The sequence below is a fragment of the Waltera sp. genome (genome assembly GCF_046969025.1).
Lineage (GTDB): Bacteria > Bacillota > Clostridia > Lachnospirales > Lachnospiraceae > Acetatifactor > Acetatifactor acetigignens.
The window spans coordinates 82,746-181,520 of sequence record NZ_JBKVQF010000005.1 but is presented as its reverse complement, the minus strand read 5'-3'; the positions used below and the strand labels follow the sequence as shown (position 1 = coordinate 181,520).

At 43.0% G+C, this 98,775-nt stretch carries 86 protein-coding genes and 3 pseudogenes (1 of these 89 cut by a window edge); 70 read left to right on the top strand and 19 right to left on the bottom strand.

Annotation, left to right across the window (positions count from 1 at the left end; translation table 11 throughout):
- The first annotated feature begins 53 nt into the window (after positions 1 to 53).
- Positions 54 to 836: a transcriptional regulator gene (locus tag ACLTOH_RS04310; RefSeq protein ID WP_412223458.1), complete on the top strand. Its 783-nt coding sequence runs from the start codon at positions 54 to 56 to the stop codon at positions 834 to 836.
- Positions 837 to 878: 42 nt separating this feature from the next.
- Here ACLTOH_RS04310 and ACLTOH_RS04305 read toward each other — a convergent pair whose 3' ends face one another.
- From ACLTOH_RS04305 to ACLTOH_RS04285, 5 genes are all read right to left on the bottom strand, one after another.
- Positions 879 to 1,574: a TMEM165/GDT1 family protein gene (locus ACLTOH_RS04305; RefSeq protein WP_118539755.1), complete on the bottom strand. Its 696-nt coding sequence runs from the start codon at positions 1,572 to 1,574 to the stop codon at positions 879 to 881.
- 15 nt (positions 1,575 to 1,589) lie between these two features.
- On the bottom strand, positions 1,590 to 2,591 hold the full coding sequence (locus ACLTOH_RS04300) for a calcium/sodium antiporter (protein WP_412223455.1): 1,002 nt from the start codon (positions 2,589 to 2,591) through the stop codon (positions 1,590 to 1,592).
- 317 nt (positions 2,592 to 2,908) lie between these two features.
- Positions 2,909 to 3,817, bottom strand: a complete 909-nt coding sequence (locus ACLTOH_RS04295) for a redoxin domain-containing protein (protein WP_412223454.1) — start codon at positions 3,815 to 3,817, stop codon at positions 2,909 to 2,911.
- A 33-nt stretch (positions 3,818 to 3,850) separates the two neighbouring features.
- On the bottom strand, positions 3,851 to 4,714 hold the full coding sequence (locus ACLTOH_RS04290) for a 4Fe-4S binding protein (protein WP_412223452.1): 864 nt from the start codon (positions 4,712 to 4,714) through the stop codon (positions 3,851 to 3,853).
- Positions 4,707 to 4,847, bottom strand: a complete 141-nt coding sequence (locus ACLTOH_RS04285; RefSeq protein ID WP_117465104.1) for a CD1871A family CXXC motif-containing protein — start codon at positions 4,845 to 4,847, stop codon at positions 4,707 to 4,709. Before ACLTOH_RS04285 ends, ACLTOH_RS04290 begins: the two co-directional genes overlap by 8 nt.
- Positions 4,848 to 4,947: 100 nt before the next feature.
- Here ACLTOH_RS04285 and ACLTOH_RS04280 point away from each other — a divergent pair, with 100 nt between their 5' ends.
- The 8 genes from ACLTOH_RS04280 (at position 4,948) to ACLTOH_RS04245 (ending at position 10,288) form a co-directional block, all read left to right on the top strand.
- Positions 4,948 to 5,628, top strand: a complete 681-nt coding sequence (locus ACLTOH_RS04280) for a response regulator transcription factor (protein ID WP_022154558.1) — start codon at positions 4,948 to 4,950, stop codon at positions 5,626 to 5,628.
- Positions 5,625 to 6,767, top strand: coding sequence for an ATP-binding protein (locus ACLTOH_RS04275; protein WP_178016208.1), 1,143 nt, complete (start codon positions 5,625 to 5,627; stop codon positions 6,765 to 6,767). Before ACLTOH_RS04280 ends, ACLTOH_RS04275 begins: the two co-directional genes overlap by 4 nt.
- Before the next feature lie 30 nt (positions 6,768 to 6,797).
- Positions 6,798 to 7,232, top strand: a complete 435-nt coding sequence (locus ACLTOH_RS04270) for a GNAT family N-acetyltransferase (protein ID WP_412222541.1) — start codon at positions 6,798 to 6,800, stop codon at positions 7,230 to 7,232.
- A 52-nt stretch (positions 7,233 to 7,284) separates the two neighbouring features.
- A complete protein-coding gene (locus ACLTOH_RS04265; RefSeq protein ID WP_412222540.1) occupies positions 7,285 to 7,905 on the top strand; it encodes a 5' nucleotidase, NT5C type in 621 nt (206 codons plus the stop codon).
- The gene (locus tag ACLTOH_RS04260) at positions 7,902 to 8,426 is read left to right on the top strand and encodes a hypothetical protein (RefSeq protein WP_412222539.1); all 525 of its coding nucleotides are present in this window, start codon (positions 7,902 to 7,904) and stop codon (positions 8,424 to 8,426) included. The genes ACLTOH_RS04265 and ACLTOH_RS04260 overlap by 4 nt, the downstream gene beginning before the upstream one ends.
- 47 nt (positions 8,427 to 8,473) lie before the next feature.
- Positions 8,474 to 9,100: an esterase gene (locus ACLTOH_RS04255; protein WP_412223450.1), complete on the top strand. Its 627-nt coding sequence runs from the start codon at positions 8,474 to 8,476 to the stop codon at positions 9,098 to 9,100.
- Positions 9,101 to 9,130: 30 nt separating this feature from the next.
- Complete coding sequence (locus tag ACLTOH_RS04250) at positions 9,131 to 9,691, top strand: hypothetical protein (protein ID WP_412223448.1); 561 nt, start codon at positions 9,131 to 9,133, stop codon at positions 9,689 to 9,691.
- 180 nt (positions 9,692 to 9,871) lie between these two features.
- Positions 9,872 to 10,288, top strand: a complete 417-nt coding sequence (locus tag ACLTOH_RS04245; protein WP_118731468.1) for a helix-turn-helix domain-containing protein — start codon at positions 9,872 to 9,874, stop codon at positions 10,286 to 10,288.
- A gap of 705 nt (positions 10,289 to 10,993) precedes the next feature.
- Here ACLTOH_RS04245 and ACLTOH_RS04240 read toward each other — a convergent pair.
- On the bottom strand, positions 10,994 to 12,604 hold the full coding sequence (locus tag ACLTOH_RS04240; protein ID WP_412223446.1) for a CTP synthase: 1,611 nt from the start codon (positions 12,602 to 12,604) through the stop codon (positions 10,994 to 10,996).
- Between the two features lie 213 nt (positions 12,605 to 12,817).
- Entirely contained in the window at positions 12,818 to 14,302 is a 1,485-nt protein-coding gene (locus ACLTOH_RS04235) for a DUF1846 domain-containing protein (protein ID WP_118548026.1), read from the bottom strand.
- A 402-nt stretch (positions 14,303 to 14,704) separates the two neighbouring features.
- On the opposite strand from ACLTOH_RS04235, the gene ACLTOH_RS04230 reads away from it, so the two are divergent.
- The 3 genes from ACLTOH_RS04230 to ACLTOH_RS04220 all read left to right on the top strand — a co-directional run bounded on the left by ACLTOH_RS04230 (position 14,705) and on the right by ACLTOH_RS04220 (position 18,867).
- The gene (locus ACLTOH_RS04230) at positions 14,705 to 15,706 is read left to right on the top strand and encodes a hypothetical protein (protein ID WP_337770567.1); all 1,002 of its coding nucleotides are present in this window, start codon (positions 14,705 to 14,707) and stop codon (positions 15,704 to 15,706) included.
- Between the two features lie 231 nt (positions 15,707 to 15,937).
- Complete coding sequence (gene ftsH, locus ACLTOH_RS04225) at positions 15,938 to 18,289, top strand: ATP-dependent zinc metalloprotease FtsH (RefSeq protein ID WP_172594820.1); 2,352 nt, start codon at positions 15,938 to 15,940, stop codon at positions 18,287 to 18,289.
- A gap of 173 nt (positions 18,290 to 18,462) precedes the next feature.
- Complete coding sequence (locus tag ACLTOH_RS04220; RefSeq protein WP_118503205.1) at positions 18,463 to 18,867, top strand: amino acid-binding protein; 405 nt, start codon at positions 18,463 to 18,465, stop codon at positions 18,865 to 18,867.
- A gap of 95 nt (positions 18,868 to 18,962) precedes the next feature.
- On the opposite strand, the gene ACLTOH_RS04215 is transcribed toward ACLTOH_RS04220, so the two are convergent.
- Positions 18,963 to 19,895: a hypothetical protein gene (locus tag ACLTOH_RS04215; protein ID WP_227063961.1), complete on the bottom strand. Its 933-nt coding sequence runs from the start codon at positions 19,893 to 19,895 to the stop codon at positions 18,963 to 18,965.
- A gap of 387 nt (positions 19,896 to 20,282) precedes the next feature.
- Between ACLTOH_RS04215 and ACLTOH_RS04210 the strand changes: the two genes are divergently transcribed.
- The 14 genes from ACLTOH_RS04210 (at position 20,283) to fba (ending at position 35,410) form a co-directional block, all read left to right on the top strand.
- On the top strand, positions 20,283 to 21,314 hold the full coding sequence (locus ACLTOH_RS04210) for a LacI family DNA-binding transcriptional regulator (protein ID WP_337630653.1): 1,032 nt from the start codon (positions 20,283 to 20,285) through the stop codon (positions 21,312 to 21,314).
- Entirely contained in the window at positions 21,311 to 23,113 is a 1,803-nt protein-coding gene (locus ACLTOH_RS04205; protein ID WP_337630654.1) for a glycoside hydrolase family 13 protein, read from the top strand. Before ACLTOH_RS04210 ends, ACLTOH_RS04205 begins: the two co-directional genes overlap by 4 nt.
- Before the next feature lie 13 nt (positions 23,114 to 23,126).
- On the top strand, positions 23,127 to 24,464 hold the full coding sequence (locus tag ACLTOH_RS04200; protein WP_412223443.1) for an extracellular solute-binding protein: 1,338 nt from the start codon (positions 23,127 to 23,129) through the stop codon (positions 24,462 to 24,464).
- 92 nt (positions 24,465 to 24,556) lie between these two features.
- Complete coding sequence (locus ACLTOH_RS04195) at positions 24,557 to 25,438, top strand: ABC transporter permease subunit (RefSeq protein WP_227732088.1); 882 nt, start codon at positions 24,557 to 24,559, stop codon at positions 25,436 to 25,438.
- Positions 25,439 to 25,455: 17 nt separating this feature from the next.
- On the top strand, positions 25,456 to 26,295 hold the full coding sequence (locus ACLTOH_RS04190) for an ABC transporter permease subunit (protein WP_227732090.1): 840 nt from the start codon (positions 25,456 to 25,458) through the stop codon (positions 26,293 to 26,295).
- Between the two features lie 132 nt (positions 26,296 to 26,427).
- Complete coding sequence (uvrC, locus tag ACLTOH_RS04185) at positions 26,428 to 28,317, top strand: excinuclease ABC subunit UvrC (protein ID WP_412223441.1); 1,890 nt, start codon at positions 26,428 to 26,430, stop codon at positions 28,315 to 28,317.
- Between the two features lie 61 nt (positions 28,318 to 28,378).
- Positions 28,379 to 29,326, top strand: coding sequence for an HPr(Ser) kinase/phosphatase (gene hprK, locus ACLTOH_RS04180; RefSeq protein WP_118539906.1), 948 nt, complete (start codon positions 28,379 to 28,381; stop codon positions 29,324 to 29,326).
- The gene (locus ACLTOH_RS04175; RefSeq protein WP_412223439.1) at positions 29,319 to 30,263 is read left to right on the top strand and encodes an ROK family glucokinase; all 945 of its coding nucleotides are present in this window, start codon (positions 29,319 to 29,321) and stop codon (positions 30,261 to 30,263) included. Before hprK ends, ACLTOH_RS04175 begins: the two co-directional genes overlap by 8 nt.
- A gap of 46 nt (positions 30,264 to 30,309) precedes the next feature.
- Positions 30,310 to 31,215, top strand: a complete 906-nt coding sequence (murB, locus tag ACLTOH_RS04170; protein ID WP_119624162.1) for a UDP-N-acetylmuramate dehydrogenase — start codon at positions 30,310 to 30,312, stop codon at positions 31,213 to 31,215.
- Positions 31,216 to 31,395: 180 nt separating this feature from the next.
- Entirely contained in the window at positions 31,396 to 32,262 is an 867-nt protein-coding gene (gene rapZ / locus ACLTOH_RS04165; RefSeq protein ID WP_022313109.1) for an RNase adapter RapZ, read from the top strand.
- Position 32,263: 1 nt separating this feature from the next.
- Positions 32,264 to 33,130 carry a DNA-binding protein WhiA gene (gene whiA / locus ACLTOH_RS04160; RefSeq protein WP_118539904.1) on the top strand — a complete coding sequence of 289 codons (867 nt, stop codon included), beginning with the start codon at positions 32,264 to 32,266 and terminating at the stop codon, positions 33,128 to 33,130.
- 15 nt (positions 33,131 to 33,145) lie between these two features.
- The gene (locus ACLTOH_RS04155) at positions 33,146 to 33,406 is read left to right on the top strand and encodes an HPr family phosphocarrier protein (protein ID WP_022313107.1); all 261 of its coding nucleotides are present in this window, start codon (positions 33,146 to 33,148) and stop codon (positions 33,404 to 33,406) included.
- 75 nt (positions 33,407 to 33,481) lie between these two features.
- Positions 33,482 to 34,378, top strand: a complete 897-nt coding sequence (locus tag ACLTOH_RS04150) for a diacylglycerol/lipid kinase family protein (RefSeq protein ID WP_119624160.1) — start codon at positions 33,482 to 33,484, stop codon at positions 34,376 to 34,378.
- 165 nt (positions 34,379 to 34,543) lie between these two features.
- Positions 34,544 to 35,410: a class II fructose-1,6-bisphosphate aldolase gene (fba, locus tag ACLTOH_RS04145; RefSeq protein ID WP_022153367.1), complete on the top strand. Its 867-nt coding sequence runs from the start codon at positions 34,544 to 34,546 to the stop codon at positions 35,408 to 35,410.
- Between the two features lie 610 nt (positions 35,411 to 36,020).
- Here fba and ACLTOH_RS04140 read toward each other — a convergent pair.
- Positions 36,021 to 37,034, bottom strand: a complete 1,014-nt coding sequence (locus ACLTOH_RS04140) for a response regulator transcription factor (RefSeq protein WP_412223438.1) — start codon at positions 37,032 to 37,034, stop codon at positions 36,021 to 36,023.
- Positions 37,009 to 38,778: a histidine kinase gene (locus ACLTOH_RS04135; RefSeq protein WP_337417767.1), complete on the bottom strand. Its 1,770-nt coding sequence runs from the start codon at positions 38,776 to 38,778 to the stop codon at positions 37,009 to 37,011. Before ACLTOH_RS04135 ends, ACLTOH_RS04140 begins: the two co-directional genes overlap by 26 nt.
- 198 nt (positions 38,779 to 38,976) lie before the next feature.
- Here ACLTOH_RS04135 and ACLTOH_RS04130 point away from each other — a divergent pair, with 198 nt between their 5' ends.
- The 4 genes from ACLTOH_RS04130 to ACLTOH_RS04115 all read left to right on the top strand — a co-directional run bounded on the left by ACLTOH_RS04130 (position 38,977) and on the right by ACLTOH_RS04115 (position 43,618).
- A complete protein-coding gene (locus tag ACLTOH_RS04130) occupies positions 38,977 to 40,344 on the top strand; it encodes an ABC transporter substrate-binding protein (protein WP_412223436.1) in 1,368 nt (455 codons plus the stop codon).
- 144 nt (positions 40,345 to 40,488) lie between these two features.
- A complete protein-coding gene (locus ACLTOH_RS04125) occupies positions 40,489 to 41,397 on the top strand; it encodes a carbohydrate ABC transporter permease (protein WP_022313101.1) in 909 nt (302 codons plus the stop codon).
- A gap of 40 nt (positions 41,398 to 41,437) precedes the next feature.
- Positions 41,438 to 42,283 (top strand): carbohydrate ABC transporter permease, encoded by an 846-nt coding sequence (locus tag ACLTOH_RS04120; RefSeq protein WP_117465130.1) that lies wholly within the window; start codon positions 41,438 to 41,440, stop codon positions 42,281 to 42,283.
- A 15-nt stretch (positions 42,284 to 42,298) separates the two neighbouring features.
- Complete coding sequence (locus tag ACLTOH_RS04115) at positions 42,299 to 43,618, top strand: glycoside hydrolase family 28 protein (RefSeq protein ID WP_022313099.1); 1,320 nt, start codon at positions 42,299 to 42,301, stop codon at positions 43,616 to 43,618.
- Between the two features lie 83 nt (positions 43,619 to 43,701).
- Here the strand turns inward: ACLTOH_RS04115 and ACLTOH_RS04110 are convergent, their stop codons facing one another.
- Positions 43,702 to 44,229, bottom strand: coding sequence for a peptidylprolyl isomerase (locus ACLTOH_RS04110; RefSeq protein WP_227063973.1), 528 nt, complete (start codon positions 44,227 to 44,229; stop codon positions 43,702 to 43,704).
- A gap of 295 nt (positions 44,230 to 44,524) precedes the next feature.
- On the opposite strand from ACLTOH_RS04110, the gene ACLTOH_RS04105 reads away from it, so the two are divergent.
- From ACLTOH_RS04105 to ACLTOH_RS04090, 4 genes are all read left to right on the top strand, one after another.
- Positions 44,525 to 45,448 (top strand): GNAT family N-acetyltransferase, encoded by a 924-nt coding sequence (locus tag ACLTOH_RS04105; protein WP_262594512.1) that lies wholly within the window; start codon positions 44,525 to 44,527, stop codon positions 45,446 to 45,448.
- 382 nt (positions 45,449 to 45,830) lie between these two features.
- Positions 45,831 to 47,582 (top strand): ammonium transporter, encoded by a 1,752-nt coding sequence (locus ACLTOH_RS04100; RefSeq protein WP_118668593.1) that lies wholly within the window; start codon positions 45,831 to 45,833, stop codon positions 47,580 to 47,582.
- A gap of 270 nt (positions 47,583 to 47,852) precedes the next feature.
- Positions 47,853 to 49,247, top strand: coding sequence for an MATE family efflux transporter (locus ACLTOH_RS04095; RefSeq protein ID WP_243102659.1), 1,395 nt, complete (start codon positions 47,853 to 47,855; stop codon positions 49,245 to 49,247).
- A 255-nt stretch (positions 49,248 to 49,502) separates the two neighbouring features.
- Positions 49,503 to 50,492 carry an aldo/keto reductase gene (locus tag ACLTOH_RS04090; RefSeq protein ID WP_412223435.1) on the top strand — a complete coding sequence of 330 codons (990 nt, stop codon included), beginning with the start codon at positions 49,503 to 49,505 and terminating at the stop codon, positions 50,490 to 50,492.
- A 44-nt stretch (positions 50,493 to 50,536) separates the two neighbouring features.
- Here ACLTOH_RS04090 and ACLTOH_RS04085 read toward each other — a convergent pair whose 3' ends face one another.
- Both ACLTOH_RS04085 and hflK read right to left on the bottom strand, forming a co-directional pair.
- Positions 50,537 to 51,406 (bottom strand): protease modulator HflC, encoded by an 870-nt coding sequence (locus tag ACLTOH_RS04085; protein ID WP_337415178.1) that lies wholly within the window; start codon positions 51,404 to 51,406, stop codon positions 50,537 to 50,539.
- Positions 51,407 to 51,437: 31 nt separating this feature from the next.
- A complete protein-coding gene (gene hflK / locus ACLTOH_RS04080; protein ID WP_337415177.1) occupies positions 51,438 to 52,466 on the bottom strand; it encodes an FtsH protease activity modulator HflK in 1,029 nt (342 codons plus the stop codon).
- Between the two features lie 304 nt (positions 52,467 to 52,770).
- Here hflK and ACLTOH_RS04075 point away from each other — a divergent pair, with 304 nt between their 5' ends.
- Positions 52,771 to 53,169, top strand: coding sequence for a hypothetical protein (locus ACLTOH_RS04075; protein WP_337415176.1), 399 nt, complete (start codon positions 52,771 to 52,773; stop codon positions 53,167 to 53,169).
- 220 nt (positions 53,170 to 53,389) lie between these two features.
- On the opposite strand, the gene ACLTOH_RS04070 is transcribed toward ACLTOH_RS04075, so the two are convergent.
- Positions 53,390 to 53,641 carry a histidinol dehydrogenase gene (locus ACLTOH_RS04070; protein ID WP_337415175.1) on the bottom strand — a complete coding sequence of 84 codons (252 nt, stop codon included), beginning with the start codon at positions 53,639 to 53,641 and terminating at the stop codon, positions 53,390 to 53,392.
- Positions 53,642 to 54,091: 450 nt separating this feature from the next.
- On the opposite strand from ACLTOH_RS04070, the gene ACLTOH_RS04065 reads away from it, so the two are divergent.
- From ACLTOH_RS04065 to ACLTOH_RS04045, 5 genes are all read left to right on the top strand, one after another.
- Complete coding sequence (locus ACLTOH_RS04065) at positions 54,092 to 54,640, top strand: hypothetical protein (RefSeq protein WP_337415174.1); 549 nt, start codon at positions 54,092 to 54,094, stop codon at positions 54,638 to 54,640.
- Complete coding sequence (locus tag ACLTOH_RS04060) at positions 54,641 to 55,108, top strand: phage holin family protein (RefSeq protein ID WP_337415173.1); 468 nt, start codon at positions 54,641 to 54,643, stop codon at positions 55,106 to 55,108.
- Positions 55,109 to 55,199: 91 nt separating this feature from the next.
- Positions 55,200 to 55,874 (top strand): helix-turn-helix domain-containing protein, encoded by a 675-nt coding sequence (locus tag ACLTOH_RS04055; protein ID WP_337415172.1) that lies wholly within the window; start codon positions 55,200 to 55,202, stop codon positions 55,872 to 55,874.
- Positions 55,871 to 56,593 carry a LytTR family DNA-binding domain-containing protein gene (locus tag ACLTOH_RS04050; protein WP_337415171.1) on the top strand — a complete coding sequence of 241 codons (723 nt, stop codon included), beginning with the start codon at positions 55,871 to 55,873 and terminating at the stop codon, positions 56,591 to 56,593. The genes ACLTOH_RS04055 and ACLTOH_RS04050 overlap by 4 nt, the downstream gene beginning before the upstream one ends.
- 666 nt (positions 56,594 to 57,259) lie before the next feature.
- The gene (locus tag ACLTOH_RS04045; RefSeq protein ID WP_337415170.1) at positions 57,260 to 57,898 is read left to right on the top strand and encodes a sensor histidine kinase; all 639 of its coding nucleotides are present in this window, start codon (positions 57,260 to 57,262) and stop codon (positions 57,896 to 57,898) included.
- A 132-nt stretch (positions 57,899 to 58,030) separates the two neighbouring features.
- On the opposite strand, the gene ACLTOH_RS04040 is transcribed toward ACLTOH_RS04045, so the two are convergent.
- Complete coding sequence (locus tag ACLTOH_RS04040; protein WP_412223432.1) at positions 58,031 to 58,591, bottom strand: accessory gene regulator B family protein; 561 nt, start codon at positions 58,589 to 58,591, stop codon at positions 58,031 to 58,033.
- Between the two features lie 236 nt (positions 58,592 to 58,827).
- Here ACLTOH_RS04040 and ACLTOH_RS04035 point away from each other — a divergent pair, with 236 nt between their 5' ends.
- The 3 genes from ACLTOH_RS04035 (at position 58,828) to ACLTOH_RS04025 (ending at position 61,952) form a co-directional block, all read left to right on the top strand.
- The gene (locus ACLTOH_RS04035; protein WP_262593642.1) at positions 58,828 to 59,151 is read left to right on the top strand and encodes a helix-turn-helix domain-containing protein; all 324 of its coding nucleotides are present in this window, start codon (positions 58,828 to 58,830) and stop codon (positions 59,149 to 59,151) included.
- A 308-nt stretch (positions 59,152 to 59,459) separates the two neighbouring features.
- Positions 59,460 to 60,188: a hypothetical protein gene (locus ACLTOH_RS04030; RefSeq protein ID WP_412223430.1), complete on the top strand. Its 729-nt coding sequence runs from the start codon at positions 59,460 to 59,462 to the stop codon at positions 60,186 to 60,188.
- Between the two features lie 483 nt (positions 60,189 to 60,671).
- The gene (locus tag ACLTOH_RS04025; RefSeq protein WP_262593644.1) at positions 60,672 to 61,952 is read left to right on the top strand and encodes a hypothetical protein; all 1,281 of its coding nucleotides are present in this window, start codon (positions 60,672 to 60,674) and stop codon (positions 61,950 to 61,952) included.
- Positions 61,953 to 62,069: 117 nt separating this feature from the next.
- Here the strand turns inward: ACLTOH_RS04025 and ACLTOH_RS04020 are convergent, their stop codons facing one another.
- From ACLTOH_RS04020 to ACLTOH_RS04010, 3 genes are all read right to left on the bottom strand, one after another.
- The gene (locus ACLTOH_RS04020; protein WP_337415169.1) at positions 62,070 to 64,409 is read right to left on the bottom strand and encodes a phage tail tip lysozyme; all 2,340 of its coding nucleotides are present in this window, start codon (positions 64,407 to 64,409) and stop codon (positions 62,070 to 62,072) included.
- A 375-nt stretch (positions 64,410 to 64,784) separates the two neighbouring features.
- Complete coding sequence (locus ACLTOH_RS04015) at positions 64,785 to 65,339, bottom strand: hypothetical protein (RefSeq protein WP_337415168.1); 555 nt, start codon at positions 65,337 to 65,339, stop codon at positions 64,785 to 64,787.
- Positions 65,340 to 66,375: 1,036 nt separating this feature from the next.
- The gene (locus tag ACLTOH_RS04010) at positions 66,376 to 67,215 is read right to left on the bottom strand and encodes an IS30 family transposase (RefSeq protein WP_337415167.1); all 840 of its coding nucleotides are present in this window, start codon (positions 67,213 to 67,215) and stop codon (positions 66,376 to 66,378) included.
- Positions 67,216 to 67,576: 361 nt separating this feature from the next.
- Between ACLTOH_RS04010 and ACLTOH_RS04005 the strand changes: the two genes are divergently transcribed.
- The 11 genes and pseudogenes from ACLTOH_RS04005 to ACLTOH_RS03955 all read left to right on the top strand — a co-directional run bounded on the left by ACLTOH_RS04005 (position 67,577) and on the right by ACLTOH_RS03955 (position 76,551).
- Positions 67,577 to 68,041, top strand: a complete 465-nt coding sequence (locus ACLTOH_RS04005) for a hypothetical protein (RefSeq protein ID WP_337415166.1) — start codon at positions 67,577 to 67,579, stop codon at positions 68,039 to 68,041.
- 54 nt (positions 68,042 to 68,095) lie between these two features.
- The gene (locus ACLTOH_RS04000; RefSeq protein WP_337415165.1) at positions 68,096 to 69,436 is read left to right on the top strand and encodes a hypothetical protein; all 1,341 of its coding nucleotides are present in this window, start codon (positions 68,096 to 68,098) and stop codon (positions 69,434 to 69,436) included.
- 50 nt (positions 69,437 to 69,486) lie between these two features.
- Positions 69,487 to 70,716 carry a hypothetical protein gene (locus ACLTOH_RS03995; RefSeq protein WP_337630672.1) on the top strand — a complete coding sequence of 410 codons (1,230 nt, stop codon included), beginning with the start codon at positions 69,487 to 69,489 and terminating at the stop codon, positions 70,714 to 70,716.
- A 226-nt stretch (positions 70,717 to 70,942) separates the two neighbouring features.
- Positions 70,943 to 71,092: a hypothetical protein gene (locus tag ACLTOH_RS03990; RefSeq protein ID WP_412223428.1), complete on the top strand. Its 150-nt coding sequence runs from the start codon at positions 70,943 to 70,945 to the stop codon at positions 71,090 to 71,092.
- Between the two features lie 1,054 nt (positions 71,093 to 72,146).
- Positions 72,147 to 73,007, top strand: coding sequence for a hypothetical protein (locus ACLTOH_RS03985; RefSeq protein ID WP_337630673.1), 861 nt, complete (start codon positions 72,147 to 72,149; stop codon positions 73,005 to 73,007).
- A pseudogene (locus ACLTOH_RS03980) lies at positions 73,007 to 73,213 on the top strand (hypothetical protein); the annotation flags it as partial. The gene ACLTOH_RS03985 and the pseudogene ACLTOH_RS03980, both read left to right, overlap by 1 nt.
- 25 nt (positions 73,214 to 73,238) lie before the next feature.
- Positions 73,239 to 73,361, top strand: a pseudogene (locus tag ACLTOH_RS03975) (PEP-utilizing enzyme); the annotation flags it as partial.
- Positions 73,362 to 73,372: 11 nt separating this feature from the next.
- Positions 73,373 to 74,338 (top strand): PEP/pyruvate-binding domain-containing protein, encoded by a 966-nt coding sequence (locus tag ACLTOH_RS03970; RefSeq protein ID WP_412223427.1) that lies wholly within the window; start codon positions 73,373 to 73,375, stop codon positions 74,336 to 74,338.
- 17 nt (positions 74,339 to 74,355) lie between these two features.
- Entirely contained in the window at positions 74,356 to 75,201 is an 846-nt protein-coding gene (locus tag ACLTOH_RS03965; RefSeq protein ID WP_337630677.1) for a hypothetical protein, read from the top strand.
- Between the two features lie 127 nt (positions 75,202 to 75,328).
- Positions 75,329 to 75,904, top strand: a complete 576-nt coding sequence (locus ACLTOH_RS03960; protein ID WP_412223425.1) for a cysteine hydrolase family protein — start codon at positions 75,329 to 75,331, stop codon at positions 75,902 to 75,904.
- 164 nt (positions 75,905 to 76,068) lie between these two features.
- Complete coding sequence (locus ACLTOH_RS03955) at positions 76,069 to 76,551, top strand: hypothetical protein (protein WP_412223422.1); 483 nt, start codon at positions 76,069 to 76,071, stop codon at positions 76,549 to 76,551.
- Here the strand turns inward: ACLTOH_RS03955 and ACLTOH_RS03950 are convergent, their stop codons facing one another.
- Positions 76,552 to 78,003, bottom strand: a complete 1,452-nt coding sequence (locus ACLTOH_RS03950; RefSeq protein ID WP_412223421.1) for an IS5 family transposase — start codon at positions 78,001 to 78,003, stop codon at positions 76,552 to 76,554.
- Positions 78,004 to 78,452: 449 nt separating this feature from the next.
- On the opposite strand from ACLTOH_RS03950, the gene ACLTOH_RS03945 reads away from it, so the two are divergent.
- The 16 genes and pseudogenes from ACLTOH_RS03945 to dnaJ form a co-directional block, all read left to right on the top strand.
- Positions 78,453 to 80,942, top strand: a complete 2,490-nt coding sequence (locus ACLTOH_RS03945) for a DEAD/DEAH box helicase (protein WP_337413129.1) — start codon at positions 78,453 to 78,455, stop codon at positions 80,940 to 80,942.
- A 165-nt stretch (positions 80,943 to 81,107) separates the two neighbouring features.
- Positions 81,108 to 81,920: a polysaccharide deacetylase family protein gene (locus ACLTOH_RS03940; RefSeq protein WP_337413128.1), complete on the top strand. Its 813-nt coding sequence runs from the start codon at positions 81,108 to 81,110 to the stop codon at positions 81,918 to 81,920.
- Positions 81,921 to 82,147: 227 nt separating this feature from the next.
- On the top strand, positions 82,148 to 83,707 hold the full coding sequence (locus tag ACLTOH_RS03935) for an NAD(P)/FAD-dependent oxidoreductase (RefSeq protein ID WP_337413127.1): 1,560 nt from the start codon (positions 82,148 to 82,150) through the stop codon (positions 83,705 to 83,707).
- A pseudogene (locus ACLTOH_RS03930) lies at positions 83,700 to 84,683 on the top strand (NAD(P)/FAD-dependent oxidoreductase); the annotation flags it as partial. The gene ACLTOH_RS03935 and the pseudogene ACLTOH_RS03930, both read left to right, overlap by 8 nt.
- The gene (locus tag ACLTOH_RS03925; RefSeq protein ID WP_412223419.1) at positions 84,664 to 85,080 is read left to right on the top strand and encodes a DUF1667 domain-containing protein; all 417 of its coding nucleotides are present in this window, start codon (positions 84,664 to 84,666) and stop codon (positions 85,078 to 85,080) included. The pseudogene ACLTOH_RS03930 and the gene ACLTOH_RS03925, both read left to right, overlap by 20 nt.
- Positions 85,081 to 85,203: 123 nt before the next feature.
- Positions 85,204 to 86,727, top strand: a complete 1,524-nt coding sequence (gene glpK, locus ACLTOH_RS03920) for a glycerol kinase GlpK (RefSeq protein ID WP_412223418.1) — start codon at positions 85,204 to 85,206, stop codon at positions 86,725 to 86,727.
- 165 nt (positions 86,728 to 86,892) lie between these two features.
- Positions 86,893 to 88,521, top strand: coding sequence for a diguanylate cyclase domain-containing protein (locus ACLTOH_RS03915; protein ID WP_412223416.1), 1,629 nt, complete (start codon positions 86,893 to 86,895; stop codon positions 88,519 to 88,521).
- 76 nt (positions 88,522 to 88,597) lie between these two features.
- The gene (locus ACLTOH_RS03910; protein WP_262593604.1) at positions 88,598 to 89,791 is read left to right on the top strand and encodes a pyridoxal phosphate-dependent aminotransferase; all 1,194 of its coding nucleotides are present in this window, start codon (positions 88,598 to 88,600) and stop codon (positions 89,789 to 89,791) included.
- A 176-nt stretch (positions 89,792 to 89,967) separates the two neighbouring features.
- A complete protein-coding gene (locus tag ACLTOH_RS03905) occupies positions 89,968 to 90,828 on the top strand; it encodes a patatin family protein (protein ID WP_320443435.1) in 861 nt (286 codons plus the stop codon).
- Between the two features lie 43 nt (positions 90,829 to 90,871).
- Positions 90,872 to 91,783, top strand: a complete 912-nt coding sequence (locus tag ACLTOH_RS03900; protein WP_117465981.1) for an undecaprenyl-diphosphate phosphatase — start codon at positions 90,872 to 90,874, stop codon at positions 91,781 to 91,783.
- Positions 91,784 to 91,901: 118 nt separating this feature from the next.
- On the top strand, positions 91,902 to 92,381 hold the full coding sequence (locus ACLTOH_RS03895) for a DUF6465 family protein (protein ID WP_117465980.1): 480 nt from the start codon (positions 91,902 to 91,904) through the stop codon (positions 92,379 to 92,381).
- Between the two features lie 135 nt (positions 92,382 to 92,516).
- Positions 92,517 to 93,911, top strand: a complete 1,395-nt coding sequence (locus ACLTOH_RS03890) for a DUF2142 domain-containing protein (RefSeq protein ID WP_412223415.1) — start codon at positions 92,517 to 92,519, stop codon at positions 93,909 to 93,911.
- A gap of 222 nt (positions 93,912 to 94,133) precedes the next feature.
- Positions 94,134 to 95,162 carry a heat-inducible transcriptional repressor HrcA gene (gene hrcA / locus ACLTOH_RS03885; RefSeq protein WP_227732129.1) on the top strand — a complete coding sequence of 343 codons (1,029 nt, stop codon included), beginning with the start codon at positions 94,134 to 94,136 and terminating at the stop codon, positions 95,160 to 95,162.
- Positions 95,163 to 95,187: 25 nt separating this feature from the next.
- A complete protein-coding gene (gene grpE / locus ACLTOH_RS03880) occupies positions 95,188 to 95,781 on the top strand; it encodes a nucleotide exchange factor GrpE (protein ID WP_118503160.1) in 594 nt (197 codons plus the stop codon).
- 73 nt (positions 95,782 to 95,854) lie between these two features.
- Complete coding sequence (dnaK, locus tag ACLTOH_RS03875; protein WP_118538183.1) at positions 95,855 to 97,735, top strand: molecular chaperone DnaK; 1,881 nt, start codon at positions 95,855 to 95,857, stop codon at positions 97,733 to 97,735.
- Between the two features lie 140 nt (positions 97,736 to 97,875).
- On the top strand, positions 97,876 to 98,775 hold the 5' portion of the coding sequence (gene dnaJ / locus ACLTOH_RS03870; RefSeq protein WP_022312150.1) for a molecular chaperone DnaJ. Its footprint extends 282 nt past the window's final position; 900 of the gene's 1,182 nt are visible here — the first part of the coding sequence; the start codon lies at positions 97,876 to 97,878; the stop codon falls past the right edge of the window.

Genomic DNA, 98,775 nt, shown 5'->3' with positions numbered 1-98,775 from the left:
TCGACTGACCTTTCTTTTTTACCCAACAATATCTTTAATTAAGGGAGACGGGCGTGTGTCTGCCGGATGTATCCGTCTATTCGGAACTCTGCCAGATCCTCGGTATCAGCATCAATGAATTCCTGGCAGGAGAAGATATTGTCCGGGAAAATATTGCCAAAAAATCGGAAGAAAATATTATCGGGCTGGCAACGGACAGTAAGCAGAAGCAAAAACGATTGAAATACATTATAGATATTCTGCTTGTCACGGCGGCGATTGTTGTTTTGACGGTCGGAATCATGATATTCCGGAAAAATATGCCACAGAACTTTATCGTTCCGGTGGACAAGGACAGTATTGAAATGAAAACGGCGGAAATGCTGTCAGGCGTAGACGGTGCCTTTATGTATAAATACACGGCAACGAATGAATTTAAAACTCTATATATTCATATTTGGCAATACCGGGAAGGAAAGCTGGTAGACAGACAAAGGGCAGGGCTTTCGTATGAAGGAATGGATTCACCGCAGAATGGAACGATTATTATTGTACCGCAGTTTAAGGATCGTACCGTGAAAATTATTATTGCAGATGATGAATCGCAGGGAGATATGCTAATCCCAATCCTGGAGGATGTTCCGGAAGGAGAGCACTATGGATATGGAAGAGCTGCAACGGAAATTCAGGAGAAAACAGATATTGTCTATGATGAACAGCAGCCGCTTCTTGCGCTGATCTATGATAATGACGAAGCGAGAACTTTTGATTTTGGTTATATTGTGAACGACCAGCTGGATACCCTTGAAATGGATGATTATGTGTACTATTTTTCTTTTGAGTTCCGAACGGAATAGATAAATAAACCCCATTCCGTGAAAACAGAATGGGGTTCGTTTTTAGTTTGCTGCTTTTGCCTTTTTCTCTCTCTTTAAAAACAGGTACACACAGATACCGGCAAAAGCAATCGTTGCAGCGATCAGTATCGGCAATACCGGGATGGAACGGACATCTGTATTGATGAGCTTCAGTCCCTGATACAGTGTGAAGATGCCGAATACAGAGAAGATGGTGAAGGCTAGAGTATTGAGCAACCCTTCCGGTGTCTTGCTCTTTAACAGATAGCCTAAAAGCATTCCCAGGATATCTGCTAAAAACAGTCCCAGAGAACAGCCAATCCATACGATCAGTGCGGAACTCATACCTTCATTGGCGCCGAAGGTGATGGCGGTAAGCTGTGTCTTATCTCCAAGCTCGGCTACGAAAAAGGTACAGAAAACTGCAAGCGGTGCGAACCGGATCCTGGATTTGCCGCTGCCTTCCTCTTCCTCATCATTGCTGCCTGCATGTGTTGATGCGGCAAAATACAGAAATGCAAGTGCAGCAATGATCTTGATGAGCCAGCCGGGAATGAATTCGCTGACGAGCCCGCCGGCGAGGACAGCCAGACCGTTCAGTACCAGGATTGCGGCAGCGGTTCCCAGTATAATATCTCTTAATTTGTATTTTGAAGTAAGGGCGATCAGCATAAGCTGTGTCTTGTCGCCCATCTCAGCGATGAATTCCGTGAGAAATACTTTAAAAAACAATATCATTTGTATATCCCTCATTTATCTGATTATAATATAAATTGCATATACTGCATAAAGTGCAACCATACAGAAGCCTTCGACTCTTCCGATTTTCTTTTTGCTTCCTGCGAAGATCCATACACATACAGTAAATGCGATCAGTACACACAGATCAATGATGTTTTCCGTAATGATGCTGATAGGACTGATGGCGGAAGCGATACCCAGTACCATCAGGATGTTAAATACGTTGGAACCGATGGCGTTACCCAGTGCCATATCGACTTCATTTTTTCTGGCTGCAACGATGGAAGTCACAAGCTCCGGAAGAGATGTACCGATGGAAACGATGGTAAGTCCGATCAGCGTCTGCGTCATTCCAAGGTCGCTTGCGATTCTGGATGCAGCATCGACAGTGAGATCCCCACCGAAGGCGATCGCAGCAGCACCGCCGACAATGAAAACAATGCTGAGCGGTACGGAGATCAGCTTGATCTCTTCATCGGAACTGCCCTCAATCTCTACTTTTTTTCCTTCTTTATTTGCCTTTAAGGCAATTCTGATCATGTAGAAGATATATCCGGCAAAAAGACCTATGAATATTACACCATCGAAATGTCCCAGTGTCATGTTGGCCTGATCACCAAGTCCCATGGTCCCCAAAAGCAGTAAAAGACCGGCGCAGATCAGGGAAAGGGGGATATCTCTCCGGATAGTTTCCCGCGCAACCTCTACGGTGGCGATCATTGCACATACGCCGATCACGACCATCAGATTAAAGATATTGGAACCGACGACATTACTGACCGCAAGCTCATTGTTGCCTGTGATAGAAGCCGATACACTGACCGCTGTCTCGGGGAGAGAGGTTCCCATTGCTACGATGGTAAGACCGATGATGATGGACGGAACATGCAGTCTCTTCGCTACACTGGAGCTTCCTTCTACGAAAAAGTCCGCACCTTTAATCAGCAGTACAAAACCGATTACAAGGAATACAAGAACAAGGGCAAACGGGGCATTGTTAATAAGTTTCTCCATGTTTTTCTCCTTTGCGTGATCCATTATAGTGTTGTCAGCCGAAGGCTGTGCGATGATAAGTATCGACAGAGATGAAAAAGACTCATGTATATCAATTATCTGCCAGTGTGTATTATACACAGACCGTTAATAGATATACATGAGTCTCATTATTTAAGATTTGCCAGATTATACTCTAAAATTATAATCAGAATGTTGACAAATCACACCTTCGCGCTAACTACTCCCTCATGGAATATTCATTTCTTGATAAATAATATCAAAATCAATTGCCGGTGTCAACAGGTGAATGAAGAATTCGTAGGGAGTGTTTTGCATTATTGGTTTGCGCTGTCTGCATCAATTACCGATTGAATCTGCTGCATCAGAGAGTCGTAGTTATCCTGGTTATCAATTCCCCCAAGGATCGGATCCCCTACAATATTGCCATTTCTATCGACAAGTATGGTTGTAGGAAAAGCCATAATATCAGAGGCATATTTACCCGCATCGGAAGCAGAGTCAATGGAAATATTGCGGTACTTTGCACCCTGGCTTTCAAGAACGGCGGCAGCTTCCTTCATGGCAGCTTCATTGCCGTCGAAGGTTTCGGTATTGATGCCGATGACTTCGCCGCCCATTGCTTTGAGCGTATTGTTTAATTCGTTCAGCATAGACAACTCAGCAACACAGGGCTTACAGCCGGTAAACCAGAAATTGACAACGGTTACTGCATTGCCGGAAAACAGACTTTCATCGACAGAATTACCATCAAAATCCTGACCGGAGAAATTCCGGAAGGGAGAGGCATCTTCGGAATTGTTTCCCGGAGCAGTATGATCGGCTGCGGCAGTTCCCTGTTCCAGTTCTGCGATCTGTTCTTCGATTTTCCGTATGGTTTCCATATCATCCGTAAGCGTTTTCAATTCATCCTCTGTAAAGGAGTCCTTGTTTGCTTCGACGGTATCAGCCAGATAATCAGCATAATTTTTGCTGGGATCAGCACCACTTTTGCTCATCATGCCGAATACCTTGTTCCATACAGCCTCATGATCTGCAAAAATCTGGTTCTCCTGCTGATACAGATCATCCAGTGAAGTGTTGGAGCTGTCTGTGGATACTGTGCCGGTTTCCGTCAGAGACTCATTGGTTTTGTCTGTGCCGGCAGCATCCGTTGCGCCGCAGGCTGTAAGCAATAAAGCTATGCACAGTGTTAAAATAGTAAGGAATTTTTTGTTTGTTTTCATGGTTAAATTCTCCTTTAAGTAATAGTAATATGATTATTTTCCCATAAACCGGTAGTGGATCGCATCCGTGGGACAAGCCTTGATGCAGGCACCGCACCGTATGCATTCCGGATGGTCTGGATGCCTGCACACATCCACATCCATTTTACATACCTTTGAACATCGACCACAACCGATACATTTGCTGTCCTCCACCTTAATATTAAGAAGGCTGACCTTATTAAACAGCGAGTAGATCGCACCAAGAGGACAGATCCATTTACAGAAGGGTCTGTAAAATAAAATGCTTAACACGATAACTGTGATCAAAATAAAGCATTTCCAAGTAAAGAGTTTTCCAAGTGCGGACCGTATGGCTGCATTGCCCAGGGAAAGCGGGATAGCTCCCTCCAGAACGCCCTGTGGACAAATATATTTACAGAAGAAGGGGTCGCCCATTCCTATAGAGTTCGTTACGAGCAGCGGCAGAAGGATAACGAAAACGATAAGAATCATATATTTCAGATATCTTAGCGGCTTCAGTCTGGCTGTGGAAAATTTTTTCCCTGGGATTTTATGAAGTAAATCCTGAAACCATCCAAACGGACACAAAAAACCACATATAAATCTTCCAAGTGTCACACCCAGTAAAATAAAAAATCCCGTGACGTAATATGAAAATTTAAATCGGGAGGATCCGATCACCGCCTGAAATGCGCCAATGGGGCATGCTCCCGTGGCAGCAGGACAGGAATAACAGTTTAATCCCGGTACACATACGGTCTTAGCGTTTCCCTGATATATTTTGCCCTTAAAAAAATTAGGGATGTGAATGTTAGTAAGCAGTGTGGCAGCAGCCTGTATCCATCCGCGTATCCCGGCTACCTGCCCTGACAATGATTTTTTTCTCTTATCCAATTCCGACACACTCCAGACATAATTTTATTGCTTTACCAAGCACGACAGCAGCTTCGCCTCTGACTGCACCGTAGCCGATCATAGTGATCCCGGTGACGAGCAGAACGATCTGAGATATTTTCCTGCACTTCAAGTTATTGTTACTCCTTTCGATCGTGGTATTTATTGACCAGTTGACTTCTCTATTATACAATAATTGTTGTAAAATCTTTGTTAAGGGCGGGGAAGGAATTTTGAGATTATTCATTGTTGAGGATGAAAAAGAAATATGTGATACGGTTGCGAAAAGTCTGTATGACGCAGGATATGAGGTAGATACCTGCTATGATGGGGAAGAAGCTCTTGCAGGTATCCTGACGGAGAACTATGATCTGGTCGTTCTTGATCTGAATCTGCCCGGTATGGATGGGATGGAGATCCTGAAAGAACTCAGGCAGGAAAATGAGGAGACGAAGGTTCTTATATTATCTGCAAGAGGGCAGATAGCGGATAAGGTTGAGGCACTGGATGCAGGGGCGAATGATTATATGGAAAAACCATTTCATTTACAGGAGCTTGAGGCACGCATCAGAAGCCTGACCAGAAGGAAGTTTGTACAGAAGGATGTATGTCTGGAAAGCGGGGAGATAAAGTTCGATACCGTAAGGCGTGAGGCTTATGCAAAAGGAGAAATGGTATCCCTGACAAGAAAAGAAAATGGTATTCTGGAATATCTGCTTCTGAACATGGGCAGACCGGTAAGTCAGGAGGAATTGATGGAGCATGTCTGGGATGCATCTGTGGATAGCTTTAGCGGAGCGATCAGAGTACACATGTCTTCCCTTAGAAAAAAGCTTAAGGCTGTGCTGGGATATGATCCGATTCTGAACAAGGTGGGAGAAGGGTATAAAATACGAGAGGAGTCCGATAGATGAAAAAAATGTCGCTGCAATGGAGACTTACCTGCATCATTACATTATATATAGCGGTGATATGTGGATGCGTGACGATGCTCGTCTATAAAAACGGTGTATATTATATGGATTCCCTGCAAGAGGCTGTGGATACACGGGGAGATGATCAGCCGGACGATGCGGAGGAAATATATATCAGCATTCCGGAGGACAAATGGGATGAGTTCGCCAATGACTTTTCTGTCCAGGTGTATAATAATAAGGCGGATTACAGGAAAAACAGCCTGATCATTTCAGCAGTATTGGCTCTTCTGGGTGGAGTGGCTACCTATTTTATAAGTGGGCATGCACTCAGACCGATCAGAGAGCTTTCTGACAAGATCGAAAAGGTGCAGGCGCAAAATCTGGCAGATTCACGGATAGAAGAAAACCAGGTGAAGGAACTGAACCAGCTTAGCGTTTCGTATAACCGTATGCTGGAACGCCTCTCGGATGCATTTGAGATACAGAGACAATTTACTGCAAATGCAGCCCATGAGCTTCGTACGCCATTAGCCCTGATGCAGGTACAGCTTGATCTGTATCATTCCAACAGTCATCCGGACAATGATGCAGACACGGTACAGATGATAAAGATGGTTACCGAACAGAACGACAGACTCAACAAAATGGTAAAGACACTTCTCGATATGAGTGAGCTTCAGACGGTAGGACGGGATGATGAAATTATCTTAGATGCTCTGGTGGATGAGGTATTGGAGGATCTGGAACCTCTTGCAGAGGGAAAAAATATAAGACTGATCGGAAAATGTAAGGATATAACGATGGTCGGAAGTGACATCCTTATTTACCGGCTGGTATACAATCTTGTTGAGAATGCCATAAAATATAATCATTCGGGCGGGCAGGTCACAGTAACCGCAGACCGGAAGGAAAAACATGTGTATCTGTCAGTGGAGGATACGGGAACCGGAATCCCTGAGGAACTTAAGGAGCGCGTGTTCGAACCGTTTTTCCGGGTGGATAAATCCAGAAGCCGGGAGCTTGGTGGAGTAGGGCTGGGACTTGCCCTGGTCCGTGAAATTGTAAGAGTGCATGATGGCAGTATTACAGTGAAGTCCAATCCATCCGGAGGGACGATCTTCGAGGTGGTTTTGTAAATTGTAGTAGAACAGGGTGTTTGAAGAAGTATGATCAGAGTATTACAAAAAGCAGATATCGAACGAGTTGTTGATATATGGTTAGATACCAACTTAAAAGCACACTATTTTATTCCGGGTCAATATTGTTTTTCCAATATTGATTTAGTGAAAGAAATGTTGCCACAGGCAGAGGTCTATGTGTATGAGAATGACTGCCAGATAGAAGGTTTTATAGGGTTAAACGATGAATATATGGAAGGTATTTTTGTCCGTGATGAAATGCAGTCGCAGGGTATAGGTAAGCTCCTGTTGAATTTTGTAAAAGAAAAGAAGACGAAATTATACTTAAATGTTTACCAAAAGAATACACGTGCAATTCACTTTTATCAAAGAGAAGGTTTTGAAATCCAACGAGAAGGATTGGATGAAGTTACCGGGGAAAAAGACTATGTAATGGTATGGCAGCGTGGAAATTCTTTGTAAAAAGAGCAGGGAGCTGATAGAAACTGCCGGGGTTATTCGGAGAAGAGAAGCAATGAAAATCTACATAGATTTTGACGATGTACTATGTGAAACCGCAGAATATTTTACGAAAATTGCAAAAGAATTGTTCGGCATTGATGTCCCTTACCGGCAGGTTCAATTTTTCAATTTGCAGAAATCCTTTGACCTGAATGATGCACAGTATGAAGTCTTAATGAAGGCGGGGCATTTACCGGAAAATTTGTTGCATTATGAGGAGACGCCGGGGGCTTCCGAGGTAATTAATAAGTGGGTGGATCAGGGACACGAGGTTTTTATCATTACCGGAAGGCCGTTCAATTCCTATGAACCATCGAGGCAATGGCTTGATGAACATCATTTGGAAAGAGTTCCCTTGTTCTGCGTAGACAAATACGGGCGCGAAACAGCGAAACAGGATTATAGATATAATATGACATTGGCGGAACTTTACAACATGACCTTTAATTTTGCGGTAGAGGATTCTCCGGCGGCATTTGAGCATGTAATGCATTTTGACAACTGCAGGATAGCCGTGTTCGACCGGCCATGGAACAGCCGGGCAGAGCTTCCCAATGACAGATTTGTGAGATGTGAGGACTGGCAGGAAATTGACCGGGCATTTGAAATTGAAAAAACGGAGAATGACCTATGATAAATTTTTTAAAGGCAGCGCCTGTCGTGTTCCTGACCGGAACCATTGTAACGGGTATTTTATATCAAAAAACTCTTTTAGGAATCTGGCTGACGATTGCCATTACCTGTGGAACCACGGCTTATCATTTTATCATGCGATGGGTGGTAGCATTTATCTACAATTCTATCATGCATAACAGGGCAGATTACAGAAAACACTGGTATCAGGTAAGTAAATCCGAAATGAAATTATATGAAAAGCTGCGTGTGAAAAAATGGAAGAATTGTATGCCTACCTATAATCCCAGCCTGTTTGATCCGAGACAACACACCTGGGAGGAAATAGCGCAGGTCACATGTCAGGCGGAACTGGGGCATGAGACGATCGTAGTGCTCAGCTTTGTACCGATTCTGGCAGGCCATTGGCTGGGTGGATATCCGGCATTTATCATTACATCGATCCTTGCGGCCGTGTTTGATATGATGTTTGTGATCATGCAGCGATATAACAGGCAAAGGATTCTGAAACTGATAAAATAGAATGGATACTTGATAGAAAAGGATATTTGATAGAGAAAGAGGACGGCATGACTAAATATAAGTATGGGAATCCGGAGGCTCCCATTGTTTTGATCCAGTCCGTGGGAGATCATGATCTGACGGAAATAGAGGGCGAAGTGGCACAGATCCGGAAACTGACAGCATTGGATTTTCAAATGATTGCGGTGAAAGTGGATGACTGGAACCTCGATCTGTCTCCGTGGAGATCACCGGCGGTGTTCGGAAAAGAGGACTTTGGCGGGGGCGCAGCCTCGTTGTTAGAAGAAATTTTGCGGTTATGTCCGGATGAAGGTAAAACCTATTATCTTGGAGGATATTCACTTGCAGGGCTGTTTTCTCTGTGGGCATCTTATCAGACGGACCGGTTTGCGGGGATAGCGGCGGCATCGCCCTCGGTATGGTTTCCCGGGTTTCTGTCTTATATGAAGGAGCATGAGAATCAGAGCCAGGCAGTTTACTTAAGCCTGGGGGACAAAGAGGAAAAGACGAAAAATCCTGTTATGGCTACTGTAGGTGACTGTATCCGGGAGGCTCATGCGTGGCTGCAACAGTGTGGGATCCGCAGTACGCTGGAATGGAATCCGGGGAATCATTTCAGAGATCCTGGGCTGCGGACCGCGAAGGCATTTGCCTGGGTAATGAAAAACTCATAAATTTTGCTTATTGGATCGGAGGAGAGGGATATGGTAATGGAAGCTCTGGTATACATATTGACATTATTGTTTGGAGTATCTACCGTTATCATTATAAAAAATAAGAGATATAAGGTTGTACCTTTTATATGTCTGGACATCATCCTGACATTTGCTGGTTTTGCCATCACATCATTTGTTATTTTGTTTGTAGGGAATGAAGCTCTCGAAGCGCTGCTGATTATGAGCGTGTTTGGAATGTTTCTGTTTTTACTGGGTGTGAATGATATCTATGCTGTATTTTGCTGCAATCAGAAGATAGAAGCTATCTATTGCGGATATAACAGCTACCCCGGACGCTATGGTATTACCAGCTATGCACCGGTGTTTGGATACGTCTGTAACGGCACGGCTTATCATGAGCAGACCACATTGACGGTACCCTATCGCCTGCTGCGGAGGATGACAGAAGGGAACACTTATCCCATCTATATTCATTCAAAACATCCGGGAGTATGTGTTTTGAAGAGAAGAATCAGGTTCACGACAGTGATTGAATTTGGTTTTGCAATTATGTTTTTGGTAGTAGCAATTTTGTGGCAGCAATCCTGAAAATGGTACATAGGAACCCTCGGAACATGTGGACAATGCCGAATACCGGAGAAACCGGCAAATCAGTAGAAACGCTGAGGTTTGCGGAAATGTTAAGTTCCTTTGCGCAAATTCCCGGAGATGTTGATAGTACTGCATAGCTATTGCATGCTATACTTCATGCGAAAGGAGAGGTGACGGATGCAGTTAGGAAACAATATTCAGACCTTAAGAAAAAAGAAGGGGCTTTCGCAGGAGAAGCTGGCAGAAAAAATCAATGTTACAAGGCAGACGATATCAAACTGGGAATTAGGAGAGACTGCGCCGAACCCGGAGCAATTAATTCTCTTATCAAAGCAATTCGACATAAGCATTGATGAATTGGTGGGAAATGATGCGATGTCATCCGGGAGTTCGAGGGAGAATAAGAGTATAAAGGATATCTATATCGGATTGATCGTTTTGTGCGGCATCGTAGCATGCGTATGGGCATTTTCGGCAAACAGATTTCGCTATGTGGAAATACTGGGAATCACCATTGCCGGGGCAGTGGTGGGAGCATGCCTTGGCAGAGTGATCCATGGAATTTTGATGTATTTGCGAAAGGATAAAAAGTAGGAGGAAGTTCAGCTTTTTTCATAATATTTGTACACCATAGACCTTTCAGCTGCTTTGATGGTAAAGATTGCAAAATTGAGAGTTAGTAAAGAAATGCTATCAAATCCCCGTAGCCCTTGGCAGGGTATAAGAAACGCGGCACGCTCGCGCTCTGTCGCAGAGCGTAGCGGTACATAAGCGGTCACAATACGACCGCTAAGTACCGACGTCTGCTTACGGCACTGCTTATTCTTATACCCAGCCGGGGCTACTGGTTTTTTTGAAAGCTTTCCAAAACGCAGAACTCCCGGCGTATGCGGTGCCATGTCGAAGATGTTTGTCGGAGGATGTTGATATTTTCTAGAAAAGTGCTGAAAGGCAGGGGGAAAGCGGACACGATGTCCGCGTCAGCCGATTGTCGACATGGATGTCGACTGTAGGCGGCCCCGTCATGACGAGAACTACTCATCACTTTTCGTAGAAAATTCACATCCAGAGACCTTACATCGAGACATGTGTATCGCATGCTCCGGGAGTTCGTGGATTTTATGGCAATCCTACGTTACGAGCCATGCACCCAATTCATAAATGTGTCGCAAAGGGCGCTCCACATTTATTTCATTGACGGCTGTCACCGTATAAAGTCAAAAACAAAAACAGCGACTTGTGAGCAAGCTCCCAGATCGCTGTTTCTGTTTTGACTTTGCATGGTTTGTAACTCTCAATTTACTTCCGATGCTTATTCTCCAGAGCTGCTTCCACAAATCCCTTGAACAACGGATGGGGTCTGTTGGGTCTGGACTTGAGCTCGGGGTGTCCCTGGGTGGCTACGAAGAAGGGGTGCTCGGTAAGCTCGCACATTTCCACGATACGTCCGTCAGGGGACAGACCGGACAGACGAAGCCCGTGTTCGGTGAGGACGGCACGATAATCGTTGTTGACCTCATAACGATGACGATGTCTCTCGGAGATATTCTCCTGTCCGTAGAGCTGATAAGCACGGGAATCCTTATCCAGTACACAAGGGTATGCACCCAGTCTTAAGGTACCGCCGATATCCTCAACACCGTTCTGGTCCGGCATCAGAGCGATCACAGGATGTGTGGTGTTAGGATCCAGTTCCACACTGTGGGCATCCGTATACCCGATGACATTTCTTGCATATTCCACGATTGTCAGCTGCATTCCCAGACACAGTCCCAGGAAGGGAATCCCATGGGTTCTTGCATACTGGATCGCCAGGATCTTGCCTTCGATACCCCGGGAACCGAAGCCGCCGGGTACCAGGACACCGTTGCAGTCACCTAACAGTTCTTCCACATTTTCAGGCGTTACCGTCTCAGAGTCGATCCATTTGATGTGTACGGTCGCATGATTGGTGATACCGCCATGCTTCAAAGCCTCTACGACACTGATATAGGCATCATGCAGAGAGACATATTTTCCGACCAGAGCCACCTGCACTTCATCGGTTGGATGACGCAGATCCTCTACCATCTTCTTCCAGTCTGTCAGATCCGGCTCCGGACAATCCAGATGCAGACATTCACAGGCTACCTGTGCCAGATGCTCTTTTTCCATAGCTAACGGAGCCTCATACAGATATTCCACATCCAGATTCTGCAATACATGGCTCTGAGGTACGTTACAGAACAGAGCAATCTTGTCCTTGATGGACTGATCCAGAGGATGCTCACTTCTGCAGACGATGATATCCGGCTGGATGCCCATGCCCTGCAGATCCTTAACACTGGCCTGGGTAGGCTTGGTCTTCAGTTCCTGAGAAGCGCTCAGATAAGGAATCAGTGTTACGTGGATCAGAATGGCATTATCATGACCGACCTCATGCTGGAACTGACGAATGGACTCCAGGAAAGGCTGGCTCTCGATATCACCTACGGTACCGCCGACCTCGATGATGGCGATACGGGTCTCATCATCCGTAAAATTGCGGTAGAAACGGCTCTTGATCTCATTGGTTATATGAGGGATGACCTGTACCGTACCTCCGCCGTAATCACCACGACGCTCTTTCTGCAATACGGACCAGTATACCTTACCGGTGGTGACATTGGAATTCCTATCCAGGTTCTCATCGATGAAACGCTCATAATGTCCCAGATCCAGATCGGTCTCCGTGCCATCCTCCGTGACGAATACTTCGCCGTGCTGGATCGGGTTCATGGTGCCGGGATCAATATTGATATATGGATCGAATTTCTGCATGGTTACTTTGTAACCTCTTGCTTTTAACAGTCTTCCCAGGGAAGCTGCGGTAATTCCTTTTCCGAGGCCGGATACGACTCCTCCGGTCACAAATACGTACTTTACTGCCATAATTTTCTCCTCCTTTTGATATAGTAACTATTCAGTCTCCATTCGCAAAATCGCTCTTTCAGAGCTTTCCTGAATAACATGCTTGCATGTTATTTGCTCATGGTGGTTACTTCGCTTTTTTAATAGTTATGCATATAAAAAGAGCGAAGAACTCCCCTTGGGGAGCACCTTCGCTCAATAACTGCCATAATTTATAGTAGCATGACAAAATGTTTAGTTGTGATAAAGCTTCTGGTTCTGGTAATGAGGTTCGCATGTCAGATTCACACCTAATTTGCGGAAGGTATTCATGTCAATCTGGGACAGGATCACGCTGGAGTGCACTTCGGAACCTTTCAGGTTCTTCAACTGCTCCACAGCAGCCTTCGCGGTATCATCCGTAGCTGCACAGATGGAAAGGGCGATCAGCGTCTCATCTGTATGAAGTCTGGGATTGCGGTTCCCCAGATAGTTCGTCTTCAGATCCTGGATGGGACCGATGGCGGTAGGTGAGATCAGCTGTACTTCGTCCGGAATGCCTGCCAGAGCTTTCAGGGCATTTAATAATAATGCGGAAGAAGCACCCAGCAGAGTACTGGTCCGTCCGGTGAGGACTCTGCCGTCCGGAAGCTGGATCGCAGCTGCCGGTTCCCCGGTGGTCTCTGCTTTGATATTGGCTGCACTGACTACTGCGCGATCGTCGATGGTGACACCTGCCTGCTTCATCAGAAGCTCAAGCTTTAAGATCTGGTCGTCACCGGCGGTACCCTGGCGCTTCTGGCACAGAGTGTGGTAGTAGCGGCGGATGATTTCCTGTTTGGCGGCGTCGCGGACAGCTTCGTCATCAACAATACCGAAGCCTGCCATATTGACACCCATGTCAGTAGGAGACTTGTAAGGGCAGCTGCCCATGATCTTCTCGAACATAGCACTGACTACGGGGAAGATCTCCACATCGCGATTGTAATTGATCGTGGTCTCACCGTAAGCTTCCAGATGGAACGGATCGATCATATTGACATCGTTCAAGTCTGCGGTAGCGGCTTCATAAGCCAGGTTTACCGGATGCTTTAACGGAATATTCCAGATTGGAAAGGTCTCATACTTGGCATAACCGGCCTTGATGCCTCTCTTGTATTCATGATACAGCTGGGAGAGACAGGTAGCCATCTTGCCGCTTCCGGGTCCTGGAGCAGTCACCACCACCAGAGAACGGGTGGTTTCGATATAATCGTTCTTACCGTAACCTTCATCACTTACGATGAACGGAATATTGGAAGGATATCCGGGAATGGAATAATGACGGTATACCTTCATTCCCAGAGACTCCAGCTTTTTCTGATAAGCAATGGCACTGGGCTGTCCGGCAAAACGGGTCAGACACACACTGCCTACATACAGGCCGTAGCCGCGGAATGCATCGATCAGACGTAACACGTCCAGATCATAGGTGATGCCTAAGTCGGAACGGACCTTATTCTTCTCGATATCTGCTGCATTAATGACGATGACGATTTCGGCCTCGTCCTTTAACTGTGCCAGCATATTGATCTTGCTGTCCGGATGGAAACCGGGCAGAACGCGGGAAGCGTGATAATCATCAAACAGCTTGCCGCCGAATTCCAGATACAGCTTGCCGCCGAATTTCGCGATACGCTCCTTGATCTTCTCAGACTGCAGACTGAGGTATTTGTCATTGTCAAAACCTATCTTGTACATTGCTGACACCTTTCTCTATGGATCTTTGCAACTAAAATCCCATGATGTTCTATTATAGTTTAGTGTCTCCCAAAAATCTACTGAAAAGTTAAATTTTTTTTGGAAATCATTATTATATCTAACAATTTTAAGCAAATAATCACATAATGAGCAATTTTAAACAAAGCGTTCCTTTTCTATAATGAAATTGTAACTATTCAGAACCCCATTCGCAAAACCGCTACTTCGTAGCTTCCTTTTGCTCATGTGGTTACTTCGCCATATAAAACTGCTTATCTGCCTGAATGCAAGCATTCGCAGAACGCAGTTTTGCATGGCTCTGAATAGTTACATGAAATTACAATAAATACAGAACAAAAAAGTTCTGAAAAAGCAAAAAACTATATACGGGAGGGACGCGTTTTGCAATACGGTTATTTCGATAATGAAAAAAGAGAATACGTCATCGACAACGTGGCTCTGCCCTGTTCCTGGACAAACTATCTGGGTGTCGAGGACATGGCGGCGGTCATCAACCATACGGCGGGAGGGTATCTGTTTTACAAAACACCGGAGTATCACAGGATCAGCCGGTTCCGTGGGAATGGGGTACCCATGGAGCGCCCGGGATTCTATGTATATATCAGGGATAATGAAAAGAAGGATTACCATTCCATCTCCTGGCAGCCGGTAGCCAAGGATTTATCCAAGGCAAAATACCGTTGCCGCCACGGACTGTCTTACACCGCCTACGAGAGCGAATATGACGGACTGGCATCCTCACAGACCATGGTTATTCCCCGCGGGGAAAATGTACTGTTGTGGGATGTAAAGGTGAAAAATACCATCGATGCAGTCAGAAATCTTTCCTTATTTATTTACATGGAATTTTCGTTCCATCACATTATGATAGACAACCAGAATTTTCAGATGAGTCTGTATTGTGCCGGTTCTTCCTATGAAGACGGCATCATCGAGGAGGACTTGTTCTACGAAGAAAAAGGGTATCAGTATCTTACCGCCAACTTCACACCGGACGGCTATGACTGCATCAGAGAGAAATTCCTGGGAGTCTATGGTACCGAAAATCATCCGGCAGGCCTGGAGAGAGGAACTCGGGAAGGTTCCACAGAACTTGGTGGCAATCACTGCGGCAGCTTGCAGAAGAACTTCAAATTACAGCCCGGCGAAGAAGCCCGTTTTGTGATCATGCTGGGAGAGGGCAATCGTGAAGAGGGCAGACGGATCCGGGTAAAATACAGCGATCTGAAAAGAGTGGACGCAGTCTACACCGATCTGGCAGCCTACTGGAAACAGAAATACGCTGCACTGCAGATACAGACACCCAACGAAGGTATGAATATCCTGATTAATACCTGGACTTTGTATCAGTCGGAGATCAACGTTATGTTTGAAGGGTGTTAGTATATAATTGGTTGTTGTGAGTTGTTTGTTGCTGGCGAATGCCCGGAAACTGTAGAAAAAACATGGTTTCCGGGTATTCGTTATTTCCGGGAATAGTTCAGAGTTTTTTCATATTTGAGCTATTGATTTATCCACAGGTTATCTCTATAATAGATATGATTGCTCAGATTTCAACTGTGCAGTTGAAATAACGGAAGTGCAATAGCGTATAAAATAGAAAATGGAGATGACATGAGAAAATTAATTGAGTCATATAATAACGGCTATGGCCCCGGCAACGGAGGCAATGGCAACGGAGCTCCCGGCAGCGGTAACAATGGCGGGAACGGTAATAACAGTAACGGAGGCAACGGCAATGGTTCACCGAAGCGCCCCAGCATCCTGATGCTGATCCTGTCGGGACTGATGACAGTGATCGTTGTACTGATGCTGTATAATGCGTTCTTCGGCACCAATACCGGAACGGAAGTATCTTATACCGATTTCCTGAAGGATCTGGAAGCGGACAAGGTTGCTGCGGTGGAGGTAAATAAGGAAAGCGGCATGGTGACGGTACAGCTGAAGCAGGAAGCTGCAGCCACCCCGGCACCGGGCAGTTATGTCAGCTTCTATGGAATTACCCAGAAGGTGACACAGTCCCAGACTGTATATTATACAATGCTGATGGAGGATCTGGATACCCTGACAGCCAGATTGCAGGAGCATGATGTGCAGGGGAATCGCGTGACCAGCAATACTTCCAATTTCCTGATGGAGATTCTGGTAACCGTGGTATTGCCGGTGGTACTGATCTGGATCGTGGCAGGTTTTCTGTTCCGCAGAATGGGCGGAAGCGGCGGACCCATGGGCGTGGGCAAGAGCAATGCCAAGGTATATGTACAGAAGGAGACCGGCGTTACATTCAAGGATGTGGCCGGTGAAGACGAAGCAAAGGAATCTCTGGTGGAAGTCGTGGACTTCCTGCATAATCCACAGAAATATTCCAAGATCGGTGCAAAACTGCCCAAGGGAGCATTGCTGGTGGGCCCTCCCGGAACCGGTAAGACTTTGCTGGCCAAGGCAGTGGCAGGAGAAGCACATGTACCGTTCTTCTCTCTGACGGGTTCTGATTTTATTGAGCTGTATGTAGGTGTGGGCGCCAGCCGTGTCCGTGACCTGTTCAAGGAAGCGACCAAGAACGCGCCCTGTATCGTATTTATTGATGAGATCGATGCCATCGGACGAAGCCGTGATTCCAAGTACGGTGGAGGCAATGAAGAGAGAGAGCAGACGCTGAATCAGTTATTATCCGAAATGGATGGCTTCGACAGTTCCAAAGGTATCCTGATCCTGGGGGCAACGAATCGTCCGGAGATCCTGGACAAGGCGCTCTTACGTCCCGGACGTTTTGACCGCCGTATCATCGTAGACAAGCCGGATCTCAAAGGCCGTGTGGAAATCCTGAAAGTACATTCCAAGGATGTGAAGATGGACGAGACCGTGGATCTGGATGCGATTGCACTGGCTACCAGCGGAGCGGTCGGTTCCGATCTGGCCAATATGATCAACGAGGCAGCTATCAATGCTGTCAAGGAAGGCAGAGAATTTGTAAGCCAGAAGGATCTGTTCGCGGCTGTGGAACAGGTGCTGGTAGGTAAGGAAAAGAAAGACCGCATCATGAGCAAAGAGGAACGTCGCATCGTATCCTATCATGAAGTGGGACATGCACTGATCAGCGCTTTACAGAAAAACTCCGAGCCGGTACAGAAAATTACCATTGTTCCCCGTACCATGGGTGCGTTGGGCTATGTGATGCAGGTGCCGGAGGAGGAAAAATACCTCAATACCGAGGCAGAACTTCGGGATATGCTGGTAGGTCTGGTGGGTGGACGTGCCGCTGAGGAAGTAGTATTCGACACTGTGACCACCGGTGCAGCCAATGATATTGAAAAAGCTACTTCTATTGCCCGTAACATGATCACACGATACGGTATGAGCAAGCGCTTTGGGCTCGTGGGCCTGGCTACCGTAGAGAGCCAGTATTTGGAGGGAAGAACCGCGCTGAACTGTAGTGATGAAACGGCAGCAGCCATTGATGAAGAAGTCGTTGCCATGATCAAGGAGAGTTACGATCAGGCATTGCAGATGCTTCGCGAGAACAGAGAACTGATGGATAAGCTGGCAGCGTTCCTGATCGAGCGTGAGACCATCACCGGTAAGGAATTCATGGAGATCTTTCGCAGAGAGAAGGGACTGCCTGACCCAGAGGAAGAGAAGAAAGATGTGACAGAAACAAATGCTGCGGGCAGTGCAGTAAAGGGCAACAGCGTGGATGTGACCATTGGGGAACAGGTCATGACTTCTACCGATTCAACTTTCCAACCCCTGACTTTCGAAGACAGCCTGCAGGAAGCAAAGGAGCAGACTGCACCGGCGCAGGATACCGCAAAGCAGCCTGCAGAATCCGCAAAAGAAGAGACTTCCGCACAGGAGAAGCATGAACAGGAATCCACAGAGCAGAAAAGCGATGCTGCCGAGGAGTCGAAGGATCCTAAGGATCCTCCTCAGGGACCGGTAGGACTGTTCTCCCATGGAACATTATAGATGTCGAGAACTTTTGAACCCGACACCTATAAAATAGAGTAATTAGCAAAGAGCATTAGTCAAATGCGAACTCCGAGTTGATTATTTTGTAATAATGCTTTATCATATTAAAGTGTCGGAAGTTTCCGACAGACTGCATAACAGTCAGATTGCAATGAGGAGGTAATACCGAAATGTTAAAACAGTTATCTATTTATGCTGAGAATAAAAAAGGAGCCCTGCAGACTATGACCAATGCGTTGTATGAAGCAGGCATCAATATCTGGGGTTCTGTTACCAACGACGGTGCGGAGTACGGCATCAACCGTATGGTTGTCTCCGATCCTGACAAGGCAAAAGAGGTCCTCACAGAGAAGGGCTACCTCTGCCGTTTCGTGGATGTCCTGGCTGTAGAGATCGAGGATAAGCCCGGTGCACTGAATACCCTGCTGACAGCTCTCTTAGACAGCAATGTCAATGTGGACTATACCTACTTGTCCTTCAACCGTGATTCTTCCACCCCCGTCATGATCCTGCATACCGCAGATCCTGAGGAAGTGGAAATCTGTCTGAGGGCAAAGGGATTCAAGATGGTATAGCACATGAGTCCATGCAAAATCAAAAATAAGAGTCATTTGAGGAAGCTTGCTTACGACAAATGACTCTTATTTTTGATTTTATACGGCGAAAGCCGCTACTGTCTTTTTATATTTGCTTTTTTGAAAAATTCATCTATTGTATCAACTTTTATGGCAAGTTTGAACCATTCCGTCTGTTTTTCCGGACGGGTTTCGCGCCGAATGCTATTTATTTGGTCTTCAGAGAGTCTTCCTTTTTCTTCTAAAAGCGATATTACGCCGTCAGCCAGTCCCATGGCTTTTCCATAATCGAATTCAGCTTTGCGAATTAATTTTTCTTCTTTTTCCTTGTCATATTCAAAAATGCTCACCTTCAACACCTCCGCGCGGTTATGCGATAGGAACTCTGTCAAAATTCCCTCCTGAATACATTCTGTTATAGCCAAATTTACTGCATCATTAAGAGACATCATAGTAGCATATTTACGAACTCTGGTTACATATTGAGAATATTCCCATAAGACATGGCAGTTTTTCAAAAGCTCGAAGTTGTGATCGGAATTAATGTTCAACATAGTAACTTTTAATTCCAGATCTGGATTTTCGGAGTAGTTTTCATAAGCATCTGATAAACGTAACTCTAAACGATCCGGAATATTTTCGTCAGTACCATTATAAAATACAAGAAATTTTGGAGTCGGTATGGTCTGTAAGGTAGATGAATACAGGGTTCTCTGATTTATAAGAGACTGATATTCGCTTGCAATATAAAAAAGATCACGCAAGGGAATATTGGGGTTGTAAGTAGACTGATGTTCATACAAATAGAGACCGGTTTCCAACACAAAGGCAAGGTCGTTTTTCATGCCCATATAGACGGCATTTTCCAACGTTACAATGTTAAGAGCTTCCGGATTCTGATAATGTGCTCCTGCTATTGCATTATACAGTGAAAGCAGATTATTTTTGTCGGAAAAAAGCCATCGGAAAATAGTATCCTTATAGTTCCGGTTTGCCGGGAGAGAGCGATTGTCATGTTTATTTTTCATAGGGACCTCCTGTTCGTATGGTTAGTACATGAAAACAAGAGGAATGATCCTACTCCATATCCGCTATCCTTCAATGTACTATGCGCGTGAAAGTGGTGTAAAAGCATAGAATCCATTGAAACGATAATAGATAGGAAGAACAGCTTTCGCTGTCTGAATTGTAGAATATATGCTTTGAATTGATTATAACAAACGATTTTGGAATTTACAAGGTATAATAAAACAATAAATGTTGTCTGTAAATTTTGTGAGAAAGAATATTGACAAAGTAATAGCTACATGATAATATCAAATCATAGTCAATGCAAACGTTTGCATTATTTTTTTACAAGATTATGCAAACGTTTGCATGACAAGTGACAATCATAGAAAACGGGTGAGGATAAAATGCCAGCAACGATTAAGGATATCGCGAAAAAAGTAGGAGTAAATCCGTCAACAGTATCAAGAGTAATTAATGGAACAGCCAGTATTTCAGAGGAAACGAAGCAGAAAATTAAGGATGCTATGAGGGAACTGGATTATCACCCGAATAGTCTGGCAAGAAGTCTGGTAAATGGCAGTACTTTTACAATAGGATTGGTTATTGATGCCGGCAACAGTGATGCTTTTTCTAATGCATTTTTTATTCGAAGCGTATCAGCAATAGAGGCTGTAACGCAGCAGAGAGGCTTTAATTTGTTAATAACCAGTGATACCGACAAAGAAAACAATACAGCTGTGAAGAACCTGGTTTTAGAGAAAAAAATAGATGGTATCATACTTCCTGTTTCCGCAGCAACGGATGAACTGATAGAGATTCTGCTTTACAATCATTTTCCGTTTATTGTTTTGGGAGAGCCCGATAATGTGCGGGAAGGTATTCACTGGATCGATATGGATAATAAGCAAGGTGCAGAAGATGCAGTGACCTATTTGTATCAGGCAGGGTATAAGAAGACTATTTTACTTGTTGAAAATAGAATTACCATGTTTGAAAGGAAGAGAATTCAAGGTTTTCAGTCTGCAATTGCTTTGATGAATAAAGATATAGCAGAGAATTTTATTGTGGAATGTGGTACGGAGAGTATTCAGATAGGTGATGCATTAAAAAATGCATTCGATAAATGTGCAGATATTGACAGTATCATATGCACCAATAATGTAGTGGCTTATGAGACCTTGAAATTTTTAAGAAAGGAAAAAAAGAAGGTTCCACACAATATAGGAATTATTACATTTGATAATTATCCATTGGCAGAATATATGGATCCGCCACTCACGGTAGTAGATATCGATACATACAAGTTGGGAGAAGAAGCAGCAAATACATTATTTTCCATTATTCAAGACCCGAATCAGGACAGAAAGGAGGTACTACTTCCGACAAGAATTATTGAAAGAGAATCTACAATGAAAGGAGAAAATCGGAAAAAGTGAAAAGAGAAGCAATACAGCATTTCAATACGGAAGAATATGTATATCCGATAAAAAGAAATGAACTGGTATTCAAGATTCGTGTTGCGAAAAAGGATATTTCGAAATGTGTTCTGATTTATTGGGACAGAACAAAACCGGAAAATCGAAAGAAATGCGAATTAAAGTGTAAGTACAGAGAGGAACTGTTTGACTATTTTCAAGGAAATATAATTTTTCACCAGATTGCACGATATCAAAAATATTATTTTGTGCTGACAGACAATAGTGGAAATATTATCTATTACACTGCAAATGGTGCACAACAGGTACTTCCCAAGTCAGGTTTCTTTGAATATTTGTATGTTAACGGAACTGATGTTATTACTTCTCCGAGTTGGGCAAAGGGAGTAATTTATTATCAAATCTTTCCGGAGAGATTTTGCAACGGCAACCGGGGAAATGATCCGGAAGGATGTAAACCATGGGGGAGCCTGCCTGACAGAGAACATCATATGGGAGGTGATTTACAGGGGATTATCCAGAAAATTCCCTATTTAAAGGAACTGGGGATAGAGTGCATATACTTAAATCCTATATTTGAAGGTGATTTTAATCATAAATATGCAACGACAGACTATTTCAAAATAGATTCCCAGTTTGGAGATGAAGAGACATTCCGAGAACTTGTGGATATATGCCATAGCTGTAAAATCAAAATTGTTCTGGATGGAGTATTTAATCATACGGGAGTTCACTTTGGACCATTTCAGGATGTTTTGGAAAATCAGGAAGAATCTCGTTATGTAAAATGGTTTCATATTAATCATTATCCGGTGGAACCCAGCCATCACAATTATGAGTGTGTAGGAGCTTATAAATGGATGCCTAAACTTGATACTTCCAATCCGGAAGTCAGGGAATTCATTTTAAAGGTAATGTTTTACTGGATAGACAACTTTCAAATCGATGGTTGGAGACTGGATGTTGCAGATGAGGTAGACCCTTCCGTGTGGGAAGAAGCAAGGATGCGTATAAAAGAAAAATACCCTGATAAGATTTTGCTGGGCGAGACTTGGGGGTATGCAGGAAAAATGCTTCGGGGAAATCAGATGGATTCGGTCATGAATTATGTATTTCGGGATGCTGTCAGAGATTATATAGCTGAAAAATCCATTTCTGTAACGCAACTGGATAGTCGGCTGAACCATATGCTAGCCTATTATAAAGACGAAACAGACAATCTTTTGTACAATCTGCTAGATAGTCATGATACGGAACGATTCTTATATTTGTGCCATGAAAATAAAAAACTGCTAAAGCTTGCAGCAGCATTTCAGATGTTGTTCCCGGGTTCCCCCGCAATTTACTATGGGGATGAGGTAGGAATGACGGGAGATAATGATCCGGATTGTCGAAGGTGTATGGAATGGGGCGATAATGCAGACCAAGATATGCGCAACTGGTATCGGAAATTGATACAGTTGCGAAAAGATAATAGCTGCATCAAGTCAGGAAGTTTCAGAAGTATTATTGCAGATGAAATGAGCGACACATATGGATTTGTCCGAAAGGATGCCATGGGCAGCTGCTATGTGGTATTGCATGTCGGAGCAGATATGCAGAAAATATCGTGTCCGGTATTGGAAAAAGGTATCTTTACAGACCTGTTTTCGGGAGAAGTACTGGTCGAGGAAGATGCAGGAGATCTGAAATTTTTAAATGAGGACATAACAGAATACGTGGGGAAAATTACGTTGCAAATGGAACCGTATTCTGTAAAAGTCATAATGAGTTCAAGGAACTCGAGCAAAAAACAATAGGAGGATGTTTACAATGATGAAGGTGAAAAAGAACAAAAAATTACTGGCAATTCTACTCACAACCGTAATGAGCCTGGCAGCCTTAACAGGATGTGGAGAATCACCAGTAGAATCTGAAACTGGCTCAGAGAGTCAGGTATCAGCAACGGTGGAAGCTCCTGCAACTACAGAAAATACATCGCAGGAGGATGTTACAATTAATTTCTGGCATCATTATAGTGCACAGTCGGCAGAAAATGAAACTCTGATGAATGTACTGATTCCGGAATTTGAAAAAGAAAATCCGGGAATCAAAGTAAACGCAGTATCTCATGAGTGGGCAGATCTGCACCAGAAAATTCTGATCAGTGCACAGTCCAATACATTACCCGATGTAGCCAGACTGGATAGTGCATGGGTTCCGGAATTCCCAAAAATGGGAATACTGACAGCACTCGATGAGGAAATGCCTGATTTTGATGAGGTATCCGGCGGCTTGTTGGAAAGCGCTATGAGTACTGCAAAAGTGGATGGCCATTTTTACGGACTTGCACTGAATACGAACACCAAAATTCTCTTCTATAATGTGCAGGCATTTAAGGATGCAGGAATTGAAGCTCCTGAAACAATGGATGAATTCATCAATGCAGCAAAGAAATTAGCAGGAACCAATGCAAACGGTCAACAGGTATGGGGATATGATGAGCCTGCACTGGCTGGTTGGAATCTCTGCCCGTTCATTTGGAGCATGGGTGGTTCCATTACAAATGAAGATGAAACCAAAGCATCCGGGTATATCAATAGTCCTGAGACTGTAAAAGCAATTGAGACACTGGCTGAATTGTATCAGGCAGGTGCAATCACCGGATGGAATGCAGGTGACATTCCGATGACAGATGGATTCGGAACCGGAAGATACATGATGCTCCTGGAAGGTCCTTGGAAAGTTGCAGAAATGCAGGGATCTTATCCTGATTTTGAATATGCAACCACAGAAATGCCTGCCGGAGATGCTGGCTCCATATCTGTTCTTGGTGGTGAAGATATTGCCATGTTTAACAGTGCCAATAAAGATGCTGCTTGGAAATTTATCAAGTTTATGACCAGTGAATTTGCAGAAGAGGAAATGGCAAAATGTGGTCAGATCCCTGTAAACAAAGAAGCACTGGAAAGTGATACCGTAAAAGCAGCAGATTATGCGCCGTTCCTGGAAGCTATCAAAACGGCCAAATCCCGTCCTACCGTAGCATGCTGGTCAGAAATGGATAGTGAATTATCTGTAGCAGTTACGGATGTAATGAACGGAAAGAAGACGGCACAGGAAGCTATGGATAAGCTTGCAGAGCGCTTTGATGAACTTCTTGCTGAATAATAATTATTATAACTTGCCATATGTATAAAGTCAAATAGCAGTCTGGGACAGTACTACTAGGTACTGTCCCGAACTGTAAAAGAGGTATTTCTATGAAGATATCACGGAAAAGCAAAATACAGATTGGACTATTACTTTTACCCGGATTACTTGTATTTGGTATTTTTACAATTTATCCTATTTTGAAATTGTTTATCATGAGCTTTTTTGAGTGGGACTTTGGCAGCATGCTGAGTCACAATTTTATTGGATTGGAAAATTACAAAGAAGTATTGCAAGATGAATACTTTTGGACTGTTTTTATAAATTCGTTGTTATATACGCTGGTAACCGTACCGGGGCAGATGCTGGTGGGCTTTTTTGTTGCGCTTTTGCTTAACCAGATTACGCGATTCAAAGTAGGATATCGTGTGATGTATTATCTGCCTGTAATTACGTCATGGGTAGTTGCTTCCCTGATTTTTAAATATGTGTTCAATACGGAAGGATTGCTGAACTATTTCCTCATGAATGTAGTACATATTACCAGCGCAAATGTAAGATGGCTGGATACCAGATGGGGCGGTATGACTGTTGCTATGTTGTTGGGAATATGGAAGGGAATAGGATGGAACATGGTTGTATTCCTGGCAGCATTACAGACAGTACCGACAGATCTTTATGAAGCAGCTGCAATAGATGGAGCTACAGCATGGGAGAAAATGTGGAATGTTACGATTCCCAGTATTAAAGGAACGATTTTGTTTGCACTGGTAATGCTGACGATTGGTGGATTTAATGTGTTCACTTCGGTCAAGATGATAACAGGCGGTGAACCGGGGCATCAGACAGACGTGATTTTGACATGGATGTACCACAAAGCATTTAGTACAGGAAAATTTGGCTATGCAGCAGCTTTATCATTTATTACAACGGTGGTACTTGCGTTACTTGCAGTAGTACAGTTTAAACTTATGCAGCAAAAAGATCAATAAAATAGGTGGGTGCGCATATGAAAAGAAAAACTTGGACACAGATATTTCTTCATTTGATTCTGATTGTTGGATTGGTTATTGTTGTGCTTCCCATGGTTTATATGATTAGTACCTCTTTAAAACCGAATGGAGCATTGTATGAATATCCGCCACGATTTTTACCTTCATTAGACGAAGTGACTTTAGAAAATTATAGATATGTTTTAGGACAGGGAAAATTTTACCGCAATTTTTTAAACAGTATGTGTGTATCTGTGGCATCGGTGTTAATTGCAGCTGCTATTGCATCGGCACTGGGATATGTAATTGCACGCTTTGAATTCCCGGGAAAGAATTTTTTGTTTGGATTTATTGTTTTAACAATGATTGTTCCCGGGCTGACATTGATCGTTCCACAGTATGAACTGGCGGTAAAATTACATGTAATCAATACTCTTTCAGGATTAGTACCTTTTTATACAGCATGGACAATTCCTTATTCCACATTTATGATAAAGGGGTTTGTGGAAGGGATTCCCAGAGAATTGGATGAAGCAACTTATATGGATGGTGGAAGTGTTTTTACGGTTTTCGGAAGGATCATAATTCCCCTTGCAAAACCCGGAATCGCTTCGGTATCTATTTTCAATTTTTTGACTGCATGGGAGGAATTTCCTTGGGCGAATACGGTTTTAAATGATAATTTGAAACGGACAATGCCAATTGCAATCTCCGGATTTTTTGGAGAACATCAATTTACACAGTGGGGCTATGTCTTTGCATTGTCAGTATTTAGTCTTTTACCCATACTTATCGTGTTTATCTGCTGCCAGAAATTCTTTGTGGCAGGTCTGACAAGTGGCAGTGTAAAAGGCTGATACCATATATTACCTTTCCTTTGCGGTGTTTGCAGTTGCTGGCAGACACCGCTTTTGTTTTGTACAAGATAAAAATCCCTTGTTGTATTTTTCTCAAGAATCGGTATGATAGAAGCATGCGAGGAAATATTTATGTTTAACGTGGAAGAAGAGTTAAAAAAGCTCCCCCGCAAGCCGGGAGTGTATATCATGAGGGATGACAAAGATGTCATTTTGTATGTGGGAAAGGCAATCAACCTGCACAACCGTGTAAGGTCTTATTTTCGTGAAAATATCGGCAGAGGCCCCGCCATTGACCAGATGGTGTCACTGATCGCCCGATTTGAATATATTGTGACGGATTCGGAACTGGAAGCGCTGGTGCTGGAGAATAACCTGATCAAGGAGAATTCGCCGAAGTATAACACGCTGTTAAAGGATGACAAGACCTACCCCTATATCAAGGTGACAGTGGGGGAGGATTATCCCAGGATCCTGTTTTCCAGGACCATGAAAAAGGATAAATCCCGCTATTTCGGTCCCTATACCAGTGCCGCGGCAGTGAAGGATACCATTGAGCTGCTGAACAAGCTGTACCAGCTGCGGACCTGCAACCGGGTGCTGCCCAGGGATATAGGAATTGAGCGCCCCTGCCTGAATTATCATATCAAGCAGTGTCTGGCACCCTGCCAGGGATATGTGAGCAAAGAGGAATATAGACAGCAGGTGGCAGGTGCACTGGAATTTCTGAATGGTAATTACAGTCCGATCCTGAAGGATCTGGAGGAGAAGATGAAGAAAGCCGCGGAGGCTATGGAATTTGAGGATGCCGCAAGGTACCGTGACCTGCTCTCCAGTGTACGACAGGTATCCCAGAAGCAGAAGATCACCGAGGGCGTCGGTGAAGATAAAGATATCCTGGCACTGTACCAGGATGAGACGGAAGCGGTGGTACAGGTGTTTTTCGTCCGGGATGGCAAGCTGATCGGCAGGGAACATTACTATATGACACATGTGCCGGAAAATAACAAACCAGCGATTTTACAGGATTTTGTAAAGCAGTTCTATGCGGGGACCCCATTTATTCCCAGAGAGCTGATGCTGCAATATGAGATCGAGGATGCGGAACTGATCGAGAAATGGCTGTCGGAGCGAAAAGGCAGCAGGGTCTATCTGAAGGTGCCTAAGATCGGCAGTAAGGAAAAACTGGTGGAGTTAGCAGCGCAGAACGCAAAACTGGTACTGTCCCAGGATAGAGAAAAATTAAAACGCGAAGAAGGACGAACCATCGGTGCGGTGAAAGAAATCTCGGATCTGCTGCAACTGCCGTTAACTGGCACAGCCCGGATGGAAGCCTATGATATTTCCAATATCAACGGTTTTGAAAATGTAGGATCTATGGTGGTCTACGAAAAAGGAAAACCGAAACGCAGCGATTACCGTAAGTTCAAGATCAAAAGCGTCTCCGGTCCGGATGACTATGCCTGCATGCGGGAAGTACTGATGAGACGGTTCCGCCACGGTATGGAAGAGAGCAAAGAACTGGAAGAACAGGAGATGGATCAGGAGTACGGCAGCTTTACCAAGTTCCCGGATCTGATCCTCATGGACGGTGGCCGCGGACAGGTGAATATCGCGCTGTCCGTACTGGAAGAACTGGGAATCGACATTCCGGTCTGCGGTATGGTCAAGGATGACAATCACCGTACCAGAGGTCTGTATTATCATAATATTGAGCTTCCGATTGACACTCATTCGGAAGGGTTCAAGCTGATCACCAGAATCCAGGACGAGGCGCATCGTTTTGCCATTGAATACCATAGGTCTCTGCGCAGTAAGACCCAGGTGAGATCTGTATTGGATGATATTCCGGGAGTGGGGCCCGCCAGACGAAAAGCCCTGATGCGGCACTTCAAGTCTTTAGAGGAGATCCGGCAGGCATCGGTGGAAGAATTGATGGAAATTCCCGAAATGAATGAGCGTACGGCAGAGGAAATCGTGACCTTTTTTGCTTCACAGACAGGACAACCTGTGGTACACTAAAAGATAATGAAAAGGGCGGGGAACCGGGGCGGTTTTTTCGCGGAAAGGTATGGAGATTAGTATGGCAAGTGTAAGTTTAACCCGTGTTATCGAAAAAATGAAACTGGAAAATCTCACACCGGAGATTGATGTGAAACATGTGAAGATCACACAGCCGGATATCAACCGTCCGGCACTGCAGCTGGCAGGATATTTTGAGCATTTTGATGCGACCCGACTGCAGATTGTCGGATTTGTGGAATACACTTATATGGAAGGCATGACGGATGAGACTCGTAAGGAAGCTTATGAGAAGCTGATGGCTTATGATATTCCCTGTATCGTGTTCAGCCGTGACCTGAAACCGGATCCTATTTTCCTGGAGACGGCGATCCGACATCAGATTCCGTTATTATCTACGAAAAAATCCACCTCTGACTTTATGTCTGAGATCATCCGGTGGTTAAATGTCAAGCTGGCTCCCTGCATTTCCGTGCACGGTGTACTGGTGGATGTCTACGGTGAAGGTGTCCTGATCACTGGTGAGAGCGGCATCGGTAAGTCCGAGGCAGCACTGGAGCTGATCCGAAGAGGTCATCGTCTGGTAACCGATGATGTGGTAGAACTCCGTAAGGTCAGTGATGATACGCTGGTAGGTTCTGCACCGGATATCACAAAACACTTTATTGAATTGCGTGGTATCGGCATCGTGGATGTCAAGGCACTGTTTGGTGCATTGTCCGTAAAAGATACCCAGACCATTGACCTGGTCATCCGTCTGGAAGATTGGGATAAGGACAAAGAGTACGACAGACTGGGACTGGAAGAGAATTATACCGAATATCTGGGCAATAAGGTGGTATGCCACAACATTCCGATTCGTCCCGGACGTAACCTGGCAGTTATCTGCGAGACGGCAGCTATCAACCACCGTCAGAAGAAGATGGGATACAACGCAGCAAAAGAGCTATACACCCGTGTACAGAACTCTCTGGCAAAAAGACGTGAGGAGGACGAGGACGATGAGTAAATATGCATTTGGGGTAGACGTGGGAGGAACCACGGTCAAGTTAGGACTTTTCAATGATAAGGGACAGGTGCTGGATAAGTGGGAGATTCCCACAGTAAAAGATAACGGCGGAGAAAAGGTATTGCCGGATATTGCAGCATCTATCAAAAACAAAATGCAGGAGAAGAATATCTCTGTAGAAGAACTGGTAGGCGTAGGAATTGGAGCTCCCGGTGCAGTGAACGCTGACGGCTATATGGTCAACGGTGCAGTGAACATTGGCTGGGGTGCCTTTGATCTGGCAGAGACCCTGAAAAAAGAACTGGATCTGCCTGTAACTGTGAAAGCTGGAAATGATGCCAATGTAGCAGCCTTGGGCGAAATGTGGCAGGGCGGTGGTAAAGGCTATTCCAATCTGGTAGCCGTTACTCTGGGAACCGGTGTCGGCGGAGGTATCATCATCGACGGCAGGATACTGACCGGTACCAACGGTGCCGGCGGTGAAATCGGACATATCCATATTGAAGATGCTGAGACAGAGACTTGCGGCTGTAAGAACAAGGGCTGTCTGGAGCAGTATGCATCCGCTACTGGAATTACCCGTCTGGCCAACAGACGTCTGGCCAAAGATGATGCTCCCAGCATGCTCAGAGGTGGTGAAATCTCTGCGAAGACCGTATTTGATGCGGTGAAAGCCGGAGATAAAGTAGCAATCGAGATCGCAGAACAGTTCGGCGAGTATCTTGGCAAGGGACTTGCCGCAGTAGCCAGCGTAGTTGATCCCCAGATTTTTGTCATTGGCGGTGGTGTGTCCAAGGCCGGAGACATTTTATTCAAATACATAGAGCCTTCTTATAAGAGATGTGCTTTCGGTCCCTGCAAGCAGACGAAATTCGCCCTGGCCAAGCTGGGAAATGATGCCGGAATCTACGGTGCGGCAGCACTGGTATTAAAGTAGGCTTTCGCGGCATAATTATAACAAAAAGAAAGAGCAGCCTGACAACATGATAAGTGCAGCAGTGATAGAAGCATTAAAAGAAATTGTACCGGCAGATAAAGTTCTGTTACAGGAACCGATGAAATTGCATACCACCTTCCGGATCGGTGGCCCGGCAGATTGCCTGGTCTATCTGGAAAACGAAGAGCAGCTCTGTAAGATCCAGAAATACCTTCGGCTGGTGGATGTTCCCTATACCGTGATCGGCAACGGAAGCAATCTGCTGGTCAGCGACCAGGGATATGCAGGAATTGTTCTGGTGGTTGGTAAGCATATGAGCCGGATCGAAGTGAAAGACTGCTATCTGGAAGCAGAGGCAGGGGCCCTGATGAGCCAGGTGGCAAAAGCAGCGAAAGAGCATGGCCTGACAGGCCTGGAGTTCGCCGCGGGAATCCCCGGTACCATCGGTGGCGGAGCTGTAATGAATGCCGGAGCCTACGGCGGAGAGATGAGCCAGGTGGTGACCACTGTTACGGTAGTCAACCGTAATGGAGAGATCATGGAACTGGACAACAGTACCATGGAGTACGGTTATCGTACCAGCGTGATCCAGAACCAGTCGTTTGTCGTGACGAAAGTGACTTTCCGGCTACAGCCCGGAGATCCGGAGCAGATCGCAGCCAAAATGGAGGAACTGGCAATTCGCCGCAGAGAAAAACAACCTTTGGAATATCCCAGTGCCGGCAGTACTTTCAAACGTCCCGAGGGACATTTTGCCGGGCAGCTGATCATGGAAGCCGGTCTGCGGGGATACTCCGTAGGAGGCGCAAAGGTATCGGAAAAGCATTGCGGATTTATTATCAACACCGGCAATGCCACTGCAGAAGATGTAAAAGATGTGATCTGGGAAGTACAGAGAAGAGTGAAAGAACGTTTTCACGTGGAGCTGGAACCTGAGATCAAATTCCTGTAACTATTCAGAGCCATGTAAATTTGTTTTCTGCGGATGCTTGCATCTTCGCAGAATCGCAAATTTATATGGCGAAGTAACCACATGAGCAGAGAACAGGAAGACCTGTTCTCCAAGGAAGCCTCGAAGAGGTGATTTTGCGAATGGGATTCTGAATAGTTACGATAGAATAACGAGGTGCATATGAGATTTGTAGTAGTAACAGGCATGAGTGGCGGAGGAAAGAGAACCGCATTAAAGCTTTTGGAAGATGCTGGATTTTACTGCGTGGATAATCTGCCGGTATCTCTGGTGGAGAAGTTCGTAGAACTGATTGCCATGCCGGGCAGTGAGATCAGCAAGGTGGCCCTGGGACTGGATGTCCGGGCAGACCAGAATTTCATGGATGCGACCCGGATTTTGGAGCAATTAAAGGAAAAAGGCTACAAATTCGAGATTTTGTTTATGGACTCCGACGATGCTGCTCTGATAAAACGGTATAAGGAGACCAGACGTGTGCACCCTCTTGCAGCAGACGGCAGAGTGGAGGACGGCATTCACAAGGAGCGCAAGATCCTGGAGACAATCCGCAAAAATTCGGATTACGTCATCGATACCTCCAATCTGTTAGTCAGAGAACTGAAAGAAGAGTTGGATCGTATTTTTGTACAGAACGAAGAATACAATAGTCTTATGGTAACGGTCATGTCCTTCGGGTTCAAGCATGGAATCCCCGCAGACGCCGATCTGGTCTTTGATGTAAGATTCCTGCCAAACCCTTATTATATCGAGGAACTGAAGCCCCAGACCGGTAATGATAAAGGAGTGCAGGATTATGTGATGAGTTTTCCGGAGACCGGAATATTCCTGGACAAGCTGACCGACATGATTCAGTTTCTGATCCCGAATTATATTAAAGAAGGCAAATACCGTCTGGTTATTGCAATCGGCTGCACCGGCGGTAAGCACCGAAGCGTTACTTTGGCAAATAAATTGTACGAACGTATGAAGGCGGAAGGTCATTATGGTATCAAGCTGTACCACCGTGATGTACCCAGAGAAGGAATCTGACATGTCATTTTCGAGTGAAGTAAAGGAAGAACTGGCAAAACACATCAGCCCGGCAAGACATTGCCAGATCGCTGAGCTGGCCGCACTCATGAACTTCAGTGGACAATACGGACGCTCCGCAGAAGGAGATTTCATGATCGGTTTCCAGACGGAAAACGAGGCGGTTGTCAGAAAAGGCTTTACATTATTGAAAAAAACATATAATATAGATACTGATGTTAAAATCAGCGAGGAACAGATGCGGAGTGTGATCGATAAGATCGGGGATCTGTCTGAGCCTGTGAGCCCCTTGTTGATTAAAAATTCCTGCTGTCAAAGAGCATTTTTAAGAGGAGCTTTTCTCTGCATTGGTTCTATGAGCGATCCGCAGAAAAGTTATCACCTGGAATTTGTATGCACCGATGAGGATAAAGCGAGACAACTACAGAGTGTGATACAGGGATTTGACATAGAAGCCAAGATTGTGCTTCGGAAGAAGTATTACGTGGTCTATCTGAAGGAAGGATCCGGTATTGTGGATCTTCTCAATGTGTGCGAAGCACCCATTGCCCTGATGAAGCTGGAAAACCTGAGGATTGTGAAAGAAATGCGCAATTCTGTGAATCGGAGAGTGAACTGTGAGACCGCCAATATTACCAAAACGGTAACTGCGGCGACCAGACAGATAGAGGATATTATTTATATCCGGGATCACTACGGACTGGAGAATCTGCCCGAGCCCTTAAGCCAGATGGCAGAGGTCAGGCTGGAGAATCCGGACGCTCCGCTGAAGGAACTGGGAGAGTATCTGGATCCGCCGGTGGGAAAATCCGGTGTGAACCATAGATTACGTAAACTCAGCGAACTGGCAGATAGAATCCGGACGTAAAAGAGGAGGAAAATTATGACAAAGAGGAGTATTACGGTCAGACTGGAAGATGGCCTGGACGCAAGACCGGTGGCACTGTTAGTACAGGAAGCCAGCAAGTACGAAAGCAACATTTATTTTGAAGTAGACGATAAGCGGATCAATGCCAAGAGTATTATGGGTATGATGAGCCTGGGACTTTGTGCAGGCGAAGAGCTTACAGTAACTGCAGAGGGTGCAGATGAGCAGACCGCTGTGGACAACATTGAAAAGTTTTTGAGCGGTCAGGTGGCTTAAGAACATAACATGAGAAGAAGCGGGGCTGATGGAGAATTCTGTTAGTCCCGTTTGTTGTATCTTGAGGGCAGTATTATGAAGAAGATGTTATTTATCTATAATCCCAAAGCTGGAAAGGCACAAATCCGCAACAAACTGGCGGATATTCTGGATGTATTCACCAAGGGCGGTTATGAGATCACCGTATATCCCACGCAGAGAAGTGAGGATGCCATGGAGAAGACCGAGAAGCGCAGCAAAGAATATGATATCGTGGTCTGCAGCGGCGGAGACGGAACGCTGGATGAGGTGGTCACCGGCATGATCCGCAGTGGCTTCCGTACGCCTATTGGCTATATCCCGGCCGGGAGCACCAATGATTTCGGAGGAAGCCTCGGGCTGCCGAAGAATATGGTGAGAGCTGCGGAAAATATTGTAAATGGGAATGATTTCGCCTGTGATGTGGGATCCTTTAATGAGGATGTGTTCGTCTATATCGCAGCTTTCGGACTATTCACGGATGTCTCTTATGAGACCGGACAGGATATGAAAAATGTGCTGGGGCATATGGCATATCTGCTGGAAGGAATGAAGCGGCTGTCCGCGATCCGTTCCTATCCCATGCGGATTACTTATGACGATACTACGATCGTGGATGATTTTATCTTCGGAATGGTGACCAATTCCGCATCGGTAGGAGGATTTAAGCGGATCACCGGCAAAAACGTCAGGCTGGATGATGGCGTTTTCGAAGTAACGCTGATCAAACGTCCGAAGAACCCGATTGAACTGAATAACATTATGGTATCCCTGCTGAACCGGGATATCGATACCGATGCTATGTACTGCTTCCGGACGTCAAAGGTGGAGATTACTTCCGCAGAGCCTCTTTCCTGGACTCTGGATGGAGAATATGGCGGAACCCATACAAAAGTAGTGATTGAGAACATCTGCCGGGGCGTAGACATCCGGGTGGAGCAGAAGGAATCTTAAAATTTGGTAAAAATTTAACAATAAGCTGTTCCATTTTTGAAAAGAATGTGTTATAGTTTGGATAGTCACAAAGTGATTATTCGAAATGTGTTTTTCGTGCTTTTACGAATGTATAACATTTCGTATATCGTAACAAGAATGAGTATATAAAATGGAGGTATTAAAATGTTAGTATCCGCAACAGAAATGCTCAAAAAAGCGAAAGCAGGCCACTATGCAGTAGGTCAGTTCAACATCAACAACCTGGAGTGGACAAAGTCCATCCTTCTCACCGCTAAAGAACTTCGTTCCCCTGTTATTCTGGGTGTATCCGAGGGTGCCGGCAAGTACATGGGCGGTTATGATGTAGTCGTTGGCATGGTCAACGGACTGTTAAAGGATCTGGACATTGATGTTCCCGTTGCGCTGCATCTGGATCATGGCTCTTTTGAAGGCTGCTACAAGTGCATCGAAGCTGGTTTCTCTTCCATCATGTTTGATGGTTCTCACTATCCTATCGCTGAGAATGTAGAGAAGACCACTGAGCTGGTTAAGGCTGCTCACAGCAAGGGACTTTCTATCGAGGCAGAAGTTGGTTCCATCGGTGGTGAGGAAGACGGCGTTATCGGTATGGGCGAGTGCGCTGATCCTAAGGAGTGTAAGTCTATCGCTGATCTGGGTGTTGACTTCCTGGCAGCAGGTATCGGTAACATTCATGGTAAATACCCCGCTAACTGGAAGGGCTTAAGCTTCGAGACTCTGGCAGCTGTACAGGAGCTGACCGGTGAGCTTCCTCTGGTTCTGCACGGTGGTACCGGAATCCCTGCAGATCAGATCAAGAAAGCAATTGACCTCGGAGTATCCAAGATCAACGTTAACACCGAGTGCCAGCTGGCATTTGCTGATGCTACCCGTAAGTACATCGAGGCTGGTAAGGATCTGGAAGGCAAGGGATTTGACCCTCGTAAGCTTCTGGCTCCCGGTGCAGAAGCTATCAAGGCTACTGTTAAGGAGAAGATGGAACTGTTCGGATCTGTTGGCAAGGCTGAATAATTCTGGAATAAAAATGCAAAAGTCTCTCGCAGCGATGCGGGAGACTTTTTTAATTCATAGGAAATTTCTTCCTATGAATTAAAAAAGCTCCGCGGGGATCGCACTGCGGCGGTTATGAAGTATGTCGCAAAAGCGACCCGCCGCAGGCGGAGAATCTCGCAAGCAAGATTCTTGTTTATTCCGATTCCGACCATTAAGACAAAAAAATAACTATTCAGAGCTTCATTTGCAAAATAGCATCTGTGATAGTTGAAAAAACCCCTAGAAAGGGAGGATGCCAAGGATCAGGATCCTTGGCATTTATTATGAAAAAGTTTTTTAAACAAGAAACTGTTGTGTGCTTAAGTTTTTGTTTTGTTTGTTTGTTTCTATGGTTATAGTATATGAAACAGAAATGTCCAAAACGTGTTATGGAATTGAAGATTCCTTGAAGGATTTGTAAACAAAATATGAACAGCTATTCAGAGGCAAACAAATATGTTCCACTGTACGTCGAATACTTGTATTCGTAAGAACAGTGGAACATATTTATTTGACGAAGTAACCACATGAGCAAAAGGAAAGCATCGTAGATGCGATTTTGCGAATGGGGTTCTGAATAGCTGCGGTCTTACGGTTCCAGCATTGACTTCACATAATCCTTCGGTGACAGCCTCGTATATTTCTTAAAGATCTGGCTGAAATACTGGGGATTATTGCCGAAACCGACCATTTCCGCTACCGCATAGGGAGATTCTTCTGAGTGCTCCAGTAAAAGTTTTTTCGCCTCCTGAATGCGGAGCTCTGTTACATAGGCGGAAAATTTGCTGCCAGTCTGTTTGACGAACATTTTGCTGACATAATCCGGATTCATAAAAAGATAATTTTCCGAGATCCATTTCAGTGAAAGGTTGCTGTCACTCAGATGCTCTCCGATGTACTTTATGACCTTTTCCACACAGTCTGTGTATTTGTGCTGCGGTTCCACAGAGAAGATCGAGGTCATGATCTGCTCCGCAGATGGAATCAGGTCATTCATGGTGACACAGACGTTGACTGCCATGAGACTGTCTGTGGTCTGCAGTTTGCTGAGCGGGTAATATTCCTTCTTGGAGGCCTCCATTACCAGACGGATCATCTGGGTCTTGGCCAGATCCACATCCTGTTCCCCGGATAATTCAGTGAAAAATTTCCTTTGCAAAAGTTTTTCCGGAGGCGTATCAGTGAAGAACAGTTGGGTCAGCAGGGAATCCACCCGGGAAGCACTTTTGCTTTTACAGGTTTCAACACAGGACATAATAACCTGTGTGATTTCTGTTTCATTGGAAGGTTTTAGCAGATAATGCTTCACGCCATAGCGCATGGCGGTCCGGGCAAATTCAAATTCACCATATCCTGAGAGGATGATAAACTCTGTGTTCAACTGGGCAGCACGAACCTTTTCAATCAGATCCAGTCCGGATAAGCCGGGCATCTTAATATCGGTCATGACGATATCCGGATATTCATCCAGAATACAGTCAAAGGCTTCAATACCGTCTTTGCAGACAGCAGCCACATCAATTCCCAGAGAATTCCAGTCGATCAGGGAATGGATCGTTTCACGTATGATCTTCTCATCATCCACGATAATCATCTTTAACATAAGGTATCTCCATTTTTACTACAGCAAAATCATTTTCGTTATAGAAGTGCAGCCCGTATTGCTGGCCGAACATCAGCTGGATGCGTTCTTCAATATTTAACAACGCAATGCCCAGACCCTGTTCCCGGATCTTATGTGTCCGGAGATTCTCCAATAAATCATCGGGGAATTCAGATCCGCTGTTTTTCACATAAATCTGCATCAGCCCCTGGGAATACACACAGGTGAGATTGATGATACATTCATCCGTGATCTGCTCCAGCGCATAGTGTACGGCATTTTCCAACAACGGCTGAATGGAAAGCTTGGGAACCTGTGCATCCAGACAAGCATCCGGAATGCTTTCCGTAAAATTCAGACGGTTGTCAAAACGAAGCTGCTGTATAGTCATATAATAATGTATAATATCAAGTTCCTGCTTCAACGTAAAGCGTTCTTTTTTGTTCAGCGTCATCCGCAGAAAATGACCCAGGGAGTCTGCAATCTGTGATATTTCCGGCTCTCCGATGGCCTTGGCCCGCCAGTTGATGGCATCCAGCGTGTTATACAGAAAATGCGGATTCATCTGGGATTCCAGGCTTTTTAACTGTGCATCTTTGGTCAGAAGCTGTTGACGATAATTCTCGACCACCAATGTCTGGATCCGTTCCGCCATATGGGTAAATTGCCGGTGTAGGATACCGATTTCATCGGTTCGATCGGTGTAATCGTAGGGAACCGGTGCCAGTACGGTGGAATCTTCACCGAATTGCTGCATGCGATAGAGCAGCAGATCAAAATGCCTGGTGATCTTGCGTACGATTACGTGAACCATCAGAATGGAACACAGGAAACCGCAGGAAAGCATCAGTACATATAGAAATGCGGTCATCTGCTGGGATTTTGCCACTTCGTCATAAGAGATCAGATGCAGATAATTCCATTCGTTGATGTCCATGGTACCGCGGATGGCAAAATATTTTCTGCCATTCAGGGTGACAACAGCATAACTTTTGATTTTATCATTGATTTTCTGTACTTCCTCTGTATCCAATTCCGGAGAAGAGAACAGCAGCTGGTCTTTCTCATAGATGATCCAGTAGGAACCCTTATATTCATTGCTGATCTTGGACATTTCCGTTACCAGATCTCCCAGATTTACATTGATGATCAATGTTCCGAGATTATCCAGTCGTAAGTTCTTGATCTTTTTGATCTCCCGGACAAGAAATATACCGTGGTCTTCCGCATGGGAAGTTACCCATACTGGGGAGCCTTCCCCGGCCTCTGCCAGAGCTATCAGTTCTTTAGTCAGATCCGCATCCGGCCGACAGGCAATATTTTCATTGGTATAAGTGATGAATCTTGGGCAGGAAATTGCAGCCATTTTCAGGTAGGGCTGGCGGTATTCCAGGTAGTGTTTCTGTAAAGCAGAATAAATATCAGAGTAATAATGTACAGCATAGTCTTCCTGGGGCTGGTAGATTTCATCCAGTGTTGATTGGACGGTAGAATCTGAACGGACGATATTGGTCATGGTCACCAGATCCTCCAGCCGGTTAGTAAATTCATAGGAGACTAACGACGAGGAAGACTGCATGGACTGATACAGCAGCTTATGATAACGCGATGTAATAATGGAAAAGGCAGCTACCAGGAAAAAGAACAGAAAGAGAAGGTCAATCCCTATGGTAGAGAGCAGTAACTTGGTTTCTAACTTCTGATTTGCTATTTTTCTCGAGATATTCTTATTAAAAAATGACATGATATACAAGCCTCCATCAGTTCTTTATTGATTATATACACAACATGCACATGTTTTCAACAATGATATCGGTTTTTTGGTGCAAATAGACGGAAAAGTATATTCCTGGAAAAAATAAGAACTGTTATAATTAGAACATCAAAAAGAAGTAAATCCATAGCGGATTTACCTTTCGATACCAAAAGGAGGGTTATATTAATGAAAAAGAGAGTTTTATCCCTGTTAATGGCATCCGCCATGATCGTCGGACTGACTGCATGTGGTTCTTCCAATGAACCCGCAGCTACTGCTTCCACCGACAGCGGTAATACCGCAACCACGACTGCTGACAACAGCGGAAGTGCAGCAGCTGGAAATGTATCCATGACATTCACCTGGTGGGGCAACCAGACCAGAAATGAACGTACACAGGCAGCCCTGGATCTGTATTCTGAGCAGAATCCCGGTGTAACCTTTGATACACAGCCTGCAGAGTGGAATGATTACTGGACCAAACTGTCCACCCTGGCAGCAGGTAATTCCCTTCCCGAGTGCCTGCAGATGGACTATTCCTATCTGGCACAGTATGTAGCAGCAGATCTGCTGGTAGACCTGACACCTTATGTAGAAGATGGTACGCTGGATGTATCTAATGTATCTCAGAGTATTCTGGATGCGGGTTCCATTGACGGTAAGTTATATGCAATCTGTGCAGGAATGAATGCACCTTCCCTGTTCTACAACAAGACCTTGCTGGATAGCCTGGGAATCACTGTAAAAGATAACATGACAATTGATGAGTTCGAGGCAGTGGCACGTGAGGTTTATGAGAAGTCCGGTGTTAAGACTGATCTTCCTTACAGTGCAGGTGACAACTATCTGCCCTATGCAATGCGTTCTCACGATGTGGTGAAGCTGTTTAATGAGGATTCCCTCAATGTAACAGATGCAGCAAGTCTGGTACCGGGCTTCCAGATTTATGAAGATGGTGTCAAGGACGGATGGATCATCGGCGCAGATGTTCACGCTGAACTGACTTCCAACTCTGTAGAGCAGAGTCCTCTGGTATACTTCTCTTCCGAAGCAACCCAGTCCTGGTGCGGATTCTTCTGGTCCAACCAGCTGTCCGCTATGGTAGCGGCCGCTCCCGAAGGCATGGAGATCGGTATCACCACATGGCCTTCCGAGAACCCTCAGAAGTCTAACTTCTTAAAGCCCAGCCAGTTCTTTGCAGTATCCAGAGATGCCGGCGAGAATGAGGCAGAAGCTGTTAAGGTTGTAAACTATCTGTTGAACTCTGAAGATGCTAACAAGATCCTTCTTGGTGAGAGAGGTGTGCCTGCTTCTTCCGTAGTAGCATCCGCCATCGCTCCTCTGCAGGATGAGACTGCACAGGTGGTTACCAAGTATGTAAATGACGTAGTAACTCCCAACTGCTCCGCTATCAGCCCTGCGATCCCTGATGGAGCAAATGAAGTATATGATTACTACAACCAGTTGGTTGATAAGATCCTCTATGGTCAGATGACCGCACAGGAGGCAGCAGAAGATCTGTTCAAGATGGGCAACCAGATCATGTCCAGATAAGCTGCCAGGGCTTACATAAGCAGTAGCACAGTATAAGTATTACAACATTTTTAGAAAGACCAAATGGGTACTGTGGAAGATCCCACAGTACCCATTCTGAAAAAAGGCTGCTTCTATGAATGCTGCAGCAACGGAGGTAACGTTATGAAGACAACAAAGCATATGACTATCCGTCAGAAGCTGAATACGGAAAAGGCTGCAGGTATCGTATGTACTATGCCATTTATCGTTGGATTTCTGGCGTTTATGATTATTCCCATGTGTATATCGCTGTACTATTCCTTCTGCGATTACAACATTTTACAGCCCCCTACATTTACCGGCTGGGCGAACTTTAAGAGAATGTTTTCCGATGCAACGTTTTATCAGTCGTTGGTGGTAACTTTCAAATTTGCCATCATTTCGGTTCCGTTACGACTGATCTTCGCATTGATCGTTGCGCTGCTTTTATTTAAGAGTACGAAAATGACAGGCGTTTACCGTGCACTGTATTATCTGCCTTCCATCATCGGCGGATCTGTAGCAGTAGCAATCCTCTGGAAGAGACTGTTTGCGGTAGACGGACTTGTAAATAAACTTTTGATGGTGTTCGGAATGAAAGAGCCGGTAGCCTGGCTGGGAGATACCAGAACCGCAATCTGGACTCTGATCATTCTGGCAGTATGGCAGTTCGGTTCTTCCATGCTGATCTTCCTGTCTGCATTGAAACAGATTCCTGTCAGCCTTTATGAAGCGGCAAGAGTGGATGGTGCCAACGGATGGCAGCAGTTCTGGAAGATCACACTGAAGCTTCTGACCCCCACGATCCATTTTAACCTGGTAATGCAGATGATCAACGGCTTCCTGGCATTCACACAGTGCCTGATCATCACACAGGGTAAACCCATGAACTCTACTCTGTTTTACACGGTATACATGTACCAGCAGTCCTTCCTCTTCGGAAGTACCGGCTACGGCGCAGCACTGGCATGGATCATGTTGGCATTGATCGCATTTATTACATGGATCCTGTTTGCAACCAAAAAACTGTGGGTATACGATGGCGGTTTATAGAATCGGAAAGGTACGCCGCAATGCGTAAGTGGGTGTTATTATGAAAAGAAAAAAGACAATCAGTAATATTATATATCATGTTTTAGTATGTGCTTTCGGACTGGTAATGATTTACCCTCTGGTATGGATGGTAATGAGCTCCTTTAAGGATACGAACACCATCTTCACTACGGCCACCAGTCTGATCCCGGAGAAGTTCACATTACAGAACTATGTGAACGGCTGGAAGGGTTTTGCCAAAGTAGGATTCGGCACCTTCTTTAAGAACTCCCTGTTTATCTCCATTACCGCCACCATTGGAACCGTACTTTCTTCCTCTGTGGTAGCCTATGGATTTGCCAGATGCAAATTCCCCGGCAGAAAGCTTCTCTTCGCAGCAATGCTGGCATCTATGATGCTGCCGGCACAGGTACTGATGATCCCTCAGTATCTCTGGTATCAGAAGCTGAACTGGGTTGGAACCAATCTGCCGCTGATCGTGCCTTATTGCTTTGCTATTCAGGGTTTCTTCGTTTATATGATGACAAACTTTATTGAAGGCATTCCCAGAGAGCTGGATGAGGCAGCAAAGATTGACGGCTGCTCCTATTATACCATTTTCACCAAGATCATCTTCCCGCTGATGGTTCCTACCATGATCACCGGATGTATCTTCTCCTTTATGTGGAGATGGGATGATTTCCTTGGAGCATTATTGTATGTCAACAAGACAGAGAAATATCCTGTCAGCCTGGCACTGAAAATGTTCTGTGACCCCAGTTCTTCTTCCGACTACGGTGCTATGTTCGCTATGGCAACCTTGTCTATCCTGCCTGCAGTATTGATCTTCTTCTGCCTGCAGAGATATCTGGTAGAAGGAATTTCGACTTCCGGCCTGAAGGGCTAAGAGAGGAGCAGAGAGATGATATACGATGTATTGGAATACGGTGCAAAAGGTGATGGCGTGACGAATGACGCTGCAGCCATCCAGAAGGCGATTGATGCCTGCAGCCAGGCTGGCGGCGGTAAAGTCCTGCTACAGGGAGGACATGTCTTCCGGAGCGGAACCATTTTTCTGAAATCAAATGTAGAATTTCATCTGGAGATGGGGGCTGTCCTGAAAGCCAGTGACCATCTGGAAGATTTCGATATGTTGAAAGTGGGAACCCCACAGATCAGCAAGGTAGACACTCCGACCTACAATGCCTGTGATTACAATGGAAAACCGACGCTGAATTTTGTATACAGCAAGGATGCCGAGAATGTGGCTATCACCGGATTTGGCAAGATTGACGGCAACGAGGAGATATTCTATGGAAAAGTGACCAAATGGCATATTGACGGATATTTTTATCCAAGAGTACCGTTGCTGTTCTTGGAAAATGTAAGGCATCTGACCATCCAGCAGGTAACCCTGACCGGCAGTGCATTCTGGACCACTCATCTGGTGGGATGTAAGGAAGTATTGATTGAGGGAATCCGTATTATCAATAATCTGCGTCTGGCTAACTGCGATGGCATTGATCCGGATCACTGCAGCAATGTGAGAATCTCCAACTGTCATATTGAATGCGCAGATGACTGTATTGTATTTAAGAATACGGCGGCTGCCATGGAATATGGTCCCTGCGAAAATATTGTAGTGGATAACTGTACCATGATCTCCACCAGTGCCGCTATCAAGTTCGGCACGGAGAGTGAAGCACCTTTCCGGAATATTTCCGTGACCAACTGTAGTATCCAGCGCACCAACCGTGCTATTTCCCTGCAGTTACGTGATAAAGGCTGTATAGAAAATGTCACATTCTCCAATCTGAATATCGATACCCGCCTGTTCTCCAAGGTACATTGGTGGGGCGAGGCAGAACCCATTACCATCACTGCGGTGAAGAGAAATGCACAGACGAATGTGGGATATATCCGGAATGTCCGTTTCCAGAATATCAACTGTGTCGGAGAGAATGGCATCCTGATCTACGGTGACGATTCGAAAAATATCCGGGATATCACATTTGACGGTATTCATGTCCAACTGGAGAAGAAGACGGACTGGCCGAAGAATTGCCATGATCTGCGTCCCAATGAGGGGAATGTGATCCTGGAGGATTCTCTCAGAGTGCTGTATGCCCGCAATGCGGAAAATATCCATTTCCGGAATTTCTCCTATGAGATTACTGAGGACATGAAGGGCGAAGTGCAAGATCCTATTTTTATTGAAAACTGTGAAAATGTGGAATACTGATCCATAGATATGAAAGCTATGGACATAAAAAGACCTCCGGAGATCAGAGAACATCTGACTTCCGGAGGTTATTTCTTGAAATCTTATCGATCCAGCTTGTTGGGTTCGGGATAGGTCTCGCCGAAAGTATCTACGGTAACGCTTTCCATTACCTGATCCTCCAGGGGACGATCGCTGTAATCGGTGCGGGTCTCAGCAATCTTATTTACCACATCCATACCCTCGATGACTTTACCGAAAGCGGCATAAGAGCCATCCAGATGAGGGCTGGTCTTGTGCATGATGAAGAACTGGCTGCCTGCGGAATCGGGATGCATGGCTCTTGCCATGGACAGAACACCTTCGGTATGCTTCAGATCATTGGTCACACCGTTGGCAGCAAACTCACCCTTGATGCTGTAGCCGGGGCCGCCCATGCCGGTGCCATCGGGACATCCGCCCTGGATCATGAAACCGCGGATGACACGGTGGAAGATCAGACCATCGTAAAAATGCTTGTTGATCAGACTGATGAAATTGTTAACGGATTCGGGTGCAACTTCGGGATAAAGCTCACATTTGATCACACCGCCATCCTTCATGGTAATAGTAACAATAGGATTCTTTGCCATAATAATTTCCTTTCTTTCTTGACAGAAATAGAATAAAATGATGTCGGGGTCAAAAGCCCCCGACTTTGATGCCTACGAATTGCTTCGTGCTACGCACTCTCACAATTATACCCAATATTCGCATATCGTGGGATTATCATCCCACTTTTATGCTCATATCGGAGCGGGTCCTAAGGTCTTTCACCCACCTATGAGCAAGCTCATGTGGGCTTAGACCTTTTGACCCTGGCATCATAAAATATAAATATTATTGTAATGGATTCCCGGGGAAACGTAAAGAGGAGAATTGCTGCAGATGGATTTTTTGAAGCAGGTGTCAATAGAAATATATCCGGAAGGTGCATCGGACGAGGAACGAAAAAGCTACAGTAAAAAATATGGTGCGCAGATGCACGCCCTGCTGGATGCGATTCGCAGACAGAGACAGGAAAGAGAATTTTCCCAACAAAGAAACGGGTCGGGAAAAGAGTGCTTCGAAGAGAAAAGCGTCCGGGATAGCATGATGTCCGGGTATGAAAGCGGGCAGGGAAAACTCTGGATCGTAGATAACGGTATACGTGCACAGGAACTCTTGGAGCAGGGCTGCCCGGTGCTTGTCTGGCTCCATGAGGACAACGGGGATCAGGATTTTAGCGGTGTCCGTTATGCCTGTGAAAATATCAGTGAACTGGATTTTGATTATCTGGAGAAGGTCTATCGCAGATACGTGGGCATTCCCTGGGAGATTCTGACCACGGAGAGGTGTCTCATCCGGGAGACCGGTGCGGAGGATCTGGATGCCCTTTATGAGATTTATGCGGATCCTTCTGTGACGAAGTACACAGAAGGACTCTATCCGGAGCGGGCGAAAGAAGAGGCCTATCTGAAGGATTATACGGAAAATATGTATTATTTTTATAATTACGGCGTCTGGACGATCTGTGACCGGATGACCGGACAGGTGATCGGCAGAGCGGGATTCTCCAACCGCGAGGGTTACGAGGATCCGGAGCTGGGCTTCGTCATCGGTGTCCCGTGGCAGCGGCAGGGGTATGCCACGGAAGTATGCAAGGCATTATTAAAATACGGGAAAGAAGAATTGGGATTTGAGCGAGTGCAGATGTTAGTGATGCCAGAGAACGAAATATCCCTGCACCTTGCGGAAAGACTGGGATTTTCCCAACTGGATCAAGTCACCTGGGAAGGAACTTGCTATGAGCGACTTCTTATGGAACTGTAAAAATATAAAGAAAATATAAAAAACATGTTGACACTCTAAAACCACGGTGCTATACTCTCAACATAGCAAAGGCGCTACAGAATAAAACTGTAGCGCCCTTTTTGTTATGGCGACGAGGAAAGTAAACATCGTGCTGGCACGAATGGTCACTTGACGACCGCTAATCATACCGGGATGTATATCCCGGGTATTGTCCGACAGTATCACAACGCGCGTGGCCGGACAAAAATAGCGTATGGGTATGTGGAAAACAGTTTAACTGCTATACCCTAAGGATGCGATGCAATGGGGCTTCGAAGGATGAGACCATAGTATCGCATATTTTTTTACACCGGTGAAGTATGGTGGAAGATATTTCACGAAGAGTGAGGAGGAAAATGTTATGACAGAAGAAATCTTAAGTGCAGTAGACGGTCAATTATTTGCAGTCTGGTTTCTGATCGGTGCGGCCCTGGTGTTCTGGATGCAGGCAGGATTCGCAATGGTGGAGACCGGATTTACCAGAGCCAAAAATGCCGGTAATATTCTGATGAAGAATCTGATGGATTTCTGTATCGGTACTGTAGTATTTATTTTGATTGGCTTTGGATTGTTACTTGGTGAAGATGTAGTAGGTCTGATCGGCAAGCCGGGACTGGACATCTTTACTGCCTATGAGAATTTTGATTATTCCAATTTTGTATTTAATCTGGTGTTCTGTGCTACCACAGCTACCATCGTATCCGGCGCTATGGCAGAGAGAACCAAGTTCTTATCCTATTGTATTTATTCCGGTGTGATCTCCGCATTGATCTATCCCATTGAAGCTCACTGGATCTGGGGCGGCGGCTGGCTTTCACAGCTTGGCTTCCATGATTTCGCAGGTTCCTGTGCAATTCACATGGTAGGTGGTATTTCCGCACTGATCGGAGCAAAACTGTTAGGACCCCGTATCGGTAAGTTTGATAAGGATAAGAGTGGTAAGATCGTAAAAGTAAATGCATTTCCCGGACATAACCTTCCGATTGGATGCCTTGGTGTATTTATCCTGTGGCTTGGCTGGTACGGATTCAATGGTGCTGCTTGTACTTCTGTAGAGCAGTTAGGTTCTGTATTCCTTACCACTACCGTAGCTCCCGCAATCGCAACTGTAGTATGTATGGTATTTACCTGGATCAAATATGGCAAACCTGATGTATCCATGTGTTTGAATGCATCTCTGGCAGGTCTGGTAGCGATTACCGCTCCTTGTGATGTGACGGATTGCTTCGGTGCTATCGTGATCGGTGCAGTAGCAGGACTTCTGGTAGTATTTGGTGTATGGCTTCTGGATTATAAGCTTCATATTGACGACCCTGTAGGTGCTGTTGCAGTACATTGCATGAATGGTATCTGGGGTACTATCGCAACCGGTTTATTTGCAACCACTTCCGCACCCGGCAATGACAGTGTGGTAGGCCTGTTCTATGGCGGTGGCTTCAGGCAGCTTGGTTTGCAACTGTTAGGTTTTGTAAGTGTGGCGGCATGGACTGCAGTAACTATTACCATTGCTTTCCTGATCATCAAGGCTACCGTAGGCTTACGTGTATCTGAGGAAGAAGAGATTGTTGGTCTGGACTCCTGTGAGCATGGTCTTCCTTCCGCATATGCAGGCTTCAGCATTATGGATATTTCCAACACTATGACCATGGAGGTAAATGAAAATACCAGCCTTGGCGTAAGTGATTATGACACAGCTTCCGCAGCCATGAAGGAAGCGGCAGTAAAGGTAGAGACAGCTCCGGCAGCAATTCCTGCAACCGGAATCTACAAAGTAGTGGTTATTGCAAAGCTTGCCCGGTTCGAGGTACTGAAGAAGGCTCTGAACGATCTGGGTGTAACCGGTATGACCATGACACAGGTCATGGGCTGTGGCGTACAGAAGGGTGCCGGCGAGATGTATCGTGGTGTTGAAATGGATGCGACCCTGCTGCCTAAGGTGAAGGTAGAAGTTATTGTCAGCAAGATTCCCGTAAGCGCAGTCATCGATGCTGCCAAGAAGGCTCTGTACACCGGACATATCGGCGATGGCAAGATCTTCGTATACAACGTTGACAAAGTAGTAAAGGTTCGTACCGGCGAAGAAGACTTCGCAGCTCTGCAAGACGTGGAGTAATAATGCCAGGGTTATAATCCCTAAGACACGACGTGCCTGCACGGGAGTGGCTTGCCCCTAACTTAGCTTTTATCTAATCCCTCAATTTGGTATATACAGGGCTGTGCCCGGATGCTGCGACTCATCCGGGTGCAGACAGGATCCCCGGGTGCTTCCACCACCCGGGGATTTTCCTGCCCTGAGCTGTGGATAAGATTGCCCTCTTGAAAAGGTTCTGTGGAAATGATACTATCATCGTAGAAGTACAGATTTTCAAAGGGCATGATTTATATGGAAGAAAATACAAAGAAAACACAAAAGCAGACAGAAAATGCTATAGGGAAAGAAAACAAGATCGTAACGGGAGTCATCTGGCAGCAGCTGCTCCTGTTCTTTTTCCCTATTTTGTTCGGAACCTTTTTCCAGCAATTATATAATGCGGCAGATGCAGTGATCGTAGGGCGTTTTGTCGGAAAAGAAGCTCTGTCGGCGGTAGGTGGCGGCACCGGTACGCTGATCCAGCTGTTGGTGGGATTTTTCGTAGGATTGTCCAGCGGTGCCACGGTCATTATTTCCCAGTATTATGGGGCAAAACGTGCCGAGATGGTAGGCTATGCCGTACATACCTCCATTGCGTTCAGTCTGGTGGCTGGAGTCGGCATGATGATCGTGGGTATTACGGTGGCACCATGGGCACTGCGTGCGATGTCTACACCTGAGGATATTTTGGGACCGGCGACAACCTATATCCGAATCTATTTCCTGGGAGTCATCGGAAACCTGATCTACAATATGGGAGCCGGCATCCTGCGGGCTGTGGGGGATTCCAAGAGACCGCTATATTTCCTGATCGCCAGCTGCCTGACGAATATTGTGCTGGATATTGCATTTGTCATCGGACTGCATATGGGTGTGGCTGGAGCCGCACTGGCGACCATTCTGTCGCAGGCACTCAGTGCAGTACTGGTATTGTGGGTGCTGATGCGGACGAAGGATATGCATCGTCTGGAACTGAGAAAGATCCGTTTTGATGGAAGAATGTTCCGCAGGATCATCCGGATCGGACTTCCGGCGGGATTGCAGTCGGTGATGTATACATCGTCCAATATTCTGATTCAGTCCAGCGTGAATGCACTGGGAACGGATACGGTAGCGGCATGGACAGCCTACAGCAAGATTGACAGCCTGTTCTGGATGATCGTCAATGCCTTTGGCATATCGATCACTACCTTTGTGGGGCAGAATTATGGTGCGGGGAAAATGGATCGTGTACACAAGGGAGTCCGTACCTGTATGGGGATTACAGCCGGGGCAACCGTACTGTTGTCCGTGATCCTCTATAATTATGCATCGATCTGTTATCAACTGTTTACCACAGATGCACAGGTGGTAGTGATCGGAGAACAGATTCTGCATTTTTTGGTACCTACATATTTTACCTATATTGCCATTGAGATTTTGTCCGGTACTCTGCGCGGTATCGGTGACAGCTGGCTTCCCATGATCATCTGCTGTCTGGGGATCTGCGCACTGCGCGTGGTATGGATCCTGACAGCCGTACCTCTGAAAAATGACATTCTCACCATTGTATTCAGCTATCCGCTGACCTGGACGGTGACCAGTATCGCTTTTATTGTGTATTACCTGTTTTTCAGCCACCTGAAGATCGTGGGACGTAAGAGGTGATTTGTAAGATATTGCACTTTATTCTATAAAATTTGCATAGAAATGGGATGGAAATAAATTTATAATAATGTGTAACTATTCAGAGCCATGCAAAACTGTGTTCTGCGAATGCTTGCATTCAGGCAGATAAGCAGTTTTATATGGCGAAGTAACCTCATGAGCAAAAAGGAAGCCTCGCAGAGGCGGTTTTGCGAATGGGGTCTGAATAGTTACAATAATGTCTATAATGTTCTTTCGGAAAAAGGAGGTATTTAAATGTATCAGGCAGATGAAAAAAGATATGAAGAAATGAAATACAACCGCTGCGGCGCCAGTGGATTGCAGCTTCCGGCAGTCTCTCTGGGATTATGGCACAATTTCGGCTCCAATGGGAATTTTGATAATATGCAGGACATGTGCCACACAGCATTTGACCATGGCATTACACATTTTGATCTGGCAAACAATTATGGACCTGTACCGGGCAGTGCGGAGGAAAATTTTGGACGGATCCTTGCAAAAGGACTGGGAAGGTATCGAGATGAACTGATCATTTCCACGAAGGCCGGCTATGATATGTGGCCCGGACCTTACGGCAACTGGGGCAGCAAAAAGTATCTCGTAGCCAGCCTGGATCAAAGCCTGAAGCGTATGGGACTGGATTATGTGGATATCTTCTACCATCACAGACCGGATCCCAATACACCGCTGGAGGAGACCGTTCGTGCACTGGACGGCATTGTGAAATCCGGTAAGGCATTGTATGTGGGAATTTCCAATTACAATAAAGAACAGACCATTGCAGCGGCAGAACTGTTCAAGGAACTGGGCACACCGTTTATTATCAACCAGAGAAAATATTCCATGTTTGTAAGAGATATTGAGAAGGATGGTCTGAAAGATTACGCTGCATCTCACGGCATCGGTATTATTACCTTCAGCCCTCTGGCACAGGGACTTCTGACCGACCGTTATCTCCACGGTATTCCGGAGGACAGCCGTGTCCGTACCGACGGCAGATTCCTGAAAGAAGCGGCGATCGTAGAAGAGACATTGAAGAAGGTACGTGCACTGAACGATCTGGCAGCCCAGAGAGGACAGACCCTGGCACAGATGGCACTTTCGTGGATCTTAAGGGATGGGGATATTACCAGTGTTCTGATCGGAGCATCTAAGCCCTCACAGATCCTGGATAATATCGGTATTGTACATGCAACCGCATTCAGTGAAGAAGAGAGACGCAGAATTGAGGAGATTCTGGCATAAAAAAGCCGGTGCCTGCAAGAATATTGCAGACACCGGCCTTTATGTTATCTTCCGTAGAAAATCTGTGCGATCGGGGAATCCGGAGACAGGATCACCGTCTTATTATCGCCGGTCATGGAAGCCTTCAGTGCATCCAGGCTTCTGACGAAGGAATAGAAATCCTGTTTGGATTCATCGGAATAAGCTTCTGACAGAATTCTCATGTATTCCGCTTCGCCCTCGGCAATGAGAATCTCCGCATTTTTATTGGCCTCCGACAGGAGAACATTGACTTCCTTATCTGTGGTATTGCGGATCTTCTGTGCCTCAGAGCTTCCCTCTGCGGTATAGGTTGCGGAGATGTTTTCACGTTCGGAGATCATACGCTCGTACACAGCGGCTTTGTTGTCACTGGGCAGATCCAGCTGTTTGGTTTCGAAGGAGAGCAATTCAATACCGTATTGCTCAGTGGTGTTCCCAATGTTTTTCATAATGGCTGCAGCCAGCTCTCCGTCACGCCCGGAGATGACGTCGTTCTGGGTCGTACTGCTTATGATATTTTTCGTAGAGTTATATACGATGGTGTCCAGACGGCTCTCTGCGTTGGAGATGGAGGAGTTCAGGGTCTGGGCAAATTTCAGAGGATCATTGATCTGCCATAAAATGTAACTGTCACAGATCATGGTCTTCTTGTCACTGGTGATGACATCGGAGGAAGACAGATCATAGAGCAGGATCTCCTTCGGAAGCTTATCGACGCTCTGTACAAAAGGAATCTTAAAGGTAACACCTGCAGAACTCACTACATGGTCTACTTTACCGAACTGTCGGATCAGACTGTATTCGTTTTCGTTGGTAACGACAATGCTGGAGGATCCGATGACCAACAATGCCAGTACTAATAGAATCAGAGATATATTTTTCACTTTTTTCATATTTATAAAACTGCCTTTCTGTAGACAATGGTTATTGTGCAGCTTCAGAGGTGCTGCTCTCCGAAGAAGCGGAAGCGGTACCTGTGAAGGATTCCAAAGGATAGAAGGTCTGTGTATTGCCGTTGGGGCTTTCGATGACAACCTTAAGGTCAGGCAGTACTTCTTCCATGGTCTCGTAGAACATACGCTGTTTGGTGACGGTCGGGTTCTTGATATATTCCTCGTACATAGCGTTAAAACGCGCAACCTGTGCAGTAGCCTCATTGATGCGCTCGGTCTTTTGCGCCTCAGCGTCTTTGATGATACCGTCGGCCTGTGCCTGCGCCAGAGGAAGCTGTTCATTGCGGTACTTATTGGCATTGTTCAGGGCAGTTTCTTTTCCCTGCTTGGCGGTTTCTACGGCCTTGAAAGCCTCCATGACTTCGGAGGTAGGCGGCTCGGAATCCTGGATCGTGATGTTCACCAGCTGAATACCGATATCCTGTTCGCTCAGACGCTCCAGAATCATTTCTTTAATAGCAGCCTGAATCTCATTTTTACCGGTGGTCAGTACGTCATCTACCGGATAGCTGCCGATGACAGTGCGGATACAGCTCTGGCTGATGTTACGCAGGATCAGCACAGGATCTTTGGAAGCATAGACTGCTTTTACCGGATCGCTGAAACGATACTCTACGAAGAAATCTACGTTGACAAAATTGTAATCGGAAGTGATCATGAGAGAATCGTCAGTTTCCGAAGAATTGGAATCTACATCATATCCCAGGGAAAATCCCTGAATGGTGGTATTGACCTTGCGGACCTGCTGGATGAACGGTATCTTAAAATGAAGTCCGGGATCCGTAACCGCTTTGGCCTGTCCTAAGGTGATCAGAACTGCCTGCTCCTGCTCACGGATCTGGTAAGTGGAATTAAAAGTAAAAATAGCGATTACCAGAATCACAAGAATGATGCCGGGGATTTTCCACCAGCTTTTTTTCGTTTTTGCTGCTTCCGCGGTGCCGGAACCTAAATCTTCAAAGCCGTTCTGGCGATTACGGAAGGAGTTAAATTTTTTCATAAATAATATGCTCCCTTCTTACTGGAATTCGTTTACTTGTTGTTACTTTACTATATGATGATGCCAGTGGCACATGTCTAGCACGGACCGAAGCGGAGCAGAGACGTGGGAGTGCGTAGCACGGAACAATCCGTAGGCATCAAAGTCGGGGGCTTTTGACCCCGACATCACTATATTAAAGGATGAATGAAAGGAAGGCAATGGAAAGTTCTGCACGTTAAAGATAGTTAATGCAGGATAAATTAATTGCTTAAGTCATAGAGCTATGGTGAATTAACAAGTAAGAAAACATGGAGGAACAAATATGAAAACGAGAATTTTGAAAACGATGCTCATTTTTGAAACCATGGTAATAATACTTATTTTTGTGTGGATTTTTTTCGATGTAGCGACGGGTAATAATAGAACAGAGGTACTTCGTGAAATTTCACCAGATGGGGGTTATGTGTTACTCATACAGGAACTGGGCGAGCCGAGTTCTTTTTACGCAATAGACCGTCTTAAAGTGACACTTTACGAGAATAGTAGTCATGAACATTATTATGCTGAGTTTAGGGTAGACGTATCTACAGGAGGGGGTCCTGCTGAATTTGATATTGAATGGATGGAAGATGGTGTTCAAATAGTTTTATATGGGAATAAAGCTCAGTATTATTTTTTGCCGTTTAAAACTTTTGAGGATGCAAATAGATTTCCACAATGACTTATATATCTTCTTTTAAAATGTAGATAGTATTTCAACATATACCAGTATTCTTAAAAAGGAAAAAGAAAACGGCGAAGAAGCGTCCAATTTGGACGTTTCTTTTGTTACTATTGCTACATCTGACTGATTAAAAATAAGCCGTGGTAGTGTAGTTTCTTTCCTGCATAAAACGGCAGACTGATGATAATCCAGTTCTGTAATAACGGCAGTGATGGTATCAAATGCTGACAGCGAAACTGTGAAGGATTCGTTCCTCGTTTTCATGTCTCTTGCAGTATTCCCAGAAATTTGCAATATACACTTCGACAGACTCTATTGGTTCCGGTGCGATAGGTTCTAATGCATCCAGTTGATGGAGCAGGGAGATTACAACATTGGAGGCAAATTCCTCGTCGGAAGCATAGTCGATATACCAGTCTAGGAACTTATGAAGTTTCGGGACTTCTATCTTTTTATCGTTAGTATTCATATAGTAATCCCTTTTACAAATCAGTTTCAAAACCCCTTCATTATATACATGGCAAAAAAAGTAGTAGAATCTTACAAAAATGTAAAATATTGTCGAACGTATTGTCGAAAAATAGCAGAGTACATAGAAAAAGGTGCTCCGTAGGACACCTCTATGCAGCTTTTCTTGTAGATGCATCAATGACAATCTTTGCAGTTCTTTATCAGATAGCAAAATGACAGCGTAAATCGCAAAGCAGTGCCAGTTAGGGACATTATAGTGCCAAATTTACCGAATAATTGATTGGTAAACATATAATGCAGGTACTGAAGGAACAAAAAGTAATATAAATATGTACAGTAGAACCGTTACATTACCTATGATTAACGATATTTTCAATTCATGGGGAAAGTACATATTAATTTTTTCCTTATAGTTTACATATTTCCACGAAAAATCTTTCTCATTTATATGAGAAAAGAAACTGGGAAACTTTCGGAGAAAATAAGACAAATACAAAAAGGCAATAAAGAAGAAATCGTAGAGGTAATTAATCAGTTCGATCCGCTAATAAAGAAATATCAGAGAATTCTTTATAAAGATGCTGCGGAAGATGTAAATGCTGAAATGGTTCTGGCACTTTGGGAGGCAGTGCTGAGAATAAAATGTATAGAAAGTGAAGCACAATGTGCGAAATACCTAATGAATGCTCTAAAAAATAAATTTTTCGAATTATATAGAAAGAGTCGACACAAGAATGATAATGAAACACAGATAGACGAATTTATAGCGATAGAAAAGGGATATATTGATAAAGACTATGCTGACGTTACTACAGAAATTGATGTAAAAAAATATTTACAACGATATACAGGCATGAAATATGAAATTATGTATTTGATTATGGTAGAGCATTTATCAGATATAAGAATTGCGGATAGACTCGGTATATCAAGGCAATATGTTAATAGACAAAGAAGAGAATTACAGAAAAACTATATAGAAATGAGGAATAAATAAATGGATAACATAAAACATAAAGGTATTATTATCGCTATGGGGATGTGGATTGTTGAAAAATTTGGATTGCTTGGTCCGCTACTGTTCGTATTATGTATTTTGATGCTTGTAGATTATTTCTCAGGTATGCTGGCCGCAAAAAAGGAAGCGATAGAACATCCGGGAAATAGGAAGTATGGGTGGAATAGCAGAAAAGGAATTATTGGAATATATAAGAAAGTAGGCTATATACTGACAGTATTAGTGGCAATGTGTACGGATTATTTGATTTATGAATTATCTTATAAATTGGATATAAAAATCGGAGTCAATACGTTGTTTGGAGCGATAGTATGTATTTGGTTTATTCTGAATGAGGCTCTTTCCATATTGGAAAACGCTGGTAGAATGGGCGTAAAAATTCCGACATTTCTATACAGAGTGATTTCAGATCTACAGAAAAAAGTAGATGATAATAATTTACAGTGAATTCTGTGAAAAATAGTCTTATATAGGTGCAAAATAGGGAACTACACTAACTTAAAATGGGTATAGCGGAGTTGATTAAGGGAGTATACCCATGAATGGAACATATGATGATTTTTTATGTAGATTGAAAGAGCAAAGAAAACAATTAGGTCTGTCGCAAGAGCAAATGGCTCAGAGAGTTCATAAAACACAGAGTAATTACAGTAAGGTAGAGCTTGGGCTACAGAGATTGAGTTATGAAGAATTAAAATATTTGTCTGAGTCAGGGATAGACATTTATTATATATTTACCGGATATCGTGGTAGTGGAAAATATGTGGATTTTTTTGAAAGAAAAACATATGCGGAGATTTGTAGTTATTTAGGTATTATTTATGCTGTCTTATCTTTAGGCAATAATATAGAGAAAAAATTTTCTAAAGTATCTGAGGAAATGTTGTATATACCGTTAATTATTTCGAAGGAAAAGAGCATTAATGCCTTTTTAACACTACGCCGCATATCAGGATATCAACAAAAAGTAATGGCAGATAAAATAGGGGTAGATGTTAAAAAGTTAAGAGAGTTGGAAAAAGATCGTTGCCTTCCAGATAGTGAAATACTTTGGAAAACATATCATGAATTTGGAATTTCACCAATGTACATATTAAAAGATAAAGAAGGGATAATTCATGAAGTAGATGCGCTTCTGGAAATATCAGAAAAGAAATGTACAGAAAAGATACTGGAAATTGTGAGCTCGTTAGCAGAAGGCAATAAAGAATGAAAAAAATACTCATTATAGAGGACAACCAGCAGATCTTGACACATCTTAGTTATATTGCTCAGGAAATAAATAGTTCCAATAAAATATATGCATTCAAAAACTTAGATGAAGCATACAGATGTGCGCTAGAAAATGATATCGATTTGTTTATAGTCGATATCATTTTGGAAAAAGAAAAGCCAGGAGATATATCTGGACTTCAGTATGTGGAAAATATCAGAAAAATAGATCGGTACAGTTTTATTCCAGTAATTTTCGTGACATCGTTAGAGGATGCAAAATTTCATACTTATGAAAAGCTTCATTGTTATAGTTTTATAGAAAAGCCGTTTGATGAAATTAAACTGAAAAATCTGATGAAAGAATGTCTTACCTTTAAGGATACTCATCAGGTAAATAAGACCCTGTTTTTTAGGAAAGATGGTGTTATATTAGCTTTAGATCGAGAAGAATTTTTGTATAGCGAAAGTATTCAGCATGTCATGTATATTCATACAACAAAGGCGGGTATGCTATCAATACCCTATATAACGGTCAAAAAACTCTTAGAGGATCTTGACAGTAACGAATTTATACAGTGTAGCCGAAACGTGATAGTAAATAAAAAATATATAAATAATGTGGATACTGTTAACAGAATCATTGAATTAACAAATGGAGAAAGAGTAGAAATAGGCATCACTTATAAAAAGAAAATCAAAGAGAATTTTCCGGTATAACTGAATTTACAGAAATAAAAGATATTATACGAGGAGTTATGAGATGTGCTATACCATTGTGGGTTGCTTTTTGAGATTTGGACATTAATTATATGTATGCATAGAATGCATAATAAAAAAGTTAGAATAGATTTTTGGACGATCAATTTTTCTTTTATTTCCATGATAATATTGGAAATAATTTATTTTTTTGATTTCAATAATATAACTTCTATGGTGATATACTTGACTATGATGGGGTATAGCTTTGCAAGATTTCGGGAAAATTTTTCGCAGGCAGTAATTACAGTCATATTAACCATAGTAATAATAGCAACAGTACAGTTCGTAAGTGCATTTGTCGTTAACTTGAGTTGTATTTCTAATGTGGAGACAAGATTTTTTATCATCAATTTTAATACTATGCTTATAACATTCTGTATGACTCGCGGCATGTGGATGCATAAGCTATCGACAGCAGTTAGAACCTTTGATCATTTCATAATACTAGGATTATTGATTATTGTTATGATAGTTTTCGCAATGCTAATGGAAAGTAAGATGCGTGGGCAAATGCACTGGATGTTTTATGTTTTCGTAATACCTGCGATAGTGTTAGTGCTTGGGCTGATTGTAAAGTGGTATATGGTTATAAAAGAGAGGGACTGCCTAAAGGGAGAATTAACTGTGGCAAAGGGTGAAAATGGTAAATATGATGATTTACTTTTATCTATAAGAATGAAGGAACATAATTTTAAAAATCATATTGCGGCATTGTTTGCTTTAAGCTATACAACAAAATCATATGATGAGTTGGTATTTGCACAAAGGGAGTATTATGGAAAAATTAAAGAAGAAAACAAATATGTGAAGCTTTTATATTTGGGAGATAGTATTGTGGCGGGATATTTATATGAAAAGTTTTGTGATGTGGAAAGAAAAAATGGGCATGTAGAATATGATATTAGAGGGCAATTTTCTACTAGTGAAGTTCCAGACTATCATTTGATAGAAATGTTGGGAATATTAATTGATAATTCTGTGGAGGCCCAGGATGAAAGACCACAGCTAAAATTTTTCTTTGAAGAAAGAGATAATACACTTATATTTAAAATCTTGAATCCTTATCCGTACATAAAATATGAAGAGATGAATACATGGTTTGATTTGGAACACAGCAGTAAAGGTGCAAAACACGGATTGGGGTTATACTATGTGAAACAAATATGCCAGAAATATAGAGCCAATATCATTTGCAGAAATGTAGAGTGCCAAGGTAAAAATTGGATAGAGATGAACTTAGAAATTGAGAAAGCGAATAGGTAACAGCGACCTATTCGCTTTCTGTTTTACAGAGAAGTCTCATCAATAGAGGGATACGGGTATTCTCCAAATAGAACAATGCTGGGAAGGGAAGTATCCCAAATCCATGAGAGTGCAGCAATTGAGCACAACAAGTTATATATCATTTATACGACCTCCTTTCGCAAGTATTTTCGCTGCGAGTAGTTGAAGCGAATGTAATATAATCATCCAGCTACCGGCTACCATATACCGGTTTTGAGGGATTATATATAAAATCAATGAAAACAGAAAGATAATAGAACAAGTTACATTTCGACAGAAATATAACTGCTTCTTTGGAAAATTAATACGATATTTAGAAAGAACGGGCCCAATAAGGTAACATATGCAGAAACTTATGGATAAAAGAAAAATCTGCATGTAAAGCGGTAATGTAATATTAGGAAAAATAAAAACAAGACTGCTCATATATAATACAGAAGCAAGTAGGCAACTCCAATAAGAATAGAAATGGAAACCTCCTGAAAAACTTCTTAAAAAGCACATAAAGATTAACTGAAAAAGAAATAATAATATTTCATTTCGAAATAATATTCCCATTATAAGCATTTTGCTTAATTCCGATCCAAGACTTTTAATTACGAAGATAATTTGTTCTGCCTGGTAATTACTTATATTATATTTCTGCTTTATATTTGCTTTGAAATTATTCATATAGCTGTTCTCCTATCGTATATGTAATTAGAATATCAACTCTGATGAATATTTACGTATATTTGACCTAAATGAGATATATTTTGCTTAAGCATAGTAAAACTTGATTCTTGAGATGAAAAATAAGATTTAGATGAAGAAAAACTGCAATCAAGTTAAAAATGCATAGTGTTTGATAGAATAATGTATAATAAATAGCTATTACGAAAGATAAAATATGATGGGAGCAAAGATAAATGGAAAGGAAAAAAGTAGGAAATAGGATAAGAGAATTACGAGAAATGCATAACTATACCCGAGAAGGAATGGCTGAGATGGTAGAAATATCGCCCAAGTTTTTGTATGAAATAGAATCTGGGAAAAAAGGATTTTCATCAGACGTTTTGTGCAAAATAGCAAGAACACTTACTGTAAGTTGTGATTATATTATGTATGGTGAAGAACATAGTTTAAGAAATGGTGAAAAAATATATTATATATTGAATCAATTGGAAACTGAACAGGCAATCAAAATACAGTTTATTTTAAAAATATTGATTGAAATATGTGATGCAATGTAATATAAAGGTAAGTCGGTTGAGATGTTATGTGAAGGACTACGGAGAGAAAAAACTTGATCTGTTAAAGTACCGCCGCAACTGTTTTTTCAAGTACAAATTACCTAAAGGTATTTTTATTATACAAGAAACAGAAGGAGCATTGATAGCACCAAAAAAGTATGATACGATTAATTATCAAGATTATGTGTTGTATTAGTGTAAAAATTACATGTAATATTTTATAAAAGACCGTTTTGCCCTTAGAGCCCTTAGAGTTGGACGAATATTTGCCATAATGTATAATGAACAAGGAGAGGTAGGAAAGTTATATGAAGAAATTATTAGATACAAAATTTGCACCTAGAAAAATACTACTATTAATGATGAGTGGTATTTTTTTTATGGGATGTGCGGATAATACCGATGAAAGTGAAGCGGTTTATCAGGCGAGTACCATTCCTATCGAATCTGGAACCGAAATAAGTGTAGATTTAGATGGAGATGGGAAAGAGGATAAAGTGCGCGTTGAAGATAACGGCGATAGCGATGACTTAGCAAAAGATGGTACACGGCTCATAGCGAATGTGAATGGCGTAGATACGGCAATAAAGGATTATGAAGGATATGTTTATAGTTCGAGGATTACTACCGGTGATCTATCAGGAGACGGTAAGGCGGATGTATTATTGAAAAGATATATCTTTGGAAGTAATTATGGCGCTACTGAAATTTATATTCTGCGTTTAGAGGATAGCGGTTGGGTGGAATATCCATATAACTTTATACATAATCCAAATATTGATTTAGAACAGCCGGATAAATTCGGTGATGTTGAGTACTGGTGGGATATAGAATCGTATATCGGGGCAACCTTGTTTGAAAAAGACGGAAAAACGATGGTTCGTTTTATCTCATTACAATATGAAGTCGATGACGAAAACACGGTAAAATGTACAGAGGTATCTTATCGGAAAGATGGATGGTATATAGAAGATATTAGGTTGATTGATAATTATTACGATAAGAGAGAAGAATTACTAGCACCGTGGGAAGGTTGAGCATATTTTTTCCTAAGTTTTGTTATATTAGGTTACAAATCGAATACTTTGAATATTTGTTGACAGTGATCCCAGAACACATGGAAGACACAGATCGCAGTTTTCTGGAGAATCTGCTTCCCTGGTCACCAAAGCTGTCGGAGAACATCCAAAAGTAAATTTACTGCAGGCCGCAAAAGCGGCCTATGGTTGTCAAGGTACTCGTTATGGAACTTTATGATATTCTATTCAGTATGATACCGAATATGAAAGTGTTTTGGGACTTGGGATATATACCCTTACTATTTAAATATTACTGTGATACAGAAAAAGGATGATTCATATTGGGGTGTGGTGAGAATGTGGGTACAGAAGAAAATATAGTGCATGGATCGGAAAGTGATTATTCTATTATTTGCAACTATGAATTTTTTGGTGTGAATAATACAGATTTGATTGTAGCATTGTGTATGCGAAGATAAAGAAAACGGAGGGTATAGCGAAATGAAGTATATTAAAATATTACCAGTATGGTTATGTGTTCTTTGCTTGACAGGATGTTGTGAAACAGAAAATGAAATAGGTGCAACGACAGAAACAAATAGTGAAGGTGAAACAGAAGGAACAGCGTTGCAGGAAGCATATGCAAATGAATCAAAATATGAAGAAATTATACAAATAAATGAGGAAGAAGAAAATTTGGATGAAAGTGATTCCATAGAAAAAATAGAAAAATATAAGATACCGGAACAATCATTTGATGTTTACTTAGATGACTGGGGCGAGGTTACATTTGTATCTTGCAGGCCATCGCCTAATGAGCTTATTGATTGGAAAGTTGCTTCATTTTATTTAATCAGAGATGATGAGATATTATATAAATTTCCCTATCGGTTTGAAAATAATAGTTCAAGGGGGTATATAGGAACATTTTATAGTGTTGGTGCAGTTGGTTTTCGCGATATAAATGATGATGAAAAAGAGGACATTATAATAATAACATATTATCACTCAGGAGCAGGACCAACGGGTATGGTTCCACGTCCCGGTGTTACAATATATTTAGCAGGAGAAAATGAATTTTATCTTGCAGAGGATATGATAACAGATGTTGAAGCGAATATTATAGAACAGGATAGGACTATTGCAAATATATATAATTTTTTGATAGAAAAAGAACCCATTATGCAGGAACAATGGGAAGATACATATAGAGATATTATAAGTAATATAGATGATAATTTAGTAGATCCCTATAGTTTAAGAACAGATTCAAATGAGTACTATTATATCGCAATACATGATTTTGATAATAGCGGAGAGCCTGAATTAATAATAGGAGACAGCGTATCTGTGGCCATATTTACTTATACAAATGGTACGAGTAAAAAGGTTGCCGATTTATATGAGCCTGTGAATTGGGGAGGGATAAATGGGCTATGTTATAAAGACAATAAGCTGCTTCTTGTAAATGCTGGTTCTGATGGATGCGGATATGTAGGCTTCACCTATGATAAGGGAAAGTACTTAACAGGAATTTATGATGACTATAACCCGGAGGTGGCAACCATCAATGAAAAAAAAGTTAAAGGAGAAGAATTTAGGAAGCAATTTAATTTAACTGAATTTCGGGAAAGTGATAATAGTCTTCCACGTATTAAACTTTGGGAAAATGTTGGTAGCATTCCACGTATTAAAATAGGATTTGAAAACAAGGGTACTTTAAAGATAGAAGATGAAGAGATGGTAATAGATGATTTGGATTTCAGCGTATTGCAGTGGTAATATAGTAGTGATATGAACTGTTTACTTTTAGAGAGAACAATTATCACCCCTGATAATATAGTCAGGAGATGATAATTGTTTCACAGATAATCCTTATTTTAACTACTTTGAAATTGTTTAAATCTTTAATAGGCAGGAATAATATGATTCAGCATAACCTCTTCTGCTAGGTGTATCAAGATAGTATTTGCTGTTACAAATATTTGGCTCCTGAGAAAACCGATCTAATGTTAGCCAACTAGAGTTGGCACAAGCTGATTTAACGTCCTCCCAAGTATCTTGATTATAACATCGTTCATATAGTGCTGTAAAATAGTCTGCTGCTTTTTTTACACTGTTAATAGTGTCTGTATCCTTCAAGAAATTAAAACAAGTTACCGCCTGACTATCTTCATAGGTGCCACTACTAGTTCCCTCTTCTAAAATAAATGCTGCCTGTATAGCGATATCTGTTTTAGAACCGGATACAGAATTTGCATATGCTTCAAGATTATCACTTCTAGGCGGTAACCACTGGCAAATACCAACGGAACCTTGATCACCGCTCCATTTAGTATTAAAAGAACTCTCTGCATGAATATTTCCCATTATTCCTGCAATAGCAATTTTTCCAAAACCGGCATTGAGTAAGCACTCATATACGACTTGCTGATTGGGGTCGAAACGTTTATTGATATCGTCAAAGTTGACGTTATAAATGGCAGCATCTAGTGCGATAAGAGTTTTTTTATCTGCTTTGCCATCAATAGTAAGGTTGTTTTCTTTCTGGAAAGTTCTTACAGTGATATCTGTTCCACTACTAAATTTACCATCAGGTGTTCCGCAATTATATCCTATTTTGTTAAGTTTTGTTTGCATTGTTTCAACACCAGCACTGTATCGTAGTTGACTATCAAACTGATAATATCCCATTCCAGAAAGAACCTGATCATATGTATACCGTGAGTTATCGTAGCCAGGGATGGGAATATAGTTTTCAGGAGCAGTAGCAGTTTTGCGTGGAGATGCAATACATTTGTCGTAGTCCATTCCGCTAAATGTGGAGTTTGCCACACTAATTTCAGCAAATTGATCATACGCCCAGTTTTCAGGCATTTTCTGACCTATATTGCATGTGAATCCGGAGGACATATCGCATACAAAACTGCTGGTGCAAAGATCCATTTCAGCCAACTTTGTACATATGTAACGGGGACCATATGCTCCAATCTTATAGGCATTACCTAGAGCTGTCTTGACACTTCTAAAGTAAGGAAGAATTTTACTTTCAACATCTGCCATTAAAACATCATAATCTACGCAGAAATATATTGTAGCAGAGGATGGAAAACCAAGGTTCTGTGCTGCTTCTTTGGCAGTCCGTGCATCTTCAGTTCCTTGTTTTGCTGTAAAGTAGGATGCTTCATTTCCTTGTGTCTGAAAGATAGGGAAAACGTTTAATCCTGCAGATTTTAGAATTTCCATTTCTTCATACGTCATAGCCTTATCGAATGTGCTGTTTGGAGTATTGGTTAAATATCTTCCAATATCTGTATATCCTGCATTTTTTATGGCAGCGGCATTTTCAAGCGAGATTTTCTTTGATGTATCCAAAGCGGTAGCTTTTCGATTGGATGCACCACGGCTTACAATTAGTGAAGCCCATGCCTGCTTTCCACAAATACCATCTGCATCTAAACAGACAAATTTCTGAAAAGCATACAAACTGTTATAAGTGTTTGTATCAAATGTTCCGCTATAAGATCCCGGATAAAAACCATTAATCGTTAAGCACCATTGCAATAACCGCTTTGAATTTGTGTATCCATTAGTGTTTTTAGAAAGAATGGGAGCCTTACTTAATGTACCATCGCCAAAAGAACCATCAACAACTGCTCCCCATTCTAACTGTATTGCTTTAATCAGATTTTTGTGTGATTTTCGTTCCCATACTCCATTAGGAGCAATTAATCCGATTTTTGATCCATAATACTTGTTAAGCCCCATCTGCACTTCATGTCGATACGTATCGTATATATCATCAGTTTCTTGGAAGGAATAGCCGTCTGTATTCATTATGCCCTGAAGAACATAAGGATACACAACTTTATCTGGTTCTATACCAGCAGCCAATTGAAAATTATAAATGGCATTTGCAGTAAAAGGACCGAAAATTCCTGTAAAACCTTTGGGCGAAATTCCTTTGCACCATAATGAACCCTGTAAAATGAAAATAATATTCCGAGGAATTTCAGAATCCGGTATAAGACTTTCTCTTAGAGTAGGACATTTGCTTAGTGTGTCATTACCGAATATGCCATCAGGGTTACTGATACCAATTTCGATCTGTAGAGCATAAATCAATGCTTTAAATGTTGCCTGACCTGTTATGCCATCTTCATCGACAACAGGAAAGCCAGCAACATCTCCATAAGTTTTGTTTAACCATTCTTGTGTTTGTAATACCCTTGAATCCATATAAATTACCACCTTTCAGTATTTTTTATGTTTACATTTAGAATAAAGCCTTTATAAAGATTAAGGTAAACTTGATTTTTTGATGACTGCACGAATGTGCGAATCTGAAACGTTGATTACAGAACTTCCGTTTGTTCGGATATTCCTTCCATAAGATCTCTTAAAAAATTTCTGTAAATACGACAACGTGGATAGTCCACGATTTGTTTAATTTAAATCTGATAGTCCATATTTAGTTTTTTCTAAAAAGAGGAGACATTCATCACAAGAATGTCTCCTCAGACTGTAGACAAAACGCTTCCAGATTGTTAGCTAAAAGTGTTTTATTTACAGTCTGAGGGTACAGCCAATAATGCTGTACCCTGCTTAACTATATTAGATAGAACCAATTAAAGAAGCATTGGAAGAAAAATCAGAACCTTTAGTATAACCAAGATCAACAAAAGCATTTGAATTGGAAACAATTCTTTCATATTCGCCGGTTCCGATTCCTGTTTCCAGGTAGATAACTGATAACCACTCCGGGTGAGATGCACCAGCTGTTGAGCTTTCGCACAGAATGCAGCGATCCTTAAATGCTAATTTTCCGATAAGAGCGTTTCCAGAGCGATCAAATAATTCTTCAGAACGACGCATTTTGAAACCATAATAGGTTTTATTGTTGATTTTTTTAGTAAACTTGGCAAGGGAACAGATATTGTTTGCCAATACCTTGTCACTTTCACTGGCAGCAATCCAACCGTGCGCCAATGAGCCATCACTCGCACGGAAAGAAATTGCCTGATAAGAATAGCCGGCGGTATTTCCTTCCCATGCAGATTTCCATGTAAAAAGTTCGTTGTTATACAAGGTACCAATCTGTTCATCCGCATTGTTTTCCTTGTAAATAGGGTAAGATTTTCCACTGCGATTTACTTTTACAATAGCCATATAATAACCTCTCTTTTTTATTTTAGCTTCTGCAGTTGCTATGATACATATAAAGAGTAATCCAGTATAATTGGAAACCAAATTTTTAAATAATTTAAAAAATGAAAACTAAGGGGCAAAAATTGGAATGAATAAAGTATTATAGATTTCCTGTTTCACGGATATGATGTGGAAGACATTTAAGATAAATGCCACCATAATCATGGCTACAAGAATATAGACAAAAGTACTGATGTAGGATGCGTCCCCCCTTTCGGACTTTAATGATTTTCTGATATGCAATCGATCACCTCTCGATTTGAAAAAATAACGCAGGAAAGCTAAAGGGGGGAACTTTTCTGCGTTATGTGAAGGATAATTATTCACGGTGATTATTGTAGCATAGCAAAATGATAGCGTAAATCGCAAAGCATATCTTTTGCTATGCTAAAGTGAAAAAACTATCCGTACCGAAGCGGAGAACGGCTAGAGAAACTACTATTGGAGCCGTTATCACAGCGACGGCTAGATAGTGGAAAAGGACTTAGACAAGCACATTGATGATTACAAAGAGCTGTTTTAGGTGCAGAAGCGCAACGAGGCCGGAAACTAGCGGAGTATTCCGCTACTATTCCACTCAGCGGGCACGCTGACCTCGGTACATGCCCGAAGCCGCCCGAAAATACACCTGTGGAGATCATTGAGTTCCAGAGGGACTATGAAAAACTTTGGGACGAGTGTCCGATGTTTTCACAGAACTGTCTGCGCTGGTGGAAAAGTAACATGAGGGTGACGGGGCTGGCCTGTCGTCCTCTTTTTTCTATTTAAATGATGAATTGCTGACTTGAAATTTTAAATTCCAGTGCTTTTATTAAATTATATAAAGCCTAATCTACAGAGAACTGGTATAATTAGCTTAACGTCCCATAAAATATCTGAATTTAAGGCATGGTAAACAAGCTTCTGGACATCCGGTGTGCGAGACTGAATTCCACAGGCCACATCCTAAAAATGTGAATTGTTAAGTTCCAGTCTGACAGCAGATTTTTATGATAAGTTAACGGTTAAAGCGTATCAGCTTAGGCGTCAGATTGACCTCATCGGGTGGAATCGGTCTAAGCTGAAGTGCTTTTAGGATTCCAATGCCGTAGTGTTCAAGGACCACATCGTATGGGGTGCGACCGCCAAGACTTTCCCGGGGAGTGGAGTTTATATGATCTACGATGGTACGCAGATCCCACTGGGTGAGAAATTCAAAGCTAGTCTTTTTTGGCAGAACCATAAGAAGCATGGTGTGAGCCTGCTCAATGCCACCCTTTTGACCACTTCTCGTAGGATCGCAGAAATAGATACTGGAACGTACAATTCCACAGGAACCGTTTTCCAGTGCTTCCGGGTTTCCGAATTCAGCGTCTCTGTCGGTCAGAATGACATTAAATAATTTTAGGAAATCATAGGTACCTAGCTGATGCTCCAGCTCGTCAAAAATAAGCTTTACAGCGCCCTGGGTGCAGCGGTTCATGATAAAAGCCAGAAACAGCTTTTCCCGGGTCAGGAAGAAAGTCAGGATAACCCGTTTGGATTTCTGGGAAGAATGAACGGTATCCATTTCTGCAAAAGAATCAGAACCAAGATTTTGAAAATCAGTAAACATGCGCCGTTCAAAAACAGTACGGTCCTTGATCTGTGTTTTATGTACCTTACGTGGTTTAAACTTGACTTTGCGTTTGAGGTCGATATTTCTGGCGGTGAGAACACCGTCATCCAGATAAGAATAGAGAGTCCTGACAGACATATCCAGTTCCGGATGGTTTGTGAGGATCTGATAGGGGGACTGCCCATGATAGATCAACGGTGTGATGAGCATATCTTTTTGATGAAGTTCGTGCTTTGTCATGTTTATACCAGCTCTGGATGATGAGAGGCACTCCCTGTATTTGCGGTCCGCATAAATGGCATCGTAACGGTATTTATGGGCAATGGTGCAGTGGTTGATGGCTTTCGGGCAACCATTGCAAACGTAAGGGGCTTTGTCAAGGCGGACACACCGTTCCCTGACATAATCAGCACAGGTCTGATTACAGGTGGGACAGGAGGTGCACTTGATGTTGCAGAGAATGGTCTTGCCGCATGCATTGGGGGGGGAAATTAACTTTTGTAATTTTCAGAGAGTGTCTTGCTGCTTGCTAATAGTAGAAAAGTAACAAAAAATATAGTATAATTTCAACAGAAATTTGTAATGTCAGAGGTGAATGATTGTGATAAATAGAACACTAAATGAAGATGAAATATACAATATTACGGAAGCCTTTCGCATGGCAATACTTGATGCCAAATATGATAGAAGATTTCAATATAGAGATAGGATGAGCAATTTTCCGGGAGGTTGCTGTGATGATGCAAGTGACCTTTTAGCATATTATCTACTTGAAAAATACAATATTCACACGGAACAAGGAAATGGAGTTTATCGTGATGATAACCCTGAACATACTACAAACCACGCATGGCTAATTGTGAATGGAGAAAGTTATATTGATATTACAGCAACTCAGTTCATGTTTTGTGGAGCATTTAAAAAGGATATATATGTAGGAAAAAGCTTTTATTTTTATGAAGAGTTAGAGGATGTAAAGATTTATAGAAATTGCGATATTACACGGGATAAACGTTTATGGAAAGATTATCAAATTATTATGAAGTATTTGCCGGATGATTTGTAACAATTTAGATTTGATATTTCGTTTTGAATAATTCACGGATTGGAGTTGAATGATATGAGCAAAAAGAAGGATGGACTTATCGAAATCCTTGCAGACTATTTTAGGTCTTATAAAAGTTATGAATTAGATGGAGTCTTAAAAGGATATGGCATATCTCCAGATGAAACACTTAACCCGAATAGCAGTAAAAAAGTGTATGCTCGGTCTGGACTTGTAAAAATGACAGAAGAAGAGATAGTAGAATTATCGAAACGAATTGCGAGAGATGCAGAGAGTATTTCTTTTAATAAGCAGATGGAAGAATATTTTGGTGACAGCATATTTGAATTTACCTATATTACTAGAAGAAAATTGGCAGAATATTTCGATACGTGTCCGAATTTTGAGGGCAAGATGAAATTAGATGAATTATTACAGGGTATCTGGGATATGAATGAACCTTGTACAAGGGATGAGGATTTATTTATATTCGATAGAATGACTCTTGGAGAATACATCATTAAGCATGTGGTAATAAATGATGATATGTCATATAAAGATATGTTGCTTGATATTTTGCAAATAAAATACATTAGCGACAACTCGATAATCAAATTCCTTGAAAAAATGGTTAATCCAGAAGTTAGGACAGGTGAGGAACAAACTCAATATGTAAAGGGAATTAATGAAATTATTGGCGCAGATGGCTTTCAGTTGGTTGTATCGGGAAAAATATCAAATGAATTGATTTATAAAATATATAAGCGACAAGCAGCAAAAAGCAATATGAAAAATCTTATTTTTGCTCCGTTGGGTAAAAAGCCAGATATAGTTATTGATGATGCCATTGCTAATGATATAAAAATTGTAGGAGATACAGACAATTGTCTGTTGTATGATTTTGAGCCTAATGCAGATGGATTATTATGGAACACACTTGTAAAATGGTGGGGTTCTGCACATGCAAGCGAAAATATTCAGAAAGATTTATTTAAGCGTTTACTTAATTCTTTAGATTCGCAACCGGAAAAAGATTTTTTTACTCAATATTATACAATATATCAAAATGCGAACGAGTACCCGGCACTAATTCCACAAGTATATTTACACTATGATCCTCATGCAAGGACTTGGAGAGGAAGTAATGTAGTATATACACATCAACGCATGGATTTCTTAATGCTTTTACCCAATGGTATAAGGGTGGTTATTGAAATTGATGGTAAACAACATTATTCAGAGGGAGATATTTCTTCTCCAAAGCTATATGCTGAAATGATGGTTGACACGAGAAAATTACAATTAAAAGGGTATGAAGTATATAGATTTGGCGGCTATGAGTTTATGGACAGTCAGCAAATGAAACAAACGGTTCGTGATTTTTTTGAGATGTTATTTAAAAAGTATTCTATATAGAAATACGGAGAAAGAGGTAGAAAAATATACATTCGAGGAGTGATGAACAAATGGGAAATTATTATGATAAAAAAAGTACTGGTGGAAGAACAACCTCAAAGATAGAAAATCAAGATTCAGTAGCAGCTATTTATGCGCTTGAACAATTACATTCTACAGATATTTTTGGTTTTGGTACAAAGATTGTGGATTTTTGTATAAAGTGCGAAGGTGAAGAAGATATAGAGATTTTCAATAAGGAAAAGCATATTTTTATTCAGCTAAAAAGTTCTGTTATAGGGAAAAGCGATTTTGCAGATATTTTAGAACATTATCTAACACTGAATAGTGATAACACTAGTACAGAGAATTTTTTTGTGCTAACTTCTTTTGTTCCTATACGAATAAACGAAAAGAATTTTAAAGAATATTTGGACGATTATGTGAAAGTTTTAGTAAATCCATACGAAACAGACGAGAAAAAAAATCAAGTTAAGGATGCTCTTATTTCGAATTTTGCTTTGTCAAAGTATGCAGATATTATTGATAAGGTTAGGGTAGAAGTAAGACCATTATTCAAGGATAGCAAAGATACAAAGGCAATATTCGGAAGGTATCTTAGGCTAAACTACATATTCAAAGACCCAGGAGACATAATTGTTGATAATTTGTATACCAACTTAACCAATAAGTTTGCTGAATTAAGAAGAAAAAGAGGCGCTATTACAAGAGCGGAATTGGAAGAGGTTGTAAATAGTGCAATAAGTAAAGGAAGTATTTTTTCTGGATTATCTTTATCCGTTGGTTATTCTAAAATAGAAAATGGTTATGTAGAAAATGAACAGAAAGTCAAAAAAAGAGATTTGATAATGGCAGGATTTAAAAAAGCCAAAAAAGATATAATGCGAGGATGGAGGAAAGCATATAGAAAGGAATTGATAATTAGTTGCATATTTAGTGCTAAAAGATGTCCTCAATGTGGACATCCAATGATGGCTAATATGATGGGGATATTTGGAATTGCATGTCCTGATTGTGGCTTTAATCCGTATGTGACAATGTTTATATTTTGTGAGTGCGGGGCGTATGAGGTTGTCAAAGCTCAGCCAGAATTAGAGGATGATAAGCAAATCCAATATTTAAAAGAATTCTTTGATGGTAGAGAAAGTGATGTGTGCAAAGTATGTGGGAAAAAATTGATTGATGAATATGTGGAAAATCGTATCTTTTATGCACCAATCCCATATCCGTATGAGGAAATAGATAATATAGATGAGATATACAAAAATAGTATATATTAATTACTGATTTATTGGCATAGAGCACTTAGGAGAAAATCTTAGGTGCTATTTTTTATAAAAATGGTGATATCGGAAAGGAGTAGACAAAAATTGAATAGAGTTTATTGTCACTGGTGTCACTGGTGGCAATGGCTCATGAACGAACCAGGAAGTCTATGTAAATTGGGTTGAAAACGGAGTAAACAGTGTTTATGGTGGAATTTATATTTCTTATGGTGATTATGAAATGACAGAGGATGTTATTTCTATACCGTGCGTTGAGGATGAACTTATTGTAAAATTTAGTGAAGTAAATGATAAGTTGGAAACTGTGGTAGAGGGTATTGTAGAGGTTCTTAATAAGATAGAAAGTCAATATATAGAACTTGAAATTTAGATTAGTGAGAAAAATTAAATTATAGCGATATGTGCAGGAAGGAGACAGTAGTATATTTCAGAAATGGAAACGAATTAGAGTAGTAATGATAAGTAGGCAATAAAAATATTATAAGGTGTTAACGAAAGGGGAAATCAAAGTTTTTGCTGGTTTTACGTGATTGTTTGCGGGATTTTTATTATGAGTTTTGAATAGGCAAACTTGATGGTTGGGTTTGATGGTCTATTTTGACTGGTAGTGTCCTCATTTTCTAAACACAAAACAGGGGTGTAATCTGGTCACGCCATTCAGTACCGGTATTGCCTGGGCGAATAAAGAAATCGATTGCGGAATCGTTCAAAATTCCGGTAACTGTTACTGGAGTATTTTAAATCATTGACCTTGCAATTGATAGATTTGATGGGACCACTTCATTCACCTTTCTGGAACCATGCTTTTCTACCATGACAAAAGGGTAAACGCTGTAATTCTTGTAAGTCATAAGGAGATTTGCGAAGGCTTTGAAAAATTCGTGTTTGAGTCTGGATATGTGAAAATAAGTTCATCCAGTTCTTTGTGGGCTACGATTGGTTTCCCAGCATTATGTGTATTGAACTGTATATATGGTTCTTTTTATTCCCGGAAAACCTCTAAGCAAAAAATGTATATTAGTTTTGGTAAAAACACATCTATTCATGCTGGACTGTGTAAAAGATAACCATGTGAATATGAAGACAGCTGGACTTAAGGAATAATTAATAGAGATTTAAAACATATGGAGTAAGAAGCAGACAGAATATAGAAGTTTTTTCATTTGAAAAGAATATTGTTAGTAGGAGCATAGACTGCACACAGATGTGTGGTTATATGCTCCTTCTTATATGGGATTGAAGTTCTTAAGAATCTTTTAGTTGCATCGATTAATGCTGCATTTACTGGTTTATGAAGGAGAAATTAGTAAAGATGAGAATAGTGGCGAGATGGGTAAAATGTACAGTATAAATTATGAGAATAGCGGAAAATATATTGACTCAGTATCAAATTATGGTATAATGAAATCAGAAAGGAGGTAGTCATGAATTATATAGATCAATTATCAAAAATGAATGATGAATTTGACAATCTTATGGTACAATTTGAATCCGAGTATTCAATTGAAAAGATTGTAGATGTGGTGAAGAAAATACCTGTGGAGTTAAGAGAAAAATCCATAAATCAATACCAGATTATAATTCGGAAGAACAAATGGTATTATCCAAGTTTATGCGATGTGGCTGATTTGCATCAATTCATGGAACGTTGGAGCGAGGTTCACAAAGAATATTTTTCTTTCGCTAGACAAGTGTTTGAAGAATTTAGTAAGAATAATTGTTCTTTAGACTGTCTCACTACAAAGGAAATATTGGACGAGGCAATTAGATCCGAGACTATGAGAGGTTGGGTTGGCAAAAGGTCTCCTTCGGGTTTGGATGCCCTTTTGCGACAGCGAGAAGAGATATTTACTTCTAGCAATATAAATCTATCTATGGACGAGGTAGATAATATTCTTGATTATTGGGGATTATATCATGATAGTGAGCACTTGTCAGCCGAACATGAGTTGATTCAACTGATGACTTCCGAGGATTACCAGGAAAAAAGAAACGAGGTTTTACGAAACTTTTGCCAGTATAATCTGGATAATCTTTTGGAAAAAGAAGAGTCGATTAAAGAGTGTCGCAATGTGGTCTCTGAGGATAATTTTGCAGAAGAACAACCTATTCAAGGGGCGGAGATACTTGAAGAGATAAGGGCTTTAAATTATCTTAATTTGAGTCTTGAGGTTAAATACAGTTTCAAAGGATTTGCAGGCTTAATGCATATGCTCGTTTTCTATGCATGTAAGTTAAAGACTGGAACTGAAAACGTATATGAAATGCTGAATAAGCTTAATTGATGAAAGGAGAATTACATATGAAGGTGTTAAATTGTGAAACTTCAAGAGTTGCTTGCCATTCGACTGGAATGATTTCTGGTCGTGTTGTTATCGTAAGAGGTCATTTGGATTTGAAAAATGTTCATACAGGCGACATAATAGTTGCTAAGCAGACAGACGTCAATTATACACCGCAGATGCTGATTGCTTCGGCCATCATAACAGAAGAGGGGGGGAAGATTTTCACATGCTGCGACCTTTGCCAGAGAGAATCATATCCCGTGTCTTGTTGGATGTGTAGGCGTTATGGCTAAATTGACAAATGGAGATGTTGTTACGATTGACACACATAATAAACTTATTAGCGTAGCCTAAAGGAGAATGATATGAACAAGAATATTGTTGTTCTGGAGAATCTTTTATATGATTCTCCAGAACTGGGAAATAAAGTGAAAAACACAGCTATCTTGAGTAGAGAAGGAATCCGGGTTCCCCGTAGCATAGGTTTGAAATATGACATGTATGTGGAACAAATGAAAGATATGATTCCGCACATCAAGGATATCATTGTAAAAACGGATGATTATAGTGTAATGGCTGAAGAAATCTATGATTTTATCGTTAATGAAAGTTTCAAATATGCGGAGGATGTCTCAAATGCGATTGTGGAATACATGCCTAATGCAAAGTATTTTGCCGTGCGTTCTTCTGGGGCACCTTTTGTAAAAGGAAAGGAATTAATTGAAGACTCCAGTGGAGTATCGCTGGCAGGACAGTATGAGTCTTATCTTGAGGTTCCTGTCGAACACATTTCCAAGGCGATTATGTGTTGTTATGCTTCGTTATTTTCTGAGCGAGTTCTCCGTGCGTTTGATGTAAAAAATGACTTAGCATATTTGGATAGTCGTATGAGCGTTTTGATTCAAGAAATGTTCTCATCTGATTTGTGCGCTGTTGTGATGACGAAGGATCCTGTAGAACTAGAAGAAGTCTTTGGAATTGAAATAACATATGGAGCTTGCGAGGCATTGGTTTCTGGAAAGGTGCAAGGAGATCTATTCCTTCTGAATAGGCGAAATGGTGGTATTCTTGATAGGCAGATTGGTTCTAAATCATTTTGTATGAATCTTAAACCGTTTGATGGAAATGCAGCAGATAATGTAATTATTACAGAGACTCCGGATTATGAAAAGTCGATGTTCTCTGCTTCTCAAGAAATTATTTCAAAAATATTTGATATTGGAATGAAGATTGAGAATATTTTTGGCACTCCCCAAGATATAGAATTGGTAGTATTTAATAATGATATTGGAGTTGTTCAGACAAGACCAATCACAGCGAGAAGCAGTTAGATAAGAAAGAGGTAAAAATGAATAGTATATTTGATGATACAATTGCGGGAGTTAAGGAACTGTTAAACAGTAGCCTGACCACGAAAGCTGATGCACAGGATTTAAGTGATAATATAGGTGTATCCGTTGCTACAATGTACAGATATAAAAAGGAGCCAGAGCTAATTCCGTTCGGGATATTGTTAAAGATTAAAGAGTACTTAGGACATCCTATTAACACTCCTGATTATGTCTTGAAAAGCCCAAACGACTTTGTTGTTGCAGAGGAGCGTAGATTGAGTTTTGAACAATCCTGCTCAGGAGGATCTAGATATGTTGTTACTCCTATTTTTAGTGTGAATAGTGAAACAGAAGAGTTTACCAGGGCTGTTGCAAAGTATGATTATCCAGAGGCAACAGACGAACAAATCGAAAATCTTGTAAAAATTCGGCGAAAACGATGTGTTGTTTACAAAAAAGGTGAGTACAAAAGTTTCGAACTAATAGATGCAAGTAAGTATAGAGATTTCTATTTGGGAGTCAATAGATTTTCCATGTTATCGCAGGAATGTATTAATCGCCAAGTTGATGAGCTGGTAAAAAGTACTCTGCTTTCAAATGTTGAAAGGAGGATTTATTTGTATAATACGCCAGAGCTACCAGTAGTTTCGTGCTATGAAGTCGATACAAAGAAAAAGGCTTTTTTGAAATGTGTTGTTCGTGCAGATGATTTTGTCACAGAGTATACCAATGAGAATTCGCCGGAATCAGCTACAGAGATAAAAAAGATGTTTGACAAATTTTATGAAACAAAGACAAATCTAGTGACTCCAGAGGATGTTATTGATTTCCTTAAAAACCCTATGAAGTATCCTTTATTCTAGCTTCCAAAGGCGTATATAGACATAGAATTTGTTTGGATGTGGTGTGATTTTTATGGAACAGCAGATGTACTGTTGGTTCTATTAAAATATTTTAATTTATAATAATAAATTTAAAGGAGGATTTGTAATGAGTAGTGCATTATTGTTAATTGATTTTATCAATGAGAATGTGAGTTTTGAGGGTAAGATGGCAAAAAAAGGCTATCCGGACTATTGTCAGAAGAACAATACCCTGAGTAATGCGAAGAAATTGTTGTCTAAATTTAGAGAAAGCAATAATTTAGTTGTGCATGTAAAGGTTGGATTTTCGGAAGATTATAAAGAGCAGCCAAAGCAATCGCCCTTATTTGGTGCCGCTGATAAATTTCAGGCATTTCAATTAGGCGGATATGGATGTGAGTTTTGCGAAGAACTTACGCCTAATGAAGACGAGCCAATTATTATCAAACATAGAGTAAGTGCATTTTTTGGTACTCCATTGGAATTGGTATTGAGAAATAATAATATTACAGATTTATATATTTGTGGAGTGGCTACAGATTTGGCAGTTCAGGCAGCGGCCAGAGATGCTCATGATAGAGACTTTGTAGTTCACGTTGTGGAGGACTGTTGTGGTGCGGCTAATGAATCGGATCACACTACTTCTTTATTTCCCTTAAAGAAGATTTCACATGTCATTACATTAAATGAAGTAGAGATTTAGTCCTTATTTTTTTAGAGGCAGGAAGTTGTTCCTGTCTCTTTTTGGTATCGGCAAGGGTAATAAAGTAAACGTCAAATCATGCGCCTTGTCGAACTGACTTTTTTATGCCAAACTCTAAAGAACACGAAAAAACTAATAGTTTTTTAGAGGAGGCTACTAAAGCAATGGTCGATCAGAAGAAGGAAGAAGCGGATCGGAAATATAAAGAATTACAGAAGAAGCTTGAAGAACAAGCAGAGACTAAGATAAATTTGGACAAAAAGCATACGACTGTAGAAGAAAAGCACACTGAAGTGGTTGTACAGAGGACGAAGCTTGAGAGCATGAAGAAAAATCTTGTAGAGAATATAGCTACTTTAAATGCACTTGATGAAAATATCAAGAAACTGGCTGATGCTATAACAGAGTTTACAACGACAAGGGCTTCGTTAGAAGAAAAATCTAAAAAGGCTCAAAACGCTTTTACAGAAGCAAATGCTAAAATTGAACCTGTGGAAAAAGAAATCCAAAAAGCAGAAACTTTATATAAAAAATCAGTAGATGCCGTTGTAAAGGGATTAAGGGATAACGGATTCGATTCAGAGGAACAGGCCAAGACACTTTTTCTGGATGAAGATGAAGTTAATGAATTAAATAGTGTCTGCTGATTAAGCAGATATCCGCAACTTCCAGCTCTTACATCTGTTCCAGTCATGCCAGAAGCGGAACAGATGTAAAAGAGCGTGAAGTATTCGCCTCTGAATCCTGAAAAGATTCGTCACGAATACAGATAATGCGATAGAAGTCAACTGCGTTTCTTCCAGTTTTGTGGTAATGCAACTCATACCATAACAACGTTTGCTCAGGCTGAAGGTGCGCTCCACTTCGATTCTATTGGTATTATCCTGATACTCCTGTTTTTTATCAACTTTTGCTGTAGCGCTTAGTCTGCCCAGCTTTGGACCTGATAACCGGATTCCGTGTTCCTTGCAATAGCTCCTGTTTTCCCTGGTCCGGTATATCTGATCTGCCAGAACACGTTCCGGATAATAACCGGTACGCTGTCTGAATCGTTCTATTGCTTCAATCAGGCAGGTACTCTCGTTGTATGCCTCGAAAGATATTTTTTCGATACGCCCATAACCTTCGCTGTCAAGACTGAGATCAAATTTTGCACCAAATTCAACAGGTGCTTTGACCTTACCTCTGACGATCGGCCGGAGCCATGGTTGCGAAATACTTACAATGCGATGCTCCACAGAATGGACTCTGTTATCATACATATACTGTTGCTGTTCATACAGCCTGATGATGGTAAGATACAGACCGATATCCTTACCTGTCATGGCGTATCCATCACTCATGAACTGTTCCAGATAGCCAAGATCTCTTTTCACGTAGCCAAGCTGTCTGCGGAGTGCGCTGCGGATTTTCTTTGCCGTGTGCTTTCTGCTCTTGGCAAATGCAAGATACTCTTTTCTGGCACGTTTGCGGTATCTTCTTGGCAACTTAAGACCATAACATTTACAAAAACAGTAAATCATGTTTTCCAGCTTTTCTCTTGCTTCGTTCAAAAGCGAGATGTCCTGCGGATAACGTATGTTTGCAGGTGCGCAGGTTGCATCAAGTGTCAGAGTCCCTTTGTTTGTATCTTCTTTTGCAGTACCATCATCACCGGATTTTCCTACGGATGGAGGAGTATGGTCATCTTTGTCATCCTCCTTGTGAGCAAGAAGATACTCATTTACTTCCATCAGCATATCTGCTGAAATGCGTTTACGGAAAAGAACCAGTGTACTTGCATCAAACGGAGCTTCTTCCCGAAAACCGGGAAGCCCGATAAAGTATTGCAGATACGGATTCTCAGCGATCTGTTCCACAAGCTCACGGTCGGAAAATTGGAACTTGGTCTGGATGATCAGGGCTCCTAATGCCATGCGAAGAGGCTTGGCAACATTACCCGTATCACTTGGAAACAGCTTGGCATATTTTACTTCGAATTCATCCCATGGGATTCGGTCAGCCAGTCTGACCCAGCGGTTATCCGGATTCATGTGGAGTCCCATAGGTTGGTTGAAATCGAGGAATGAATGCTGTAACTTGTCGATCGGTTTGTACATTGTTTTAGCCCCTTTATACTTAAAATCTGTAAGAAAACTGCAAGAAAAACGATTTGTTTTTGTCAAAATCCTTGCAATCATTATACCAGAAAATGGGGCAAAAGTCAGTAAAATCAAGTGTTTGCGGCTTAATCAGCAGACACTAATTAGAAATGAAAAAATAGAAGTTAGTCGTGCGAAGTTGTTGCGTGAGTTTCTCAGTAGAAGTTACTTATGCAGTCAACTTCAATCAACTTCCAATCAACCTGTGAAAACTTGTTCAAAATTTTTTGAAAAAAGTTTGTAAGAGATTGTCAGTTAATGCCATGTAGTAAGTAGAGGAACTTGCATAAGAAGTTCAAAATTCAGTCTTTTAGATGAAATAATTGCAATGAGCATAGTTATTATGACATCAAATCAATTGTAGAGGAATTGAAAGAACCAACAAAAATTGAAAGGGGTAAATACAAATGATTGATTTTACACAATTGGGAATAAATTCGATACAGAAACAAATAAATCCCAGAGATATTTTTATGGCATTGACTGGAAAAGATAATAAATATCAGTATCCTAGAGATGTGCAGGGAGAAGTATGGAAACAATGGTTCAATGTAAGACAAAATAAAGATACAATCATCAAGATGAATACGGGTAGTGGAAAAACTTTAGTTGCATTGCTGATTCTACAGAGTTGTTTGAATGAAGGCGTTGGACCTGCTTTATATGTTGTACCTGATAAGTTTTTAGTTGAACAGGTAAAGACACAAGCAGATGCATTAGGAATAAAAGTAACTGATACTGAAAACGATTTAGATTATCAACGGAAGAAAGCGATCCTTGTTATAGGAATACAGAAACTGGTAAATGGAAAAAGTATATTTGGTTTAAGAGAAGAAAATAACTATCCAATAGGAAGCGTTGTAATTGATGATATGCACGCGTGCATATCATGCATACAAGAACAGTTTTCTATTACTGTACCAAGAACGAACGTGCTATATAATCTTATTGCTAATCTATTTTATGATGACATGAATGCGCAGGCAGAAGGAAGATTTAATGAGATTGTCAATTCGCAGAATACATTTGACAACATGATGGTACCATTCTGGTCATGGCAAGAGAAAATTACGCAGGTTTATCAGATATTAGCTTCAAATAGAGAAAATGATGCAGTAAAGTTTAAGTTTGATTTGATAAAAGATTGTTTGAAATTGTCACATTGTTATATTTCTGCAAAAGAAATAAGCATAATTCCTAATTGCACACCTATACAAAAGATAACAAGTTTTGATGAGGCAAAACGCAGAATCTATATGAGTGCAACTTTACCAGATGATAGTCCTTTTTCAACTGTTATGGGGTTGGATTTTGATAAAAAAATGACAGTAATATCACCGGAGAAAGCAAACGATATTGGGGAGAGACTTATTGTAGTGCCCAAAATAATTAATAAAGATATTACTGAGTTTGAAGTTAGAAACGCAATCGCACAAAAGGCTGAGGATTATAATGTGGTTGTATTAGTGCCTTCATATGCAATGGCAGAATGTTGGAAATCACTAGGTGGAATTGTCCTTAATTCAAGCAATATTTCGCAAGGAATCGGATTAATTAAGAATAATGATAAGGGCTTGTATGTATTTGTCAATCGATACGATGGAATTGATTTGCCGGATGATGCATGTCGAATAATAGTTGTTGATGGTCTCCCTAATATTAGTAATATGAATGATAGGTATGAACAAGAGATTGTAAGAAAGAGTAAGCGGATTCAGAGAGAACAAATTCAACGAATAGAGCAAGGAATGGGACGTGGAGTAAGGTCAAGTAATGATTATTGCCTTGTATATTTATTGGGGAATCAATTAACAAATGTGTTATATTCTGATGATGGCTATGAATTTTTTAGCAATGCTACTAAGGCTCAGTTTAAGTTGTCGGAAAAAATGTGTGAACAGATTGAGGGGCAGACCATAGATGAGATTATGGAAATTGGAAATTATTTACTTGAAAGAAATTCCGATTGGGTTGAAGTATGTAAAAATGGTATTTCATCTGTAGAATATGTTAAGACTATAAATGTGAGTAAGTATGCTGTGGCAATAAGAAAAGCATTCAATTATGCCTTATATGGAGATTATCAGAAGGCTGCAAGCATGATTACTGAATTGGTCAATGATGAAGATAACGTAAGGTTAAAAGGATACTATAAACAGATGCTTGCTGAATACACCAATTTTTTTGACAAAAACAGTGCACAACAGATTTTGAAATCCGCCAAAAAGGATAATATGGAGATATTGAATCCAATAGAAGGAATTCAATTTTCTAAGTTTGCTATTGCTAATTCTAGTCAGACACAGATTATTATAGAAAATATAAATCAAAGACAATTAGATGCAAATAAACTTGTTTTATATGCAGACACAATACTTGGAGATTTGAAATTTGAAAAGGATACTTCGAAAAGGTTTGAAAATGCAATAAGAGACGTTTTTGAAATGATCGGTTATAATGCAAGACAACCAGAGAGAGAGGTTGGTAAAGGACCAGACGATTTTGTGATGCTTGGTACAGGTGACTATCTTGTAATTGAATGCAAAAATGAAACAATTACAGATACTATTTGCAAGCATGATTGTAATCAACTGATGGGGTCATTTTCGTGGTTTAACAATTTATATCAAGATCAAGAGATAAGTTGTGTTCCTATTATGATTCACAATAGTAATATATTTACTTATGAATGTTCTCCTTCACCACAAATAAAGATAATGACACCTACATTATTAAATAAATTTAAAGAGAATGTTAGAAAGTGTATAGTAGCAATTGCTCAGCCTAATAATTTTAAGAATGTCCAAAATATGTTTAATATTATTAAAACATATAAGTTGGACAAGGATGTGATTGTTCAAGAGTATACAACTTCTTATCAGATTAAGCAGCGGTAATATCTGCTGATTTTAAGTATTGATAATGGAAAAGTATTGTATATGAGGAGAGATTCTTATCAGTTGCAAAATCGTTCCGGTCGTAATATGATGAAAACATGTGGGTTGAAAATCACCATATTTTTTAAACCACAATAGAAATTACAGTAGAAAAGGATGGAAAAGATGAAAGTATATACTTGTTTTCCCGGTGGAAAAGCCAAAGCATTGACCATGAGTTATGATGACGGTAAGGTACAGGACAGACGCCTGATCGACATTTTCAATAAATATGGTATCAAAGGAACGTTTAATCTGAATTACGGTCAGGTGGGAGAACGCCCCCGCATGACTTTTGAAGAAATGGAAGGGCTGTATGCGGGACATGAGATCGCAACACATACCATGACTCATCCCACCATCGAGAGATGTCCGTTAGTGGAAGTGGCACAGGAGCTTCTGGAGGATCGGAAAGGTCTGGAGAAATGGACAGGACAGATCGTCAGGGGACATGCGTATCCCAACGGTTCTTACAGCGAGGAGATCAAACAGCTGTACCGTCAGTTGGGCGTGGCTTATGCCAGAGTGGTAGAGACGGTTCCGGATTTTGCGCTGCCAAAGGATCCGTTGGAGTGGCATGCTACCTGCCATCATAATGATCCGAAGCTGATGGAGTACGCGGAATTTTTCGCTGATTTCAAGAAGAGCCAGTACCTGAAGTTGATGTACGTCTGGGGGCACAGCTACGAGTTCGATAATAATGACAACTGGGATGTGATCGAGAACTTCTGTAAATACATGGGCGGCAGAGACGACATCTGGTACGCCACCAACATCGAGATCATTGATTACATGGATGCAGCAAAACGTTTACAGTTCTCTGCGGATTACGAAAAGGTATATAACCCCAATGCCTGCAGCGTATGGCTGCAGTTAAACAGCGACAAGTGCGTGGAGATCGAGGGCGGAACCCTGGTGGATCTGAATACATTGTTATAAGAGAAAACTGACCGGACAGCGATTGCTGTCCGGTTTTTTCGACTACATTTTACACAGAGTGTTGCTGGTTTTCGGTCGTGTTTTCCCGCAGAATATGGTAAAATAAATAGCAAAGAGACATTTGCGACAAATAAAAAATGGACATTCATAAAGAGAAAACGGATATTCAGAAGGTAAAGGTGGACATTCAAATATAAATGTAAACATAGGAAAGGCAGGGCGAGGTTATGAAGGATTATGATGTGATCATTATCGGCGCCGGAGTCAGTGGCTGCGCCATTGCCAGGGAACTGGCGAAGGGAAAGCTAAGGATCGCTGTACTGGAGGCGAAAAGTGATGTCTGCGAAGGTACTTCTAAAGCCAACAGCGGTATCGTGCATGCGGGGTATGATGCAGTACCGGGGACTCTCAAGGCACAGTTAAACGTCCGGGGCAATGAAATGATGGAGGAACTGTCGAAGAAGCTGGACTTCCCGTTCCGCAGGAACGGATCCCTGGTGTTATGCTTTGAAGAAGATGCCATGTCCGGTCTGGAAGAACTGTATCGGCGAGGCATGGAGAACGGGGTAAAAGAATTGAAGCTTTTGTCCCCGGAGGAAGTCTGGGGAATGGAGCCGGCGGTGTCCCGTGACATCGTAGGAGCCCTGTATGCACCCACCGGTGGTATCGTCTGTCCCTTCGGACTGAACATTGCACTGGCGGAGAATGCAGCGGAGAATGGTGTGGAGTTCTATCGGAACCATAAGGTGACATCCATTGTGGAACAGAGACCGGTATGGAGTGAGAATCCACCCGAGAAAGAAGGCCGGATGTATCAGGTACAGGCGGATGGAGAGATGTTCCTTGCTCCCATCGTTATCAATGCGGCAGGTGTCTATGCGGATGAGATCCATAACATGATCTGTGAAGACAGGATCCGTATTGTCCCCAGAAGAGGTGAGTACCGTCTTATGGACAAAAATTGCGGTAATCTGGTGAATTCCACCGTTTTCCAACTCCCGTCCAAAATGGGAAAAGGGATCCTCGTTACTCCCACGGTACACGGCAATTTACTGGTAGGTCCCACAGCGGAAGATATTCCTGACAAAGAAGATGTAGATACGACAGCAGAAGGACTGACGAAGGTTCTGAATCTGGGAAGTAACAGTGTGGACGCGCTGGACGGCAGACAGACCATCACCTCTTTTGCCGGACTGCGAGCTCATCTGGTACACGAAGCTCCTGCGGAAAAATCGGATTTCCTTATTGAAGAGGCAGCAGGGCATCCCGGGTTCATCGATGTGGCAGGTATTGAATCTCCGGGACTGACCAGTGCACCGGCAATCGGTGAGTATGTGGCACAGATTGTTGAAAATATTTATCCCGCAGAACGTAAGTCGGATTTTATAGATACCAGAAAAGGCATTCCCAGCATGGCACTTGCCACGGAAGAGGAGAGAGAAGTCCTGATCCGGGAAAATCCCGCATTTGCCAATGTGATCTGCCGTTGTGAACTGGTGACGGAAGGTGAAATTCTGGAAGCCATTCACCGTCCGGTGGGAGCGACGACCTTGGATGGTGTCAAACGCCGCACCAGAGCCGGCATGGGAAGATGCCAGGCGGGATTCTGTTCCCCGAAGACGCTGGAGATACTGTCGAGAGAACTGCACCTTGATCCGGCACAGATCACTAAGGAAGGAACCGGCTCAGAGATTCTGACCGGTAAAAATAAAGACACCGCACCCGGAGAGGGCGGAACATGGAAGAGGACACAGGCACCTGTCGGAAAGGAGGCACTCCATGAGTAAACGCACAGAAGACATCGTCATCATCGGAGGAGGTCCTGCGGGACTGGCGGCAGCGCTGTCTGCGAGAAAGGCAGGCTGTGAAAAGGTGCTGATCCTGGAACGGGACAGAGAACTCGGTGGTATCCTGAACCAGTGCATTCACAACGGATTCGGACTGCATACTTTTAAGGAAGAACTGACCGGACCGGAATATGCGGAACGATATATTGATATGGCGGCAGAGGCACAGATCCCGTACCTGCTGAATACCATGGTGACCAATATTGAATTGCTTTCCGACGGACGCAAAAAAGTCACTGCCATGAATAAAGAGGATGGACTACTGGAGATAGAGACGGAAACAGTAATCCTGGCAATGGGCTGCAGAGAGCGTTCCCGCGGCGCACTGAATATCCCCGGCAGCAGACCCGCAGGGATCTACAGCGCCGGAACCGCCCAGTATTACGTGAATATCAGGGGACGTATGCCCGGTAAAAATGTGGTGATCCTCGGTTCCGGAGATATCGGCCTGATCATGGCGAGACGTATGGTGCTCGAGGGCGCAAAGGTACAGTGTGTGGCAGAACTCCGCCCACAGAGCGGCGGCCTGAAGCGTAATATTGTACAGTGTCTGGATGATTTCAATATTCCTTTATACCTGAATACTACAGTAGCTAAGATTCATGGCAAAGACCGTGTGGAAGGTGTGACCCTCACGAAAGTGGATGACAACGGAAGACCGATCCCCGGTTCGGAATGGGATGTGCCTTGCGATACCTTGCTATTATCCTGCGGGCTGATCCCGGAGAACGAACTGACCAGGGGCTTAGGAGCGGATATGGACGGCAAGACCGGAGGACCGGTAGTGGGAGAGAATCTGGAGTGCAGTATCCCCGGCGTCTTCGCCTGCGGCAATGTGCTCCACGTCCATGAACTGGTAGACCATGTATCCGCAGAAGCGGAAAAGGCTGGAAACTATGCAGTGGAATATATTCGGCAGAAAAGAGGGTGAGACGATGGCAGAGAAGAACACAACACAAAGAGAACTGACCTGTATCTGCTGCCCGGTGGGGTGTGCTCTGACTGTGACTATAGAAGGTGACAATAGTGTCACAGTGACCGGCAACCGGTGCCCCAGAGGGGCGGCTTACGGAGAAAAAGAAGTCACGAATCCTACCCGGATCGTCACCTCCACCGTGCGTGTGGAAGGGTATCCGGACACAGTAGTATCCGTGAAGACGGCTTCCGATATTCCCAAAGGCAGGATCGATGACTGCATGAAAGCCCTGGCAGATGTCACTGCGGCTGCACCCATTCATGTAGGAGATGTCATTGTGGAAAACGTAGCTGACACGGGTGTCAATATAGTGGCAACCCGGTCGTTTCGTGGGTGACAGAGGACAGAACTATTGAGAATAGAGCATATTTGGGGCAATGGACACAATATATTCCAATGACACGATTGGGATATGCTATGGGCAGAGCCTGGAACGAACAACGGGAGGTTACATAACACAATGGGAGATACACATAACACACAGAAAAAGACATACATCATGGCACTGGATCAGGGAACCACGAGTTCCCGCTGTATCCTGTTTGATAAACAGGGAAATATCTGTTCCATGGCACAAAAAGAATTCACACAGATCTATCCCCAGCCAGGCTGGGTAGAGCATAACCCTATGGAAATCTGGTCCTCCCAGCTGGGAGTGGCCATTGAAAGTATGGCAGTGCTGGGTATCACCGATGACCAGATCGAGGCCATTGGCATCACCAACCAGCGGGAAACCACGATTATCTGGGATAAAAATACCGGCGAACCTGTATACAATGCTATTGTATGGCAGTGCCGCCGTACTTCCGATATGATTGAGGAACTGAAAAAAGACGGCTTTGATCAGATCATCCGGAAGAAGACCGGCTTGATCCCGGATGCTTATTTCAGTGCTTCCAAGATTGCCTGGATCCTGAATAATGTACCCGGTGTCAGAGAACGGGCAGAGCGGGGAGAATTGCTTTTCGGTACGGTAGATACCTGGCTGATCTGGAATCTGACCAAGGGTGCCGTACATGTAACGGATTATACCAATGCTTCCCGGACCATGCTTTTCGATATTCATAATCTCTGCTGGGATCAGGAGATCCTGAAGCGCTTCAATATCCCGGAGAGTCTGCTGCCGAAGGTGTGCTGTTCCAGTGAGATCTACGGCAGGACCGATGCTTCTGTACTGGGCGGTGAGATTCCCATTGCCGGCGCAGCGGGAGACCAGCAGGCAGCGTTGTTCGGACAATGCTGTTTTGAACAGGGAGAAGTGAAAAACACTTACGGGACCGGCTGCTTCTTATTAATGAATACCGGACACGAAGCCATTACTTCCCAATCCGGTCTGCTGACTACCATTGCAGCCAGCACTACAAAAAATGTGGAGTATGCCCTGGAGGGCAGCGTGTTCGTAGCCGGTGCCGGGATTCAGTGGCTTCGTGACAGTATGCGTATGCTCAAGACCTCTGCACAGTCCCAGGAGTATGCAGAGCATGTGCCGGATACCGCAGGGGTCTATATTGTTCCGGCATTTGCGGGCATGGGAGCTCCTTACTGGGACCAGTATGCCAGAGGAACCATCGTCGGCATTACCAGAGGCTGTACCAAGGAACATTTCATCCGAGCCACGCTGGAATCTATTGCATACCAGACGGCAGATGTGCTGGAAGCCATGGAGAAGGACAGCGGCATTGACTTAAAGAGTCTGAAAGTAGACGGCGGCGCCAGTGCCAATGATTTCCTTATGCAGTTCCAGGCGGATATCGTCAACACCCAGGTACGCCGTCCGGCATGTATCGAGACGACTGCTCTGGGAGCGGCTTATCTGGCAGGACTTGCGGTAGGCTATTGGAAGAATCGTGATGAGATCCGTGAGAACTGGCAGATCGGAGCATCCTTTGCACCGGAAATGGATGAAGAAGACTGCAAGAAACTGTTAAAGGGCTGGCATCGTGCGGTGAAATGTGCTCTTGCATGGGCAGAGGATGAAATCTAAATAAAACCTTAATTTTTTACGGGTGACGTGTATTTTTGGCGGAGCAATCTTGTAAAGTGACAAAGTACTGTGGTATGATAACTATTTAGAATACCATGGCTGTTTATGATGGCCTCTGACAGGGGATGATCAATGACAGCTTGGGGATTCCGGAAAGGAACCGGCATGGATTTAAAGGGTTTACCACAGACCGTTCAAAATTTCATAGAGGAAACCATCCAAAACCGGGAAAACGGTAAATTTCCGGACAACGAGACCTGTCAGAAAGTGATGGAATATGCAGCAGACACCGGCTCACAGAAGCTGGCCGGCCTGGGGCTTTATTATCTTGCAGAATATTATTGGCAGAACGACCAGTATGAAAACACCTTGCAATGTCTGACAGAGAGTATCGGTTATCTGAAAAATGAGCAGATGTATGAACTGCTGGCCAGAACCTATAATATGATGGGAGCGGTGTCCGATCGGAAGAACAACCGGATGGTGGCCTTAAGTTCCTATTATAACTGCCTTCAATATGCGGAAAAATACCATTTTTATTATATCCAGGGCATGGCGGAGAGTAATATTGCCTATACCCTGGTCAGGATGCGCCTGCGGCAGGAGGCGATACAGCATTACCGTACAGCAATCGACTCCTATAGTAAGTCAGAGAAAACATATCAGCTGAATTATAACAGGATCAACTGTATGATCGAATGTGGCTGCTGTCACATGTATATGGGAGAAATGGAAGAGGCTTTACGGCTTTGGAATCAAATAGAACAGATCATCAGAGAGGCACCGGAAAGCTATTATTCGAAAATAACATTAGAAATGTATCGTATTTCCTGCGAATTATTACAAGGGCATGAGGAAGAGGCTTTAAAGCTTGCAGCAGATCTTCTGGAGCAATTGTCAGACCGGGATGTTTTTGAAGAGATCATGGATGAACTGGTGATCCTGGCGGGAATCCTGGCAATCCTGCCTGATGGAAAATATCTGGAAGAATTGATCCGGATCATTGATGAAAAGCATATCGAAGAGCATTATAATATTTTCCTAGACCTGTATCCTTTCAAGAGTGAACTTCTGCAGAAGAAGGGTCTCACCTGGGAATACATAGATTATACCCGCCAGTATTTTGATATTTATGAGAAATACCAACAGGAAAACAGAGAAGCGCTGATCAATGTCATAGAATTGCAGAACCGGCTGAAAAACGTTACGTTGGACTGGACGAACATGAAAGCTTCCAACCGGGAGCTGGAAAGTCTGGCTATGCATGATGAACTGACGGGACTGGCAAACCGGACCTTTTTACATGAACACTTTACGAGCAGTTTTGAACATGCCTATGAGGAACATGAGCTCATGGGAGTAGAACTCATGGATATTGATTTCTTCAAGGAATACAACGATCATTACGGACATTTGGCCGGAGATCAGTGCCTGAAAGCGATTGCCGGAGTTCTGCGGAAACAGCAGGTTCCGGGTAAGATTTTCTGTGCCAGATACGGTGGGGATGAATTTATGATCCTCTATACAGGAATGACGGTGGAGAAGATACGAAGAGTGGCGGAAGATATTTTGAGGGAAGTCCGCAAATTGAAACTTCCCCATGAATGCAGTAATTGCAGCAACTATGTATCGGTAAGCCAGGGAGTATTTGTGCGGATTCCGGTGGGCAATAACAAGGAATGGGATTTCACATCAAGAGCGGATGATCTTCTCTATAAGGCCAAAAGCTGTGGAAGAAACAGTATCTGTCTGTCCACGGAAAGGTTCAGAGATAAGTTTATAGAGATCAAATAAACAGCGCAGAATCAAATTTGAAATTTGATTTGCGATTCCTCCGACGAAAGGAATCGTCTGCGGAAAGGAGATTAGTATGTTAGTTCAGAAATATAAAGACATGCTGTCGGGAAAATCGGTGATCCGCCAGCTTTCGGAATTTGCTACGGCAAGAGGACAGGAGATCGGATACGAGAACGTATTTGATTACAGCCTGGGGAATCCTTCCGTTCCGGTTCCCAGAGAATTTACAGATCGTATGATCCATATGCTGGCAACGAAGGAACCGTTGGAACTGCATGGCTACAGTCCCAGCCTCGGTATTACAAGTGTCAGGGAGGCAATTGCGGAGAACCTGGAGAAAAGGTTTGGGCTGCCTTATCGTAAGGAGCACATTTTCATGGCATCCGGGGCGGCAGGAGCGCTGGCACATGCTTTTCGTCTGGTGACGGAGCCGGGAGATGAGATCCTGACTTTTGCACCGTTTTTCCCGGAATATCATCCGTATGTGGATCTCACCGGAGCGGTACTGAAGGTGGTTCCCCCCAATCTGGAGAACTTCCAGATCAACTTCGAGGCGTTTGAGGAGATGCTGACGGAGAAGGTCAAGGCAGTACTGATCAATACTCCCAACAACCCCTCCGGTGTGGTATATTCCACCCCGACATTGCAGAGACTGGCAGATATCCTGAGCGAAAAGTCCAAGGAATACGGTCATATTATTTATCTGATCTCTGATGAACCTTATCGTGAGATTGTGTTTGAAGGTGTAGACAGTCCCTGCGTATCCTATTTTTATGACAATACCATCATGTGCTATTCTTTCTCCAAATCCCTGTCTCTGCCGGGAGAGCGTATCGGTTATGTGGCAGTGAACCCGGCATGTGAGGATGCGGAGACCATGATCAATATGTGCGGACAGATCTCCCGGGGTATCGGACACAACTGTCCTCCTTCCATTATCCAGCTGGCAGTGGCACAGGTACTGGATAAGACAGCGGATCTGTCGGTGTATGAGACGAATATGAATATCCTGTATAAAGAACTGACCGAGCTGGGATTCACCTGCGTGAAGCCCGGCGGAACCTTCTACATTTTCCCGAAAGCGCTGGAAGAGGATGCCAAGGTATTCAGCCAGAAAGCATTGAAATATGATCTCGTTCTGGTACCGGGTGATAGCTTTGGTGCACCCGGATATTTCCGTATGGCCTACTGTGTGGACACCGAAAAAGTGGAGAGATCTCTGGAAGCTTTGCGTAAGTTCGTAAAGACCGAGTATGCAACTATCTAGAGTCACACAGCATATCGAAAAGCGAATCGTGCTTGCACGAATGAGCCTTTCGATATGCTGATGTGACGAAACAACCACATGAGCAAATAACAAGAGAACTTGTTATTCAGGAAAGCATCGCAGATGCGATTTTGCGAATGGGGTTCTGGATAGTTGCAGAAGCAGAAAGGAGAGTAATGAGAATGTATCAGGCAGGACTGGTATTGGAAGGCGGCGGAATGAAGGGTGTATACACCGCCGGCGTACTGGACTTTTTTACAGAAAAGGGAATTGATTTTTCCCACATCTACGGAGTATCCGCCGGTGCATGCCATATGTGCAGCTACCTGTCCAGACAAAAGGGACGGGCGCTGAGTGTCAGTGTGGATTATCTGGATACGAGACGGTATTGCAGCCTGGAAAGCTTATTGACCAGCGGAGATTTGTTCAATGTGGATTTCTGTTATCACCTGATTCCGGATTACCTGTATCCGTATGATTACGATACCTTTGAAAAATATCCCGGCAAGGCCTACAGCGTGGTGACCAACATCGAGACGGGACAGCCGGAGTATCTGCGTGTCCGTGATATCCGCAAGGATATCGACAAGATCCGGGCATCCGCATCCCTGCCGCTGGTGGCACGGAATGTGAAGATCGATGGGAAGCTGTATCTGGATGGTGGCATCAGCGATGCCATTCCTCTGGAGAAATCTATTCTGGACGGCAACCGGAAGAACATCTTGGTCATGACCAAAGAGGTGGGATTCGTGAGAAAGCCAGCATCTGCGTCACAGCTGGGACTCATAAAACTCAGATACCTGAAATATCCTAAAGTATATGAACTCATGGCAGACCGACATATCCGTTATAACGAGTGCCTGGATTATATTGACAGACAGGAGAAAAACGGTCAGGCTTTCGTGATCAGACCTCATAAGAAGAGTGATGTGGGACGGATAGAGAAAGACAAGGACAAACTGATCGCATTATATGAAGAGGGCTATCAGGAAGCAGAGAACTGCTATGAAGATCTGCTGGCATATCTCGAAAAATAAAAGCTCTGATTCGTCAGAAAATAAAAAAGATAGGAGAAACAAAATGTTAGAAATTATCAAGGCAATTATCTACGGTATCGTGGAGGGCATCACCGAGTGGCTGCCCATCAGCAGCACAGGACATCTGATCCTGGTGGAGCGTCTGATTCCCTTTCAGGAGACCAGTGAAGGTTTCTTCGATATGTTTGATGTTGTCATTCAGTTGGGAGCTATCCTGGCGGTAGTCGTTCTGTTCTGGAACAAGATCTGGCCTTTTTATATGAAGAAAAATCAGCAGACAAAAAAAGGTGGTATTGTAAGATCTAAAAAAGATTTTACGGTAGGAAATGTGGCACTGAGCATGGATGCTTTCTGGATGTGGGTGAAGATCGTTGTAGCATGTATCCCTGCGGTCGTTTACGGCCTGCTGTTTGATGATGCGGTGAGCGAAGCCTTCAAAAAAGAGATCGGAACCAGTGGAGTAACGGTCCAGGTCATCGTGGTAGCAGTTATGCTGGTACTGGTCGGTGTATTGTTTATCGTGATCGAGAACTGGAACAAGAATCGTGTACCTACCACCACAACACTGTCACAGTTGACCTACAGAGATGCATTGATCATCGGTTTCTGCCAACTGGTGGCTGCGGCACTGCCCGGAACATCCCGCTCCGGAGCTACGATCCTGGGTGCTATTATGATTGGTATATCGAGAACGGTGGCAGCGGAATTTACCTTCTTTCTGGCGATTCCCGTTATGTTTGGAGCGAGTCTTCTGAAGGTATTGAAGTTCGGATTTGCATTCACGGGAATGGAGCTTGCCTGCCTGCTGGTCGGTACAGTGATATCCTTCATTGTATCCCTGTTCGTACTTCGTTTCCTGATGGGATATATCAAAAAGCATGACTTTAAAGTCTTTGGATGGTATCGTATTGTGCTGGGTATTATCGTATTGCTGTACTTTCTGGTATTCGCATAACAGTTGACAATTATAGGGAAAAGGAATACACTACCCTTATCGAGCGCCGAAATACGGTACTTGTGAGGAGAATGAAAATGTTTTTTGTACATGATTCGTACAGAAGGGAGACGGTAACATGGCAGTAGTTAAGAAAACTGTAGCACCTGTAGCAGCTAAAGTGGAAGCACCTAAGGCAGAAGTTAAGAAAGCAGCACCGACAACTCCAGTTAAGACAGAAACCAAGACCGCTGTGAAGGAAGCTGAGAAGGCCCCTGTAGCAAAGGCAGAAGAAAAAGCACCTGTAAAGGCAGAGGTTAAGAAGCCTGCAGCCAAGAAGGAAACAGTTAAGAAAGAGACCAAGAAGGCAGCACCTGCAAAGGCAGAGGCTAAGAAGCCCGTAGCCAAGAAGACAGAGTTAAAGAGTGAGATCAGCGTTCAGTTCGGTGGAAAGTCCTACTCTCAGGAAGAACTGCTGAAGATCGCCAAGGACGTATGGAAATACGATCTCAAGCAGAAGGCAGCTGACCTGACCAGCGTAGAGCTGTATGTAAAGCCCGAAGAGAACATGGTTTACTATGTAATGAACAAAGAGATCACCGGAAGCTTCTACATATAAACTATTCAGAGTAATAAAAAATAAGTATATATACGTTGAATGCTTGCATTCGTAAGAATACTTGTGAGCAGGCCCCAAAGTTGAATTTACCACTTTGGGGTCTTCGTATCTATAAAAATGTTAAAGGATGACAGAATGCAGAAAAAATCAGAAAAGATTATTTTTACATTATATCTGTTGGGATTTCTGGCACTGGCACTTACACTTGCACTGTTGCAGCCGCTGGCCAACACACCGCCGCTGTATGGTAATCCGCCGGATGAACATGCGAGATATCTGATCCCGCAGTTTATCTGCAAGTATGGGAAGATCCCTACGGGATGGGAGGAAGAGGTGCGGATTCCGGCCTACGGATTTTCCTATGCTCTGTATAACGTATTTCCCTATATCGTGCAGGGATATCTCATGCGCTTTGTGAGCCTGTTTACGGAATCGGAAGTGGTATTGCTCTATACCGCAAGACTGGTGAACGTAACCTTTGGCCTGCTGATGGCAGTAGTGGTATATTTGATTGGAAAAAGAGTGTTCCGGGATGACCGGTTCCGTTGGCTGTTCTGCTTTGCAGTAACGTACCTGCCGGAGGGATTGTTCCTGCACACTTATGTGAATACGGATTCCTGCTGTATGTTATCCACGGCCATGATGGTATATGCTCTGGTATGCGTATATCAGGATGGTATAAGTCTCCGCAACAGTCTGTGGATGAGCGGTGGTATTATTCTGTGTGCTCTTTCTTATTATAATGCCTACGGATATATCGTAAGCTGCATTTTACTCTTTCTGTTGTCCTTTTTGCAGAAGAAGGAAAACGGCGGCTATTTCTATGACTGGAAGAATATGCTGAAATACGGCTGTCTGATCGCCGGAGTAGTTCTGGCGGGGATCGGCTGGTGGTTCATCCGCAGTTATATCGTTCTGGACGGAGATCTGCTGGGACTGGCCACCCGGGAAAAGATGGCGATCCAATATGCGGTGGAGAGTGTCAATCCGCTGACCATGCAGACTTATCAGTCCATGGGTTATACGGTGCTGGAAATGTTCCGGGAACGCTACACACTGTCCGGTCTGTTCCACAGCTTCGTGGCAGCTTTCGGCTCCATGTCCATCTACGGAAGCATCTGGCTGTATCGGGCGTATAAAGCATTTTTTGTGCTTGGCACCGCGGGAAGCCTTCTGTATATGATCTGCTATAAGAAGCGTCGCAAAATATCCGGAAGAGAATGGTTCTTCCATATTAATATGCTTTATTGCATTTTTATGCCGGCATTTCTGACGATTTATTATGCATACACCACGGATTATCAGAATCAGGGACGGTACCTGCTCCCAGCGCTGCTCCCCCTGATGTATTATATGATAAAAGGAATTCAAAAACTTTCGGAACTGAAGATCAAAGGCAGAACCTTTCCCCGGTGGCTGGTGAATACAGGGGTTGCGATATGTTTTCTGATCCTTGTCGGAGGCACAATAGATATGGTATATGTACGGGCACTTCCCGTATATCTGGAGACAGGACTGGTACTGAAATAGTGCCGGTCCTTTTTGTGTATACGATGAGCCAAGTACAGATTTGTGCTTGCACAAGAATCTGTATTTGGCGAATGAGGCTCTGAATAGTTTTTTTTAATATTTTGTTTAGAATTATTTTCGGGAAAATCAGTTGACAATAATATCCTGTAGTGATATTTTAGGGTAAGAAGATGTTAGCACTCCTTTTAGATGAGTGCTAATAATCCCAAAGGGAGTGATGGAATGCAATTGGATGACAGAAAAAGAATTATATTGCAAGCCATTATCCGGAACTACTTGGAAACGGGAGAGCCGGTAGGCAGCAGGACCATTTCAAAATACACAGATCTGAATCTAAGTTCGGCAACCATTCGGAATGAGATGTCAGATCTGGAAGAGATGGGTTATATCATACAGCCGCACACTTCCGCAGGAAGAATTCCTTCCGATAAGGGATATCGCTTCTATGTGGATACCATGATGGCGACCAGAGAGCAGGAAGTCAATGAGATGAAGGATATGCTCTTAGAGAGGCAGGATAAGCTGGAGAACCTGTTAAAACAGGTGGTGAAGACCCTGGCTCAGAACACACAATACGCCACCATGATCAGTGCTCCGCAGGTACATCGCAACAAGGTAAAGTTCATCCAGCTGTCCCGGGTAGATGCCGGACAGATTCTGGCGGTCATCGTTGCCGAAGGTAATGTGATCAAGAACAATATCCTGGCGGTGAATCAGGAACTGGATGATGAGACACTGCTGAAGCTGAACATTCTGTTGAATACCCACCTCAATGGATTGTCCATGGAGGAGATCAATCTGGGAATGATCGCAGCAATGAAGCAGCAGGCCGGAATCCACAGTGAGATCGTCAGTGAGGTGATCGATGCTGTGGCGGATGCCATCAAGGCAGACGAGGACCTGGAGATCTACACCAGCGGGGCCAACAATATTTTCCGGTATCCGGAACTGGCAGATCAGTCCAAGGCAAGTGAACTGATCAATGCCTTCGAAGAAAAACAGCAGCTGGGCGGTCTGATCCAGGAGTCCCTGGCAGATGAAGGCAGCACAGGTATCCAGGTGTACATCGGAGACGAGACACCGGTGCAGGGCATGAAGGACTGCAGTGTTGTCACAGCTACTTATGAATTAGGCGAAGGCATGAAGGGAACCATAGGAATCATAGGTCCCAAGAGAATGGATTATGACAAGGTCATAGGAACGCTGCGGACGGTGCAGAACCAGTTGGATGACCTTTACCGCAAAGAATAGACAGATTCCAGAAAGGAAAGTAAGAATGGCAGATCAGGAAAAAGAAATATTAGAGGAAGAAATGGAACAGGATCTTTCAGATGCCGAAGAACTGAAGGAAGAAGAGACAGAAGATGAGGAACCCGTGAGCAAGGAAGACAAAAAGGCAGCAAAGAAGCAGGCAAAGCTGAACAAAAAGGAAGATTCCTACAAGGAGAAGATCGATCAGCTGGAAGACAGAGTAAAGCGTCAGATGGCAGAGTTCGAGAACTTCCGCAAGAGAACCGATAAAGAGAAACAGGCAATGTTCGATACCGGTGCCAAGAGTGTGATCGAGAAGATCCTTCCGGTAGTAGATAATTTTGAAAGAGGCCTGGCAACGGTTCCCGAGGAATCCAAAGAGGATCCTTTCGTAGACGGTATGAACCGTATCTACAAACAGCTGATGACAGAACTTGAGAACATCGGTGTAAAACCCATCGAGGCAGTCGGACAGGAATTCGACCCGAATCTTCACAACGCGGTGATGCAGGTGGAGAGCGATGAGTATGAATCCGGTGTGATAGCCCAGGAACTTCAGAAGGGTTACACATATCATGACATGGTCGTAAGACACAGCATGGTAGGTGTTGTTCAATAATTTGATTATCACATATTTTTGAGAATAGAAACTATAAAATGAAAACAGAGAATAAAAACAGGAGGAAAATATTATGAGTAAGATTATTGGTATTGACTTAGGTACAACCAACAGCTGTGTAGCTGTTATGGAAGGTGGTAAACCCACCGTTATCGCTAATACAGAAGGTGCAAGAACCACACCCTCTGTTGTAGCATTTACCAAGACCGGTGAGAGACTGGTCGGTGAGCCTGCAAAGCGTCAGGCAGTTACCAACGCAGAGAAGACCATTTCTTCCATTAAGAGAGATATGGGTACCGATCGCGGCCGTACCATTGACGGCAAAAAATACTCTCCGCAGCAGATCTCCGCAATGATTCTGCAGAAGCTGAAAGCAGATGCCGAGAGCTATCTGGGTGAGAAGGTTACCGAGGCAGTTATCACAGTTCCCGCATACTTCAATGATGCCCAGCGTCAGGCTACCAAGGATGCAGGTAAGATCGCAGGCCTGGATGTAAAGCGTATCATCAACGAGCCTACCGCAGCAGCACTTGCTTATGGTCTGGACAATGAAAAAGAACAGAAGATCATGGTATACGACCTTGGTGGCGGTACCTTTGATGTATCTATCATCGAGATCGGTGACGGTGTCATCGAAGTACTGGCTACCAACGGTGATACACACCTTGGCGGTGATGATTTCGATAACAAGATCATTCAGTGGATGCTGGATGAATTCAAGAAGGCAGAAGGCGTAGATCTGTCCGGTGATAAGATGGCTATGCAGAGACTGAAGGAAGCAGCTGAGAAGGCTAAGAAAGAGCTGTCCAGCGCAATGACCACCAACATCAACCTTCCTTTCATTACCGCAACTGCAGAGGGACCCAAGCACTTTGATATGAACCTGACTCGTGCAAAGTTCGATGAACTGACCAGAGACCTGGTTGATAAGACTGCTATCCCCGTACAGAACGCTATGAAGGATGCTGGCCTGAACTATTCTGATCTGGGTCAGGTACTGTTAGTAGGTGGTTCTACACGTATTCCTGCGGTACAGGATAAGGTAAGAGCCCTGACCGGTAAAGAGCCCAGCAAATCTCTGAACCCTGATGAGTGCGTAGCAATCGGTGCTTCTATCCAGGGTGGTAAGCTTGCAGGTGATGCTGGTGCTGGCGATATCCTGTTACTGGATGTAACGCCCCTGTCCCTGTCCATCGAGACCATGGGTGGTGTCGCTACTAGACTGATCGAGAGAAATACTACCATTCCTACCAAAAAGAGCCAGATCTTCTCTACCGCAGCTGATAACCAGACCGCTGTAGATATCAACGTAGTACAGGGTGAGCGTCAGTTTGCCAAGGATAACAAGTCCCTCGGACAGTTCCGTCTGGACGGCATTGCACCCGCTCCCAGAGGAATTCCTCAGATCGAGGTTACTTTCGATATCGATGCCAACGGTATCGTAAATGTATCCGCTAAGGATCTGGGTACCGGAAAGGAACAGCACATCACCATCACCGCCGGTTCCAACATGTCCGATTCCGATATAGAGAAGGCTGTCAAGGAAGCAGCTGAGTTCGAGGCACAGGACAAGAAGCGTAAGGAAGCTATCGAGGCAAGAAACGAAGCAGACTCTTTCGTATTCCAGACCGAGAAGGCTCTGAACGAAGTAGGTGACAAGGTTCCCGAGAGTGACAAGACCCAGGTACAGGCTGATCTGGAAGCTGTTAAGGCTATTCTGGAGAGAACCAAAGACCAGGAGATGAGCGACAGCGATGTAGATGAGCTGAAGGCTGCAAAAGAGAAACTGACCCAGAGTGCTCAGTCTGTATTCACCAAGATGTATGAGCAGGCTGCTCAGGCACAGCAGGGTGCACAGGGTGCAGCAGGCCCTGACATGAATGCACAGGCCGGTAGCAATGCTGGATCTAACGCAGACGATGATGTGATCGACGGAGATTTCAGAGAAGTATAATTAAACTTCACAAATAACGCAAATCGTGGTATAACAGTAAATGCTGTGTAACAGTGATTGCGAATAACAGGGGGCACAGGGTATGCGAAAGCGTGCCCTGTGCATAACCGTTTTTAGATTTAAATGACAGAGGTGCAAAAATGGCAGAGCAGAAGAGAGACTATTACGAGGTCCTCGGTGTAGATAAGAATGCAGATGATGCTGCAATTAAAAAAGCATACCGGGTACTGGCGAAAAAATACCATCCCGACATGAACCCCGGAGACAAGGAGGCAGAACAGAAATTTAAAGAAGCTTCCGAGGCTTATGCCGTGCTGAGTGATCCCGAGAAGAGACGTCAGTATGATCAGTATGGCCATGCGGCATTTGACGGTGGCGCAGGAGGTGCCGGTGGTTTCGATTTCAATGGAGCTGATTTTGGAGACATTTTCGGAGATATTTTCGGAGATATCTTTGGCGGCGGCAGAAGCAGAGGTGCCAGAAATAACGGCCCCATGAAAGGTGCCAACATCCGTACCAGTGTTCATATCACTTTTGAAGAGGCAGTTTTCGGCTGCAAGAAAGAGATCGATCTTACGGTAAAGGAAACCTGTAAGACCTGTAACGGCTCCGGTGCGAAGCCCGGAACCAGCCCTGAGACCTGTACCAAGTGTGGTGGTAAGGGTCAGGTGGTATTTACCCAGCAGTCTTTCTTCGGTACTGTGCGTAATGTACAGACCTGTCCCGACTGTCAGGGTACCGGTAAGGTGATCAAGGACAAATGCCCGGATTGCCGTGGTACCGGATATATTCCTATGAAGAAACGTTATGCGGTGGATATTCCCGCAGGTATCGACAACGGACAGTCTACCCGGATGCCGGGACTGGGTGAGCCAGGTGTCAACGGTGGCCCCAGAGGCGATGTGCTGGTAGAAGTGATCGTAGGTCGTCATCCTATCTTCCAGAGACAGGATTTCGATATTTTCTCTACCGTACCTATTTCTTTTGCAGTAGCGGCATTGGGCGGCGAAGTGCTGATCGATACGGTAGACGGCAAGGTG

Bases quoted from the DNA above. Each gene is read 5' to 3' on its own strand.
- ACLTOH_RS04305 (WP_118539755.1), bottom strand. From the start codon at position 1,574: ATGATATTGTTTTTTAAAGTATTTCTCACGGAATTCATCGCTGAGATG.
- ACLTOH_RS04300 (WP_412223455.1), bottom strand. From the start codon at position 2,591: ATGGAGAAACTTATTAACAATGCCCCGTTTGCCCTTGTTCTTGTATTC.
- ACLTOH_RS04295 (WP_412223454.1), bottom strand. From the start codon at position 3,817: ATGAAAACAAACAAAAAATTCCTTACTATTTTAACACTGTGCATAGCT.
- ACLTOH_RS04275 (WP_178016208.1), top strand. From the start codon at position 5,625: ATGAAAAAAATGTCGCTGCAATGGAGACTTACCTGCATCATTACATTA.
- ACLTOH_RS04270 (WP_412222541.1), top strand. From the start codon at position 6,798: ATGATCAGAGTATTACAAAAAGCAGATATCGAACGAGTTGTTGATATA.
- ACLTOH_RS04265 (WP_412222540.1), top strand. From the start codon at position 7,285: ATGAAAATCTACATAGATTTTGACGATGTACTATGTGAAACCGCAGAA.
- ACLTOH_RS04260 (WP_412222539.1), top strand. From the start codon at position 7,902: ATGATAAATTTTTTAAAGGCAGCGCCTGTCGTGTTCCTGACCGGAACC.
- ACLTOH_RS04255 (WP_412223450.1), top strand. From the start codon at position 8,474: ATGACTAAATATAAGTATGGGAATCCGGAGGCTCCCATTGTTTTGATC.
- ACLTOH_RS04250 (WP_412223448.1), top strand. From the start codon at position 9,131: ATGGTAATGGAAGCTCTGGTATACATATTGACATTATTGTTTGGAGTA.
- ACLTOH_RS04245 (WP_118731468.1), top strand. From the start codon at position 9,872: ATGCAGTTAGGAAACAATATTCAGACCTTAAGAAAAAAGAAGGGGCTT.
- ACLTOH_RS04240 (WP_412223446.1), bottom strand. From the start codon at position 12,604: ATGGCAGTAAAGTACGTATTTGTGACCGGAGGAGTCGTATCCGGCCTC.
- ACLTOH_RS04235 (WP_118548026.1), bottom strand. From the start codon at position 14,302: ATGTACAAGATAGGTTTTGACAATGACAAATACCTCAGTCTGCAGTCT.
- ftsH (WP_172594820.1), top strand. From the start codon at position 15,938: ATGAGAAAATTAATTGAGTCATATAATAACGGCTATGGCCCCGGCAAC.
- ACLTOH_RS04220 (WP_118503205.1), top strand. From the start codon at position 18,463: ATGTTAAAACAGTTATCTATTTATGCTGAGAATAAAAAAGGAGCCCTG.
- ACLTOH_RS04215 (WP_227063961.1), bottom strand. From the start codon at position 19,895: ATGAAAAATAAACATGACAATCGCTCTCTCCCGGCAAACCGGAACTAT.
- ACLTOH_RS04210 (WP_337630653.1), top strand. From the start codon at position 20,283: ATGCCAGCAACGATTAAGGATATCGCGAAAAAAGTAGGAGTAAATCCG.
- ACLTOH_RS04200 (WP_412223443.1), top strand. From the start codon at position 23,127: ATGATGAAGGTGAAAAAGAACAAAAAATTACTGGCAATTCTACTCACA.
- ACLTOH_RS04195 (WP_227732088.1), top strand. From the start codon at position 24,557: ATGAAGATATCACGGAAAAGCAAAATACAGATTGGACTATTACTTTTA.
- ACLTOH_RS04190 (WP_227732090.1), top strand. From the start codon at position 25,456: ATGAAAAGAAAAACTTGGACACAGATATTTCTTCATTTGATTCTGATT.
- uvrC (WP_412223441.1), top strand. From the start codon at position 26,428: ATGTTTAACGTGGAAGAAGAGTTAAAAAAGCTCCCCCGCAAGCCGGGA.
- hprK (WP_118539906.1), top strand. From the start codon at position 28,379: ATGGCAAGTGTAAGTTTAACCCGTGTTATCGAAAAAATGAAACTGGAA.
- ACLTOH_RS04175 (WP_412223439.1), top strand. From the start codon at position 29,319: ATGAGTAAATATGCATTTGGGGTAGACGTGGGAGGAACCACGGTCAAG.
- murB (WP_119624162.1), top strand. From the start codon at position 30,310: ATGATAAGTGCAGCAGTGATAGAAGCATTAAAAGAAATTGTACCGGCA.
- rapZ (WP_022313109.1), top strand. From the start codon at position 31,396: ATGAGATTTGTAGTAGTAACAGGCATGAGTGGCGGAGGAAAGAGAACC.
- whiA (WP_118539904.1), top strand. From the start codon at position 32,264: ATGTCATTTTCGAGTGAAGTAAAGGAAGAACTGGCAAAACACATCAGC.
- ACLTOH_RS04155 (WP_022313107.1), top strand. From the start codon at position 33,146: ATGACAAAGAGGAGTATTACGGTCAGACTGGAAGATGGCCTGGACGCA.
- ACLTOH_RS04150 (WP_119624160.1), top strand. From the start codon at position 33,482: ATGAAGAAGATGTTATTTATCTATAATCCCAAAGCTGGAAAGGCACAA.
- fba (WP_022153367.1), top strand. From the start codon at position 34,544: ATGTTAGTATCCGCAACAGAAATGCTCAAAAAAGCGAAAGCAGGCCAC.
- ACLTOH_RS04140 (WP_412223438.1), bottom strand. From the start codon at position 37,034: ATGTTAAAGATGATTATCGTGGATGATGAGAAGATCATACGTGAAACG.
- ACLTOH_RS04135 (WP_337417767.1), bottom strand. From the start codon at position 38,778: ATGTCATTTTTTAATAAGAATATCTCGAGAAAAATAGCAAATCAGAAG.
- ACLTOH_RS04130 (WP_412223436.1), top strand. From the start codon at position 38,977: ATGAAAAAGAGAGTTTTATCCCTGTTAATGGCATCCGCCATGATCGTC.
- ACLTOH_RS04125 (WP_022313101.1), top strand. From the start codon at position 40,489: ATGAAGACAACAAAGCATATGACTATCCGTCAGAAGCTGAATACGGAA.
- ACLTOH_RS04120 (WP_117465130.1), top strand. From the start codon at position 41,438: ATGAAAAGAAAAAAGACAATCAGTAATATTATATATCATGTTTTAGTA.
- ACLTOH_RS04115 (WP_022313099.1), top strand. From the start codon at position 42,299: ATGATATACGATGTATTGGAATACGGTGCAAAAGGTGATGGCGTGACG.
- ACLTOH_RS04110 (WP_227063973.1), bottom strand. From the start codon at position 44,229: ATGGCAAAGAATCCTATTGTTACTATTACCATGAAGGATGGCGGTGTG.
- ACLTOH_RS04105 (WP_262594512.1), top strand. From the start codon at position 44,525: ATGGATTTTTTGAAGCAGGTGTCAATAGAAATATATCCGGAAGGTGCA.
- ACLTOH_RS04100 (WP_118668593.1), top strand. From the start codon at position 45,831: ATGACAGAAGAAATCTTAAGTGCAGTAGACGGTCAATTATTTGCAGTC.
- ACLTOH_RS04095 (WP_243102659.1), top strand. From the start codon at position 47,853: ATGGAAGAAAATACAAAGAAAACACAAAAGCAGACAGAAAATGCTATA.
- ACLTOH_RS04090 (WP_412223435.1), top strand. From the start codon at position 49,503: ATGTATCAGGCAGATGAAAAAAGATATGAAGAAATGAAATACAACCGC.
- ACLTOH_RS04085 (WP_337415178.1), bottom strand. From the start codon at position 51,406: ATGAAAAAAGTGAAAAATATATCTCTGATTCTATTAGTACTGGCATTG.
- hflK (WP_337415177.1), bottom strand. From the start codon at position 52,466: ATGAAAAAATTTAACTCCTTCCGTAATCGCCAGAACGGCTTTGAAGAT.
- ACLTOH_RS04075 (WP_337415176.1), top strand. From the start codon at position 52,771: ATGAAAACGAGAATTTTGAAAACGATGCTCATTTTTGAAACCATGGTA.
- ACLTOH_RS04070 (WP_337415175.1), bottom strand. From the start codon at position 53,641: ATGAATACTAACGATAAAAAGATAGAAGTCCCGAAACTTCATAAGTTC.
- ACLTOH_RS04065 (WP_337415174.1), top strand. From the start codon at position 54,092: ATGAGAAAAGAAACTGGGAAACTTTCGGAGAAAATAAGACAAATACAA.
- ACLTOH_RS04060 (WP_337415173.1), top strand. From the start codon at position 54,641: ATGGATAACATAAAACATAAAGGTATTATTATCGCTATGGGGATGTGG.
- ACLTOH_RS04055 (WP_337415172.1), top strand. From the start codon at position 55,200: ATGAATGGAACATATGATGATTTTTTATGTAGATTGAAAGAGCAAAGA.
- ACLTOH_RS04050 (WP_337415171.1), top strand. From the start codon at position 55,871: ATGAAAAAAATACTCATTATAGAGGACAACCAGCAGATCTTGACACAT.
- ACLTOH_RS04040 (WP_412223432.1), bottom strand. From the start codon at position 58,591: ATGAATAATTTCAAAGCAAATATAAAGCAGAAATATAATATAAGTAAT.
- ACLTOH_RS04035 (WP_262593642.1), top strand. From the start codon at position 58,828: ATGGAAAGGAAAAAAGTAGGAAATAGGATAAGAGAATTACGAGAAATG.
- ACLTOH_RS04030 (WP_412223430.1), top strand. From the start codon at position 59,460: ATGAAGAAATTATTAGATACAAAATTTGCACCTAGAAAAATACTACTA.
- ACLTOH_RS04025 (WP_262593644.1), top strand. From the start codon at position 60,672: ATGAAGTATATTAAAATATTACCAGTATGGTTATGTGTTCTTTGCTTG.
- ACLTOH_RS04020 (WP_337415169.1), bottom strand. From the start codon at position 64,409: ATGGATTCAAGGGTATTACAAACACAAGAATGGTTAAACAAAACTTAT.
- ACLTOH_RS04015 (WP_337415168.1), bottom strand. From the start codon at position 65,339: ATGGCTATTGTAAAAGTAAATCGCAGTGGAAAATCTTACCCTATTTAC.
- ACLTOH_RS04010 (WP_337415167.1), bottom strand. From the start codon at position 67,215: ATGACAAAGCACGAACTTCATCAAAAAGATATGCTCATCACACCGTTG.
- ACLTOH_RS04000 (WP_337415165.1), top strand. From the start codon at position 68,096: ATGAGCAAAAAGAAGGATGGACTTATCGAAATCCTTGCAGACTATTTT.
- ACLTOH_RS03995 (WP_337630672.1), top strand. From the start codon at position 69,487: ATGGGAAATTATTATGATAAAAAAAGTACTGGTGGAAGAACAACCTCA.
- ACLTOH_RS03990 (WP_412223428.1), top strand. From the start codon at position 70,943: ATGACAGAGGATGTTATTTCTATACCGTGCGTTGAGGATGAACTTATT.
- ACLTOH_RS03985 (WP_337630673.1), top strand. From the start codon at position 72,147: ATGAATTATATAGATCAATTATCAAAAATGAATGATGAATTTGACAAT.
- ACLTOH_RS03970 (WP_412223427.1), top strand. From the start codon at position 73,373: ATGAACAAGAATATTGTTGTTCTGGAGAATCTTTTATATGATTCTCCA.
- ACLTOH_RS03965 (WP_337630677.1), top strand. From the start codon at position 74,356: ATGAATAGTATATTTGATGATACAATTGCGGGAGTTAAGGAACTGTTA.
- ACLTOH_RS03960 (WP_412223425.1), top strand. From the start codon at position 75,329: ATGAGTAGTGCATTATTGTTAATTGATTTTATCAATGAGAATGTGAGT.
- ACLTOH_RS03955 (WP_412223422.1), top strand. From the start codon at position 76,069: ATGGTCGATCAGAAGAAGGAAGAAGCGGATCGGAAATATAAAGAATTA.
- ACLTOH_RS03950 (WP_412223421.1), bottom strand. From the start codon at position 78,003: ATGTACAAACCGATCGACAAGTTACAGCATTCATTCCTCGATTTCAAC.
- ACLTOH_RS03945 (WP_337413129.1), top strand. From the start codon at position 78,453: ATGATTGATTTTACACAATTGGGAATAAATTCGATACAGAAACAAATA.
- ACLTOH_RS03940 (WP_337413128.1), top strand. From the start codon at position 81,108: ATGAAAGTATATACTTGTTTTCCCGGTGGAAAAGCCAAAGCATTGACC.
- ACLTOH_RS03935 (WP_337413127.1), top strand. From the start codon at position 82,148: ATGAAGGATTATGATGTGATCATTATCGGCGCCGGAGTCAGTGGCTGC.
- ACLTOH_RS03925 (WP_412223419.1), top strand. From the start codon at position 84,664: ATGCAGTGGAATATATTCGGCAGAAAAGAGGGTGAGACGATGGCAGAG.
- glpK (WP_412223418.1), top strand. From the start codon at position 85,204: ATGGGAGATACACATAACACACAGAAAAAGACATACATCATGGCACTG.
- ACLTOH_RS03915 (WP_412223416.1), top strand. From the start codon at position 86,893: ATGGATTTAAAGGGTTTACCACAGACCGTTCAAAATTTCATAGAGGAA.
- ACLTOH_RS03910 (WP_262593604.1), top strand. From the start codon at position 88,598: ATGTTAGTTCAGAAATATAAAGACATGCTGTCGGGAAAATCGGTGATC.
- ACLTOH_RS03905 (WP_320443435.1), top strand. From the start codon at position 89,968: ATGAGAATGTATCAGGCAGGACTGGTATTGGAAGGCGGCGGAATGAAG.
- ACLTOH_RS03900 (WP_117465981.1), top strand. From the start codon at position 90,872: ATGTTAGAAATTATCAAGGCAATTATCTACGGTATCGTGGAGGGCATC.
- ACLTOH_RS03895 (WP_117465980.1), top strand. From the start codon at position 91,902: ATGGCAGTAGTTAAGAAAACTGTAGCACCTGTAGCAGCTAAAGTGGAA.
- ACLTOH_RS03890 (WP_412223415.1), top strand. From the start codon at position 92,517: ATGCAGAAAAAATCAGAAAAGATTATTTTTACATTATATCTGTTGGGA.
- hrcA (WP_227732129.1), top strand. From the start codon at position 94,134: ATGCAATTGGATGACAGAAAAAGAATTATATTGCAAGCCATTATCCGG.
- grpE (WP_118503160.1), top strand. From the start codon at position 95,188: ATGGCAGATCAGGAAAAAGAAATATTAGAGGAAGAAATGGAACAGGAT.
- dnaK (WP_118538183.1), top strand. From the start codon at position 95,855: ATGAGTAAGATTATTGGTATTGACTTAGGTACAACCAACAGCTGTGTA.